This is a genomic window from uncultured Treponema sp., from assembly GCF_946187725.1.
Taxonomy (GTDB): Bacteria; Spirochaetota; Spirochaetia; order Treponematales; family Treponemataceae; genus Treponema_D.
Genome location: NZ_CAMHSK010000002.1, coordinates 115344 through 223351, shown reverse-complemented (window position 1 = coordinate 223351; position 108008 = coordinate 115344). Strand labels below are relative to the sequence as shown.

Genomic DNA, 108008 nt, shown 5'->3' with positions numbered 1-108008 from the left:
TCCTTGATTGTCATTAGCGATTCTTTCAATGTCATTTTTCACCACCAGAAAGAATCCTAATGTTTTTTGAAGTTTTTAAATACCATACATTTTAAAAGTCTTTAAAATGCGTTTGCCCTGGGCGGGAACGCCCTGCCTGTTTTCTATTTTTTTGAAATCCGCTATAATTTCAGGCATGGAAACAAAAAATTCTCCTCACGGAACAATCACTGATAACAATCACGCGGCTCTCTGGCACGGTCGTTTTGCAGAGGGACCTGATGCTGCCGCTGTCGAATTTGAGACTTCTATTCATGTTGATGAGCGCATGGCTTTGGACGACATTGCAGGTTCAAAGGCTCATGCCGCAATGCTTGCAAAACAGGGAATTATTTCAGCCGAGGAGAACAAGGCGATTCAGGACGGCCTTTCTTCTATAGAAAAGGATTTGCAATCTGGCGCGCTTTCAATCGATTATTCTGCCGAAGACATTCATTCTTTTGTCGAGGCCACTTTGACTGACCGAATCGGCGACCCTGGCCGCAAACTTCACACTGGCCGAAGCCGCAATGACCAGATTGCTTTGGACGAAAGGCTTTATTTGCGTCGCGTAATTCCTGACTTGCAGAAAGCAATCGTTTCTCTCGTTAAAACTCTTACGAATATCGCAGAAAATCATAAATCTTCGCTTTTGACAGGCTACACTCACATGCAGCATGCTCAGCCTGGCTCTCTTGCACAGCATTTGTGCGCATGGGCTTTTATGCTTATGCGTGATGTTGAGCGTCTTTCGGATTCCTTGAAGCGTGTTTCACTTTCTCCTTTGGGAAGCGGTGCTCTCATGGGTAGCACTTTGCCTCTTGACCGTGAATTTGTCGCCAAGGAACTTGGATTTGAGGGCGCAACATACAATTCTCTGGACTCAGTTTCTGACCGTGATTACTGCATTGAATTCACTTCGGATTTTGCAATTTTGCAGCAGCATTTGAGCCGCATGTGTGAAGAAGTTGTTTTGTGGTCTACGACTGAGTTCGGCTTTATCAATCTGAGCGAAAAATGGTCTACCGGCTCTTCTATCATGCCACAGAAAAAGAATCCTGATTTTGCTGAGCTTATCCGTGGTCGTACCGGTAAGGTTTACGGTGATTTAATCAATCTTCTTGTAATGATGAAGGGACTGCCGCTTGCTTACGACCGTGACATGCAGGAAGACAAGGCCCCGCTTTTTGAGGCTCTGGACTGTGTTCAAGGGAATGTAATCGTTTTTGAGGCGATGATTGCAAGTGCTGAGTGGAATCTGCCAAAAATGGAAGAAAGCTGCTTCGGTGGATTTGCGAATGCTACTGATGTGGCTGATTACCTGGTTCGAAAGGGCATGCCGTTCCGTGTCGCTCATGGCGTTTCTGCAAAATGCGTTCGTCTTGCAATTGATTCAGGGCTTTCTGCAATCGAAGATTTGAAGCTCGAAGACATGAAAAAGATTTCTGATTTAATCGAAGAAGATATTTTTGACTGCATCACGCCAAAAGCCTGCATGGAAGGCCGAAAGACAATCGGCGGACCAGGAGCAATCGACAAGCAGATTGAAATTTTGCGATCGATGTGTGATAAGTTTTAAATTTCTCACAGAGGGCACAGAGGAGAAGGCATGTTTTTTGGTTCGCAGGAAAATCCTGAATTGCTGAAAATGGCAGAAATTCTTGCTGAACGAACTGATTCTGACTTGAGTACGGTTCAGCGGAATGTAGAAGAAATTGCAAGAACAATCTCTAAAAACAATAATATTGATTTTGATGAGGCTAAAATTTCTGTCTACAGAAAGCTGATTGATGAGCTTAAAGAAGATTTTAAGAACTCCTGATTATGTACAAAAAACTCGATTTATGGTAATGTGTTTCTATCTATAAAATCGAGGTTTATCTATGAAAATTACAAAACTTCTAATGGGAGCAATGGCTGCGCTCATGGTCGCAGGATTTGCTTCATGCTCAAAGGCTGACAATGAATTTGTTCTTGGCCTTGACGATTCTTTCCCTCCAATGGGATTCCGTGACGATGCAAACGAAATCGTAGGCTATGACATCGACCTTGCAAAAGAAGTCGCAAGCCGTCTCGGCCTCAAATTCCGTGCACAGCCAATCTCTTGGTCTGCAAAAGAGCAGGAACTTAACACTGGCAAAATCGACTGTATCTGGAACGGTCTTTCAATCACTCCAGAACGTCTTGAAGCACTTGCTTTCACAAAGCCGTACTTGAATAATGCACAGGTTGTAATCGTTCGTGCAGACAGCGGAATCAACACTCTCGCTGATCTTAATGGAAAAATCCTTGGCGTTCAGGCTGGAAGTTCTGCTGCTGATGCAATTGATGAAAAGCCTGATTTCAAAGCAAGCCTCAAATCAATCGTTGACTTTAATGACAACATTATGGCTTTGAATGATTTGGAAATCGGCGGTCTTGACGGTGTTGCAATGGACAGTGTTGTTGCTGAGTACAGCCTCAAAGTTACTGGAAAGCCGTTCGTAATCCTTTCTGACACCCTTTCTCCTGAGCAGTACGGAATTGCTTTCAAAAAAGACAATACCGAATTGCGTGATAAAGTCCAGAAAACACTTGAAGAAATGGCAGCTGACGGAACAGTAGCAAAAATCAGCGAAAAATGGTTCGGTTCTGACATTTCAATCATCGGAAAATAAGATTTGACGCGGATAAACACAGATGAACGCGGATGTTTTATTTATCTGCGTCTATCTGCGTGCATCAGCGTCTAAAATAATTACTTTTATGGCAAAAATTATTCTCCCGATGTTGAACGCATCGGTGGTTTCTATTGAAGTTTTTTTTCTTACGCTCATTTTTTCGGTACCATTGGGATTTCCTTTAGCTGCAGGAAGAATGTCGCATTTTAAGCCTCTTTCATATCTTGTAAATGCTTTTCTGCTTGTAATCCGTGGTACTCCTCTTATTTTACAGTTGATAGCTGTTTATTTTTTTCCGGCATATCTTTTTAAGTTTTCTTATGACCGCTTTGTGGCCGCAATTGTCGCTCTTTCTGTTAACTATGCCTGTTATTTTGCGGAAATTTACCGTGGCGGCATTCAGTCGATTCCGAAAGGTCAGTATGAGGCGGCAAAAGTTCTAGGTTATACAAAAATGCAGACATTTTTCCGCATCGTTCTTCCGCAGGTGATTAAGCGAATTGTTCCTGCAATGGGAAACGAGGTAATCACGCTTGTAAAGGATACGGCTCTTGTTTCTGTTTTGGGAATTGCAGAACTTTTCCGCACGGCGCAGACGACTTCAAGCCGTCTTTTTTCAACTACGCCGATTCTTATCGCGGGTGTATTCTACTTTATCATGAACTGGGCGGTTTCTTCGGGCTTCATTGTTATTGAAAAGAAACTGGATTATTATAAATAGTAGGAAGTGGCACTGCTAAACTAGAGGAAAAAGTTATGGCAATCATCAGCGTAAAAAATATCAAAAAATCATTCTCAGACAATGTTCAGGTTTTAAAAGATATTTCCTTTGATGTGGAACAGGGCGAGATTTTGGGAATCATCGGCCCCAGCGGAAGCGGCAAATCCACCATGCTCCGCTGTATTGCTCAGCTTGAAAGCATTGATGACGGCTCTATTTATATTTGTGGAAATCCGCTTGTCGAGAATGGAAAATATGCCTCAAAAGAGGAATTGCGAAAAATCGGCCTCAACCTGGGCTTTGTTTTCCAGAATTTCAATCTTTTTCCTCACATGAGCGTCCTGCAGAACATCATCGACGCTCAGATTCATGTTTTGAAGACTCCAAAGGCAGAGGCAATTAAAGTTGCCCGGAAGTTGCTCGCCGATGTAGGCCTCTCCGATAAAGAAAATGCTTATCCGTGCGAGCTTTCGGGCGGTCAGCAGCAGCGTGTCTCAATCGCACGGAGCCTTGCCTTAAAGCCGAAAGTTCTTTTGTTCGATGAGCCGACAAGCGCGCTTGACCCGGAGCTTACCGGCGAAATCCTTTCTGTAATCAAGCGGCTTGCTGACGAAAAAATGACGATGATTGTCGTCACTCACGAAATGGCCTTTGCCCGCGACATCTCCAACAAAATAATCTTCATGGCAGACGGCGTAATCGTAGAGCAGGGCGAGCCCAAATCCCTTATCACAACCCCTCAAACAGACAGACTAAAAGACTTCCTCAAACGATTTAATCAATAATACTTAACTTTAAATTTCAACTGCCGATATTCATAGTATGAATACTTTTACACGGTCAGTTGATTTATTATCTCGTGCTATGGATGTGAATAGCCTTCGCTATCAGGTTTCGGCAAACAATATTGCTAATTCTGAGGTTCCGAATTACAAGCGTCAGACTGTAAGCTTTGAGTCTGAGCTTAAGAGGGCTTTTGATTCAGAAAAAGACAGTGAGCACAGATTTCAGCTCACTCGAACTGATGAAAAGCACATTCAGCTTGATGAGCCTTATGACTGGCGTTCGGTTGAACCTCGTCGTGTAACTGATTGGGCAAGTACGGCAAATGCCAACGGCAACAATGTTGACCCTGAATACGAAGCCATGAACATCATGAAGATTCAGCTCAACTACCGATTGCTCGCACAGCTTGAGAATTTTGAATTTAGCCAGGTAAAAACGGCAATGAAACGATAAAAAAGTTAGCAGTGAGCACTTAAAAAAAAACTGCTACCTGCTACTTGCTAACTTAAAAAAGCGGAGGTTTTTTAATATGGGAATGTTTACTTCTATTAATATAGCTGCTACTGGAATGAGCGTTGAGCGACTCAGAACTGATGTGATTTCAAACAATATCGCCAATGCGACAACGACTCGCACTCCTGAGGGCGGCGCTTTTAAAAAATCTTCTGTCGTTATCGAGCCGGTTGCTTCAAATCATCCGACATGGAGAAGTCCTTTTGTTTCGGCTGATCAGGACAATGGACCTGGAAAAGGCGTTCGTGTTCGTGAAATCGTAAAAAGCACTGAGCAGGGAAGACTTGTTTATGATCCGAGTCATCCGGATGCAATTCAGTCTGGCCCGAATAAAGGCTATGTTGAGTATCCGAATGTAAACATCGTAAACGAAATGGTTGATTTAATTTCTGCAAGCCGTGCTTACGAAGCAAACTCAACTGTTGTTCAGGGGGCAAAAGATATGTTCTCTAGCGCTCTTGAGATTGGACGAGGCTAATGGGCGGCCTTTCGGCATGAGCCTTATGTCTTGTCATAATTGACTTTTTACTATAAAATTCTATACGGGTGGATATTTATGAATGTTACAATGTCAGGTATGTCACAGATTCAGATGACACGCACAAATCCGGCTCATGTCGGAACTGCAAAGCTCACCCCAATTGTTCCGGGGCAGGCAAATACCAGTCAAATTCAAAATGAAAAATCTTTCGGCTCTTTTGAGAGCTATCTTGTCAATGCTGTCTCTTCTATGAACAGTCAGCAGCTTGATGTAAATCGTGTACAGGAGCAGCTAATAACTGACCCTGATTCTGTCGATATTCATGATGTGACCACTGCAATGGCAAAGGCTCAGATGTCTTTGAGTCTTGCTCAGACTGTAATTGATCGTCTGGTTACTGGTTGGAACGAAATTTCTACTAACCGATAATCTTCTTTCCAAATTTAGGAAAGTGTGATATTATAATCTATTGTTGTTCGTTCACGGGAGGGGTAAATGAACGACTGGCTTAAAAATACGACTGCCAAGTTAAAAAGTTCCTGGGCTGCATGGAAGCCCATTCAAAAAGTAATTGCCGCGGGTATTGTAGTCGCGGTTGTTGTCGTTTTAGTACTTGTTTTTAAAGGCTCTTCAAAGCCTACTACTGTTGCGCTTTTTAATACGCCAATCACGGACCAGGCTGCCCGTGACGATATTGCGTATCGCCTTGACCAGGAAAACATCAAATACACAATCAACAACAATACTGGAATTATTTCGGTTGATGATGAGGCTACGGCTCGCCGTGCAAAGGCAATCCTCATTTCTGAAGACCTTGTTCCGACTCGTGTTGATGTTTTCAGTCAGATGCTTGATGTCACGAACTGGTCTACTACTGATTTCGAACGAGAAAAAAATGATTTGCGCCGTGTCACTAATCAGGTAAAACAGCATATTGAGTCGCTTGATGATGTTGCGAGTGCGGATGTCGTAATTACTCCGGGTCAGAATTCCCTCTTTTCTAACCAGAGTGTTCCTGCAACAGCTTCTGTTACTTTACGCTTTAGAAGCGGATCTGTAATGGAGCGTGACCGCAAAAAGATTCAGGGCATTCAACGACTCATTCTTCGTTCTGTCTCAGGCCTTACAGAAGAAAATATCGTAATTTTAAATACAGCTGGTGATATTCTCAATGATTTTGCAGGCATGGCTGAAAGTGACCGTGTTGATATCCTCAAAAAAGAGCAGGATTTCAGACTGAAACTTGAAGCTCAGTACAGTGCCCGCGTTCTCGCCGCATTGCGCAAAAATTTTACTGAAGACCGCGTTCGTGAAGTTCTCGTTTCAATCGACATGGATATGTCAAAGGTTACGAGTGATAAAACAGAATACACTCCAATCGTAAAAACTCCGGATAACCCGGACACCCCTTATTCTGAACTTGAAACAGTAGATTCTTTCACGATTTCAGAGCAGAATGTAACAAAAAAATGGACTGGAACTGGTTACAATCCTGAAGGACCTGCTGGGGTCGAAGGCCAGAATCCGCCGGTTTATTCAGATATGTCGAATGTAATCGGCGAGTCAACCGAAACTGGTGTTACAAGAAACAATGTCGTAAACAGTGAGCAGAAGCATATCGAAAAGAGTCCGACTATTGATCGAATTACGGCCTCTGCAAATATTGACGGTTATTGGGAAAAGGAACTCGACGGAAATAACAATCCTGTATTTGTTACCGAAAAGAATTTTGATACTCTCAAACAAAAATATGAAGAAAAGTATCCGGATGTAGAATCAAATGAAAATATCCGCTTCCGGCTTGGACATATCGTTCGTGTTTACAAACCTGTCAGCGATACAATCCGCGAACAGGCAGAAAATTTTGTAAAGAACGCAATTGGTTTTAACCGTTCAAGAGGCGATGCCGTAACAATTTCTTCATGGCCGATTCCGCGTGAAGACGACTGGAATTCGGAGGATGAGGCAATTATCCGCAAACAGCAGACAAGAAAGACGATTATGCTCGTTCTTATCGGCATTGTTATTATTCTCATTGCATTCATCATATTCAGAATGATTAGCCGTGAGCTTGAAAGACGGCGCCGTCTCCGTGAGGAAGAAATTCTTCGCCGTCAGCAGGCAGAACGCGAAAAGGCTCTCTGGGATGCAAAACAGGAAGGCATGGAAGTCACCATGTCTGTCGAAGAGCGAAAACGAGCCGAACTTCAGGAAAATGCAATTGCAATGGCAAAAGAGCATCCTGAGGATGTCGCAATGCTTATCAGAACTTGGATGATGGAGGAGTAGAAAATGTCTGACTCAAAAGCATCTGCTAAGCCTGGCAAAAAGGGCGGCGCAAAGGACTACAAAAATCTAACAGGTCGTCAAAAGGCGGCAATCTTCCTTGTTTCTCTCGGCTCAGATGTTTCTTCCGAAATCATGAAGCACTTGCGCGAAGATGAGGTTGAGACTCTCACCTTTGAAATTGCAAGACTTGAAACTGTCGATTCGGACTTCAAGGATCAGGTTCTTGAAGAATTCCAGGAGTTGATGAGCGCACAGAACTTCATCACAACTGGTGGTATTGACTATGCGCGCGAATTGCTCGAAAAATCTTTGGGCTCACAGAAAGCAATCGACATCATCAACCGTCTTACATCGAGCTTGCAGGTTCGTCCGTTTGATTTTATCCGTCGTACAGACCCGGCTCACTTGCTCAACTTTATTCAGCAGGAATATCCGCAGACAATCGCTTTGATTCTGGCTTATCTGGAACCAGGAAAGGCCGCAATCATCTTGCAGAATTTGCCTCCTGAAATCCAGCCTGAAGTATCAAAACGACTTGCAACAATGGACCGTACTTCACCAGATGTCTTGCGTGAGGTTGAACGAGTTCTTGAAAAGAAACTTTCTACATTGTCTAGTGAAGACTACACTGCTGCTGGTGGTGTTGAGTCTATCGTTGAAATCCTTAACCTTGTTGATCGTTCTTCTGAAAAGGCAATCATCGAATCTCTCGAAGAAGAAGATCCGGATTTGGCAGAGGAAATCAAAAAGCGAATGTTCGTCTTCGAAGATATCGTTATGCTCGACGACCGTGCTATTCAGAAGGTACTCCGCGAAGTCGATACTCAGGAACTTTCAAAGGCCCTCAAATCTGTGGATACCGAAGTTCAGGACAAGATTTTCCGAAATATGTCAAAACGAGCTGCTTCAATGCTCAAAGAAGACATGGAATTCATGGGACCTGTCCGCTTGAAGGATGTCGAAGAAGCGCAGCAGAAAATCGTTTCTACTATCCGTCGTCTCGAAGATGCGGGTGAAATCGTCATTGCTCGTAGCGGTGAGGACGAACTGGTCGTATAATTTAAAAGGGGCATATCATGGCAAGAAATTTATTTCAGCAGACATTATTTCAACCAGGACAGTTAAAGCCGAAAGAAGGCGAATTCAAACTTCAGCTTGTCCATGAATTTGCCAAGCCTGTCGAAGAAGTTGTCGAAGAAAAAGTTCCTGAATACACAGGTCCTACAGCCGATGATTTGAGGCGTGAAGCCGAAGCTTTTAAAGCTCAGTGGGAACAGGAAAAGCAGCAGATGTTTGAGGAAGCTCAGGCAAAGGCTGATGAAATCGTCAAAAAAGCGGAAGATGCCGCATTTGCTGAAGTCAAAAGACAGACGGACCAGGCTCAAATCGTAAAAAATGAAGCAGAACGCAGTGCTCAAGAAATAATCAAAAAGGCTCAGGATGAAGCTGCAAAAATTCTCGAAGATGCACGAACTGAGCAGGAAAATCTCAAAAAGAACGGATATGATGAGGGCTACACCAAAGGCCGTGAAGAAGGTTATTCCGAAGGGCAGGGAGAAGTTGAGCGTCTTGTAGAGCGAACTCACAAAATCCTTGAAGCCGTAATGGCCCGCCGTGAAGAGATTTTAAACGAGACAGAGCAGCAGATTGTTGAGCTTGTAATTCTTATGACGAGAAAAGTCGTAAAAATCATCTCCGAAAATCAAAAATCGGTTATCATGGCAAATGTTCTTCAGGCTTTGAAGAAAGTAAAGGCGCGTGGAAATGTCACTGTCCGTGTAAACATGGCCGATGTCAAACTTACGACCGAGCATATTCAGGACTTCATTAAGCAGATTGAAAATGTTCAGGGAATCACTGTTATCGAAGATTCTACTGTTGATAAGGGTGGATGTGTTGTAGAAACTGATTTTGGTGCAATCGATGCGAGAATCCAGAATCAGTTGAGCGAACTTGAAAGCGCAATCCTGGAAATCTCTCCGGTAAAAACAATCAGCAAAAACGAACCGAAGCCTGCTTCTGAAGGCTAAAGACGGTCCGTTGATGGGTGGGGGATTTAATGGAGTCTTTTTTTAATAAATATCTTAATACGGTAAAATCAACCGAAACTATTCTCTATACAGGACATGTAACTGCTGTTAAGGGGCTTGTTATCGAAAGTAACGGCCCTCGTTCTGTTATTGGCGAAGTCTGTACGATTAAAATTTCTGATACAAAATCTGTTCTTGCTGAAGTTTCGAGCTTTGAAGGAAATACGGTCAAACTCATGCCGTATGGTGACATCACTGGAATCGAAATCGGCACAGAAATCATTGCGAGCGGGCATGTTCTGCAGGTTCCTGTCGGAAAAGCTCTTCTTGGCCGCGTTATCGATGCAACTGGCACTCCGATTGACGGAAAAGGCCCTCTTGAAACGACTGAATTTTACCCGGTTCTCGCATCTCCTAGTGATCCGATGAAGCGTCTTCCGGTTGACAAGCGAATTGTAACTGGCGTTCGCTGCATAGATTCCCTTTTGACTTGCGGAAAAGGCCAGCGTCTCGGTATTTTTGCTGGTTCTGGTGTCGGAAAGTCAACTCTCCTTTCAATGATTGCCCGAAATACAAATGCTGACATCAATGTTATCGGTCTTATTGGTGAACGAAACCGTGAGGTAAATGACTTTATTGAGCGGGATTTGGGCGAAGAGGGAATGAAGCGTTCTGTAATCGTTGTTGCGACTAGTGACACTCCTTCAATCTGTCGTCTTAGGGCGGCATATGTCACCACCGCAATCGCTGAATATTTCCGTGATCAGGGCAAAGATGTCATGCTGATGATGGACAATATGACTCGATTTGCGCATGCTCAGCGAGAAATAGGTCTTTCAACAGGTGAGGCTCCTGCTCAGAGGGGATATCCGCCTAGCGTATTCGATTTGATTCCGAAACTGCTTGAACGCGCTGGTACCGGCGAAAAAGGCTCTATTACGGCATTTTACAATGTTCTCGTTGACGGCGATGATATGGATGAGCCAATCACTGATAAAGTGCGAGGAACCCTTGACGGTCATATTGTTTTGAGCCGTGACCTTGCAAATCAAAGGCATTATCCTGCCGTAGATGTCCTTAAATCTATCAGCCGTCTTTCACGCCGTGTTTCAGGAAAGCAAACCTTAAAAGCTGTCACAAAAATCAGCCGTCTCGTTGCAATTTACGAGGATAACCGGGACATGATTAGTGCGGGTGTCTATCAGAAAGGGGCAAATCCTGAAATTGACCTTTCAATTGATAAGCATCCTGCCATCGAAGAGTTTTTGTGTCAGGAAGAGGACGAGCGCTGCGACATTGAGGACACCTTGCAGCGTCTTTCTGAACTTGCCGAAATTGAGATTCCTGAAGAAGAATATGTCGAGCAGCCGGCATTGAACCGTAAGACGGTCGCGCAGCTTGTTCACGAACATAAAGAAGACAATGTTTCTGACGCAAACGCAAAGGCAAGCGGGGCATTCGAGACGAATTTGCCACAGCAAATAACGGCAATTTCTGATGTTGCTGAAAAAATATAACTTTTGAATTAGTCACTTGTCTTTTTGGGGAGCTTAATGAAACGCTTCAATTTTTCATTGCAGAAGGTTCTCGATTTCCGCGAGTTTGAAAAAAAACAGGCAGAAGCGGAACTTGGCAAGGCTGTTGCTGAAGAAGCGAAAATTCAAAATACTCTCGAAATGATTGCAAAGGTTCATGCAGATTCCGTAAAAACAGCTGATTCAACGAGTGATATTTCCGGTATGCTGGCACTGCAGAATTATTTCAAGCTTTTGGATAAACAGAAAGAAGATGCTCTCATGAGTCTTGCGCAGGCACAGGTTATAACTGAGGAAAAGCGTGAAATCATGCGTGAAAAAATGAAGAACTGCAAGGTCCTTGAAAATCTGCGTGACAAACGAATGGCCGCATGGAAAAAGGAAAATCTAAAAGAAGAAGAAAATACGATTGACGATATTGTGACATCAAAATACGGAGAATCAAAATGAAAGAACGCTCTGAACGCCTAAAAGCGATAAAAAGACTCATAAAGAACAACAGAATTGAAAGTCAGGATGAATTGCTCAAAGAACTTACAAAAGAAGGCTTCGATGTGACTCAGGCAACCCTTTCACGCGACCTCAAACTGCTTAAGGTGGGGAAGGTGAGTGACGGACACGCGGGCTATGTTTACACCCTTCAAAGTGACGAGGACAGAGGTGAGAGCGAACAGATTTTCGTGCAGGATTTTTTGCGCGGTTATGTCAGCATTGACTGGAATGCAACGACTGTCGTAATAAAGACTTTTGGCGGCCACGCTGATTCTGTTGCTAATGCTCTGGATTATATGAATCTTGATGAGATTTTAGGCACTGTCGCCGGTGACAGCTGTGTTTTTGCCGCTTTGAGGGCAGGTGTCACCGGGGAAGATTTTATGAAAATTCTGAAAAAGCATATCCCTGATTTGGAAGACGAGTAAGTTTCGCTGGGATTTTTCGTAAATTAGCTTCAATTTTTGCCCTCATAATTCTAGTTTTTACCTGAATTTCGTTCACTTTTATACGAATTTTGTGTTTTTCTCAAGAATTTGTTATATTTTATTTGACAAATTGAATTTTCACCCTCAAAATAAAATTTGAACATTTGATGTCTTGCACTTGAAAATCATTTGCGGACACAAAAAATCAAAAAAGGGGGAAAATATTTTGAAAAAATCACTTGTCTGTCTTACGCTTGGTGCTCTTGCCATGCTTGGAATGTCTTGTAACGAAAAAAAGCCTGTTGCAGAAAAATCTGAGGTTCAGAAGATTATTGAACAGGCCGAAACAATGAGCTTTGATGAACTTTGTAAAAAAGCAATCGAAGAATCAAAAAATGCAACAATCAAAGGTATCGGTAATTCGAGCCGTGGAAAGACTGCTGGTGCTGCATTCATTAAATACCTCAAATCTCTCGATGATTCTTATGCCGGAACAATCGAATGGTCTCAGCCTAAGAATAATTCAATTTTCACAACCCTTACTGTTGATTATAAATCAACAAATCCTGAATATTTCATGACATTGATTCAGGACGGAAATCAGATTCAGTCTAAGATGATGGACACCGGAATCCTTCGCACTTTCATCCCAAAAGAGTGGGCTGAAGCAAACAAGCTTACAAAGGCTTCTTACCCGGAACTTCTTTCTTTGCAGACTCTCAACAAAGTCTTCATGTTCAACAAAGTTGATGGTGCTGATTTTAAAAACTGCTGGGATTTCGTTGCAGAAGGAAAATCTGGCATGTACATGGATGTCAACTCAGAACTTGTAGGAAAGAACTTCCTTTACATGCTCGCATCTGACAAATATTCTACCTGGCTCAAAAACGCTTTTGATGCTCTCGATGCTGGCAAAAAAGCTTATTTCCAGCCGGTTATTGATGAATGTGCCACAATCGCTAAGAACTATGGCATTGAAGGCGCAAATGCAAAATACGGTCTCGCATGGACAAAACTTTGGGTTAAAAATTACAATGCTATGACTGATGACGGCCCAATCTGTAACGAGCTTGTTTCAAAATCTGCTGCCGGTGAATTTGCACTTATCGTTTATTCAAAACTTCGTTCTGTTGCAGAAACTAATGAATCATCTGTAAATAACATTGCTGTTGCCGCTTACAACGACGGCTATAAGGGTATCGGCGGTTACGGATACTGCCACTATCTTGAAGTTATGGATTCTTCTCCGTATCCATGGACTGCTTGTGCATTCATTTCATTCATGGTAACAAAACTTGACGGTTTTGCTGCTTGGGGTAAGGACATGGGTGGATATTCTGCTAACCCAACTCTTGCTGCTGAAAATGAAGCAAAATACCATCACAGCACGGCCGGTGGCACTGAATTTCCTGCAAAGAATGACCGTGGATTTGAATGGTGGTCAAGCGAGAATGGCGGTGCTTTGGTAATCGAAGATCCGAAATTCTGTTCTGAAGTTTCTCTTGAACTTGGTGATTGGATTGATTCAATTCGCGGCGGTCGCTAATAGCTGACTTTTTCAGGGCTGCCTCAATAGAAGAGCAGCCCTTTTTATTTCATTTTTTTATATCAAAATCAAAGGAAAACAGATGGCTCAAAATGTTGTTATGGCAAAGCCACTTCTGTCGCAGCAGAGAATGAATCAGATAAAAACCTTCTTCTCTAAGCCGCAGAATGTGATTTTGCTTTTGTTTGGTATTGTGCTTTCTATTTCAACCATAGCGCCAATTCTCTATCTTGCAAAAGATACAGTTGCCGTTCATGCGGGAACCATTGATGCTGTCCGCACTGGATTGAAAGAAGGTCAGTACACTTTTTATAACTGGGTAGATTTGTTTACTGGCAAACTCGCCCGAATCAATCTTTGGATTCCGCTTCTCAACACGGTGATTCTTGCAGTCCTTACCTGCTTTATCTCCATCGTTTACGGCGGAATTTTCGCGTACCTTGTTACACGCACGAATTTGAAATTCAAGCAGTATCTAAGCTCGATTTTCATTTTCCCTTACATCATGCCGCAGTGGACTCTTGCAATGGTGTGGCGAAACGCTTTCAACTCTAATGCTGTAACTCACGGGGCTGATGGTCTTTTGGCTTCACTTTTCAACATCCATATGCCGCTTTGGTGGTGTCAGGGATTGTTTCCGAGTGCGATTGTTCTTGGACTGCATTATGCTCCTTTTGCGTATATCTTGATTGGTGGAATTTTCCGCAACATGGACGCAAACCTTGAAGAAGCTGCTACCATTCTCGATACTCCGAAGTGGAAAAGCTTCCTTTGTATCACGCTTCCTCTTGTAAAACCAGCAATTCTTTCAACAATTCTGCTTGTTTTTGGAAGTGCAATGGGAAGTTATCCTGTTCCGCATTATCTGGGACTTACGACGCTTTCAACAAAGTATGTTGCTTTGAGTTCTGCTCGTGCGGGTGAGGCAAGTATTATCGCCGTAATCATGATGATTTTTGGTGTGGCAATCCTCATGCTCAATCAGTCAAGCACTTCAAGCCGCAAAAATTACACCACTGTTACTGGAAAGTCTGGTCAGATTTCAAAGGCAAATCTCGGTAAAGTCGGAAAGTATGCGGTCGCGGGCGTGTTCATTATCCTTACGCTTCTCACGAGCATTTATCCGATTATTTCATTCGGTGTAGAAACCTTCCTTCCGAATCCTGGCGACTACAGTTTCCTGAAGACCGGTGATTTTTCACATCTTACTACAAAATGGTGGACTACATCGGATACTCTGGGCGAATACGGACTTTTCGGTCAGCTTGGTATGCTTCACAATGCTCAGATTTGGAAGGCATTTGCCGGTCAGCTTTATGTTGCAGTGGTTTGTGCCCTTTGTGCCGGAACTATCGGAACTTTGGTCGGCTATGCAGTAAGCAAGCATCGAAGGAGCAAGGCTGCAGCTTATGTTAACTCTGTAGCTTTTCTGCCTTATCTCATGCCATCGCTCTCTGTCGGTGTTGCATTCCTTATTTTTGGAAAAACTTTGTCGATTGGCGGCACATTCCTGATTCTCATGCTTACGGGTACTGTAAAATACATCCCGTTTGCAAGCCGTGCTTCTCTCAATTCAATGCTTCAAATCTCAGGTGAAATTGAAGAAGCTGCAATCATTCAGGATATTCCTTGGGTAAAGCGAATGTTTGGAATCATCATCCCGATTCAGAAAAGTACGATTATTTCAAGTTTCCTCTTGCCGTTTATGACTTGTTTGAGGGAACTTACGCTTTTCATGCTCCTTTGCGACCAGTTTAAGATTATGACTACCGCAATGGACTATTTTGACGAGATGGGCTTGTACGCTTTCTCTAGCGGAATGAACTTAATTTTGATTGTCACTATCCTTATTTTTAACGCGATGATTAATAAACTCACCGGCGCAAGCATTGATAAGGGTGTAGGAGGAAAATAATGCCACAGATAAAACTTACTAATGTTACGAAACGCTGGGGAAAATTTTACGGCGTAGATAGATTAAATCTTTTGATTGATGACAATGCTTTTGTTACCCTTCTTGGTCCTTCTGGATGTGGAAAGACAACTACACTCCGAATGATAGCGGGCCTTGAAACTCCGTCTTCTGGAAGAATCGAAATAGGTGACAAGGTTGTTTATGACAGCGAGCTTGGAATCAATATTCCTGCAAATAAGCGAAAAGTCGGATTTCTTTTTCAGAATTATGCGTTGTGGCCGAACATGACGGTCTACAAAAACATTGCATTCGGTTTGGGAAATATTTGCGAGAAACTTCCTGTTTACAACTGGGAACTTAAAGTCTCTTCACGGATTTTTGAGATTCTTGCAAATTCTGCGAAGGTTGTTGCCGCTATCGATGAATGTAAGGATAAGAACGGTAAAATCGATGAAGAAAAGGCTTTGATGAAGTTAATCGATACCTTTGAGATTTCTATGTTCTCTGCAAAAAAGGTGATGGCATTTGGATTGCACAAGGCTTCGAATCATGAGTCAATTGCAAAAGAGGCCGCAAAAAAAATTAAGGCACGAGTTGATTCAATCGTTGAGAGCGAAAAGTCAAAAGGCATCACTTTTACTGATGAATGGCAACTTGTTCAGAACGGAAACCCTTTGGTGAAAGAGCGAAAACTTACGGATGAAGAAATTGATCTCGCCGTACGCAAAGTCTCACGGGTTGTCAAAATCGGAATGTTCATGGACAGATATCCTGCTGAACTTTCCGGCGGTCAGCAGCAGCGTGTTGCCATTGCCCGAACACTTGCACCGGAGCCAAGCGTTCTTTTTATGGACGAGCCTCTTTCAAATCTTGATGCAAAGCTTCGTCTTGAAATGCGTTACGAACTTCAGCGTCTTCACATTGAAACGGGAAGCACTTTCGTCTATGTCACCCACGACCAGATGGAAGCTATGACTCTTGCTACAAAAATCTGTCTGATTAACAATGGCGTTTTGCAGCAGTATGAGCCTCCGCTCACGGTCTACAACAGACCGAATAATCTTTTTGTCGCAGACTTTGTCGGCAATCCTTCAATCAACTTTATTAATGCAAAAGGTGAGCAGGATTCAAGCGGCAAATTGCAGTTGAAGGTTTTTGACGGCGAGGATATCACATTCACTCCTGATGGTGATTTTAATCTTGCACAATGGTACAAAAACCGCGATGACAGCTTAGAGCAGAAAAAAGAGGATGAGAAAAAACTTGCCCTTGAAAAAGGCTATGTCGAAAAAATGAACAAGGACGAGGTTTTTAAATATCCGATTGCGAAGGTTTCTGATGAGCAGGGCTTTGCCGAAAAGGAGGAATCTGCTCCTCAGAACGGTGATTTCGTGCTTGGCGTAAGACCTGAGTATTTGCAGATTACGAACAGCGGAATGTTTGATGCTGAGATTTGCGGTGCAATGCCAACAGGTCTTGAATCAACAGTAAAACTCAAAATCAAGGATTTCCTGCTTACGAGTGTTGTCTTTGGTGGTGTAACTTTCGAAATTGGCTCAACACATTCAGTCAACTTCACCGGAAGCAATATCCTGCTTTTTGACCGAAAGACCGGCCGCTGCATAACAAGCGGAACTTTGTCAAAATAAAAGGTTAAAAGCCGAATTTTGTAAAAAAAAGCATCCTTGTTTTTGATTCAAACTCAATTCAAGGATGCTTTTTTTATCTGTGATTGTAAAAACTAAATATTGAAAGTCAGCATATTGCCGTCTCGTTCTTTGCTTTTGTAGGTTCCAACATCACTTCGCTGATACATTGCTTCAAAAGTATCAAACTGCGAGATTGGGAAGAAAGTTGCGCCAACGCTTACAGTAATCTTTCGGTCTTTGAGTTCTGGAATTGCGATGGCTTCAACATAGTCAAAGAATCGTTTTAAGATTTTTAAGCCTGATTCTTCCCGTGTGACACCGTCTGCAAAAACTGCAAATTCATCTCCCCCAAGCCTGAAAACAATATCTGAATCACGGAAGCTTTTTTTGAGACAGTCAGCGATTGCGATGATTACCGCATCGCCGATTTGATGACCGTAATTGTCGTTGATTGATTTGAACTTATCTATATCAAGAAGACAGAACATTCCCTGCTTTCGTTTTGAAATTGCTTCCCGGATTTGCATTTCGCCACAGCCCCGGTTTTTTACACCAGTCATCATGTCGGTTTCGGAAAGTTTTCGCAATGCTTCCTGCTGCTTTTTATCCTCATCGATTGACTCAACCACAAGAAGGACTTGTTGCAAAACACCGTTTTCATCTCTTCCAAGCACGATATATCTGAGGCGAATCCATCGTTCCTTATCATCAATAAATTCAAAAGAGATTGAATTAGAACCGTTGAGGCGACTTTCAAGTGTTGAAAGTTCCATGAAATCCTTAACTAGCGGGGCGGCCCCTTCAATTGCCATTTTCTTTGCAAAATCAGGAATTCTCTTGCTGTAGTTAGTGAAATCACCGTCCAGAAGGCGATCAAAATCAGGATTGCTGCGGATACAGGTTATTGTGTCTGTCTTCAGGTTGATTTTGGTAGCCGTAACATAAATGTCTGCAACGGCTTTGATTTCACGGTTGAGCTGTTCTGTTTCAGCATATTTGTAGCTCATGTAAAGGAAGAATGCAAGAAAAACAAGAAGGATGAAAAAAAGGACAAATGCTGAAGAAATGTAAATCGTTCGGAGCGATGAATAAAGATCCCGTGTTCCAAGAACGAAAACCATCAGCCATTCAGAATTGATTGCCTCTACGAAAACTGTAAGATTCTTACCTTGAACCTTTTTTTCAATGTGCTCACTGACAGAAGCAGAAAACTCTTTTACAAGGAATTTTTCAAAGTCATTGCCGGTTTTGCCTAAATTTTTGCCGATGTACTGCGAATCCGAATGAGCAATTACGAAGCCCTTTCGATCCATTACGAAAGCATTTTTGAGTATCTGCTTTTTGGAATACTGCTTGTCCTCGACAGTTTTCTGAATGTTGTCAAGAAAAATATCCATGGAAACAACACTGTCAAGGTCATCAAGAAGCTGGCTGACTGAAAGCATGACGGTGTTTGTTCTGAGGTCAAGATAAGGCTTTACCAGGGCAGGTTTTCCGCCCATTTCAAAGGCATCGGTGTACCACGGTCTGATTTTTGGATTGTAACCTTCTGGAGGAGTCCATTCTGTTCCGTTTAATAAATCCCCTTGATAGTAGCAGTAGATTCCTGTTGAGTTTTCGCTGATTGTTGCCGCGTAAATTTCGGTCACATCTTTGATATAATCATGAACTTCTGTATGCGGAGTGTTTTTTTCAAGCATCTCATTGAGCGTTACTGCTGAAAATGAAATTGCGTCCACAGGCATTTTCATGTATTTGTTGATTTGATTTGCCGCCTGAACTGTTTCAATCTGCCATTGATTTATGATATTCCTTTTTGAGGCTTCATAAAGACGAAGAAATACGCTCAAGATAGCAAAAGTTGAGGTAAGCGTTATTATGCAGGTGATGAGTGAAAAACGGCTGTTAAAATGTAATTTGCCGATGCAGTATTTTTTCATTCTATTATAAGATTACCACCTTATTATTAATTTAACAAGAAAAATCCTTATAGACGCGCTATTCATACAATCCGTTCAACATTCTGTAAACCGCATTGATTCTCTCTTTGCCGTCTACAGAAAAATCTACATTCTCATCAACAAGAGTTTCCAGGCTCGAAAGACTCTCGTTGAGGGCAGTTGCAAATCCACGGCTCATCTTAAACCAGTAGGTTCCCCTTCCGTCCGTGAACAGGGCAACGAAGGCGTATTCTTTATTCTTTTTTGAAAGCGTGATTCTTAAGATTTTGCTGAGTTCACCCACAAGCCTGTCTGCCGCACCTTCCTCATGAATGTCAAAATTACGCTTTATGAGGGATTTTTCATCGATTGGATTGAGATTCAGCATTTTAACGACTTTGCAAACAAGTTCCAGTTTTTCACCCGTAAGCAGCGGGGTGGCATTTATGAGAACTTTAGAGCGGATTTGAGCGAAGATTGCCATCTTGTTTTCGTCATTCTCTTTTGCAAGCGCCGATTTGAACTTATTATATGGAAGAATAAGTAGCTTTTTACCTTTCTGCTTTTCGATTTCAAAAATTTCGCCACCGATATTGATTTCATTTTCGTTCTTTGCGGATTTTGCCTTTTTGCCACCAAAGTGACCATCATCACGGCCGAGCAATTTTCCTTTGACAGCTGCGAAAGTCGAGCCTTTGAATTCCAAGTTTCCTGTGAGACTTCGGCCCCTTTTACCACGGATTGCGGCAAGTTTCGCTTCCAAATCCGGTGAGATTTTTGAAAGAAGCGATTTCGTGAGAGGGGAGACGCTCATCGCGAATGTGCGGCTCGTGCGAACGATTTCTCCTGCCACGATAAAAAGCGGGTCAGTCCTGAACATTGAGGAACCCGGATGAATCGAAATGTGGTCTGCGGTAAGTGAACGGTAATTTTCGCGGCCTTCACGCACGCACACAAACTGAATCATGCCGCTTGCGATACAGCAAAGATAGTCGTCCATGCTTCCGCCGCTTCCGATAGGGATTCCGAGCTGCCCGATTTCTTCTTCAAGCTGCTGCTTGATGTTTGCGATTTCAGCCATAACGCGCTCATCGAGGTAATTGTTCTGGCAGAAACGCACGGAATTTTTCATTGACTGATATGTGCGGAAAAGCTTTACATAAGAGACAAAATCGCCCTGAATGTCACGGAAAGCGTGGTGAGCCTTGCGTGCATCACTTTCTTCACCAGGAGGAAGAATGAAAGGCGAGTGCGTGCTCATGAAAGCGGCCGCGATTACGGTCTCTTCAAGAACTTCAGGATAGCGCATGATGCTTTCGACAAGGATTCGGCTTACGCGCGGTTCCAGCGGGAATTCGACCATGAGCTTTCCGATTGAAGAAAGCGTATTGTCTTCATTCAAAGCACCCATCTGATTCAGTGTTGCAACGGCTCCACGAATGTCTTCTTTTTGAGGCGCAGAGATAAAGTCGAAGGTATCAAAATCCGTGATTCCAAGCTCGCTCATGCGGAGAACGACCTCACTCAAATCTGTGCGGTAAATTTCTTCGGTTGTGTATTCCGGTCGGGTGTCAAAATCCTTGCGGCTGTAAAGACGATAACAGGTGCCCGGCTGAGTTCTTCCTGCACGGCCCCGCCTCTGGTTTGAGCTTGCCTTTGAAACAGGCGTCTCGTTGAGGCTTGAAGTGAAAGTCTTCGGACTGTAAAAATTGAGCTTTGCCAAGCCAGAATCGATTACGGTCGTGATTCCGTTGATTGTGACGCTCGTTTCTGCAATGTTGGTCGAGAGAACAACCTTCTTTTTGCCGAATGGGGCAGAGTCAAAAACCCGCTCCTGTTCTTCTTTTGGAAGGCGACCGTAAAGCGGCACAATGTGGATTTTTGAATGGAAATCAGAGTATTGAAGGCGTTTTGCGCAGTCCTTGATGATTTTTTCGCCCGGCAAGAAAACAAGGATGTCACCATCTTCATGATTGTCGAGAACGCGGTCAATAGTCTTTTCGATTTTTGAGAGAAGGTATTCACAACCTGTTGCGGTTGCCGTGGTTGTGCTCTGACCTTTGAGCGGCGGATCATAAACCATCGTGACCGGGAATGTCTGAGTCTCAATCGTGACAATCGGACATCCGCCAAAATATTCAGAAAAAGCCTCTGCGTTCATGGTTGCACTTGAAACGATTACTTTAAAATCCGGGCGGGCAGCAAGAACCCGCTTTAAAAGGCCTAGGACGAAATCGATGTTAAGGCTTCGTTCGTGAGCCTCATCAACCATTATGACCGAATATTTTGTCATCCACGGGTCAAGCTTCATTTCCTGAAGGAGAATGCCGTCCGTCATGATTTTGATTTTAGTGCTCTGGTCAGTCTTATCCTCAAAACGCATTTTATAGCCGACAAGCCCCGGATAAGAAGTGTTGAGCTGCTTTGCAATGAATTCTGAAACACTGAGGGCAGCAATCCTTCGAGGCTGTGTAACGGCAATCACACCGTTTTCGCTATATCCCGCCTCATGTAAAATGACAGGAATCTGCGTGGTCTTTCCGCTTCCTGTAGGCGACTGAACGACAATGACCTGATTCTGCCGTAAACATTCGAGTATCTTTTCTTTCTGTTCGTAAACTGGTAATTTTTTGTAGTCAATAGACATAAGATGATTATAGAAGAAAAACGCCGGTGTTACAATCAAAAGGGGTGTGTCAAGTCGGGCGCACCCCGCCATGGTCGGTTCGGCTACGCTCACCAACCATGGCGGTCGGGCTATCCGCGAGCACTTTCGTTGTCGTGCTCGTTTCACTTCCGCTTCCGCTCCATTCCTACGCTCCCTTCGTTCGCTTCGGAACGCCTGACGGCGGTGCTACTATCCCTTGCGCAGGGGAAAATAGAAAACAATTTTAGATTTGAATTTTTAAAAATAGTGTTTGTTTTACTTATAAATGCAATCGACAATACTCATCTGTATTTCTACATAGTAGACCGAAATATGTATCAGATTTCATTGAAGGAAAATATTTTAAAGTCATTATTGCAGTTGCATGCATTGATAAATAACGTCCCAGATTGTAACCACTAAATGCGCCTATAAGTGAGCCTATAACAGTGCCTATAGTTGCTCCTACACCACTTCCTACGCCAGGACAAATTGCAGTCCCGATAGCGGCCCCTGTTAATGCTCCTAACTTAGCTCCTGCCCAACCACCAGCAAGACTACCTGCAATACCACCTAAAACACCAGCGGTTCTAATTAACAATGCTTGGGTATTTATACTTCCATTGTAATAAGTACTTGCAACATCATAAATGTCTTTTATATCAACTAAAACTTCAACACCTATCATAACAAATGGGAGCGTCCTCATTATTCCATAAAAAACTCTTATTGTTCTAGTTGGGATTTTCATTACCCCCAATTCCAATCGTGTTCTGATAGATCGAGTTGACTTTTCTGCCATTCGCTCAAAAGAATTTCTTTCAGCCAGGGCTATATTTGATGCTATATTCTTGTTATGCTCTATTTGTTTTATAAGTTTTCTGGCTTGTTTTTTAGAAACTTTTTGAGGACCTTCTGTCAATTCTTTGTATAAATTTTGATACAAATCTTTTTGGACTTTTTGTTTACCATGTGTCAATGTACTTTTTTTCGCCAATGAAATTTCATGTTCGCTTTTTAATGTAAAATCAACATCTGTTTTTTCTGCCAATTGTGAAGATTGTTTTAATTCAACAGGAATTGTTCTGTTTGAAATCACGAAATTCCCGCTCTGAATATTCCCCCTAATTAATGTTCTTTCAATGTTAGCTGTACCTTTTTCAATTGCTTGTTTTATATTTTTTAGTTCTATAATAGTAGATGATTCTTTCATTACATCAAGGTTTGCTATAGATCTCTCTATACGGTCTAAAATCCACTCTTGAGACATTTCTATCATGCCACTTGATTCTTTCAAGTTTGCTCGACCTGACTTTACTTCTAAAATTTTTACTTCATAATTGCCAAACTGATTTTTTCGTACAAAAAAGCCATCAATACCATTGTTGCCTCTGTATTTGAGATACGATGAATAATTACTATAACCATATAGTTTCTCTAATCTTAAATAATTTGAAACTATCGTGTTTTCAATTGCATTACCTTTTACTCTTGATGCATAATAGAGCCATTTTGATTTTCGTTGTTCAAAAAGCCTATGTCGTAAATTTTTTTGTGCATTTATAATATCTTCTGCAGATAATACATTAGCAGAAGCAATTGAGGTTAGCGAAGCTTTAATTTCAGGTTTTAAGAATCTTATATTTCTAATTGCTGGAGTTGGTGCAAATTGAACTTGTGAAAAACCAACATTCAAAAATTCTATGCTGAGTAAAATCAATAATAAAATCCTTTTAAAATGTATCATAAAGCCCCCATTTCTGCGTTGTTAATGCTTTATTTACAACCTTAAATTGGTCTTCTGTATCAAGAGCGGTATCACCTTCATTCGTTGACCAGATTGATGCGTAAATTTGATTGTACAAAGTATATACTGATGGATATAAATAAGAACTCTCAACCTTTTCAAGAGTAATCAATAAATCAACGCGTCCATCAATAATAGCCTTTCTCTTATCAGCAGATTTGTAGCCTTTGAAGGTTTCCTTGCTATTCAAACGATTGTTCTCGTAATTCGTTTTTTGCAGTAATGCAATAACTTGAGAGTTATATGTTTTTATTAATTTTTGTTCGTCAGTAACATTACTCTTTTCAAGGGACGCAATTTTGTTTTTTAACGAACTTGTTAATTCAACAAGCTGATTATTCAAATTTTTTATATCCAAGTATTTGAATAAAGTTAAATTGTATGAAATATAACTCATCTGTTCATTTACAGAAGAGGTCTTTATTTCATTTAGTTTGTTTTCGCCATTTGACATGCTTGTAACTTGATTTTTACAAGCATTTATACTTTCCAAAATGTCGGAATATAATTTCAATTCTTCTAATTCGATTGATTTACTCTTGTATTCGTCTGGATATATTGCTTGTATTGAAACAATTTCTTTTTGTAATTGATTATATATTGCGAGTGAAAAATTCCCTGCTAAAGTTTTCTTTTTCAAGTCGTCATACCTTAAGTCGAATCCCTTGGCAAACTGTCTGTTTTCGAATTCTGTATGCAATTGTTCCACTTCGTCAGCACATTTTGACAAAGTTTGAACTTGTGAAACCAAATCTTTCGTATCAATCTCTTTGGTATGAGCAATAATTGAAATCCTATTTGATAAACCATAAATTTCATTAAGCAGCAAATTAAAATCAACCTGATTAAATTTGGAAATATCTTGTTTTAAACTGTCAAAAGAGTTTTTTGTATTTATGCAAGTAGTCTTAAGTTCATAGAAAGTTTTCCACTCATACAAGATTAAATCATCTTCATCATGCAATCCTGGTTGTATTTTTTGTACCAAAGGAATTTTCCCTTGCAATGAGACATACAAATTTTCGTCATAAACATTTTTCTTTATTTTATCTACGAAATTTTTGTAATCCGCAGTATACTGTTCATAAAGTTCATTGTTAGTTGCATTTTCAAAAATTTGATTTAATTGCACCATAGAGTTTTCAAAAAAAGCGATATCATCATATAACATGCTGTCATTTAATTTTAACAACTGTTTGTCTATATCTGAGATTAAAGTCTGTACTTCAGATTTTTTATGAGCCTTTATTTCTGTTTGAGTTACAATTCGTTTCTTTAATTGCTCATTTACATCCTGCAAAGGCTTGTTCCTTAATTGGACTAATTCATCTCTAATTTGTTCAACTTCGTTTATTTTAGGGAAATCATTATAAGTATAAATAAGAGAATCAATTTCTTGAATTGTATAGTTAAGAGACACCTGATTTGTTGAATAACTAGATATTATAGCGCAAAAGTCTAATATAAGTTTTATTTCAAATAATTCATTTGATTGTTCTTCTTGAATCCAAGGAGCGGTTGATTTCAAATATGATGAATATAATTTATACGCTTCTTCATATTGGTCAACAGCTATTTTTAGACTTATAGTTGGCAATTTGTTAATAAGAGCTTGTAATTGAGCTTTTTTGTCTTCAGGTATAACGACAGGAATTTGTTCACCAATGACACGATAAAAAATGGATGTCTGATTCTTTATCTCATCAGAGAATGATGAAGACATCTTTTCTAGATTTTGATTGATAGTTTCAGTTTTTCGATAATTTGAAAATGAAAAACTGAATACTGATAAAATCAAAATAAATATAAAAACAAGCAATATTTTCTCAAAGTGTTCCATAATACAATCAACCTCTTATAATTCGTATTAAAACTATGCACCTCAAGTACATAGAAAATTGATAGAGTAAATCTATTTAATTTCTCTACTCAATTTCCTTTAAGAGTAATTATAACCCTCTTTTTATAGTAAATCAAATAATCTTTTTAGAAAATGAGTAATTCTGCTTAATTCCATTATTCACAATATTGAATGAAAATAAACTCATGGAAATAAAGGAAATCCAAACACGGTTGGGAGAAAACATAAAAACAATACGAAAATCACGACATCTGACGCAGGCTCAACTTTCTGAAATGGCTGAAGTCTCCGAAGATACTATAAAAAGTGTTGAACAGGGGCGTGTTTGGCCGGAAGAAAAAACTTTATCAAACATAACAAAAGCCCTTAACATAGATGTCTGCCATCTTTTTCTTCCTGTCGGCTCGTCATTCAACAAAAATTCCGATGAATCACGCAAAATCAAAGAAGCAATCGCAGAAAATGTCATTTCCTATGTCGAGTCAGTTCTGGATGATGTGATTAAAAAATGAAGTCTAATAGAATGATAAATTGGCCAAACCTCCTTTTTTCAACTTGACAAATATAGGTTTTATCCTATAGTTTAAATGTATGGAAACGAAGTTCACTGTAGAATTTTATCAGACAGAAAAAGGAGAGACTCCTTGTCTTGAGTTCCTTAATACGCTTGAAGTAAAGCTTCGGGCTAAGGCATTTCGTGACATGGCTCTTCTAGAAGAAATTGAGCGTGCAAAAAAGTATAGAAAAGATTATTTAGCAAGAAATCCGCAAAAGGAGGAAAGAAAATGACACTAAAAGAAGCATTAAACGAGCAGATGAAGGATGAATCTTTCAAGAAAGAATATGAGGCTCTTGCCCCAGACTATGAAATTATTTCCTCTTTGATCGATGCAAGAAAATCATGCAATATAACTCAGAAACAGCTTGCAGAAACTACAGGTATTGCGCAATCCGACATCAGTAAGATTGAAAATGGCTCAGGCAATCCTACAATAAAATTATTGAAAAGGATTGCGGATGGTTTAGGTATGAATTTAAGAATAGAATTTACACCTAAAACTTCATTGGCAATGGGGTAATCCTCTATTTCCCCTCCAGCACCTTCTCCATCAGCTTCTTTCTTTCCGTAAGATATTTTGCCCAGGTCACCAGCTCTGCACGGTCGAGGGTCGCGATAAAATCATCATCCAGCAGCTTGATTACGAACTGCCAGCCGGGGGTGATGTATGTCGTAATCAAATGCGGCTCGTAATCGCTTAGAATCACGCTTCCGTCACTCATTTTTCTTGCCTTCAGTTTGAGGAGAAGTCCTTCGCCAGTGTAATCTCTGGGAGTTTCGGGGGCGGTGAACTGCGGATTCGTTCTTTGTGCCGAAATCGTGTTTCCGTTCGCGTACATGATGAAGGCCTTGCGGTCTTTTTGATTCAGCGCTTCCGTGTAGTGAGTGGATGCCGCTGTTTCCTCGAAAATCTTTACGACATGAGGGTGATTTGCCCAGATTATGTCGGCCCTGCATTCTTCGATAAGTTTTCGGAAGAATTTTTTGTGGCTCTCGGTGACTTTGATTATGTATTCAGGTTCGTCCGTGTGAACCGAAAGCACGAAAAGGTCAGCTTTGGAAGCTTCCTGCAAGTTTTTTAATTCTTCTATTAATTGGTTGCGTTTTTTCTCTGTTGAAGGGTAGTAGTCGATGTAGGATGCATAATCGTTTCGGTTCAAAATCTCCGTGATTGCAACAAAAAGCACTTTAAAACCATTTTTTTCGATGATTTTGTAAGTGAGCGGGTCGCCTGATTTTTCTTTGAGACCGCAAGCCCAGATTCCTTTTCGCGAGTCGAAATATTTTTTTGTCTGCTTGATTCCGTCAAGGTACTGGTCATTCGTGTGATTGTTCGTGAGCGAGAACACATTGAATCCCGCTTTGATTGCCGCCTCCACATATTCTGAGTGCATGTTGAACTGTGGGTAAGTGCTCCATGGAAGAGAATCTGCAACAGGAGCCTCAACATTCGCAAATGAAAGGTCCGCCGAAGAAACAAGCGGCGTGATGTCGCGCCAGATTCGGTCAAAGTCAGTGAATGTATAATTCGGCTTGTGAGCCATGATATCGCCCGCAAAGACCAGAGAAAGCTCTGCTTCAGGAACGGCGTTTTTGTGAGAGCCTTTTGCTGCAGAGAGGTCTTTTGTTGTGCCGCAGGAAGAAAGAAGAGATAGAAAGAGAATCGTTGCGACAAAAAAACATGATTTGCAGGGGCTTTTAAATTCCATTAATCAATTATAAATCAAAAAGAACTGTCTATCAAATGTTTAATTTTTTATGCAATTTAATAATAGAATCTTTCCGTTTTCATCTTTCCGTTTTCCACTCTCATTTTCCATGCTATACTGTCCTTATGGCTAAATCAGTTTCGCAGAAGGATGACACACGGCAGTCGGGGAAGGAGCAGTTCAGGCTTTTTTTGCTGGATGCGCTTTTTCAGGAAGAGAAGTTTTACTCAAAGGAAGAAGTGTGCGACAGGCTTGAGGTTTCGGTGGCGACTTTGAACCGGGATATGGAAGAAGAAAATCCGTGGTATGATGAAGTATTTGTAGATAAGTCGGGTACTCTCACTAAAAGATACTCCCGCCGTATATACTGTTTCTCATCTTAAAGGGAGAACATCATGTCAAACAAAAGAGAATAATACGAAAAACGCTCAAGGCGGTTCATTTACGGGCTTAAGAAACTTACGGCGGGTGCTATAAAAGGCATGGGGGCGGAAGAATATTATTCATCCGCAAAATCTCTGAGAAAACTCTTCGATTCTTTTGCAATCATTGAGGAGTTTTATACTCCGCTGAAATGTTATTTGGAAACAAAAATTGCGCTCCAGAAATATGCCTTCTTCTTGGACAAAAATCTGCCTTATGCCAGAGATTTCAAAAATCTTCTGATTCATTTTTTTGTCGTAATTGAGGGCATTTATTTTTATGAGAATTACGGTTTCTTTTCTACGAGGATGAATCCGAAAGAAAATCCGGGACTTCCTGTAATTTGTCAGTGTGGTTGCCTTCCGTCCTGGCCACTTGAACCTATGGTGGATTCCTTCGGGCATGTGATTTACAAAAGGGTAATCCGTTTTTACAATAAGGATAGAATCCGCCCGCTCTGCATGACGATAAGCAAAAATCCTGAGATTCTTGAAGGTCGGGAAAAGTGCAGGCTGACAGACGAGCAGATTGAAGGGCTGAAAGCCTTTGTCCGCAAAAATCGTGACCTTATCAGACGACATTATAGAGAGAAACTTGACAGCATTGATTTCATTAGGGCTGTACAGAAACGGAGTTCGAAGAATAATTGAGGCGAACCATGCGTTTGATTTGAATGATGAGAATATCTCAAAACTATTTGCGATAAGCGATCTTCTTCACGGAAAAATGCTTGAGCTGATTGAAAAAATGCGTGCGACGGAAAAGAAGAGGAGAAGTGAGCCTGATTATTTCATCGTTGGAAAATTGTATTGCATTCTCCCGCTTCCCGAAGACGAAGATTTTTCGTGTGACATTCTGAGTTTTCCGTGCAGCAAAGACCACCCTTTTTATTCGGAAGAGAATCTTTATTTCGAAATTAGAATTGACTTGTAGGAAAATAGAAAAGACACCCTCGGCTGAGGCACGGAGCTGAACAACATGGGGCGGGAGAAATTGCTGCTGTGAAAGGAAGATAATAGAAAAAATCGAGGAATTTGGTATAGTATAAAGGGAGGAAAATCATGGAGCTTACAAACGAACAGATTATCGGACTATTTCCTTCAAAAGCAGTCCGTGAATATCTTACAAAAATCAACTGGCAGTTCTGTGAACGCGATCGGCAAATAATCTACCGCTATCTTTCATTGAAAGAAGAACCATCGTACAAAAATGATTATGTCACGATTCCTTTTCCGTTCAGAAGCGGCGACCTTGTTTATGAAATTGGAAACGAAAAACATATTTGCGTTTTCTGTAGCTGCAAGGATGATGAGGATTTTTTTGAAATTGATAAACGAACAAAGGATTTTTCGGACTGGATAGATGCCGGAAGCACAAGAGTTGAATTTTTGGAAAGCGACGGCAAGTTTAGCCACCAGCATCCCTGTGCATACAATCTTGAATTTGCTCAGTTGCCAGATGATTCCGATAAAGAAACCCAAACGATAAAGGACAATCCGTACAAACATGCGCTCCAAATTGCTTCTGAGTTAATCCGCGGAACAAATAGTTCGATAGAGTGTTTGCAGATGTATTGCGAGGCGTATGCGGGAAAAATTTAACACCCTCGCATTAAATGATATAGTCCTCGGATATTATTTTCCTATCAATCCAATCCCTCCGGATTTCTGGCATTGGTGGAAATAATATAAAAACTCCCTTGGAAAAGTGTACAATATTCTTGAAAACTCGCTGGAAAAAGTGTACTCTTTTTACAGAAACTCACTTGGAAAAGTGTATCTGATTCACTAAAACTCGGTCGAAAAAGTGTATGCCATCGTTCTATGGGGGATTTTTATGTACAAGAGAAAAATTGTCAGCGAATTTGAAGCATGGAAAAATTCCAGCGGAAAGAAAAAGGCACTTGTTGTAAAAGGGCTTCGGCAGATTGGCAAGACTTACAGCGTGCGAGAATTTGCCAAAGAGAACTATGAAAATGTTGTCTATGTGAACTTTAAAGAAAATGAAGGCGCAAAGAAAATCTTTGATTCTGACTTGAATGTAGACAGAATCATAGTCGATTTATCCGCAGTTCTTCCCGGCTCTCATTTTGTACCGAACAAAACTGTCATAATTTTTGATGAAGTTCAGGAATGTGCGAATGCTCGCTCAAGCATCAAGCCTTTTTGTGAGGACGGTCGGTTTGATGTGATTGCTACAGGCTCTCTTCTGGGCATAAAAGGCTACAACAAGAAAAAAAGCAAGGGCGTTCCCACTGGTTTTGAGCGTATTGTGTATATGAAGCCGATGGATTTTGAGGAATTCTTGTGGGCAAAGGGAATCAGTGAAGAAGTGATTGCGTATCTTCGGGAATGCTTTGAGAAAAAAATCCCTGTGAGTGAGGCGACCCATAAAGCGATGCTCCGTTATTTCAAGGAATATATCTGTGTGGGCGGACTTCCGTATATTGTTGACCGTTTTATTTCCACGAATGATATGAATGTTGTCTGGCAGGAACAGCATGATATTCTTGAAGAATACAAAGATGATTTCGGAAAGCATCTTGATGAAAACGAGGAGGAAGAAGTTGACCTTTCTCTGCTCGGCAGGATAAACCGTGTCTTTGATTCAATTCCAGCCCAGCTTGCGAAAGAGAACAAAAAATTCGTATTCTCTGCGCTAGAAAAGAAAGGCCGTGCCGAAAAATATCTTCCTGCAATCCAGTGGCTTTGTGATTTCGGTGTAATCAATCTCTGCCACAACCTCAGTGCCATTTCTGACCCGCTTGAAGGAAATAAGATAGACAATGTGTTCAAGATTTATATGCAGGATTCAGGTCTTTTTGTTTCTATGCTTGACCGTGACAGTGCAGCAAAAATACTTTCCGGTGACTTGGGATTCTACAAGGGCGCGATTTTTGAGAACATCATAGCCGACTGTTTTTCAAAGCAAGACCGAAAACTGTATTATTTCCACAAGGACACAGGACTTGAAATTGATTTCGTCTCAAAAGTTCAGGGGAAGATTTCGCTGATTGAAGTAAAAGCAACGACTGGAAACACGAAATCCGCAAACACCGTGCTGAAAAATCCGCAGTACGAAGTAAATCTTTGCTATAAACTCTCTGAAAACAATGTCGGCATCGCAGAAAACAGAATAACAATTCCGTACTACATGGCAATGTTTTTGTAACAAAATTATTCGTAAATCTCACTAAATGATACACCCCCGTGCCATAATCAAATCATACCAAAGCAAGGGGGCAGATTATGGTGAAATTTGACGAGCGAAACGGAAGGCCGTGATAAAATCGAGCAGAAACTTTCTGAACTCGGAAATCACACCAAGCTGAACCTTGAATTCCATAATGCATTCCTGAGTTTTGAGGATACCCTTCTTTTTGATGATCGTAGCGTACAGAAAATCCTGCGTGAAGTTCATCAGGAAGATATGGCAATCGCACTCAAAATCGCCAGCGATGAGCTGAAAGAAAAAATCTTCAGCGCGCTCGAAGAAGATTTGGATGATTTCGTTTTTCGTTTTGACAAGCGTGACACTTATTTAGCCCTCGATTTTCTTCGTGCGGTCGTTGATGGAGATTACGATGAACAGTACGCGTACATGAAGCATCTTGTGGCAAGCTCAGGCGGAAGCAAGGTGACGAAACTTTGTCACGAGATTCTTGCTGTTGGCTGTTCCTGCATTGTCGAATACGTTAACAGTACACAGCTTGTATTTTTCCTTTCGGCACCTGAGACGAGAAATCGATGCCATGGAAGGCCTTTCTGAAAAAAGACGAGAAGCCGCACAAGAAGCCATTCTTCGCGCCGTAAAACGATTAAAAGATGCCGGGGAGATTTGAAAAAATCAGAATCAATGTTTTTCAGTTTTCAGAAAATTTCCACAACTCTATCAAATCGCTCCTTCAGTTTCATCAAGATGAAATCTCAAAAAATCGTGAAATTTCGGCTTAAAATCCTGCAAATTCGGGATAAAATCGCTTTCTTGAAACAAATGGTACTGCCATAATTTACCTTCCTTTTTTTGTAGTTTTTTATAAGCGCTTATGACTTAATGATAACAAAAAAAAAGAAGCGTAAAATCTAGTAGTTTAGTTAGGCAATTATGCCTTCTGCATCAAGCATTCCCAGCACACCCCCTCCCCATTCCTCACATCCCGTGTGAGCACCGCCCCCACGACATCCTCCAGATACCGCGGATGTATGCCCACTGAAAGCACTTTTTCTGTACGGAGAACACCAATATCTTCTATATTAATGCGCTCTCCGGCTTTCATCGTGCGCATAAAATGCAGGCTTCGGTTTGTCCTGCCGTAATTTGCTTCTTCGGCTGGGGCTAGTTTTTTGATTCCGCTGCCTAAAATTTTCTGGACCCGCTCGCCGTATTCTTCGGTAAGCTGATTCAAAATGTAAGGCTTTGCATTCTCGCCGTACTGACGGAATGCTGCCTCGCACTGGTGGACGCAATGGCTCATTAGGGCAAATTGCTCGCCTGTTAGGGCTACCGGGTCGTCAAGGCCGTCTGTTTCTTTTGAGAGGGTGATGTGCTTTTCAATCATTGTTCCGCCGACTGCTGCCGCAATTGAAGGAACAAGAACCGGGTCAAGCGAGTGGTCGCTTACACCGCACGGAACTCCGAAAATCGCCGCAAGGTTTGGAATCAGGTTTAAGTTGTATTCTTCTTCCGGGGCAGGGTAGCTTGTGATGCAGTGAAGCAGGGTGATATTCTCCCGCCCAAGAATCGAAAGAGCTTCTTCAATGTCTGAAAGCTTTGAGACTCCCGATGAAAGGATTACGGGGATGTCGTGTGTTTTTCGGTACTCGGCAAGTTTTTTCAGCAAAGGAATGTGATTCAGCTCTGGAGAGGCAATCTTTATCGCATCCGGCTTGATTGCAAGCAGTTCTTCCAGAGAGCGAAGCCCGAACGGTGAGCAGGTGAATTTCGCGCCTTTTTCGTGAGTGTAGCGCAAACATTCCTCAAAAAAGCTTGGCTCGACTTCAAGTTCCTTGAATCTTTCATAAAGCGGGATTTTTCCTGTGGGAAGATTTACGAAGCCTGTCTCTGGATGAAGGATTTCATCTGCATAAACCCACTGAAATTTTACATAATCGGCGCCGCTTTCGATTGCGCAATCAATCAGTTTTTTTGCCTTTTCCAAATCACCGCCATGCGATGTTCCTATTTCCGCTATGATTTTCATGACTTCTCCATGTGCTGAAATAGATTAACACAGATTTCACGGATTATAAAGTGCAGAAATCAGTCTGAATTCAGCGAAAAAATTTTTTTAAAAATCCCTTGTTATCGGCACTTTTTCGGTTGACTTTAGGGTTTTTGACGGATAAAATGGTATTCAAGTGGGAAATTGTGGGGTAAAGTGGTAAATAGTGGTATGGAGCTGTTAACTGGTGAGTACCGCAACACGCTGGATGAAAAGGGCAGAATCCTTTTTCCGACACGGTTGCGAAACGAATTGTTTGCTGATTCAGACAAGTGCGTTCTCATCGTTACACAGGCTTTCGACCACTGTTTATGGCTTTATACTCTCGATGAATGGAAAAACATTTCGTCAAAGATTATGGAGACAGCCTCTCCTTTCAATCAAAAAGACCGCATTGTTCTCCGTCACTTTATAGCTCCTGCTCAGGAAGTAGAGCTTGATAAGTCCGGACGCCTTTCTATCCCGCAGAGCTTACGCGAGTACGCTCATCTTTCTAAGGATTGTGTAATCCTCGGAATCAACAAATACATGGAGCTTTGGGACTCACAGGCCTATAGCGATTACCTCGGAGCAAACGCAGATTCACTTGAGGAAGCAGCTGAGGCTTTGAGCAGCATAAGTTTCTAATAAAAATAAGACGCGGATTTTCGCGGATAAACGCTGATTTGATTTCATAATCTGCGCGCATCTGTGTTCATCAGCGTCAAAAAAAATAAAAAAAACGGGATACAAAAAGGTGGAAATCGTTCATACTCCGGTTTTGCTTGAAGAGTGCTTGTCTTATCTTAGCCCTGTCGCAGAACCTTTTGAAAAAAATGCTTTTATGATTGACTCAACTCTCGGTGAAGGCGGCCATTCAAACGCATTTTTGTCTAAATTTCCATCCCTTCATATTCTTGGTCTTGACCGCGATAAAACGATTCAGGCGCGTGCTCGTGAACGACTTTCTGTTTATGGCGACCGCATGGATTTTTACAACGGATGGTTCAATGATTTTTACGCAAACTATCCGGCAGATAAAGAAAGGCCGAATCTTATCCTTTTTGATCTTGGAATCAGTGTTTATCACTATGAAAAGAGCGGCCGTGGATTTTCTTTTCGTTATGATGAGCCTCTTGATATGAGGTTGAATTTTGAGGAAGGAGAGAGTGCCGCTGATATCGTAAATACCTGGCGGGAAGAAGAGCTTGCCAACATGATTTACCTTTACAGTGATGAAAAGATGAGCCGCCGTATTGCCCGCGCAATTGTTGAGGCTCGAAATGGCGGTAAAATCGAATCGTCAAGGCAGCTTGCGGACATTATTTTTAATGCTGTTCCGTCAAATTATAAGCACGGGAACATTCATCCTGCGACCAGAACTTTTCAGGCTTTGCGTATTGCAGTGAATTCTGAATTGAGACGGCTCCCAGAGGCTTTGCATGATGCGTTTAATGTTCTTGCTGTCGGTGGAAAAATGGGGGTCATAACCTTCCATTCTCTGGAAGACCGTATCGTGAAGAATTATTTCCGAAATCTTGGAAAACAGTGCGTGTGTCCGCCTGAGCAGGCTAAATGTACTTGCGGCGGAACGCCTTGTGCTGAAATTTTGACAAGGAAGCCTGTTGAACCAAGCGGAGAAGAGGTGAAGTCAAATTCACCGAGTCGTAGTGCAAAACTCCGTGTCGTGCGAAAACTGCATGATGCAACGGAACGACATCGCCTTTTGGTAGAAGAGTCGGCGATGTAAAGCATACGCATGATGGAGGAGATTTTATTATGAAAATAAAACATGAAACAAAACTGAGGTTCGTGGCATATTCATCGGTTGTTTTGATTCCGCTTTTGCTTGCTTTTGATGCTTTTCAGGCTCACCGATATGCCAGACTGAAAAACGAACTTGCGAAGCTTGAGGCAAAGCAGGTCGAAGTAGTTGAACAGAACCGAAAGTTGATTTCTGATATAAGCCTTTTGTCCAGTTCCGACCGCATCGAAAAAATCGCTGAAGAGGAACTTGGCATGCACAAGGCGAAAAGCGAGGATATAGTCCGAGTTGAAATTAAATAAAAGGAAAGAAAAATGACAGACGCAAAAAGTGTCGAAAATATAGAAAGTCTCTTGAAATTGTCAGAAACTCTTGAAGCGGTGGGAGGAGTTCTTTTGAACGGGGATTTCCCTTCTGAGAACTTTTGCTTCACGAGCGTGCAAACTGACAGCCGGTTGGTCGTGGAAAAATCTCTCTTTGTTCCCCTTATCGGTGAAAATCAGGATGGGCATCTCTATGTTCCACAGGCACTTGAAAAAGGCGCGTCTGCCGTTTTTGTTTCCAAAAAAACTTCAAAAAATCTCCTTGAAGACCTGAAGAAACAGGCCGAAAATAACAAAAATGTAGCCTTTATTCTGGTGGAGAATACGATGCGTGCCTTGCAGAAGGCAGCTGAATGTTATGTGCGCAAGTTTCCCCGTCTGATTCGCTGTGCTGTGACTGGATCAAGCGGCAAAACCACGACGAAGGAAATTGCCTCATCTATTCTTCGCCAGAAATTTTCTGTGATTGCTACAAAAGGCAACTTCAATTCTGAAACCGGCCTTCCTCTTTCTGTCTTCAATATCCGTTCTGAGCATGAGCTTGGGCTTTTTGAAATGGGAATGAACCGCGTGAATGAAATCGGCGAGATTGCGGAAGTTTTCAAGCCGAATTACGCGATTATCACTAATATCGGAACTGCTCACATTGGAATCCTTGGAAGCAGGCAGAACATCGCAAACGAAAAGAAAAAAATCTTTAATTATATAGACTCATTTGGCTCAGCATTCATTCCTAAGACAGATGATTTTGCTTCTTTCCTTGAAAAAGGCGTAAAGGGCAAGGTTGTCAAATACGGAATCGATTGTGATGAGAGCGTAAAACTTGTTGTCGATGAAGGACTTGCGGGAACTGTCTTCTCTGTTGACGGTCTTCTTATGAGACTTTCTCTTCCTGGTAAATATAATTTTTTGAACGCGTTGGGAGCCATCGCACTTGCAAAAGAACTCGGCTGTACGGCTGAACAGATTAAGGCCGGAATTGAAAGCTTGAAGCCTCTCGGTGGCCGTTCTACAATCAGAAAGGGCAGATTCACTGTTCTTGAAGACTGCTACAATGCAAATCCTGACTCAATGGAAAAGGCACTTGATTTGTGCGCTGACACTAAAATCGAGGGCAAAAAAATCTATGTTCTCGGCGATATGCTGGAACTCGGTGAAAAATCAGAAGAAGAACATTCAAGAATCGGTGAAAAGGCAGTTTTTGCTGATGCGGATATGATTATTTTCTTCGGATTTGAGATGAATTCTGCGTTTGAAAGTGCGATTAAAATCGCTGAGAAAAAATCATCTCTGGTTGACGAAAAGATTTCCTCGGTACGGATTCTTTACATCGGAAATAAAGATGAGGCGGCAATTTCTGACACCGCCAGAGAAATTTTGGACTTCGCTGAAAACGGCGATCTTATTCTGCTGAAAGGTTCTCGCGGAATGGGGCTGGAGCGAATTCTTCCTTTGATTGGAATGGATGGGAGCCTGTAGAAAGTGAATTTCAGCATCTTTGCCGACCGTCCGTTGGAACAGTACAAAAAGTGTGACATTTCATTGATTCTCATTTCCGTTTTGCTGTGGGGAATCGGCATGTTTACGCTTTATGTCTGCTCAGGAAATTACGGCTTCCGTGCTTTTAATGATTCACTTTATTTTGTAAAACGACAGCTCATCAGTTCTTGCCTTGGGTTCATGCTTTTTATTGTCTTTGCGACCTTCAACATGGACACAATCAAACGCTTTTTGCCTCTTCTCGTGGTGATTTCGCTTATTCTTTCAATAATGACTTTTATTCCTGGAATTGGAGTTGAGCGAAACGGAGCTAGAAGATGGATTCGTCTCGGCTTTACGACTTTCCAGCCTTCTGAAATGGTGAAATTCGTGATTGTCCTGTATCTTGCCAATTATTTTGAAAAACAGGCAAGAATCGTGGATTCCTTTGATAAAACTGTCTTCCCGGCTGTTCTTATCAGCTTTATTATGGTCGGCTCAATCGTCATGCAGTCAGATTTGTCAACTTCTGTCTTTGTGGCTGCCCTTGCCATCCTGCTATTCATCGTGTCTGGTTCAAAGATTTTCTGGCTTGTTCCTGTCATGTCGATTGTGATTCCTCTTTCGGCTCTTTTTGTGTTTTTGGAGCCGTATCGTCTTAACCGAATCATAGGCTTCCTTGATCAGGACAGCTATCTTCAGACTTTGAATTATCAGACTTATGCGGCCCGTAAGGCAATTTCTGCCGGCGGATTCTGGGGACAGGGCTTAGGCTCAAATCTTTCAAGAATCAATTCAATTCCTGAAATCCAGTCTGACTATATTTTTGCAGGCTGGGCTGAATCAATGGGCTATTTTGGAGTTCTTGTTTATTTTGCGCTCCTGGCTTTGTTCGCATGGCGAGGCTTGCATTGCGCTCTTACGGCAAAGTCTCGTTTTGCTTCGATTGCGGCTTTTGGCTTCATCGTATCGCTGGTTGCTCAGTCGGTTCTTAATGTTGCAGTTGTCGGCGGCGTTATTCCTACGACCGGAATTCCGCTTCCGTTTTTTTCTTCGGGTGGTTCTTCGATTTTATTCACTTTGGCGACCTGCGGGTTTCTGGTGAATGCTTCCCGTAATGAAATCGGGCCGAATGACGATATTGAAATGGAAGAGGTGATTTATGAGTGATTTTGTTATTCAGGGATTTGAGAATTTTGAAGTCCACGGAACCAGGAAAAGAAAGGTTGTCTCAGAATCAAAAATGAATGCCGTAAAAATCTTTGCGGCGATTTTTGGAATTCTTCTCATATGCGAACTCTGCGTTTATTTTTTCGTCGTTCCTTGCCTTGATAAAGTCGATATTACATGGAACGGTCTGTCTTCATATACAAAAGAAAGCATGACAAGCGTAATTGCTCCATGTGCGAACAAAAAGTTCATGAATTTCAGCTCATCTGAAGCAAAATCTCTTCTATTATCTGTGCCTGGCGTTGAGAGCGTTCAGATTTCAAAGCGCTTTCCGAACAAGGTTTACATCAATGTCACCGAGCGAAAGCCTGTCGCAATGACTTTCGTTTCAAGCAATGACCGCACCGTAAGCGTTGAAATCGACAGAAACGGTGTTCTTTTCAGCGGAACCGCAAATTCTTCAAAAATCGCTAATTCTGACACATCTCTTCCTTTAATTTCTGGAATTCCTGTCGAAAATATACCAGAGGGGATGAGAATTCCCCAAAAGTATCGTGCCCTGATGGAGCAGATTGATTCTATCCGTTCACTGTCGCAGAACTATTTTGCTGCGATTTCTGAAATTCATGTCATACCAAAAGAATATGGTAACTATGAGCTGGTACTTTATCCGATTCATTCAAGAACCAGAATTCTTACGGGCAGACAGTTGAAAGAAGAAGACTTGCAGTATATGATGGTCGCTCTCGATGTTGTGAATGCACTCGAACCGGATGTTGAGGAAATTGATCTTCGATACGGTTCTGTCACTTATAGGACAAAAGCAACTTCGCTTCATCAGGAAACAGGAGAATTCCGTGAGTAACATAGTTGTTGGCCTTGACATCGGAACCTGCTTTGTTCGTGCAGTTATTGGTGTCGTTAATGATGATAAAAGCGTCGAAATCGTTGATGTGGCAAAAAAGCCTTCTACAGGATGCCTGAGAAACGGTACAATCGTAAACATCGAGGCAACCAAGCAATGCATTCATGAAGTCATTGACGAAGTAGAGCAGAATACGGGGCTCGAAGTTCAGTCCTGCGTAACAGGAATCGGTGGCGTGCAGATTGAAAGCATTAACTCAAAGGGTGCTGTCGCAATTTCTTCTTATGGAAAGAGTGAGCGCGCGATTACCGAGGATGATGTTAAACGGGTAATCGATTGTGCTAATTCAATAAAAGTGCCGCTTGACCGAAAATTGCTTCATGTCATTCCTCAGCAGTATATTATCGACGGTACGGACGGTTTTAAAAATCCTGTTAACAATATTGCAATCCGTCTTGAAGCTGATGTGCATATCATCACGGCAAGCAGAACTGCTGTTCAGAACATTACGACTTGCGTAGAGCAGGCGAATTATCAGCTCGATGAAGTCATGCTCAAAACGCTTGCTTGTACCGAAGCCGTAATGATTGATGATGAAAAGAAACTTGGCTCAATCCTTATTGATATCGGTGGCGGCACTACAGATGTTGTCGTTGTTTTGAATGATGCGCCAATCTGTACTTGTTCGATTCCAATCGGCGGTAATCTCGTAACAAATGACATTGCAATCGTCAAGGGAATTCCGAACGCTACGGCAGAAAAAATCAAGGTTGAGAACGGATGCTGCTGGCCTCCTTTGGTAGAAAGCGAGAATGCAGAGGTTCTGATTCCTGGATTTGGAAGCCGCAATACAGAACTTACAACAAAAGTAGAATTATGCGAAATCATATATCCAAGAATGGAAGAAATCTTTACAATGGTAAGAGATGAAATCGCACGCAGACTTTCGGCAATGCAGCTTTCAGGAAGCATTATCCTGACAGGCGGTGGTGCCCAGATCAGCGGTGCGGTTGAAATGGCTCAGAGTGTTTTCGGAACATCTTCTGTGCGCCTCGGTTTCCCTCAGTCATTGGGTGGAATGGAAGAAAAATATCGTATGCCTGAATATGCGACTGCGGTCGGTCTTATTCTTGCTCACAAAGAGCACGCAAATCTTGAGAAAAAACACGGTAAAAAGCGTGAATCTTCTGAGCAAAAACGGCAGGGAGACAGTACATTCCAGAAGTTCTTGAAAAAGTTCTTCTAATAGAGGTGCCCGGGAATTTCTGATTTTCGGGTCATTTCAAAGACTGCCGGAATGAACGCGGCAATCTAACATAACATAAGTCAAATCAGTTGTAGGTGGGAGGACAACATGGGTTTTGAATATGAAGTAATTAAGGCGGCGGGATCGGATTCTCCGGTCATGAACACGGCAAGCCCGACAAAAATAAAGGTTGTCGGATGCGGCGGTTGTGGTGGAAATGCCGTCAATACGATGATTGAAAGTGGAGTCGGTGGCGTTGAATTTATCGCAATGAACACTGACTTGCAGGCTCTCAGTCAGAATAAAGCAGAGTATAAAATCCAGATTGGTCAGAAACTCGCTGGCGGTCTTGGTGCAGGCGGAAAGCCTGAGGTCGGCGAGGAATCAGCAAAAGAACAGCAGGAACAGATTAAGGAACTTCTCAAAGATTCTGACATGGTTTTTATTACTGCTGGCATGGGCGGTGGAACTGGAACAGGTTCGGCTCCTGTAGTTGCAAAAATTGCTCATGACCTTGGCGCACTCACTGTTGCTGTCGTAACAACTCCTTTCAAATTTGAAGGCAAGATACGAATGGCTCATGCTGAAGAGGGCGTTAAAAAGCTCCGTGCTGAAGTTGATTCACTTATTGCAATTCCAAACGAACTTATTCTAAAAGATGCCGAAAAACGCCTTTCTGTTGAAAACGCATTCATTATCATCAATGATATTTTGCGTCAGGGTGTTCAGGGTATTTCTGACATCATCACAAAGCCTGGTCTTGTAAACCGCGACTTCCGTGATGTTGAGTCTGTCATGAAGGATCAGGGAGACGCAATCCTTGGAATCGGTGTTGGTGAAGGTGACAACCGTGCAAGCGATGCTGCCCGCAACGCAATCAACAACCGTCTTCTCGTTGACACGAACATCGACGGTGCAAAAAATGTCCTCATCAACATCTGTGGAAATCACGATGTCGGAATCTCAGAATGTGACGAAATCGCATCAATCATCACAGAGCACGCAAATCCAGATGCCGTTGTTCTTTGGGGACAGGTTCTCGATGAAACAATGGATGACAAAATCAGCGTAACTGTAATTGCGACTGGCTTCAATAAGGACGATATTGCTGGAAAAAAGGTCGAAATTCAGAAGGTCGAGGCTCAGATTAACTCTGACACGATTTCTGCCGGCGAATTTGAAAAAATCGGCAAAAGAAGACCTGCTGTACAGACTGCTTCTTCTGAAGTAAAAAAGAATGATTTTATGACTGGAATCTTCGGAAATGACACGATTTACGAGGATGACAAGGCAAAAGCTCCTGCCGCTTCGGCTTCAGTGCGCCGCGAATCATTTATGCGCGATCCGCAGTCAGTTGAAATGCAGGAAGAGAAAAAAGACATCATTTCTGATTTTGCACGGGTTTCTCAGTCAAGACCGTTAAATTCTAGTGCTGCAGGCAATCCTCTTAATCCTCCGCTTGGTTTCTCAGGCGTGGGTGATATGGAACAGCCGGCTGTCTGGAGACGAAATCTCGAAGGTCTTTCAAGAACAATCAATTTGGGCAAAAAATAAAGCGGTGTGACGCATGACAATTGAGCTTCTGCTTTTGAGATTTCATAGCGATATGGTCTCTGTTGAGCGCCTGTCAGAAAATTCTGCTGCGACTTATGAAGAGTGCGCGAAGATTTTTCTGAACTGGCTTCAAGGCGAGCAGATTAAACTTGCGTCAGTAAATCCACAGGTTCTTCTATCCTATCTTATCTGGAGACGAACGGAACAGAAGTGTGATGAACTTACAATTGCGAAGGATATATCAGGTCTGCGCTCTCTTGGCTCTTATCTTGTCAGGCAGGGCTACTGGAAAGAAAATCACGCAATGCTGCTTGAAAGACCGAAAGCTTCCAGGGCTTTGCCGAAAGTGCTTTCTGTTGAGCAGGTTGACCGCCTTCTTGATTCTATTGATGTTTCCCAGCCGCTTGGGATTAGGGACCGTGCCCTTTATGAACTGATTTATTCATGCGGTCTTCGGATTACAGAAGCCGCTTCCCTTCAGGTTTCAAATTTGCATCTAAAAGAACGAATTCTGATTGTTCACGGAAAGGGTGACAAAGAAAGAATGGTTCCTTTTGGAGAAGCTGCAAAAGCGAGACTTGTTGAATATCTTAATGATGTAAGGCCGCTTCTTGTCGGCGAAAAAGTCGTTGGTGAAGTCTTTGTGAATTACAAGGGCGAACCGATGAGCCGTAAGGGTATCTGGAAGAATTTCAAGGCCCTTGAGGTAAAGGCTGGCCTTCATGCGAAAGTCCATACGCTCAGACATTCTTTTGCCACGCATCTTCTGGCCGGAGGAATGGATTTACGGAGTGTGCAGGAACTTCTCGGACATTCTGATTTGGCGACAACTACGATTTACACTCATGTTGACGACAGACAGCTTCGGGAAGGGCACAGGGAGTTTTTCCCAGGTCATCGCAGTTAAATAAAAGTCAGAGGATAAAAATGAAAAAAAAGTATAAAACATTCGCTGCCATTGCATTCACTATGTTCACGCTTTGTGGTTGTACAAAAACAAATAAAACAATCATCCGAATGCAAAAACTGGAAGAGGGAATTGAAAAATCCCCTACAACCGAAGCTGAATTAAAAGAAGCAATCGCAAAATATGAAAACCGAATTGCTGACATGCAGCTGGCTTCAAGTCAGGTTGGTGTCTGGTACAAAATGCTTGCCGTCCGTTATCTTGATTCCAAAATGTACGGTGAAGCCCTCAAGTATTTCCAGAAAGCAATTCAAATCTACCCTGAAAATCAAAATCTTTTCTATTATGTGGGCTTGTGTGCCGGTTACATGGCAAAAGCGAGCCTTGATTATGGGGCAACAGGTGTAAGCTCTACCACAGAAAAATACAATTACCTAAAGCTTGCTGAAAGTGCCTATCTTCGTGCGGTTGAAATTGAACCTAAGTATGGCCGTGCGTTGTACGGGCTTGGAATACTCTATATTTTCGAGCTTGGACAGAGTGAAAAGGCAATTCCGCACCTTGAAAAACTGCTTTCGTTCGACACGAGAAACTTTGACGCGATGTTCATTCTTGCCCGTGCTTATTACGAAAATGCAGAATTTGACAAGGCTGCAAGTCTTTACGACAAAATCGCTTCCCAGACGAAATCCGAGCAGAAAAAGCAGGAAGCTCTTTCAAATAAAAAAATTGTCCTTGACGCTTCATATTCAAAATAACTATTTTTATCCTATGATGTGTTTCTGCATCATAGGAGAGCTGATTGGATAAAAATCTTCTTGTCCGCCTGATTGTTGCGGATTCTTCTTTTCTTACTTTGCGTGAGAAACTTCTCTTCTTTAAATATCTTCTTGATTCTATAGATTCTTTTGAATCTGATTCCGAGTTTGTTGATTTTATAAATTCCCTCACTGTTGATTCAATTTCTTTTTGCGTGAAGCGGGTTTTTAAGCGTGTGAAATGGAACGGAACGGATGCACTCAAAAAGGTAACTGTCGCTGCAAGAATTCTGCATAATTTTGAAATTTCCTGGACCTGCTATGATTCCACTGATTTTCCGGCCATGCTTCGTCTCATTCCAGACCCGCCTTTCATGCTTTTTTATCGAGGAAATCTTGAGATTTTAAAGAGAAGATGTGTTTCCGTGGTCGGAACCCGCCGTGCTGCATTTTCTGCCCTTAAAGCCGCTTCTGATTTTTCGAAAAATGCCTGTGATGACGGACTTTGCGTTGTAAGCGGTCTTGCCTTTGGAATTGATGCCGCTTCTCATAAAGGGGCATTGCTTTCTTCAAATCCTGCGACTTGTGCTGTTTTACCAAGCGGAATCGACATGATTACGCCGCAGACACACACTCGTCTTGCAGTAAAAATCCTTGAGAGCGGGGGCCTGATTCTTTCTGAATATCTTCCGGGCACTCCTTCCGTTCAGTTCCGTTATGTTCAGCGAAACCGGATTGTCGCCGCCCTTTCTCCTGTGACTCTTGTTGTCCAGGCTCCTGCGGGGAGCGGTGCAATGATTACGGCTGATTTGGCATTGGGCTATAACCGCGAGGTTTTCTTTCACAGTGAATGCTTTTCAAGGTCAATTCCTGCAAAAGAAGGAAAAGCTGATTCTTCGTCACCCAAAAGTTTTGTAGAGGATGGCGCGAAGGTCATTTCAAATTACGAGGAATTTAAAAAGCTGATTTGAGAAAAGTCCGGATAAAACGGGAATTTTTGCTTTGTGGTCAACTTGTTTTTTACATCTAAAAATAAATTGAACCTATTGCAATAAATCAAACTTCATATTTATAATAGAAGAAATTTGTTAAAGTTCTGAAAGGATGTTTTGAATTATGGCTAAGGCTAATGAAAAGACTGTAAAAGCACCAAAAGAATCTACACTGGTTATCGTGGAGTCTCCTGCAAAGGCAACCACTATCGAAAAATATTTAGGACCAGGCTACACCGTAAAGGCTTCTATGGGGCATTTGATTGATCTTCCCAAGTCGCGCATGGCTGTCAACATCGAAAATGATTTCCAGCCCGAATATATCACGGTGCGGGGAAGGGCAAAGCTTTTAAAAGAACTTCAGAAAGACGCAAAAAAATCTGACCATGTGCTTCTCGCATCCGATAATGACCGCGAGGGAGAGGCAATCGCATGGCATTTGAATAATGCCTTAAAAGATAAAACAAATGCCGATATCAAACGAATCGTGTTTAACGAAATCACGCCTACGGCAATCAAAGAGGCTGTCAAAAATCCTGGCGAAATCGTTGAAAGCAAGGTAAATGCACAGAAAGCACGCCGTGTTCTTGACCGTCTTGTAGGCTACAATTTAAGCCCGCTTTTGTGGGAAAAGGTAAAGAACGGATTGAGTGCAGGCCGCGTTCAGTCTGTTGCGCTCCGTCTCATTTGTGAGCGTGAAAAAGAAGTCGAAGATTTCATCCCAGAAGAATACTGGACTTTGGAAGCTGATTTCCAGAAAGGCAAAACCAAATTCACGGCTCAGCTTGCAAAATACAAGGGCGAAAATCCTGAGTTAAAATCAGAAAAAGCCGTAAATGAAATTATCGAAGAAATTCAACATTCTGAATGCAAGGTTTCTGATGTAAAAGTAACCGAAAAAACTGTTCGTCCAAAGGCTCCGTTTACTACTTCAAAAATGCAGCAGGCAGCGGCTAACAGACTTGGATTCACTTCCCGCAAGACCATGCAGATTGCCCAGCAACTTTATGAAGGTATTCAGATGGGGCAGAACAGAATCGGTCTTATCACTTACATGCGAACCGACTCCGTGCGAATCTCTCAGACTGCCCTTGATGAAGTGCGTGAATGGATTGGCAAGGAATACCCGCAGAATTTGCCTGAAGAGCCGATTCATTATGCGGTCGGTAAAAGCGCACAGGACGCGCATGAATGTATTCGTCCGACTTACTCAAAATACACTCCTGACTATGTAAAAGATTATCTTTCACGCGATCAGCTCAGATTGTACACGATTATTTGGGAACGATTTGTTTCAAGCCAGATGTCGAACGCAAAGACGGCTACAACTTCCGTTGAAATCCTTGCAGGTGACGCACTTTTCCGCGTTTCTGCATCAAAACTGGTTGAAAAGGGCTTCTATTCTGTAATCAAGCTTCTTTCTGCAAAAGAAGAAGTTACTGGCAATCTTCCTTCTCTCAAAAAAGATGAGGTTTTGGAATCAGGCCACTCGTTCTATCCGGAGCAGCACTTTACTCAGGGACCAGCCCGCTATTCAGACGCTTCAATTGTCCGCACTCTTGAAGAAAAGGGAATCGGCCGTCCTTCAACATACGCGCCAATCATATCGGTTCTTCTCGACCGCTATTATGTAACGAGAAACAACAAGCAGCTCATGCCTACAATTTTAGGTAAGATGATTTGCAAAATCCTCGTTGAAGCATTCCCGGATGTAATTAACGAGCATTTTACCGCCGATGTCGAAAATACGCTCGACGGCGTTGAACAGGGAAATATCGTCTGGAACAACATGATTCGTGACTTCTACGGTCCGTTCAAAAAGCGCTGTGATGAAGTTGAAACATCAGTAGAAAGCATCAAGGGCTTCCTTGACGAGCCGACTGACAAAGTTTGCGAAAAATGCGGCAAACCGATGATGAAAAAGCTCGGTCGTTTTGGTTACTTCCTTGCTTGTTCAGGTTTCCCGGAGTGCCACAACACAAAGTCAATTCCGCTCGCAAAATGCCCGAAAGACGGCTGTGACGGTGAAATCGTTGCACGAAAGACAAAGGGCAGGGGCAAGGAATTCTACGGCTGTACAAACTACCCAAAGTGCGACTTCATTTCACACTTCAAGCCTCTCGAAAATCAGTATTGCCCAAAATGCGGTTGGTTCCTGGTCGAAAAATTCGACAAAAAGAACGGCACTTACAAATCATGCATCAACCCAGACTGCGACTATCTGCACACCGCAGACGAAGAGCCGCTTGAGATGCCGGTGGATATGGGAGAAGAGTAGCTAATTTCCTGCCGATAATAAAAACATGACTGTCTCAGACGCAATTGAGGAATATCTCTCGTACATTGAATCCGTGCGCACGCTTTCGGCAAATACAGTTACGGCGTGCAGGAGCGATTTGCTTCAGTTTAAGGAAATGAGTTTTATCGGGCCTGAAAAGGAAATGGCTGCGATTGAACTTGAGGACCTAAAACAGTGCGTGGGTGTTCTTTCCAAAAAAAAGCGTTCTGCTGCCTCAATCAATCGTTTTATTTCATCTGTGCGAAGTTTGTTCGGGTATTGCCGGAAATTTGGTCATCTTAATGTTAATGTCGCATTTGAGCTTAAAACTGTTAAAAATCCAAGAAAACTTCCCCGGTTTATGACTGGTGCTGAAATCGATAAACTTTGCCATGAGCCTGAAGTCAATGAGCTTTTGTGGGAAAAACGCGATAAGGCGATTTTTGAAATGCTTTACTCTTCGGGATGTCGTGCAAGTGAAATTGTGTCGCTTACTTTTGATGATTTTAGCGGTGATTATTCTTCGGCAATCGTGACTGGTAAGGGCAGTAAGGACAGGCGTGTTTATTTTGAGGAAGATGCTCAGAACGCTCTGAAGGCCTATCTTGAAGACCGAAAAAAACGCTTCGGGGAATCTGATAAGGAAAGGCATATTTTTGTGAATCAGAGGGGCGGCGCTCTTTCAACTGGCGGGCTTCGTCTGATTATCACACGCTATTCGGGAAGCGAAGGAACGAAGCGTCATGTTTCGCCGCACGCTTTCCGGCACACTTTCGCTACTGCAATGATTACAAACGGCGCGGATGTAAGGCTCGTTCAGGAATTGCTTGGTCACTCAAGTATTTCTACTACTCAGCGCTATACTCACATCAGTACCGAGAAAATGATTGAAATGTACAATAAGGCGCATCCGCACGGTGGAAAATCTTAAATCTTTTGTTTTTAGTTTTTGAAGAAATCGTGTTATAATTGATGCTAAGGAGGTTCCTGTGAAGAATCCGCGTAAAAGCCTTAGTTTCAAAATTATTCTTACCGTACTGATTGGTACTTGTCTTTCAAACTTCATCATCGGAATCATTGTCAGTCTCAATTCATCAAAATCACTTCAACAGATGATGTATGAAGATTTGCTGCATTCGGTCAATGCTGTTGCAAAGGAAATGCACCTCAATAATGAGCGTGAAATCCGTATGCTTCAGACGCTTGCTGTTGACTCCCGTATGACAGATCCGGATGTAAGTCTTTTGGAAAAAACTAAAATTGCCCGTGCCGTAACTTCTTCCGACAAAGATTACATTGATGTTTCTGTCCTCGATATCGACGGTCATGGGTATGACAAGTCTTCTGGGCTATTGTTTTCCGCTTCATCCGAAGAATATTTTACTGGTGCCAAAAAGGGCAGCCTTGTAATCACTGATCCGTCGGCCAACTCAAAGACTAATGCGGTCACGATGACCTATTCCTATCCTGTAAAAGATTCGGCAGGGCGGGTCATAAATGTACTGTATTGTGTAGTGGACGGCTTTAAGCTCAGCAATCTTTGTATGGATCACCCAATGTCAAAGAACCGAAAGCCCTATGTAATCAGTGCGGCTACAAAAATCACCCTTGCAAACGAAGACCACTGGAAGGTCGGTGTTGAAGATGTCGGTGCAATCGAAAAAAGCAGTCAGGGCACTTCTTTGGGCGACCATCTTACGCTCATGCTTTCCGGCAAGACTGGAAGCGATGTCTATGTTGACAACGGCAAGAAATGGATGTCGGTTTTTGAGCGAATTCCTGATACAAACTGGATTGCCGCCTGTTCAGTTCCGTTCTCTGATTTTCAGGAACGGCTCAACAGTCTTATGGGCTTGATTATTGTCTCATTTATCGTTTTGACTGTTCTTTCGCTTATTGTTGTTGGCATCGTAATCCGTCTTTCTATCAGGCCTCTTCGTCGTTTGAAGAGGGCAATTACGGAAATTTCAAGCGGAAATGCCGATTTAACACAGCGACTTGTCGTAAAATCGAAAGATGAGGTCGGGGATGTCGTTTCTGGCTTCAATGTATTCGTTGAAAAACTTCATTCAATAATCTCTCAGATAAAGAATTCTAAGGAAAACCTGCATTCTGCGGGCGGTCAGATGTCGGATGCAACTCAGGATACCGCTGCGTCAATCACAGAAATCCTTGCGAATATTGAGGGTGTCAACCGTCAGATTGTGAATCAGTCTGGAAGCGTGGATGAAACTGCGGGTGCAATTAATGAAATCGCCTCAAACATTGCTTCTCTTGAACGGATGATTGAAAATCAGGTTTCGCAGGTTTCACAGGCTTCAGCTGCCGTTGAAGAGATGATTGGAAACATTTCAAGCGTAAATCAGACTGTCGAAAAAATGGCCGGCTCATTCGAGCAGCTTGAAATGAATGCTCAGACGGGTTCAGCAAAACAGGCCGATGTAAACAATAAAATCGAGCAAATTAAGACTCAGAGCGAAATGCTTCAGGACGCAAACACTGTCATTTCGGCAATCGCTGAACAGACGAACCTTCTTGCAATGAATGCGGCAATTGAAGCGGCTCATGCGGGCGAGGCTGGCAAAGGTTTCTCGGTCGTCGCAGATGAAATCCGTAAGCTTTCAGAAAATTCCAGCGAGCAGTCAAAAACGATTGGTGTTCAGCTTGGAAAAATCCGCTCTTCAATTGCTGATGTTGTTTCGGCTTCCATTGATTCAAGTGCTGCTTTCCAGTCGGTTACTGACAAAATCAAAGATACCGACCAGCTGGTCCGTCAGATTCGTTCTGCAATGCAGGAACAGCAGGAAGGAAGTCAGCAGATTGGTGAAGCTCTCCATGCGATGAATGACAGCACTTCAGAAGTTCGAACAGCTTCCGCTGAAATGTCAGAGGGAAACAAGCAGATTCTTCATGAGGTGCAGAAACTCCAGAACGCAACGCTCAAGATTAAGGACAGCCTTGGCGAAATGGGCATCGGTGCACGGAAAATCCATGAGACAGGTGCTGCCTTGTCTGAAATTTCCGGCATAATGAACGATTCTATTTCAAAAATCGGTAACGAAATAGATTTGTTCCGTGTCTGAGAATTCTCTTGCCGACCTGCCGCTTTTTCTTTATCTTTATAGTATGGAAAAGGTTGAAATCAGAAGCACCACCGTTATTGCTGTCAAAAGAAACGGTAAGGTCGCTATGGCAGGTGACGGTCAGGTCACTCTTGGAAATACTGTCTGCAAGGGCAACGCACGCAAAGTCCGAAAAATCTACAACGGAAAGATTCTCACAGGCTTTGCTGGAAGCGTTGCCGATGCGTTCACTCTGCTTGATAAATTTGAAGAAAAGGTCAAGGAATTTAACGGTGATTTGACCAGAAGTGCCGTTGAACTTGCAAAAATGTGGCGTACTGAAAAAATGTACCAGAAGCTTGAGGCAATGCTGATTGTTGCCGATTCAAACAAGATTCTTTTGATTAGCGGCGACGGAAATGTAATCGAGCCGGAAAATGATGTGCTTGCAATCGGTTCGGGCGGAAACTACGCCTATTCAGCTGCACTCGCATATCTTGATTCAAGTGATTTGAGTGCCCGCGAAATCGCCGAGCGAAGCCTGAACATCGCCGGAAATATCTGTATTTACACAAATCACAATATAACAGTAGAAGAGATTTAAAACAGGGGAATTTATGTCTATTGAAGGGCTTACACCTAAGCAGATTGTAGAAAAACTTGATGCCTACATTATCGGGCAGGAAAAGGCAAAGAAGGCGGTGGCCGTTGCCTTGCGAAATCGAATCCGTCGTCTTCATCTTGCTGATGACATTCGTGATGAGGTTGCACCAAAAAACATCCTCATGATTGGACCTACCGGCGTTGGTAAGACAGAAATCGCACGCCGTCTTGCAAAACTCGTGAACGCACCTTTCATCAAGGTCGAGGCTACAAAGTACACTGAAGTCGGCTATGTTGGTCGTGATGTTGAGTCAATGGTTCGCGATTTGATGGCTGTCGGATTCAACAATGTCAAAAAGGAAGTTGAAGACTCAATGCGTGAAGCCTGTGCTCCAAAAGTCGAAGAAAAGCTTCTTGATTTGCTTTTGCCAGGAACTGAAAAAAAAGAATCTGATGCCGAAAATTCAGAAAATCCATCTGATACACCATTTTCTCCTGCTGTTCCCAAAATTGAGGACAACTCAACGCGCGAAAAATTCCGTGTAATGCTCCGTGAAGGCAAACTTGAAGACCGTGAAGTCGAGCTTACTGTAAAAAGGCAGAATCACATGCCGAGCATGGAAATAATTGCCGGCGGTTCAATGGATGATTTGCAGAGCGGAATGATGGAAATCCAGAATCTTTTGTCTGGCCGCAATCATAAAAAGAAGACCGTTTCAATCCGTGAGGCACGAAAAATCCTCACAGAAGAAGTTCTGGACTCTATGATTGATGCTGACAAGGTTGCAGATAAGGCAAAAGAGCGGGTCGAGCAGAGCGGAATCATCTTTATTGATGAAATCGATAAAATCGCCACAAAGAATGCAAATTCAAGCGGGCAGGTTAGCCGTGAGGGGGTTCAGCGGGACATTCTTCCGATTGTCGAAGGTTCTAAAGTCAATACAAAATTCGGAGTTGTAGACACTACACACATTCTCTTTATTGCAGCTGGTGCTTTTTCTCTTGCCGCTCCAAGTGATTTGATTCCTGAATTGCAGGGCCGTTTCCCGCTTCGTGTAGAACTTGAGTCACTTTCAAAAGAAGATTTCAAGCGAATCCTTACCGAGCCAAAAAATGCCCTTACAAAGCAGTATTCGGCACTTCTGTCAACCGAAGGCGTAAACATCGTCTTTACAGAAAATTCAATTGATCGAATGAGCGAACTTGCAGAAGAACTCAACAGCCGCAGTGAAAATATCGGTGCGCGTCGTCTGCATACAATCATGGAGAAAGTGCTTGAAGAAATCAGTTTCGATGCCGATGAGCACGCTGGCGAGACAATCAATGTAGATTCTACTTATGTTGATGAAAAACTTACCGGTGTTGTGAAAGATCAGGATTTGAGCAGATATATTCTATAGAAGAAATTGCTTAAGCCTTAATCTTGTAAAAATCCAGCGTGGAATCAATCCACTTCTTTGAAAGCTCTGGCAGCTCATCCTCAACAAAAAGGAAGAGTTCCAGGGCTTTTCTGTAATTTTTGCAATAATACTGCGACTGAGCAAGATAAAAAACAGCTCTCGTAGTTACAAAAGGCTCTCTTGTTATGGAGAGAAAATTGCGCAAATCTTTAACGGAGCCCTTGTAGTCTTTTTTGATGAAGTAGGTTTTGAGCGATTCAAAAAGAAAAAAATCATCTCCCTGTGGAGAAGCAATCATGTCTTCCTCAAAAATGTATGGGGAGAGAAGCTTGGGCTTTTTGACAGCGTATTTTCCGGCAAGTTTTTTGCCTTCATCTTTTGCCTTTTGACTGAGTTTTGCCGGCTGAATATCGAGGTCTGAAATCAAATCAAGATAGGGCAGCGGAAGCTCACGAAGGAAACCCGGAATGTACTGCGCTTCATTTTCTGGTTCGGTTTCGAGGTAGTCATCTGGCGGAATGAGTGAAACCGGTTTTACCGTAGCATTGACCGTCGGAAAAAGCATGTTGAAGAGATTGCCTTCCTTGTCGCGTGCGATAAGTGCGTAATAATAATCGCCGAAATGTTTGAGCGTGTCTGTGTAGCTGGTCGTGTGTGCCGGAACTTCTGCGATTGGCTTTTCTGCGGAAACTGTTGATTTTTGCTCAATCTGGCTTGTTGAACGGAAAATTGCGATGCTAGCGGCAGTGAAATTTTCAGGAATGTTCCATGTGAGCTGGATTTTGTTTATGCCGGTTTTTTGCGCGGTGATTGCTGTGCAGACTGGCCGTGATGTGACTTTTTGTGCATTTAAGAACAGTGCGTTACTCATAAAAAGAGCGAGAAAAAATGTTCTGTGGACAGTCTTTCGCAAAATGAACATATTCATATTTTGCAGCAAAAAAGTTGATTTGACAAGATAAATACTATATTATGCTATGGTTAGGAGCGAATAATGTTAGAAGAACTTAAAGAACCGATTTTAAGACTTGAAGAAGATATTAAAAATGTTTGGGGGCGTCTTTGACGCAGCTTCAATTGACAAAAAAATAAAAGAAACCGAAGCACTTACTTCATCTCCTGATTTTTGGAACGATGCCGAAAAGGCGCAGAAAGTCATGAACGATATCAAATTGCTCAAAGGCCGTGTAGAGCCGTGGCGTGAATTGATGCAGCAGATTGACGATATCAAGACCCTTTATGAGCTTGGAACTGACGGCGGTGATGATTCTATAGAAGAAGAAGTGCGCGCAGAACTTTCTGCCTGTGAGAAAAAGTTTGAGGAACAGAGCATTTTGAATCTTCTTTCTGGTGAAGTTGACAAGAACGGCTGCTTCCTTACGATTCATGCCGGTGCGGGCGGAACAGAAGCCTGCGATTGGGCTTATATGCTTTCGCGAATGTATATCCGTTGGGCAGAACGACACGGCTACAAACTTGAGACGGTCGATTTACAGGAAGACGAGGGCGGAATCAAATCAACCACCATTCAGATTACGGGCGATTATGTTTACGGTCATTTGAAGGGCGAGGCGGGTGTTCACCGTCTGGTTCGAATCAGTCCTTTTGATGCAAATGCGCGCCGCCATACATCATTCAGTTCTGTTTTCATTTTTCCGATTCTTGATGACACAATCAAAGTTGATATCCGTCCTGAAGATTTGCGAGTTGACACTTACCGCTCTGGTGGAAAGGGAGGTCAGCATGTAAACAAAACTGACTCCGCTGTTCGATTTACTCATATCCCAACAGGAATTGTCGTTCAGTGTGATAGCGAACGAAGTCAGATTATGAACCGTGCGACTTGTATGAATCTTTTGCGTGCAAAACTTTATGCTCATTATGAAGAAGAGCGTGCCAAAGAAACTGCGAAATTCGGTGCTGAAAAAAAAGATATTTCATGGGGAAATCAAATCCGAAGCTATGTCTTCCAGCCGTACACGATGGTCAAGGATCACCGCACAAAATTCTCAGTTGGCGACATTCAGGCTGTAATGGACGGTGACATCGATCAGTTCATCGATTCCTTCCTTCAGGCTCAGTGGAAGGGCCTGCCGGTTGGTGGCGATGACAGCGACGATGATGATTTGTAATGAAAAAAGTTCTTTTTGCTTTTATTTTGATTTTTCTCTCTTTGCCGGTGTTCTGTGACAACTGGACGCTCGGCGTGATGGAATTTTCTTTTAAACAGAAGCAAAAACGGGCAGAAAGCACTTCCAAGGCGGCTTCGGTTCTTCCTCAGCTGATAATCGAGCAGTTTTCTAACGAAAATATGCGCACTGTTCCCCAAAAAGAACAACTCGACCGTAAGTTAAAGGAACTTCAGACGGCACGCCTTTCTCTCTTTTTGCAGCTTTCCAAAGAATACAAGACTCGTGATTCACTTGTCCTTACGACTACAAATTCAAGAAAACTCAAAAAGCTGCTTGAAGATGAAATGGAGAAAATCCGTGATATCGAAGTCAAAATTGACGAGAACCTGGCGGAAGTGAAAAAAGCGGTCGATGAGGCGGCTCCAAAAATTGCCCGCGATGAAGAAATTGCTGAAGGAAAAAAACGGGATGAAGCCAAAAAAAACGCGGGAATGTTCCCTTTTCAGCTTCCATTTCCGTTCTTTCAGCGTGATGAAAAAGACCAGATTGTTTCAGAAAATGTAGTTCTTTACAAAGGCGATTCTACGGCACTTTTTAAGCCAGCCGAAAAATCTCTTGAAGCCGGATTCACTTCATGGGATTTTGAGCAGGAAGTCACTTCTGCGAAAATCAACGGTCTGATTACCGGTGAAATTACGACTTACGGTGATTACTGCTCGGTTACGACGAATCTCCGTATTTATCCGGGCGGCCAGATTTTGGGCACAGTTCGCGAAGTCGGGCTTTTAAGTGATTTGATGCCGCTTGCAACTTCAATTGCCCGTAATCTCGATTCAAAAATTGCGAATGCATTACCTGTAGTGCTTGAATTCGAAATCGAACCTAAAGAAATTGCCGCAAATGCGAAAATCATGATTGACGGCGTTGTTTTTTCACTTAAAAAGAGTGACGGCACTTTTGACAACAAAATCATAAAGGATGCGGGAATTCACAGAATTAATATTTCGGCTGACGGTTATGAAGAGCTTTCTTTTACCTATGCTTTTTCTGATGAACAGCGCTTTTTGATTCATGCAAATCTTGTTCCTGAAGTGCATGGACTGGCAAGAATCAGGCTCAAAAAATATCGTGACGGTGTTTTTCATACATACGGACTCTTGCAGTCACCTGTTACCAAAGAAGAACCATGGGCAAACCTTGAAGTGAACAGCAAATCTGTTTTGGGTGTGTTTACGGTTCCAAAAGAGAGTGAGGATGATTCTGATTCCAGCAATATCGCTTTTTTCAGAATTCCAGAAGTGTCTGCCTTTGACGGTGCGAGTCTTGTCGTAAATGCAAAAACCTTTGACCGTGAGGCAAACATCGACAAACGAAGACGCTGGATGTATACGGCTTATACGGCATTGATTTGTTCGCTTCCGCTTACTTTTTATACGATGGGCGAATTCACTTCGGAAAACACGGCATATTCTCAGGGCTATGGGGATTATGACCGTCTGCGTGACCTTCAGAATCAGTCGAATATCTGTGTTGGAATTTCTACAATTTTGGGAGCATGGACTGCGGTGGAGCTTGTGCGCTATTTGTGGGCGGCCGATCGTGTTCTTCCTGCTAAGGCAAAAATCGACAAAAAAGCGATGAAGGCAAATGCCAGCGTGAAGCTTCCGGCTCCTGAAATTGAAGTGAACGCTGAGTCTGAGACAGAAAGTGAAAAATCTGCTACAATAATAGAAAACAATGAGATAAATGTGAACTAGAAAAAAAGTGGGGAAATTATGGCAAAACTTTCATTTGCACAGAAGTTTAAAAATCTTTTCAGTTCCAGAAAGATTGATGAAGAATTTTTTGAAGATTTGATAGATGCGCTCGTTGAAGGTGATATGGGTGCAAAAATGGCTTATGAAATCAGCGAAGAACTTGAAAAAACTTGTCGTGCCAAAAAAATCACTGACGAAGCATTGATTAAGGCCGAACTTAAACAGATGCTTCTTCCATATATAAAAAAGTGCGAATTCGTTCCTGAAAAGGGCAAAGTCAACATCTATATGATGCTTGGCGTAAACGGCGTCGGAAAGACCACGACTGCTGCAAAAGTTTCAAAGCTCTATAAAGAAGCCGGTGAAAATGTAATTATGGCGGCGAGCGACACTTTCAGGGCGGCAGCGGAAGAACAGCTTGAAATGCACGGTGAGCGTCTTGGAATTCGTGTCATTGCTCATCAGCATGGAAGCGATCCAAGTTCTGTTGTTTTTGATGCGGCAGAGTCTTGCAGGGCAAACGGTGGCGGTGTGATTATTGCAGATACCGCTGGCCGTCTTCACAATAAAGAAAATCTTGTTCGCGAGCTTCAGAAAATTGACAGAATCGCAGCACAAAAGGCCGATGCCGGCTGTTTTAAGAAAATCCTCGTGATTGACGGTACGACAGGGCAAAATGCGCTTCGGCAGGCAGAGGTTTTCTCTGAGAGCGTTGGAGTGGATGCACTTGTAATCACAAAGTACGATTCAACTGCCCGCGGCGGCTGCCTTTTCTCAATCGGAAAGCAGCTTTCTATCCCGGTTCTGTTTGTTTGTACCGGCGAAAAATACGAAAACATAGAGCCTTTCAATCCTGAAAAATATGTCGATGAATTTCTCGGAAATTAGGGAAGTGCTGATTAAAAATTGTCATTGCGGTGCTTTTTGAAGGCAAGCAATTTTTTGGAAAGTGAGTTGAAGCCTGTTTTTCTTAGGACTTTTTTTGGAATTCTCTTTTTTGGGTGTGGGTTGCTCCCTGCTTTTTCACGGGAACTTTCTTTGAACGAGGAAAAGGCACTTTCTTATGTTCAGAACCTTGTCTTTGAAATCACCCGCTATAATGCCAAAAGCCTCACTTCTATGCCTGAGGCAATTCCCCTTGCGCAAATCTCAAAAACTGCCTCAAATATTCTGACTAAAAGAAAAATCGTTGATTCAGTGAGAAATCCTGTGTACCTCTGCGAATTCTATTTTCCAGAAAAAATCGGAATAATCGATGCGACTTTCTGCCCTGAAGATTTATATGTAACAAATGATTTTTTCGCAGGGATAGAAAATATTGAAGGTGGCGAAGAAGAGGAAGAATCTGACGGTGAAATTATCGAAGAATTCGACTGGATTGACCAGATTTTGCAGACTCTTAATTCTCAAGGGGTAAAAACCGAAAATCCTGATGCAATCGGAATCCTTGACGGCTCAAAAATCCTTGAAATGCTTGAAGACAATGACAGCCGTGGAATCGATTCGCAAGGTTCAGAAAAAACAGAGGATGAGGTTCCAGAAGAGCATTTCTATACAAAAAAAGACGGTGCTTTGAGGCGATTTTCGTATGACGGCGAGCAGTTTACTGTCTGGAAAGACGGTGAAAATACGGTTCTTGTTAATTTCTACGGCGAAAAACTCATTCGTAAACATTTTGATGTGCTTTATCGTCTTGTGAAAACCGAGCAATTCAAAACTGCTTCTGTTGCAAAAAACATAAAGCTCGAAACTGAAATGGATTATCAGTACGAAGGTGAATCAAATAAGCCTGTATCGCTGATTGAAGATAAGATTGCAGAAAAAAAGCGTGTTGAAAATCATTTTGATGAAAACGGGCGGATTGTTGAACTGCTTGAAAGTCATTATGAGGAGCGTGAAAAAAAATCCAAGAAAAAGAATAAGGATGCCGCTCCTGAAAAAGAAACTGTGCTCCTGAATGATAAAAAAACTTCCCTTACTTATGACGAGGAAGGACGAATTTCCGAAGAAAAAATCACGCGCTGGTCTTACAGGACAAATTCTTTCGGACGAAACCTCGTTGAAGAACATGAAACCAAAAATGTCTACGATTATTCCAGTGTGACTGAAAAAAACTCCCAGCCTGCAAATCTTTCTTTTTATGAGGATGGGGAACTTCATCTTGAGCGGAAATACAGTTCTGCCACCGATTATTCAGAAAAACTTTATTTTGAAGGCGGATTTTCTGTTGAGCTTTTGTATAAGGGCGGAGTGAAAACTTCTGAAATCATATATCTGGACGGTCAGGAGCAGAGGAGACGAGAATTTGAATACTAGGCTTTCGTTAAAAGATTTGTTTTCTTCTATTAAATCATCGCTTTCATGGATTTTTTTCGTGTCGAGGCGTTTTGCAAAGGTTGACAGAACTGGTTCTTCTGCACTTACGACGACTCTTGCTACTCTCGGAATCTGCTTTGGCGTCATGACTTTGATTACTGTAATCTGCGTGATGAACGGTTTTCAGCACAGCTTTATTGATGTCATAATGGAAATCAGTTCATATCATATTCGCGTAGAAAATTTTGAATCTGATGATGAGCTTGCCGGTGCGGATTTTTCAGAGCGAAGGGCTTCTTTTGAGTCATTCTGTCTTTCTGAATCTTCCGTACGGTCATTCACGCCGTTTTATGAGGCCCAGAGTCTTGTTCTCGGTTCTTATGGCAAGGAATCAGCTGCGATGATTAAGGCCGTTCCTGCTTCAATTTTTGAGAGTGATGCCGGATTTAAAAAACAGGTTCATATCATTTCCGGAAAATTTGACATTTCCGGGGAAAACAAAATCGTAATCGGCTCAGAACTTGCACGCAGAATCGGGGCAAGACTTGGCAGTGAAATCAATCTTTATGCGCTTTCCGGCGGCAGTGATGTTGAACTTTTTTCAGGCGACAGAATTTTCACTGTAACCGGAATTTTTCACACAGGATATGCGGACATCAATGCAGGTTTTGCTTTCATCAGCTTTGAAGATGGAAAAAAATATTTTGGTAACGGTGCAAAACTGATTTATGGTGTCAAATTGCTTGATGAAAATGCCGATGCAAGGGAAATCTCGCGAATTTCTTCTGAATTTCCGAATTTGAAGGCTGAGTCATGGAAGAACTACAATCGTTCTTTTTTTGGTGCATTGCAGGTCGAAAAGAATATGCTCATGGTTCTGGTTTTCCTGATTTTCGTGGTCGTTGCAATCAACATCTTTAACGGCATGAGGCGAATGGTTTACGAGCGTCGTGAAGAAATTTCTGTGCTCAGTGCTTTTGGCGGCAAAAAACGCTCGATTCAGTCGATTTTCGTTATGCAGGGATTTTTGACCGGTGTTTTCGGTTCGGTTCCGGGAACTGTTCTGGGGCTTTTCCTTTCAGTCAATATGGGCAGCGTATTCCTGCTTCTCTCTAAGCTTTCCTATTATGCGACCTTGATTGGCGTTATGATTTTGAATCCTGAAAACGGAGATTTTGTGCGGGAGAATCCCATGTTCATGCTTTATGCAAGCATTCCGCCCAAAATTTTTGTAAATGAAGTCGTGCTGATTTCCCTGTTTGGAATCTTTTCTTCTTTGCTGGCGAGTTTCATTGCGAGCAGAAATATCTTAAAACTGACTGTTGTTGAGGTGATGAGAGATGAGTGATATCGTTGTGAGCGTAAAAGCGCTTGAAAAAACATACAGAACTGAAGGTGAAACTTTAACCATTCTTAAAGATTTGAGCCTTGAAATCGAGAAGGGGCGAAAAATCACGATTGTTGGTGCCAGCGGAAGCGGAAAAAGCACTTTCCTCAATATAATTGGCGGATTAGACAGTGCAAGCGGTGGTGAAGTCCTGTGTGGCTCATATAATCTTTCACGGCTTGGTGAAAAAGAGCTTTCTGCATATAGAACTCATTTTCTCGGCCTCATTTTCCAGTTTCATTATCTTTTGAAAGATTTTACTGCCCTCGAAAATGTATTCCTGCCTTCCCTTATGGCCGGATGCTCAAAAAAAACTGCAATGGAAAAGGCACGGCAGCTTCTTTGTGATGTCGGACTTGAAAGCCGCCTTGACCATCTGCCGAGTCAGCTTTCCGGCGGTGAACGACAGAGGGTTGCTGTTGCCCGCTCGCTCATAAATGACCCGGAACTGATTCTTGCAGATGAACCGACAGGAAATCTTGATCCGCAGAATTCTAAAATGATTGGCGAACTGCTTTTTTCTATGGCGGACAAGTACCAGAAGACGCTCTTGCTCGTTACTCATGATATAAATCTTGCGAAGAAGGGCGACTTGTGCTATTCAATCAAAAATGGCCGTCTAGAGCCTTATGATTTGAACGGGAAGGTGAACTGATGACGCTTTCTTCTTCTATTTCTTTTGCATACCGACTGCTTTTTCCGAGGACAGGCAAAAAATCAAATGCGCGAAGAAGCCTTTTTGGTGCGCTTTTGTGCATCGGAATCAGTCTCGTTCCATTGATTATGGTGCTCACGGTTTCCAATGGAATGATTAAGGGCATCACTGAACGGATGATTGGTCTGTCTTCATCTCATCTTCAGCTTATCCTGTATCCGCATTCTGATTATTCAAAGAATGCCGAATCAATGAAGATTTTTGCTGATTCTATAAAGCTTTATGATTCTGGCGTAAAAAATGTTTATCCTGAGCTTCAGGGAATTGCGCTCGCTTCTTCTGTAAAAGGCCGTTTCGGCGCGCAAATTCGTGCAGTTGAAAGTGATATTTTTGAAAAAAATCCGTCTTTTGCATCACTTTTTGAGATTCTTGATGGAAAAATCGACTTAACTTCACGGAATTCCTGTGTTCTTGGAAAAAAACTTGCTGAAGATTTGGGCGTTAAGGCTGGTGGAACGATTCGCCTTATTACCACTAAAGAAAATGCTTCTGGAAAGACCATGCCTAAAATCACGCCGCTTAAAGTGAGCGGAATTGTTTCTTCTGGGTATCAGGAACTTGACGCTCTCTGGCTTTTTGTGTCGCTTGAGTCCGGATTTAACTTGATTTCGGCAAATTCATTTTCAGCGGTTTTTGGAATTGAAACCTACGATGCTTTTTCGCTCGACCTTCAGAAAACATACAATTCACTTGCTGCCTTTCTTTCTTCGGCCGGCCGTCTTTATCGTTGGAATGATTTGAACTCCTCTCAATACGAAAATTTTGCTTCCACTCAGATTATGCTTCTTTTTATTATGATGCTGATTGTGCTTGTCGCTTCCGTAAATATTTCAAGTGCGCTTATTATGCTCGTTATGGAACGAAAAAAGGAAATCGCAATCTTAAAAAGCCTGGGCGGAACTTCGGCCGGAATTTCCATTTCTTTCCTTGTTACAGGGCTTGTCACAGGATTTTTTGGAGTGCTTTTTGGTCTTCCGCTTGGCCTTTTCTGTTCAGTAAAATTCAACGCGATTATGGGTGGAATCGAAGCTGTCGTCAATGTTTTTGCAAGAATTTTCTATTTTATCAGCGATGGCAATCTTTCAAACTATGTGACGGTTCATCTTCTTGACGAGGCCTTTTATCTTCAAAATATTCCGCTTGTGATTCCTGCAGGTCAGATTTCGCTGATTGTGCTTGGAACACTGATTCTTTCTCTTCTGGTGAGCCTGTTCCCCGCCTTAAAAGCCGGCAAAGAAAAACCAATTGAAACTTTGCGAAAAATTTAATTTTTCTTTTAAGGCTTTTGTGATATAATCCACACCGTAATTAAAATGAAATCAAAAAAGGAGGATTTTCATTTATGAAAAAAAGATTCGTCTTTATGGCAGCGATTGCCGGCATTTTTGCAGCAATTGCCGTTTCTTGTGCGAGCACAAAGGCTGCTCCCACTCTTCCGGACAATGACATCGTAATTCTTTACACAAACGATGTTCACTGTGGACTTGACGATAATATCGGTTATGCAGGTCTTTCGCTCTACAAAAAGGAAATGAAGGAAGTAACTCCGTATGTTTCCCTTGTTGATGCAGGCGATGCAATTCAGGGCTCTCCAGTCGGAAGCATTTCTGAAGGCGGTTACATCATCGAAATCATGAATGCACTCGGCTATGAAGTTGCAGTTCCTGGAAACCATGAATATGACTATGGAATGAAGCGTTTCAATGAAATCGCAAAGGCACTTTCTTGCGGATACATTTCATGCAATGCACGCGACGAAAAAGGCAAGCTCATTTTCCCGGCATATAAGATTCTTTCTTACGGAAAAACAAAGGTTGCTTTCGTTGGTGTAAGCACTCCAGAGAATATCACAAAATCAACACCAGGAATTTTCAAAAATACAGACGGAAAATTCATTTACAGTTTCGGTGGCGAGAACAAAGGCGAGGCTATGTTTGCTGATGTTCAGAACGCAATCAATGAGGCACGCAAAAAGGGGGCTGACTATGTAATTCTTTTGGCTCACCTTGGTGAAAAAAATGTTACTCCTGAATGGAGTGCAGAGAGTGTTGTTGCAAACACAACTGGTGCAGATGTCCTCATTGACGGTCACTCTCATGAAATCACACCGGGACTTGTCGTAAACAACAAGGAAGGAAAACCTGTTACTATTACACAGACAGGCACAAAACTTAATAACATCGGTAAGCTCACAATTGCAAAAGACGGTGCTATAAGCGTCGAATTAATCAATTCTGTTCCTCAGAAAGATGGCGTTTCTGTTGATATGGAAATCAAAAACATGATTGATTCTATCAATGAAAAATTCGCAGCTTATCTTGGAAAGAAAGTCGGTGAGTCTGACTTCTCTCTTGTCGCTACAGACGAAAACGGAAAATGGCTTGTTCGTAACCGCGAGACAAACTTGAGCGATTTCGTTGCAGATGCTTTCCGCAGTGCTTACAAGACTGATATTTCTCTCGTAAACGGCGGTGGAATCCGAAAGACTGTTAAGGCAGGTGATATTACTTACGGTGATGTATTCTCTCTTCAGCCATTTGGAAACAGGCTTTGCGTATGTGAAATCAGCGGTCAGGCTTTGCTTGACGAACTTGAATTTGGAATTAGACTCTATCCTCAGATGTGCGGTGGTATGCTTCAGGTTTCAGGCGTTACTTACAAAGTAAACGCAAACATTCCTTCTTCAGTAAAAACTGACGAGAACAGCTTCTTCACAGGTGTTGTAGAAGGCGAATATCGTGTTCGAGATGTAATGGTTAACGGTGAGCCACTTGATTTGAACAAAACATACACTGTTGCCGGAACAGCTTATGTTCTTCGTGAAAATGGCGATGGTCATAAGTTTGAAGGTCTCAAAGCTCTTCCTCGCGATGAATATATGTATGACCGTGATGCTGTTGCAGCTTATTTTGAATCTTTCTCTGGTAAAATCCCTGAAAGCTATCGAAATGAAAACGGTCAGGGCCGAATTGTATTCGAACAGTAAACTGTTTAACTGCTGATTAGCATTTATTGAGGTTAATCAGCACAGCCAGATAAAATTAAGGGCGGAAAACACAGTTGATTATGACTGTGCTTTCCGCCAATTTTTTTTGAGTTAATTCTATTTTACTGTCCGGCAAAATCGGAATCCAAGGTAGTCGTAGCATTCGTTCGGGTCGTAGCTGTAGCGGTCTCCGGCGTAAATAAACGGCGTGTATTCTGACCAGCTTCCGCCACGGCTTACGCGTTCGCTTCCTGCTTCGATTCCTGTTGCGCGTTCACCTGCTTCTGATTCAAGGTATCGCCCGTTCCAATCCCATACAAATTCACATACATTTCCGCTCATGTCAAAAAGACCAGCTCCATTTGGATTTCCGCTTCCTGGAACTGGCGGTGCATCTTCTGAAAAAGGTGTGCCTGCTGTGCCAACAATATGCGTTCTGTAAGCATTTGATGCTGACCATGAAACTTCTTCTTCTGGAATCGAAAAATCTTCTTTTCCGTATTTATCTACCTGACCTGATGCTGAGCCGCCGCTCTGCATTCCTGAGATTGTTTTTCTGGCTGCATATTCCCATTCTGATTCAGTGGGAAGCCTATAACCTGAAGCATTGAAATCGCAGCTGCAAAGGTCGCAGGAAATGGTGTCGGTTGCATCTTTGAGGACTTTGCCGTTAAGGGTGTAACATGGAGTAAGACCGTGAATTTCTGAGAAAGCATTGCACCAGATAATCGCATCATACCAGCAAATCATTGTGACCGGTTGCTCTCTTTCTGAGGCAGGTTCTGCACCTCTTTTTCCTCTGGAGCCTTCCTGACCGGGATTTATGAACTTGTAGCCTAATTCTTCGGCGATTACGCGGGTTTCATACCAGAGTTCGTAAGTCGTTTCATAGCGGTTGATTTCAAAAGGAGTAATCCAACGGGTTGCAGTGTAAGACTGACTGCCGTCACCGATTACATAGACATCATAAATTGAAGGAGATTCCGGGCCGAGCCGGACTGGTGAAAGAGAATTGAATTCCTGAGAGAAAAGAATTTGCTTACTCAAAGAAAGCAAACTGACTGCAACAACTAAAATCTTTCGCATGGAAAAACTCCTTCGGGGCGTTGCGGGGTGTCCCCGCAGAGAGGGTAGCGTCGCGCGGTTCAGGCATAGCCTTCACCGAGACTCGCCTAGAAACTCACCTCGTGAGTTTCTTCGCCTTCGGCGACCGGCTCCCTAAGGGGGATCCTTCCCCCTACATTCCTCATTCCTAATTCTTCTTTCGTTTTTTTGTTTTTTTGGCTTTTTTGACAGGTTTGAGGTTCATGATTACATAGGCGACGCCTGCTGACAGAATACAAAGGCCGCTTATGCAGAAGAAACCCGTCCATGTGGTTGAGGTGCTCCATGGAAGACGGATGTTCATGCCCCAGAAACTTGTGATAAAGCTCATAATCATAAGAACAAGCGAAATTACGGTAAGTTTCTTCATTATGACATTCATGTTGTTGGAAATGACATTTGCGAACGCGTCCATGACGCCTGTGGTGATTGAGCTGTAGGTGTCGGCCATTTCCATAGCCTGCCGGTTATCGATTTCAACATCATCGAGCCATTCCTGATCGTCTGAGTCGAGCTTTAAGATTCGCGTACGGCGGATTTTTTCGAGAAGAAGCTGATTGGCCTTGAGCGATGTAGTGAAGTAGGTGAGGGACTTTTCAAGGTTCAAAAGCTGAATGAGTTCGGCATTTTCGATTTGCTCGTGCAGTTCGTTCTGAATTGAAGTGACGCGGCGGCTGATTTCTTTGAGGTATCGAAGGAACATGATGTCGCTTCGTGCAAGGATTCTGATTAAGAAGGCCGGAAAGTCGTTGAGTGAAAGGCCTTTGATGCGGTTGTTGCTCAAATCTTTGAGAACTTCACAGTCTGTCCAGCAGATTGTGATGATTTTGTCCGAGAAGATTACGGCGCCGACAGGTGCGGTTGAGTAAGCGACTTCGGAATTTGGCGTGAAAACCGGAAGACGCATGATTGAAAGCACATAATCATCCCACTGTTCGATTCGGGAAAGCTCGTCCTGATCCATGACATCCATTAAAAGTTCTGGGTCGAGACTGTATTCGTTCTGAAGAGACTCAAGTTCTGACTGAGAGACACGGCGTGCGTCAATCCACAGACGCTTTGATTCATGCAGAGAAATTTCGTCTTTTTCGATACGGACAAACTGATTGTCTTCCTGAATCCAGTAGTTAATCATTGCAGAGTATTATAGCACATTTCTTAACTTTTGTGATAGAATGTCGATAATAAAACAAAGTTCTTTTTAGGTGGGATTTTATGGCTCGTGGAAACGGTGGAATCGGAAAATCAATTTTTCTTCTTATTTTGATTATTATTCTTTCTTTGGGCGGCCTTTTGTGGTTCGATTATCTTGGCGTAATTCATGCAAAAAAGGTTTTCGCGCCGGTGTATAAACTTTTCGGTCTTGAGCCGCAGACTTCCGTAACAGCCACAACTACAAAGCCTTTTAGTGCAGATTTGGATGAAGACAGGCTTGCAAAACGAATCGAGGCCCTGGACATCCGCACTCAGGAACTTGATAAGCGTGAAAGCGACATTGCTAAAATCGAAGAACAGAATGAGGCAATCGCAAAGGAGCTTGAAGACCGCAAAAAGTCTCAGGATGAACGCGAAAAGACCTTTAACAATCAGGTCAAAAAGTATGACGACCGGGCCACTAATATAGAAACAATTGCTTCATATTTAAACAGTATGCCACCGAAGACCGCTGTTGAGGAACTTCTTTCTCACGATGATCAGGATATAATCGATATTCTTCGAAAGGCTGACGAAATGGCTGCTGCAAGCAAGACTGTTTCAATGTCATCTACCTGGCTCATGTATATGCCTGCCGAGCGTGCCGCTACAATTCAGCGAAAAATGGCAAACAAACCTGAAAGTCTGGACTAAGAGCAATCTGTTTTTTCATTTACAGTTTTTCTTTCTCATTTGTTTTCCGTGTCGTTTTTTTAGTGCGAAACTGAAATTATTGGTGTAGAATATACGATAGAAGAGAGATTCATAAAATCTGGAGACTGTCGTTTATGGAAAGCAAAAAGCGTAACCTTAAAATTTCTTTGCTGGGCGGAATTGCCGTCGTCATAATCCTTGTTGGCGGAACTTTTTTGACAGGGCGAAGTTCCAGTTCTGATACAGGACAAGCCGTTCGCACTGTCAGCCTGCTTTTTATGACCGAGCTTACCAGCCGCCGTGAACAGGTTGTCGCAAAAACGCTCTCAGACTACATCACTGACATGGACATTGCACTTGGTCTCATGGAAAAAGATGACATTTCAAGCGTAGAGAAATTGCAGGCTTATCAGGCGAGAATGAAACAGCTTTACGGACTTGAAAAATTCGCCTTTGTGGACACGCACGGTCTAATCTACACTTCAAGGGGCACAAGAACTGACATTGATTTGTATCAGTTTGACTACAACACGCTTGCTTCCCCGGAAATTTCCATCAAAAATCAGGACGGAGACCATAAAAAGGTGATTGTCGCGGTTCCTGTTGATAGAATCCCTTTCAACGGTCAGACTCTCGTAGTCTGCTTCATGGAAATCGACATGAACAAAATGCTTGAAGGCGTTTCTCTTCAGGCGGACAACAACAGCACCACATTCTGCAACATTTACACCAAAAACGGAATCGCACTCTCAGACATGGTTTTGGGCGGATTGGCGAGTGAGAACAATCTTTTGAAGGCTCTTGAAAACGCCAGCTTTGAGAAAGGCTATTCGCTCGAAAAAATGAAGGCCGACTTTTCTAATCGTGACGAGGGGGCGGCTTCGTTTACATACAACAATATCCGCGGGACAATGTACTATATCCCTGTTCACAACACCGACTGGATGATTACATATCTTATCCGCGAGAGCATAATTTCTGACCAAATCGGCTCGATTTCCGATGGAATCATATTGAAAAGCGTGCTTCTTTCTCTGATTATTGCGCTTGTTCTTGCGACACTTTTTGCCTATGTCGTAGTCCAGAACCGTAAAAACGCAAAACTCACGCTGGAACGGGAAGTTTCTGAGGCAGAAAACAGAATCAAGCAGGAAGAACTTGAGGAACAGCTTGCCTTGCAGCAGCAGATTACCCGTCAGGAGCGAAAACGAAGCGAGCAGGACAACATGATTACAGCCCTTGCCTCTGATTACAGGAGCGTTTATTACATCGACCTTGATTCTGACGACGGAATTTGTTACAGAAAGGGCAGTGCGGTTGTCGTTCCTTTCAAAGAAGGCGAGCATCTTTCATTCAGCAAGGTTTTCAGCGATTATGCCCTGAACTATGTTTCAGAAGAATATCGTGAGAAATTCCTTGCTTTCATCTCACCTGAAAATATCCGTGAGGCTCTGAATAAAAGCCCGCTGATTTCGTTCCGTTATCTTGTAAAAGTCAACGGAACAGAACGCTACGAGATGATGAAAATGGCCGGGGTCAGAAAGCAAGAAGAACGCGTTGACGGAAAAATTCACTTTATCGGCATGGGAATCAGCGACATCGATAGTGAAATGCGTGATTCGCTCGCAAAAAGTCAGGCACTTTCCGACGCACTCAAAGCCGCGGAAGAAGCGAGCAAGGCAAAGACTGTGTTCCTTTCAAACATGAGCCACGAAATCCGCACGCCGATGAACGCAATCATCGGTCTGGACAGCCTTGCACTGCACGACCCGGAAATTTCAGACAAGACGCGTGATTATCTTCAAAAAATCGGAAGCTCTGCGGAGCATCTTTTGAGCCTCATAAACGACATCCTTGACATGAGCCGAATTGAATCTGGCCGCATGGTCATAAAAAACGAGGAATTTGCCTTCTCAAAACTTCTCGCCCAGGTCAACACGATTTTCAGCGGTCAGTGCGAAGAAAAAGGACTCGAATACACCTGCCGCGTGAACGGAACTCTTTCCGATTACTATCTCGGCGACGACATGAAAATCCGTCAAATCTTAATCAATATTTTGGGAAATGCCGTAAAATTTACCCCGCAGGGTGGCTCGGTCAGCCTTGACATCGAAAAAACTGCCGAATTTGACAAAAAATCTACTATCCGCTTTAAGATTAGTGACACTGGAATCGGCATGAGCAAAGAATACCTGCCAAAGATTTTTGAAACATTCAGTCAGGAAAATTCAGGGGCTGCGAACAAATATGGAAGTTCTGGTCTTGGCCTTGCAATCACAAAAAGCATAGTCGAGATGATGAACGGAAACATCGTTGTCGAAAGCGAAAAGGGCAAAGGCTCAACTTTCACGGTGACAATCACATTGCAGAACAGCGAGCGAAAAACAGAAGAAAATGGTGAAGAAATCGAAATCAAGACCGAGGACATGAGCGTGCTTATCGTTGATGATGACAAAATTGCCGTGGAGCACGCAAAGCTCGTTCTCGAAAACGCCGGTTTTAAAGCCGACACCGCGCTTTCAGGTAAAGATGCTGTTGAAATGGTAAAACTTCGCCATGCCCGACGCGAGCCGTACAATCTTATTATCGTGGACTGGCAGATGCCTGAAATAGACGGAGTTGAGACCGCAAGGCTGATTCGCGAGGCAACTGGTGATGAGAGCGCAATCATAATCCTCACGGCATACAACTGGGACGACATATTTGAGGAAGCGTTGAAAGCGGGCGTTGACAGTTTTATCGCCAAGCCGATTTTTACGAGCAATCTGATTGAAGCGTTTAAAGAAGCACTCAAAAAGAAGCAAAAAGAGGCTTTGTCCGAAAAGAAAACGGCGGATTTAAAAGGAAAAAGAATCCTGCTTGCCGAGGACATGGAAGTGAATGCACAGATTATGATTGAAGTACTTTCTCTTAGGGAAATGCAGGCTGAGCACGCCGCGAACGGAAAAATCGCCGTGGAAATGTTCTCTTCGCATGAACCTGGCTACTATGACGCAATTTTGATGGACATGAGGATGCCGGAAATGGACGGTCTTGAAGCGACTGAGGCAATCCGGAAACTCGACCGCAGCGACTCAAAGACAATTCCAATCATCGCTCTGACGGCAAATGCCTTTGATGAGGATGTTCAGAGAAGCTTGCAGGCGGGATTGAACGCTCACCTCAGCAAACCGATTCAGCCGGATGTTCTTTTTGAGACTCTTGAAGGAATGTTGTGAGATTTTTGAGCCGCCTTTCTGATTTCTGCAAAAACTTGTAAATCATTCTCATTTGATTAAAAAGTGCAAGTTTTTGTATAATAGACCTCTAATGTTATGATTTGGGTGGTAAAAATGAAAAAGACAGCGTTTTTGGTTTTTGTGGCGGCATTTCTTTCTGTTATGGCTTGCAAAGAAAAGAAAATAGAAGAAACTTCTTCTCAACAGGAAAATGAGGAAGTCGTTGAGGATGGTGTTGAAGCCGAGGAAGGCGATTTTATTGAAAACAGCATCGGCGAAGAGCAGCAGGTTGCCTTCCTCTCGGTAAGTGCGTTTTACTTCCACGCGGTTGACATGAAATCGGGCGAGGGAAACACTCAGAAAGGCTCGGACTTCACCATGCACATTGAGGCTGACATCATTGCCCTTGAAAATGATTTAGGCTATATCGTTGATCAGTTCGTGCCATTTCTTACCATTGGCTATGAAATTCTTGAACAGTCGTCTGGTTCAGTGCTTTCAAAAGGAAGGCTTATGCCGATGAACGCTTCTGACGGACCGCATTACGGGGCGAACATAAATCTTTCTAAAGCCGGCACATACACTCTGCGTCTCATAATCCACAGCCCTGCAGAAAACAACTACTTCATCCATACGGACAAAGATACAATGCCAGGTGCCGTTTTGCAGAAATACTGGCCTGAAGACAAGCCGCTCAAAGTTGAATTCACAGACTGGGTATTCGACGGTAAAAAAGTTCAGTAAGCAATAAAAATCCGGATAAATCATTTAAATTTGCTTTTTTAGGTTTCTGTGTTAAAATTAAAAGGTAGAGTAAAAGATTTATACGGAGTGCGTATGAGTAATGAAAAAACCCGGTTCGCAAAGATTAGAAAACCGCTTGGTAAAAGCATTACTGTTGGCTGTGTAATTTTTATCTTATTCTTGTGCTTGTTTCTTGGTATTGCTACACATATCGCTTTCAAAAATTCACTATATCAGCGTTATCGTTCTTACATAACGGACATCCTTCACTATGTTGACAGGCATATCGATGATGAGGACCTCATCGAATGTATAAAAACCTGCAAGCGCAGTGAAAAGTTTGACGAACTTGAGCGTTTTATGGACGGCATCAAGGAAGATTTCGACATTCACTATCTTTATATATTAAAGCCTCTTGCAGTGCGTGAAACCCAGAATGTCATGAGCGTGCTTTCTGCTGAAAATTACTATGACCGCTATGTAGACACTGACGGAAACCTCTATTTGGGCTGGATTTCTGATGATGAATTCGATATCGAGACCGTAAAGTATTATTTCAAAATCATGGAGTCGTGGGAAATAACTTTCTTTGAAGAAAAGACCGAATGGGGTACCGATTACACTGGTGCGCTTACTCTCTTCGATTCTGGTAAAATGCCTTATGCGCTTCTGGCAGTTGATGTCGATGTTACCGACATTGCTAAAATCATCCGAACCCGTATGATTGAATTTTCTGTTTTGATTTTTCTGGTCGGTGCTTTTTTCACATTTGTATTCCTTTTCTGGGCACAAAAAAACATCACTGCTCCAATCCGTCTTCTTGAAAAAGCGGTTGTTGCCTTTGCCAGAACAAGTCACGGTCAGAGGAGCATTGATGCGCTCAAATTTTCTGCGCCAGACATAAAAACAGGCAATGAAGTTGAAAGTTTGGCTTCAGCAGTCACATTAATGACTGAAGATATGCGTGATTATGTCACCGGAATCATAAATGCAGAGCGAAAAGCTGATGAAATGCAGTTGCAGGCAAAACAGATGACGGAACTTGCCAACAAGGATGCGCTCACAGGAATCCGCAACAAAGCTGCCTACGACAAAGAAGTCAAAAAGATGGAATATAATTTGAGCATCGGTCGGCAAAATGCTTTCGGAATCGGCATGATTGACCTGAACTTCCTTAAAAAGATAAATGACACTTACGGTCACGAGCATGGCAATATGGCAATCAAAAAGCTGTGCTATATCGTATGTACGATTTTTGAACATTCTCCTGTATTCAGAATTGGTGGCGATGAATTTGTCATTATTCTTCGCGGGCATGATTATCTGCATTATGATGAGCTTCAGGGCGAATTCAACAAAAGGCTGAAGGAAATCTCCGATGATGAAAATCTTGAGCCTTGGGAAAAGGTTTCTGCTGCAATCGGTGCTGCTTTCTATGATAAGGAAATTGACGCGAATGTAGCGAATGTGTTCCGCCGTGCTGACCAGAAGATGTATGAATGTAAAAAGGCAATGAAGGCTATGCGCGAGGAATAGCGGTTAAATCGAATGCCTGGTTTTAATCTGTTTTTTTCTGCCATTTTAAGGCTTTTGCGGTAAAGTGGGCAAGTGTTGCAAACAGGACGATAATTGCCACATAATCAACAAAGAACAGAATCAGGCCTTTTTCAATGTTCATAAAGAAAAAATGCTGTTTTAAAATAAGATACTTCCAGATTCCTCTCGAAATAAAGGCATAAGTTCCATAAATACAGACGATGGCGAGTATGACTTTTGAAGGTGAAAACTTCTTTTGATTTTCGATACGCACATTTCGTTTTGAAAGGATTCGGTTTGCAATCAGGTTTATGTGCAGCCCAATATGAAGCGACATAAAAAGCAAATACCAGTGGGAACTCATAAGGTGAGAAAGTCGCGCAAATCCAATGCCGAAATTGATTCCAAGAAAGGCAAAAACATGGTGTGACAGCATGATGCCGCTTATCACAAGAAAAATTACGCAAATCAGGATGCCGCAGTTGATGATACTCTGCATGATTCGATAAGAATTGTATTTTCCTTTGAATAACGATGCATACCAGAGACGATTCAAAAAGATGTGGATTGCCCATATAGGAAAAAGAAGCGTGCCAAGGATTTCATGGACGGATGTCGCCTGGAATATGAAATTCCCGCCCATTAAAACTATTGAAAGAATTGTCATGCTGCAGTCCACGCTCATTCTGAAAACTTGCTGCCTTGTCATTACTTGCTCCTGACATTTCTATTATAGCATAGAAATGATTTTTTTTTGGAACTTTTTTTGAAATTTTTTACTTTTGAGAATGTGATGTTTTTGAAATAAAGTGAAAAATATTATAATAATTACAGAAATTAGCACTTGTTTTATCGAAATTTAGTGAATATAATCATATTATGATTGAGAAATACAAATTCGGGCAGCCAGTGATTCAGACTCACGCTGTCGTAAACGATGTGGCTTTGTGCCAGAATCCTATTGATTTCGGGTCGGTCAAAAGCGAATGGCCTTTTGTTTTGGAATACACCATGGATAAAAATGACATGGTTTTTGGTCTCGGCGAGAATGTCCGTGGAATCAATAAAAGAGGCTTCAAGTATGTAAGCTGGTGTTCTGACAAACCGTGCGGAAATGAATCTGATTCTTCTCTTTATGGCGCGCACAATTTCATCATCGTGTCAGGAAAAAAGACTGTCGGTTTGTATTTTGACACGCCTGCAAAAATCACTTTCGACATCGGCTGGACGGACTATGACACTCTTTCAGTTTCAAGTGATGTTGACGGGGTTTTCGTTTATGTAATCACTTCTAATGAATCAAGCAAAAAAAATGCTCTCAGGGACATTGTTCGCCAGTTCCGCTTTATGATTGGTCAGAGCTATATTCCGCCTTTGTGGGCGTTTGGATATCAGCAGAGCCGATGGGGGTACAGAACAGAAAGTGATGTCCGCGAAGTAGTTAAAAAGCACAAGGAACTTGGACTTCCTTTGGACAGTGTATGTCTTGATATTGACTATATGGAACAGTTCATGGACTTCACTGTTGATAAAGCAAAATTCTCTGATTTCGCAGCACTTAATAAAGAGCTTTTTGAGCAGGGAATTCACCTTGTTCCAATTATCGATGCCGGTGTTAAAGAAAAAGAAGGCTATTCAATCTATGAAGAGGGCGTAAGGGGCGGTCATTTCTGCAAAAAGGCCGATGGCTCTATCTTCAAGGCTGGTGTATGGCCTGGAAAGAGTGCCTTCACTGATTTCTTCAAAAAAGATTCCCGTGCATGGTTCGGAAGCAAATATAAGGCGCTTACGGACTGCGGAGTTGAAGGTTTCTGGAACGATATGAATGAGCCTGCTCTTTTTTATACAGATGAAGGCTTGCAGAAAGTTTTCGATAAATTTGAATCATTCAAAGGTAAAAATCTCGACATTGACACTTTCTTTGAATTCACGCCGATTTCAGGCTCTACAAACAATCAGATGGATGATTACAAGAGCTTCTATCATCAGGTAAAAAATCTCGATGGAAATGAAGTTTCTGTCAGTCATGACCGTCTGCATAACATGTATGGAGCGCTCATGACTCGTGCTGCCCGTGAAGGCCTTGATTCTCTCAAAAAGAACAAGCGCACGCTTTTGTATTCAAGGGCTTCCTGCATTGGCGCACACCGTGACGGCGGAATCTGGATGGGCGATAACTGCTCATGGTGGAATAACATTGAGCTAGAGCTCAGAATGCTTCCGTCTTTGAATATGTGCGGATTCTTGTATACAGGTGCTGATATTGGCGGTTTTGGTGATTCAAGTTCTCGTGACCTTGTTTTGCGCTGGCTTGCACTTGGTGCCTTTACTCCGCTCATGCGAAATCACTCTGCATGGAATACCCGAAATCAGGAGTGTTATGCGTTCGGCGAGTGTTCTGATTTTAAGAGCGTGCTTTCTTTGCGTTATGCTCTTCTTCCATATTTGTACAGTGAATTCGTAAAGGCAAGCGTTCTTAATGACATGATGTTCCGTCCGCTTTCATTTGATTATCCTGAAGATTCTGCGGCTTGTGATATTGAAGACGAACTCCTGCTTGGAAACGAAGTCTTGATTGCACCGGTTTATCGCCAGAATGCAAAGGGCCGTCTTGTTTATCTTCCTGAAGATATGACTCAGGTTACATGGAAAGACTGCAAGGCAGAGCAGAAACCTGTTTCAAAAGGAACTCATTATATCGATGTTCCTGAAGATACAGTCGTGTTCTTCATTAAAAAAGGCAAGTCAATTCCTTTCTGTTCAAAAATCGCCATGTCTTCAAGCGAGCTTGATTATGACAGCCTTGTAAAACTCGGTGATGATGTTCCGTATCTTCTTTACCGCGATGACGGATATACAACAGACATCGATTTAAAAAAGAATACGATCGAATTCTAAGAAAAACTGAATATTCATTCTGAATTTGGGGATGACCAATAAGTTCGTTGCATACGGTCATTGAGCCTGTCGAAATGACCATTTGCGCTATATGAGGTGGTTTCGACAAGCTCAACCACCGCTTTTCATACTTTTGGGGCATCCCAGTTTTATGCGTTCAGTAGTTTTTTAGCTCGATTTATGCTATAATGCTCCTTATTCGTAAGGAGTAATTTATGAAATTTTTAGTTCTATCCGACATTCACGGAGATTTGGATAATCTCGATAAACTTGATTCTTGTTTTAAAGAGGCTGATGCTGTTCTTTTCGGCGGTGATTTCGCAAAATTTGAGCATGAAGAAACAGGCAAGCCTGTACTTGAAAAACTTCTCAAAAAGCACGAGTCTATTTTTTCTGTAATCGGAAACTGCGATAATCCTGATTTCCTCTCTGAAATTGAAGATGCTGATGTTAGTGTCCAAGGCTCACTCGCTTTCTTTGACGGAATTGCAATCTGCGGCTCTGGTGGCGGCACAAAATTTACAGGAACAACTCCTTTTGAGCGTGATGAAGATGAAATCCTTTCTGATTACAATGTAGTCGAAAATTCAAGTGAAGAATGTGCTGATGAGAACGGAAAATGGTCAAATCTGATTTTGATTATGCATAATCCTCCAAAAGATACTGCTTGTGACGCTCTTCCGAACGGTATTCATGTCGGAAGTGAAAAACTTCGTTCTTATATCGAAAAACGCTCTCCATTCCTTGTTGTGACAGGTCATATTCACGAAAGTGCGGGCATTGAAAAAATCGGTGACTGCACGGCAATCAATCCTGGCTCTCTTGCAGAAGGCAAATATGGCTGGGTCGAAGCCGAAAAGGATTCTGACGGAAAATGGTCTGTCACAAAAGCTGAACTTAAACAGCTCTAAGCGTATTGCCGATGTCCGTAACGAATGATCAGCTTGTACGCCTGAGTACTCATATTTTTTACCTCAAAATGCCCACTAACACGGGGCTTATCACGATTCCTCAGCAAGACGGAAAATTTGACATCTATCTTGTAGATTCAGGCAATGATGAAACGAATGGTGCAAGGCTTCTTGATTTCATAAAGGAACGCTTTCCCGGCTCAAATCTCCGTGCGATTCTGAATACTCATTCGCACGCTGACCATTGCGGCGGAAATTCGTATCTTGTGCGTGAAACTGGCTGCGAGGTATGGACTTCAAAAGGTGAAGCGTATCTTATGGAATTTCCTGAGATTGAGACTCAGCTTGTTTGGGGCGGTACTCCGATTCATGATTTGCGCTCTAAATATCTGCTTGCACTTCCTTGTCGCGTTACCCGTGTTCTTGAAGGTGAGTGTGAAATTTTTGTTCCGTGTGCTGATTCAAGCGAAAATATCTCTATAAAAGTCATTTCGCTTCCGGGGCATTATGTTGATCAGGTCGGATTTTTGATAGGCGATACTGATGGAAAAAAAGTAATGTTTGCCGGTGATGTCCTTTCTGGGCGAAATTCAATCGGAAAACACTGGATTCAGTATCTTCTTGATGAGACAAAAACAAAGGAATCTCTGCGAAAAATTTCAACTTTTGATGCTGATTTTTTTATTCCCGGTCATGGAGACATTGTTACGGATGTCGAAGGAATTTCCGAGCTGAATATGCTTGCAATTCTTGAAACTGAAGACATGATTCTCGACGAACTGAAATCGCCAAAAACAATGGAAGAACTCTTGAAGGCGGTCGCGGACAGAAGCGGTATTACGCTTAAAACAAGTCAGTTCTGCCTTATCGGAAGCACGATTCGTTCATATCTTTCAGGGCTTTACGAAGAAGGAAAAATCAAATATTTCATTGAAAATAACCGCATGTTGTGGCAAAAACAGTAAAGGTAAGAATTTGACGCAATAATCTCTTAATCGTTCGAAAAAAATCAAAAAAAGTTTCAAAATTGTTTGCCTTTTTTTTGCGATTACTGTACAATTTCTGATAGTGGTACTATCAGAAATTGACCTGAAATTCTGGTAATCAGTTTAAAAAGAGGATTGATATGAAAAAGAAGTTTTTTTCCGTGTTGGCATTTTTGGCTTTTGCTTTGTTTCTTTTTTCTGCTTGTTCATCTGTCGGTTCTGAACGAATCAGGCTCGATACGGGATGGACTTATTCTTTGTATGATCCTGAATTCGATAACAGTGGTTTTAAAGAACTTGATGATGAAATGCTCAGCCAGCTTGAACGGCTCCTTCCTGAATCTCAGGGCTATATCTGGCTCAAAAAAACATTCGAGCTTCCGCAGTCTCTCAAAGGAAAACTTCTTGGCTGTTATCTCGGTCGAATTACGATTGCCGATGAAACTTTCTTGAACGGAACGATGATTGGTGGAGAAGGTCTCTTTCCTCCGCATGAATTCAGTGCATGGAACCGAAGTCGTCTTTATTCGATTCCTGAAAAACTTATTTCGGACGGAGAAAACACTCTTCTTGTAAAAATATGGGTGGACGGTGAAGGCTCAATCGTTTCAAATCCATTTATCGGTGAAATCAACGATGCGACTATGGCTTCAAAAAGGGTCGCTTTCTGGGCTAGCCGAATTCAGCTGGTATTCGCTTTCTTCATGCTGGGAATCGGTATCTATCATCTCATTCTCTACGCAAAATCAAGAACTGAAAAAGACAATTTCGCATTCGGTCTTATAAATGTGATTTCGTCAATTTATCTCTTTGTTTTCTATAATGTAGAGATTCCGAGCTTTACCGGTGAGAACATTTCCTTCCTGTGGTTCCAGAAGATTTTTTCAAGCGGACTGCCGTATCTTTTGCCTTTCCTCGTCACAATGTATATCAACAGCTTCCTGAAACGAAACGACAGAAAACCGATTTTCATTGCGCGCGTTGTTTTTGCAGTTGTGCCGGTCTTTATCGTTTTGTGCTGTCCTTCATATCGTGTTCTCAGGCAGATGCAGCCACTTTTGCAGGCGATGCTTATTCCGCCGATGCTCTACATAATCATAATTCTTGTTGGAAAAGTCGTTCAAAAACAGCGGGATTCGCTTACTCTTTTGATTGGATTTTCTCCGCTTGTTCTTGCTGTTGTGCTTGACTTTTTGATTCACTCTGTGCTAAATCTTTATGATTTTCCGTATATTTCTTCAATCGGATGGCAGCTTGTAATCCTGACCCTTTTGTTCATAATGGCGAACCGTTTTGCAAATTCAAAGCTTGAAGTCGAGTATCTTAATAAAAACCTCGAAAAAGAAGTCGCTGACCGTACAAAAGAACTTTCTGAATCGAACGAGCAGCTTTCGCTCACGAATGAAGAGCTCTTTACCGCAAAAAGACGAGCTGACCGTGACATGCAGCTTGCGGTTTATGTACAGCGAAGTTTTTATCAGAGTTCTCTTCCTGAATTTGAGGATTGGGATATTGCATGGCATTTTACACCGATGGCGGGGGTTTCCGGGGATTTGTACGATTTCTTTGTTCACAAGAATGTTTTGAACGGAGTCGGTTTGTTTGATGTTTCCGGTCATGGAATCGCATCTGGTCTTGTAACGATGCTTGCAAAAACCGTAATTGACCGCAAATTCCATGACGGCCTGAATGAACCTCTTGCAAATGTTATGAGTGAAATCAACAAGCAGATTGGTGAAGAGAAGGGCGATATCGAAAACTATCTGACAGGTGTTATGCTTCGCCTCAAAGGCAATAAAGTTGAATATTTGAGCGCTGGTCATCCAAAGGCATTCTTCCGTTCTGGAAGCAGCGGAAAAACCGTTCCAATCGAAGTTGATGGAAAGAGCGGAAGTGGCGGCCTGATTGGAATTCCTATGCTTGAGCCTGAATATTCGGCAATCGGCTTTTCTGTCAAAAGTGGAGACAGTATTTTGCTTTACACAGACTGCCTTTCTGAGTCAAGGAATAAGAACGGAGAAGAATACGGTTACGAGGGAATTACTAAAGCCTTCGCAAAAGCCGATGGAAACGCACATCAAAAACTTGATTCCTTGCTTGAAGACTTTAAGGCCTTTACGGATGGCGTTCCTGCAAACGACGACCTTACAGTCATCGTCCTGCAGAAAAAATAAAGTCAAAACTGCTTAAAGAACATGTTTCCTTAAAAAATCGCCGACACCGTCATGATTGTTGTCAAAATCAGTCACGAAATCGGCGATTTTTTTGATTTCATCAAGGCCGTTGCAGAGCGCGACTCCATAGCCCGCCATTCTGATAAGGCTTTCATCGTTCATGCTGTCACCAAAGCCCATGCACCGTTCTAGCCCAAAACCGAGCTGTTTTGAAAGCCATTCAACGGCTTCGCCTTTGCCGCAGTTTGGCGGAAGAATTTCGAGGAAGTACGGCTTACTTGTAAAGATTACAGCCCGTTCTCCGAATTCGGCTTTTAAGGCTTTCTGCAATTCCTGAAGTTCAGCCGGGTCGCCTGGGACGAGCATTTTTGTGAATCCCTGTTTCAGAAAATCTTCGTAATCGTTTACAACTTCGCCTTTTAATCCGCACATTTCGACATCAAGCCGTGTCCATTTTGTTTCTTCGCGATAATAGATTGTGTCTGGTGTGTAGACTTCGCTCCTGAGACCGCGTTCTTCAGCAATCTGGTTTGTTCTGAGCAGAATTTCGCTTTCAACTTTGCGGCAAAAAATCTGTTGCCGTTTATGCATGTCGAAAATTGAGCATCCGTTAATTGCAATTATGAATTTTCCGGCTTCCATGCCCGCAATTTCAAGTCGGCGAACAAAAGGAAGGATTGCATTTTCGGCACGGCCTGAGCAGAGGACGATGTAAATCCCTTTTTGTGCACATTCCCGAAGTGCGGCGACATTTCCGTCTGAAATCTGCCGCTCATCGTTTAAGAGGGTATCGTCCAAATCGAGTGCAATCAGCTTAACATCAAGTTTTTCTGAAGTCATGTGTGTCCTATTTTAGTATGAATTTCTGAATATATCCGACAGCCCAAATCACAATTACGATTAAAGGAAGGATCCATTTAACATACGGACGGAAGATTTTTGGGAATTTCAAGCCGCTTCCAGTGTCTGCTTCTTCGATGAAGTTTTTGAATCCCCAGCCGTAGCGTGAGGTACAGAAAACAAGGTAAACGAGTGAGCCAAGCGGAAGAAGATTGTTTGATACGAAGAAATCTTCGAGGTCCTGAATGTTTCCGATTCCAGGAATCTGAAAGCCGCTCCAGAGATTGAAGCCAAGTGCACATGGAATCGAAAGAATGAAAATCAGTATCATGTTGACGATGACAGACTTTTTGCGGCTCCATCCGAGCATGTCCATTGCAAATGCGATTATGTTTTCAAAGACGGCAATAACTGTTGAAAGTGCCGCAAATGACATGAATACGAAGAAAAGCGTGCCCCAAAGCCTTCCCCAGAACATTGAATTGAAAATGTTCGGAAGGGTAATGAAGATGAGGCCCGGTCCCTGCCCAGGATTTACGCCAAAAGCAAAACAAGCCGGAAAAATGATGAATCCTGCCATGAGGGCAACAAAAGTGTCCAGAGCGATTATGTTGATTGCTTCACCAGTGAGTGATTTTTCTTTTCCGATATAGCTTCCAAAAATTGCCAGTGCTCCGATTCCGAGTGACAGAGTGAAAAATGCCTGCCCCATGGCTGCAAAAATTACTTCGCCGAGACCGTTTTCCGTCATTTTTGAAAAATCTGGTTTAAGATAGAAAGCAAGGCCCTTTTCGGCACCGGGAAGTGTTAGCGAGCGGAACACAAGCACGAGCATGAGGACAAGAAGGCTTGTCATGATGATTGTTGAGGCTTTTTCTACGCCATTTTTTAGACCGCCAAGACAGATTAGAAAACCGATTATGACAGCCGCTGCCATCCATGCAAGCTGTTCCACCGGATTTGAAAGCATGTTCGTGAAGACTGTGCCGATTTCATCTGCGCTTAAAGCCGAAAATGTGCCTGACGCACTTTTGAAAATGTACGAGAACATCCAGCCTGCAACCGTGGTATAAAACATCATGAGGATGTAGTTGCCTGCAGCTGCAAAATAACCGAATATATGCCACTTGCTGCCTTGTGGTTCCAGTGCGTGAAACGAACGGACAGCGCTCTTACCGCTTGCCCGCCCAACGGCAAATTCCATGACCATGATTGGGGAACCCAGCAAAACAAGAAATATTAAGTAAAAGAGGACGAATGCTGCCCCGCCGTACTGACCTGTGATGAAAGGAAATCTCCAGACATTGCCGAGACCGATTGCACAACCGGCTGAAGTCATAATGAATCCTAAGCGTGATTTGAAATTTTCTCTGTTTTCCATGAGAAAAGATTATATCACAGAATCATTTTTTATTATACAGCGGGTGAAACTCATCTAATCGTTATTATAAGAAATAAGTCTTCATCTCGCCCTTGCCTTTGACTTCGACTTCAACGCCTTCACTGTAGGTGAATGTGTCTTTAGTCTGAGCATAGGTTGATTCGGTGACATGGATTTTCATCGGTTCGCCTGTGCTTTCCATTCGGCTTGCGACATTTACCGTGTCTCCCCAGATATCGTAGATGAACTTTGATTTTCCGATTACGCCGGCAACAAGATTTCCGCTGTTGATTCCGAGACGAATCTGGATTTTTACAGGGGATGATTCGTTGAAAGCCTTGACATCTTCAAGAAGGCCCCGTGCGTATTTTATCATTTTCTTTGCGCCGTCATTGTTTTTTTCTTCCGTAAGGCCTGTTGCTGCCATGTAAGCGTCACCGATGGTCTTGATTTTTTCGATTCCTTCACGCTTTGCCCGCTCATCGAATTTTGAAATCATCTTGTTGAGCATGGTGACTACTGCTTCTGCACTCATTCCATCGCTCATTTTTGTGAAGCCTACGATGTCCGTGAAAAGAACCGTGACATTCGGGAATTTTTTAGCGATTGTCTGATTCGGGTGCTCCGTAAGCTCTTTTGCAACTTCTGCCGGAAGAATGTTTAGAAGAAGGCTCTCTGATTTTTCTTTTTCGAGCTTGAGGTCATGAGTCCGCTCTTCAACTTTCTGTTCCAGTTCAATCTGATAACGGCGCATTTTTCGGATTTTATGACGGACGCTTAATCCGGCAACTCCGATTATGAAGAGTGCGATTAAAACCCAGAACCAGGTTAGCTGCCAGATGTAAGGTTTTTTGATGATTGTGATTGGCATGCTCGGTTCACTTGTGATATCATCGCTGTTCTGAGAAATTACTGTGAACTCGTAGGTTCCCGGACGAAGGTTTGTGTATGAGACCGTTCTGTTCTGAGACCATTCAGAGTATTCTTGTTCAAAGTCTGCGAGCCGGTAGCAGAAACGCATCTGATCAGAAGAAATGAAGCTTAGACCAGTGAATTTGATGCTGAGTCGTTTTGCTGACGGTTCAAGAACAATTGTTTCGCCGTGGTAGTCTTTTCGAACGCTGTCTATAGAATATTCCTGAATTTCGATTTGAGGTGCTTTCTGATTTTTGCCGGATTTTACCGGATTGTAGATTGCAAATCCGTCGATAAGAGTGAACCAAATTCGGCCGAGAGAATCTTTGGTTGATACTGAAGTTGATGTGACTCCGCCTGTTACAAGACCGTCCGAATTTCCGTAATATTTTGCGGTGACTTTGCTTTTTTTGCCGCTGATTACATCTTCAAAGTTTGAAAGGTTAGTTGAAAGGATACCCTTATTGCTTGTCATCCAGACTGTCTGCGTATAATCGCATAGCATCTGGAAAACGCCGTCCGTGCCTAGGCCGTTTGATGAGCTGAAATTGTAGAATGAATCATTTTCTTCTATAAATTTAGAAATTCCTGTTCCTGTTGTAATCCATATTCCGCTGTTTTCAATCTCTGAAATCTTGAAGATGATGTTGCCCGCAAGCCCTTGCTGTGAAGTGTAGTGCTTTGCAAGGCTCATGTCCTGAATGAGGTAGACACCGCCGCCGTCAGTTCCGACCCAGATTTGGCCTTTTTTGTCTTCAAAGAGGCACATGATGAATTCATTTTCAAGTCCGTTTTCACGCGTGATTGAGGTAAATGAAGTTCCGCCATTGCTGATTATGCTCAAGCCCTGTGTGGTTCCGATGTAATAGTCGCCTTTGCTTGATTTGATTGCGACCCTGGCCTTGCCGCCGACAAGCCCGTTTTCTGTAGTCCAGACATTGATTTCATTGTTTGGAAGAACTCTGATTTGAGTGAAGTTTGCGTATGCTGAGATTAAAAGCTCATTGTCGGCCGTCATTCCGACATGGCGGATTCGTGAACCCTTGCACAGTTCTGTGATTTCATTTTCTACGAAAGAATTGTCCTTGAAGCAGTAAAGGCCGTCATCTGCACCAAGCCAGGTCACTGACCGAATATTGTCCTCACAGATGGCGTTTACAGCAGTTGGCATTGTGATAGTCCGGAATTTTCCGTGGCTGAGCTTTTCGATTCCGCCTCGGTTGTATGCAATCCAGATGTTGCCTTCCCTGTCCTCAAAGATGCTGTTGATGTAATCGTCTGGGATGCCGTTCCTTTTGTCGTAGTAGGTGTAAAGTCCGTTGTGGATTACGGTAGCCCCTGAATCAGATGCGAACCAGTAATCACCTGCTGAATCCTGAAGAATTGAATTTACGACTGTTCCTTCAAGATGGTCATGCCCGATGTCAAAGACTGTTTCTTCTGTATCCTTGATTCTTACCGCGTAGTGAGGGGCAACTCCGAACCAAAACGCACCGCTTTTATCCTGACTGACTTCGTTTACGGAAGGATCTTTGATTTTTGTGATTCCTTTGAACTGTTCCAGCTTGCGGTTTGAATAGACGAAAAGTTCGTTCGGAATAGCCGTGGTAATCCAAATTCTTCCGGCGGTATCGCAGTACATTTTTGATACCTGAATTGTGTCCTGACCGAGTTCCTTTAAGCCGTTGGGGTAGAGAATTTCTCTTGTGGGTGTGAGATAGCAGAGCCCCGAAGCCGTACCGAGCCAGATATTGTGGTCGAAGTCTTCGCAGATTGCACGGATTGAATTGTGCGGCAATCCCTGGTGCGTGGTGTATTTGATGATTCGCCCGTCCGGCATGATGCACGAAACGCCTTCATCGTTGTGTCCGACCCAAAGATTGTCGTCCGAATCCTGAAAAATCGAGCGGACTGATGAAAAATCGTATTTCGGGTCAATTGTTCGGGTAAAATTTATGAATTCAACGCCATCGAAACGAACAAGACCGTCGTAGGTTCCGATGTAGATATAGCCTTTTTGATCCTGCATGATTGCCGTTATGGTCATGCCTGGAAGACCGTCCGCCGTAGTCCATTTTCTGTGAACAAAATCGTTAAGGAAGGTCTGATCAACATTTCCGTTAGCAGCTGACTGTGAAAATCCGTTTGTTAAAAACGCCGGCAAAATGAAAAGGGAAAGTAAAAACTTTTTTATATTCATAATACGATTTTAACTCTTAATTAATAAAACATCAACTTTTTAGCGCGCGGACATTCAAAAATATCAAATAAATACTGTTTTCTACTATTTTTAACAAAAAATTGTTAGGCTTTTCACTTTTTCTGCAAGTATAATTTCCACAAGATTAAAAAAGAGGGGTCTTTAAAAGACTTGCTGCAAAAGGGGTGAAATATGAAGTACGGTTTTTTTGATGATGAGAAAAGGGAGTATGTTATTACCCGGCCTGACACACCTGCTCCATGGGCAAATTATCTCGGCTCGCCTGAGTATGGTGCATTGATTTCAAATAATGCCGGCGGTTACAGTTTTGCAAAATCTGGTGCAAACGGCCGTCTTCTGCGATATGTGTTCAATAATTTTGACCAGCCTGGCCGCTATATCTATATCCGCGACAATGAATCAAAAGATTTTTGGTCTGCTTCATGGCAGCCTGTTGGCAAGGACTTGAACAGCTATAAGAGCGAGTGCCGTCACGGAACCGCATATACAAAAATGCTTGCTGATTATGCTGGAATTCATTCTGAGGCACTTTACTATGTTCCTCTCAATCAGTCTTATGAAGTATGGAATCTTAAACTTAAAAATACTTCTGACAAAGCGCGAAAACTGACCGTTACGGGCTATGCAGAATTCACTAACAACTCAAATTACGAGCAGGATCAGGTTAACCTTCAGTACTCGCTTTTTATCGGACGCACTTACTTTGATAAAAACCGCGTGATTCAGCAGGTTCACGGAAATCTTGCAGATGTCGAAAAATCTAAGCCAGTTGATAATAAAATCGTAACTGAAAGATTCTTTGCACTGGCCGGAAATCCTGTTGCTTCATACTGTGGTGACAAAGAAGAATTCCTTGGCCTTTATCACACTTACGCAAATCCAGCTGGAATTGAAAACGGTGATTTGGGAAACAAATTGTCTTATAACGAAAACTCATGCGGTGCAATTTCTTCTATTGTAGAGCTTGCTCCTGGTGAAGAAAAATCAATCGCTTTCATCGTCGGAATGAAATACACTGAAGAGGCAGAGAAAATCATCGCCGCTTATGCAGATGTTGAAAAAACTTGTGAAAAAGAACTCGCTGACCTCAAGAAGTGGTGGCACGGCAAATTTGAGAATTTCCAGGTCAACACACCGAGCAAAGAATTCAACACGATGATTAACACATGGAACGCTTACAACTGTTTCATGACCTTCATTTGGTCTCGCGCTGCCTCATTCATCTATTGTGGTCTCCGCAACGGCTACGGTTACCGCGACACAGTTCAGGACATTCAGGGCGTAATTCATCTTGCTCCTGAGATGGCCGTTGAAAAAATCCGATTCATGCTTTCTGCGCAGGTCGATAACGGTGGCGGTCTTCCACTCGTAAAATTCACTCACAACGCAGGCCATGAGGACACTCCGGATGATGCAAGCTATGTAAAAGAAACTGGTCATCCTGCTTACCGTGCAGATGATGCGCTCTGGCTCTTCCCGACTGTTTTCAAATACATCGCAGAGACTGGAAATCTTGCTTTCATCGATGAAGTTATTCCTTTTGCAAACAAGGATTCAGGCACGGTATACGAGCACTTGAAGCGGGCAATCAATTTCTCTATGGAACGACTTGGCCCACACGGTCTTCCTGCTGGTCTTTATGCTGACTGGAACGACTGTCTTCGCCTCGGCAAAAACGGTGAATCTTCATTCGTCGCATTCCAGTACTATTATGCGATGAGCGTAATCAAGCACTTTGCTGAATATAAAAAAGATACAGATTACATTGCCTTCATTGACAGAACTCAGGCCGCTTTTAAAAAGCTTTTGAATAAACTTTGCTGGAATGAAGACCGCTTTATCCGTGGATTTACGGAAGCCGGTGAGACAATCGGCAAGAAGGGCGATCCTGAAGCAAATATGTGGCTCAATCCTCAGAGCTGGTCTGTCATTTCTGGACTTGCATCTGAAGAACAGGCAGAAAAGGCTCTCGATTCAGTAAACAAACAGCTGAACACTGAATATGGTGCGGTTCTCATGGATCCGCCGTATCACGCACATGCTTTTGAAGGTGCACTTGCTGTAATTTACAATGCCGGTGTAAAAGAAAATTCCGGAATTTTCTCTCAGAGTCAGGGATGGATTATTCTTGCTGAAAGTTTGACTGGACACGGAAACCGTGCATTCCAGTACTTCATGGAAAATGCTCCTTCTGCACAGAATGAAAAGGCTGAAATCCGAAAACTTGAGCCATACTGCTACGGTCAGTTCACGGAAGGCAAATCAAGCCCTCACTTTGGCCGAAGTCATGTTCACTGGCTCACAGGAACTGCCTCAACTGTAATGGTCGGTTGTGTCGAAGGAATTTTGGGTATGCGCCCTGATTTCGGTGGATTAAGAATCGCTCCGTCTGTGCCTTCTGACTGGAAAGAATTCTCAATCGAAAAGACTTTCCGTGGTAAAAAACTCAAAATCAAGGTAGAAAATCCGAACGGAAAAGAAAGCGGATTCACCGAATTCTATGTTAACGGCGTGAAATTCTCCGACAACTATGTCCCAGAATCAAAACTCACCGCCACAACAGAAATCCGCATGGTAATGTAAGCAAACCTACAGCACTCTTTCGAGCACAGACTGGCGTAGTTCAAGCTGTACATCACAGATGATGTGCGGCTGAGCTATTTCCTCTTTTCTGATTGCTTTGAACAAAAGCTCCACTGCCTCGGCGGCCTTGTTTTTCAGGTCCTGCGAGACAGAGGTGAGTTTTGGGGTTACAATCTGCGAAACAGAAAGGTTATCAAAACCGACTACAGACAAATCCCGCGGAACAATGCACCCGTTCCTTCTTGCACCTTCCATGATTCCGATTGCAAGTAAATCTGCCGTGGCAAAAACTGCGGTAATATCGTACTCATGATTCGCAATCGCGCCGCCAAAATAAAGCCCTGCCTCATAAGTCGTAACCGTGTGCAAAATCACTGCATCTTTTTCATCAAGCCCGAATTCTTTGAGAGCCGCAATATATCCTTGATAGCGGGCCTGAACGATTGCGCTTTTCTTGTCATAATATCCTGCAATTCCGATTTTTCTGTGTCCGAGCGTGAGAAGATGCTTTGTGGCGATAAAACCGCCCTTAAACTCGTTGATTCCGACCGTAAGGGAAGTTTCTTCGGAATCACAGCTGTCTATGAAAACAATCGGACAGTCACATTCTTGTTTTAACTGATGGATTTTCTCTGGCGAAACCGGCGAAATGAAAACTGCACCGTCAGCCTTCCATTTTTTCATGAGAGTAGCGGCATTTTCAATCGCATCGATTGTTTGAATCAGGACATAATATCCGTTCTGGCGTATGAGATTTTCAATTTCTCCAAAGAATTCTGATAAGTACGGGTCTTTGAAAACATTTTCGTGCGATACAAATGTACTTACAAAAACAACGATTGTCTGAGAGTTATTTTTTACTAGTGAGCGGGCATTCAGATTCGGCACATAATTATACTCTTTGATGAGACTTTGAATGCGTTCGAGCGTTTCCTTTGAAACTTTTTCTGTTTTTCCATTTACCACATTTGAGACGGTCATCACGCTGACACCGGCTTTCTGCGCTATTTCCTTTAAGGTTGCCATAGGTTTATTAAACCATGATACCCGCAATATGTAAAGAGATTTTTAAGACTTTCTTCTGAAATTGTTGATTGTGTTGAAGGAAAGGTCGTTTTTTTGATCATAAAATAAAAAAAAAGCGTCAAATTTTATGAAATTTCGGGGAATTTAGCTAAAATTCGGGAATTTTCAAAACTTTTTGTTGACAAATAGAAGCAGCATACATATACTTTGTTTAGTTTAACGATAAACTAAAGGAGGAAATATGAAAAAGTTTATCACTGTTTTTTCGGCTCTTCTGGCTGCATCTTCTCTTGCTTTTGCGGATGTAAGTGCAAGAATGGCTGATGACGGACAGGTGGAACTAACTTTCTCTTACGCTGATTCTGCTGCGACTTCAGTGTATCTGGTTGGTGATTTTAACGGATGGAACATGGAGTCCGATCCTTGCGTAAAGGAAGACGACAAATGGACTTATGTTCTCAAAGTTCCTGCTGAATCATCTGTAACTTATAAATTTGTTGCTGACGGAAACTGGATTAGTGACAAAAATGCGCCTGACACAAGCGATGACGGCTTTGGTGGCTTGAACGGTGTTGTTTCTGTGACTGGTGATGGAAAAATCGGTAAGCCGCTCCCGAAGGTTAAGCCTCGCGTGCAGAATGTTGAATTCCATACCTGGACGAATATCGGTTTCCAGAATCAGTGGTCTACTGTTGAAAGTGACTCTGACGGATATAAAAATAAAGTAAGTGAAGAATCAGCTGGTCTTGGCTTCAAATCTTACTGGAAATTCTCTGGCAATGTTACTCCGAATGTTCCGATTTTCCTTGAACTTGCGACTGCTGAGAACGAGACTTTCACAAATCTTTATCAGAAGGATGTGCTTTCATGGCATGACGGATTCCGTGATTTGTGGCTCGGTTTCTTCGATCCGATTGCCTATGCAAATGATGCGACTTCTGCAGACCAGAGTGATGACAGCAAGGAGCTTTCTTATCTCGGTCATTTTAAATTCGGTTTTTCTTTCCCGTGGGTAAAATACACGATGGGCTGGAAATATGCTGGCTTGCCTGGTCACACGAATGTTAACTGGACTACAGTAGATCAGGAATGGGAAGCAGGGTATGAAGCTGCCGGCGGTTTTGCTCACCTCGAAACAGGAGACCGCGTTACTTCTTATATCAGTGATTTGACTGGCGGAAATGTAAGGCTTAATGCCGCACTCGCACCGAACAGAACTGCTGACCGAAAAGGCCACCGGTACGGCTTGTATTCATGGCTCAGTGCGACATTGTTCAACAATCATTACCTTGACTTCCAGTACAACGGTGCTTATGGAAATACAAATGAACGGGCTTTTGACGACATCGTTGAGACTGACTTGATTGCAGGCTATAAAGGCTCATTCGGACCTGTGACTTTGAAACTTAACGGACTTGCTAACTTCTATGGAAACAGTCGAAGCACTACTGACAGCAAAAGAGTTGTCCGCTATGACCCGGATTCACCTGATGTAGCTGGCGTTGATTGGGATCCTGAAAACAAGCTTGATAATCTTGCAGGAAATGCAAATCTTACCTTCGACTGGGCACCGTTCCATGTTGTTTTGGGAACAAGATTCCGTGGCTATCAGGCACACATGCTCTATGTAAAAGAAGGCTATCAGGAAGAAGAGCAGGAAAATCAGCTCAGCCGACAGCTTGGACCTGTAAATACTCACAGAATCTTCGCTGATATCGGATATTCGGTTACAAATGATTTTTCACTCGGTGTCGTGCCGTATGTTCAGAAAAATCTTACAAAGGATGAAGAACATTCTTTCTATAAGGATGTGGATAATATTGAGCTTGTCGTTCGTCCTCGTTTCTTCTATGACCTTTCAGGTGCTTTCGGCAGAAAGGCTTCAATCGACGGTTATATTGAAGGTTCTTACATGAGTGCAGATGCAGACAAGTATATCCGTGGTGACCAGACAAAAAATGCAATCCTTAGCGAGGCTGGCCTGCGCTTTGTTCCGCGAAATGATGTTTCTGTGATTTACGGCTTCAACGGAAATCCAAAACACGGCGTTTATTATGCGTCTGCTGTTCAGAATTATGCCCTTCATTCTCTTCTTGCTTCTTTTGATGTTCCGCAGGGTGTTACGCTTATGGCTGGTGCGGGAGTCCGACAGGCATACAGCGGTGTAAAAGATTTTGCTGACACGGGAATTTCACCATGGGGATTTGCGTTCGGCGCTAAAAAAGTGATTGACCGCACCTGGAATGTAACCTTGCATGGTGAATTCAGCTATAACTTTGATCCGTTTGCAGGATTCGGCTCAATGTCAGGAAAATTCTTCCTTCGTGATTATGTCCTTGACCGAAACAATGACTGGTCTGCAAATCTTGCAAAACTCAGAATCGGCGTGAACATCGATTTCTAGTCTTTCGGTTAAGGAAGTGCTGATTAACACTTGAAGAAACAAACACTTTGAATCAGGAGAAAACTAATGAAAATTTTAGGAAAAATGATACTTGGACTTTCCGCTCTGATGTTTGGAAGTTCTATTTTTGCGGCCTGTACGACACAGCACGATGGGGCAGTCGAGGGCGAATTTGAAAGTGACGGAACATCGACTGAAATTGCATTGGACAGTTCAGCGTCAAATTGTTCTGGCTGGGGTGAATTTTATGCGTATGTCTATGTAGACGGCGGTTCAGGCGAGCCTTTGGGCAGCTGGCCAGGAAAAGCAATGAATGCCGCCGGAGACGGAATTTACTCTTTGAGCATGGATGCTTTGGGAGAAGGGCTGACTTACAAACTTATTTACAACAACAACGCTGGCAGCCAGTTTGATGTCGGTTCATTTGTTAAGGGTGATTCGAAGATTTTCAACGCTTCGGGAGACTGGACTGAATGGCACTGGACAAATACACCGGATGAAAATCCTCAGACCGAGCCAGAAGGTGGCAATAAGACAGAGCCTGAAAATCCGCCTGCAGAGCCTGAGCCTTCGGAACAGAATATAGTTCTTCCGGGATATCTTCGTGGCGGTGACGGTATCGGCGGCGATTCAAAGCCATTGACTTTCACTGATATTGAAGACGGAAAAATCGCGGTTTACACATGGAAAGCGGCAGCAAGCGGCTGGGGGGAAGGAGACGGAAACATCGCATTCAAGATTACAGAATATGGTGACTGGAATCAGCATGAAGGAAGCACTGCATACGGTGGAGTTACTTGGTCAGGTTCTTTAAATAGAACTCAAATTGCTGTGGGTTCAGGCTTTGTTGAATTGAAAAAGTGCATGACAGATGAAGAGGCTGTTGCTTCAGATAATATCATCGGTACAGGCTTCACGGTCGGAAATAACTATACGATGACGATAAAAGTTTCGGCAAATGGAACTGTATATCTGAAAATTGCTGAAGCTGAATGATAGATGTTCGGGGAGCTTTTCCCCGAATCTCAATTGCACCTTGACAGGAGGTATTTATGAAAAAGACGAAAATTGCACTGACAATCCTTACTGCGGCTTTGCTTGCCGGATGCAGCACAACTTCTGAATCAGTCAGAAGTGCTAAATCAGAATCGGAATTATTTGAATTTTCCGGGAATCAAAGCTATGTCAGCGCTCATAACGCAAATCCGGCCGATGCGAAAAATCAGGCGGAAGGCTTAAAATCTGAGTGGTGGAAAGAATCTTCTTTCTATCATATCTGGGTAAAAAGCTTTTCTGATTCTGACGGCGACGGATGCGGTGACATCAACGGAATCACACAGAATCTTCCATATATACAGGAAACTCTTGGCTGTGACGGAATCTGGCTTTCACCGATTTTTGACTGCGCCGGTAAAGGAACTTCGGCCAGTACAAACATGCACGGATATGACACAGTTGATTATTACAGTTTGAACAAACTCTTTGGTTCAGAGGCCGATTTGGACAATCTGATTGCAGAATGTCACAAGCGCGGAATGCAGCTGATTTTCGACTTCGTACCGAATCACACTTCTTCTGAGCATCCATGGTTCAAAGATTCGCAGAAAGGCGGTCAGTACAGGGACTGGTACATGTGGAGCGCATCAAAGCTTTCATGGACTCCAATGGGAAATCCGAACACCTGGTTTGAAAACAAAGGCTCTTACTACTACGGTGCTTTTGGTGGCGGCATGCCTGACTTGAATTACCGCAATTATGAAGTTCGCGAAGAAATGAAGAATGTAGTCCGATACTGGCTCAACAGAGGATTTGACGGCCTAAGAATCGATGCCGCAATCTATCTCGTGGAAGAGCAGGGCAAATACGGAAATACAGCGGAAACTCACAAATGGTTCAAGGAACTCCGCGCTGAACTTGACAAATATGAAAGCCCGAAATTCATGATCAGCGAAACCTGGATTGTAAATGACCGTTCCTCTTTGGATGAATATCTTGGTAACGGAACTGAATTCCATGCCGTATTCGATTTTGATCAGGGCACTCCTGTAATTGACAGCATTTCGCGCTCAAAGGACAGCCTTGCTTCGTCAATCCGCGCAAATCCTGCTTCAAATCAGGGCTACGGAACTTTCCTCGGAAACCATGATGAATATGCAGGCCGATTTGCTACGACTTTCGGTTCAGACAGAAAGAAAATCAATCTTGCGACTGCACTTTCGCTTCTCAGACCGACAATTCCGTTCATCTACTATGGAAATGAAATTGGTCAGAAAGAATCAAGCATGGGCGGTGATTTGCGCCTTCGTGGACCTTTCCTCTGGGATATGGCCGAAGAAGAAAAATCTCAGTTCAATTCGACATTGAACCTCAACCACACGATTCTTTCACTCAGAAAAAAATATCCGTCGATTTTTACTGCCGGAAAAGTTAATAAGCTCGCATCTAAGCTGAACTCACTTGTTGCTTATGAGCTTTCTGGCAGCGACGGTTCAATTTTGTGTGTTTACAACCTTTCTGATTCTGCTGTTGCTTCTGCTTCTTTCACTGGGGTTGCACAAACTTCTTCCCTTTCACTTTTGATGGGTGACAGTGAAGCTCCTCTTCCGACTTTCTCTGGAAATTCGGTAACCGTTCAGAATCTTGCTCCGTACGCGTTCAGGGTGTATTTCCTTGGAAAATCGGGCTTGCAGAATCTGTATGATGATGAAGAGTTCGTAAGCAGTGAAAAATATGTTGCGGCAAACGACAAGAGTCCTGTCTACATTCCTGCTGAATCGATGTATCTTCGTGGAAGCATGAATGGCTGGGGTGGAACAAAAATGCGCCGCACTGTAGACAAAAAAACAGGCGATGTCATCTGGATGTGCAATTATACATTTGATGCCGCACAGAACATCGAATTTAAATTCTGCATTAACGACGGTCCGGTCTGGGGTGCAAACTGGGGAACTGCCACAGGTGCAAACCTTTCTTGTTCAGTTGACAAGGGAACTTATCTGTTCCAGTTCAATGAGACAAAACAGACTAATTCTGTTTCAAGACAGTAAAAACTGAAAATCCAGCGTGGAGAAAAACTATGGAATTGAAAACTGACAGCGTAAGAAAAAAGCGGCTTATGGCCCTTAAAAAAAGCATTCCGCTTTACATTCTTCTTGCACCGGCCGTAATCCTGCTCTTTTGCTTTGCATATTTGCCTTTGGGCGGACTTGTTATGGCCTTCAAAAATTACTCACCGGCTCTCGGCATTATAAAAAGTCCATGGGTAGGATTCAGGCATTTTGTGCAGTTCTTTCACTCGTACCAGTTTCTGGTCACGATTAAGAATACGCTCGGAATCAGCATTTACAGCATTCTTGTTGGATTCCCTCTGGCAATAATGCTTGCCCTTATGTGTAATCAGCTGCGTGAAGGTCTTTATAAAAGAACTTTCCAGGTGGTCACATATCTTCCTCATTTCATCTCCACGATGGTAATGTGCGGTATTATTTTGATTTTCCTTTCACCAAGCCATGGTCTTTTCGCCAATATCGCCAGGGCACTTGGGCTTGAATTTCCGAACCTGATGGCAAGTCCTGAAGGATTCAAGCACATCTATGTCTGGAGCGATATTTGGCAGCATCTTGGCTGGGACAGTATCATCTATCTTGCGGCACTCGCCGGAATTGATCCGACTTATTACGAGGCCGCAACGATTGACGGTGCATCTTCACTTCAGAAAATCATTCATATTGACATTCCATTGATTCTTCCTACTGCGATGATTCTTCTTATTATGCGTGCGGGAAGCATTCTTGGAGTAGGTTTTGAAAAAGTCTATCTTCTGCAGAATGTTCAGAACATCATGTCCAGTGAGATTATTTCGACCTATGTTTACAAACTCGGTCTTCAGAGCGCTCAGTACAGCCTTTCAACCGCAGTCGGACTTTTCAACACTGTCGTCAATGTAGTCGTGCTTCTGTTCGTCAACTTCCTTTCAAAGAAGACGACTCAGGCAAGTCTTTTCTAGTCATAAGGAGAATTGAAAATGGCAGTTTTTGTTAAGCGCTCTGTTTCTGATGCCAGATTAAATTTTATATTCAAGGGAATTTCCTTCCTTATGATTCTGGCTGTAATTTATCCGCTGTGGTTCGTAATCGTTGCTTCGTTCAGCAATCCTCAGGACATAGCGAATGGTGAGGTCTGGATTTTGCCTAAACACTGGGATTTGTCCGGTTACAGGGAACTGTTCAAGCAGAAGCAAATCTGGACCAGCTATTTGAACACAATCATTTATACGCTTGTCGGTACATTCATTGCCCTTGCGGTAAACATTCCGGCTGGATACGCAATGTCTCGTCGTGATTTAGTCGGCAGCAAGTGGATTAATGTGTTCTTTCTGATTCCGATGTTCGTAAGCGGTGGTCTTATTCCGACTTACTTTGTCGTCAAGGCATTCGGTCTTCTGGATTCGTTCTGGGTAATGGTGCTTCCATTCTCGGTTTCGACTTACAACATCATCGTTGCCCGTACTTTCTTCAAATCTTCTTTGCCGGAGACTTTGTGGGAGGCGGCTCAGATAGACGGTTGCGGAACTATACGATACTTCTTCCAGTTCGCGCTTCCGCTTTCAAAATCGGTTCTTGCCGTAATCGGACTTTGGACTGCTGTTGGTCTGTGGAATTCCTGGTTCAACGCACTCATCTATCTTGAGCGGGAATCTTTGCAGCCCCTTCAGCTTCTTTTGAGACGGATTCTTATCACAAATCAGTCTCTGCTTGGGGCAGCCACAGGAAGCATGGCACAGGAACTTCGCCGTCTTTCAGACATGATGAAGTATGCGGCGATTGTAATTTCCACGCTTCCAATCATGCTTCTGTATCCTTTCTTGCAGAAGTATTTCAATCAGGGCGTAATGCTCGGTTCAATCAAAGAGTAAGGTTAACACTTATCATGGAGGATTTTATGATGAAAATGAAGAAAAATATCACTGTTATCGCATCAATTATGGCTTTGGGCTTTTTGGCTCTTTCATGTAATGAAAAAACCGCAAAAGTCGAGCAAAATGAAAATGAATTTGAGGTCGCGACTGTTCGCTGGGCAGACTGGGGCGAGGCCTATCACACAGGATTCCCGGACAGTGCCGCAAAGGAAGCCGGGATCGATATTAAATGGAAGACAATCCTGAATTCTGACTGGGGTGACCGTCGTGCCGTCATGCTTGCAGGCGGAGATTTGCCTGACGCATTCATGGGGGCAATCTGTTTTTCTGAGTCGGATGTAATGACTAATGTCGGAACTTTTATTCCTCTTGAAGATTACATCGATGAATACATGCCGAATTTCAAGAAAATCATAAGCGAAGACCCGAAAATGCTTTCTCTTGCAACTTCATCTGACGGACACATTTACGGCCTTCCTTCTAAAAAACCGTGCCGCCCTGTTGTCGCAAATCAGCTTTTCATCAATAAGGTATGGCTCGCTCGTCTTGGTCTTGAAATGCCTCAGACTTACAAGGAATTTGAAGCAGTATTGAAGGCATTTAAAGAAAACGATGCAAATGGAAACGGAAAGACTGATGATGAAATTCCTTACGGAAGGGGATACACCGACCCGGTTATGTTCTTTACGCTTCCTTTTGGAACAACTGTCGGTTCTGACGGAACTTACCTTATGACTTTAAAAGACAATGTGCCTCAGTGGCTTCCTATTGATGAAGGATATAAAAAGGGCGTTCAGTGGATGCACACTTGCTTCCAGAACGGCTTGATTGACCCGGAACTTTTTACCCAGGATGAGTCAATGCGCGATGCAAAACTCATGGGCGCTACTCCTGTTGTCGGTGTTGCCGCAGGCTGGACAGCAGATGCAACTTTCGGGGCAAATGCATGGCAGTATGTTCCGCTTCCACCTCTTCAGGGACCGGACGGAAAAAGATACATTTCATCTGACCCGGAGCACTGGAATTACTCACGATATGAATTCGTTATCACATCTGCATGTAAGAATCCTGAAAAACTTCTTGCCTGGGTCGATAAATTTTACACAGATGACGCTTCAATTCAGAACTTTTACGGCTCATTCGGAATCGGCGTAGACAAAAACGAAGACGGAACATATTCTGTTCTCCCTCCGCAAAACGGTCAGTCAGCAGACACTTACGCCTGGGTAAATTCTCTTCGTGATTTTGGACCAAAATATGTTAAGGATGGATTCAATTCACGAGTCAGTTATCTTGCAGAAAACGGCGATGCGGCTAAACTTGCACTCGACGCTTCTTTCAGCTCGTACGCAACCCCGTCTTATCCGAATGTAAGCTACACTCCAGAGCAAATCAACTCTCTTGCCTTGCTTTACACTGATCTTTCAGCTTATGTTTCGACAAATCAGGCAACCTGGGTCACAAAGGGCGGAATTCTTGAACAGTGGGATTCTTATCTTTCAACACTCAAGGCAATGGGACTTGAAAAATTCCTGAAGATTGAAAACGACGCATTCAATACATACATGCAGAACGCCGCAAAGGCACAGAAAAACTGAGGTAAAAAATGAAGGAACTGTACCGAATCAAAGCGGCCTCTTCCCGCAAAGAAAATATCATCGTCCTCAATCAGTTCAGAATTACGCTTCTAACTCCGTCTCTTGTTCGTCTTGAGACGAGCGAAAAGGGCTGCTTTACTGACGAAGCAACTCAAAAAATCTGGAACCGTGATTTAGGTCCTGTTGATTTCAAAAAAACACTCTCTGAAAGTGAAATTCTTATTGAAACTTCAGAGCTTATTGTCCGCTGTAAGGATGTTTATTCTATGCCTTGCTCTCTTCGTGACAGCGTGGAAATTACACTCAAAAATCCAGCCTGTCGCACAACCTGGCATCATGGCGATAAAATCAAGACTCTGAAGGGAACTGCACGCACTTTGGACAATGCGAACGGTGCCATTCAACTTGAAGAGGGAATTATCTCCCGCTCTGGGCTTTCAGTGCTTGACGACAGCAAAAGTTATCTGATTAATGAAGACGAAACTTTGCGGGCCAGGGAAGACTTTGACGGTACGGACATTTATTTTTTCGGCTATGCTCATGATTATAAGCAGGCCCTCAAGGATTTTCTGATTTTGACTGGCAGACCGCCATTGCTTCCAAGATGGGCATTGGGTAACTGGTGGAGCCGCTATCATCGTTACACTCAAAAAGAATATCTTGATTTAATGAAGGAATTCGAAAAACAGGAAATTCCTTTGAGTGTCGCGATGATTGACATGGACTGGCATTTGACTCAGATTGACCGTGAAATCGGAAGCGGCTGGACCGGCTATTCATGGAACAATGAGCTGATTCCAAATCCAAAAGAATTCCTTGCAGAACTTCATAAACGCAACCTGAAGGTCTCTCTGAATGTTCATCCGGCTGAAGGTGTCGGCCGCCACGAAGAATACTATCACAAGATGAAAAAAGCCCTGAATCTTAAAGATGACGGTCAGAGCATTCCGTTTGATATTACGAATCCCAAATTCGTCGAAGCGTATTTTGAATGTCTGCATTATCCGCGCGAAGAAGAGGGCGTTGATTTCTGGTGGATTGACTGGCAGCAGGGCGAAACCACGAATCTTAAAAATCTGGATCCGCTGTGGCTTTTGAATCATTATCATTTTCTTGATAACGCAAAAGCTTCGGGTCGGCCTTTGATTCTTTCCCGATATTCAGGCGAAGGAAGTCATCGTTATCCGGTCGGTTTTTCGGGTGACACGGTTATTTCATGGGAATCCCTCGCTTTCCAGCCATATTTTACTGCTACGGCGAGCAATGTCGCTTACTGCTGGTGGAGTCATGACATTGGCGGTCACATGCTCGGCTCATACGACGAGGAACTTCAGGTTCGCTGGGTTCAGTACGGCGTATTTTCACCGATTATGCGCCTGCACAGCTCGGCAAGTGAATTCAACCACAAGGAACCGTGGAGATTCGGCGAAACAGAAGCTTCTATTATAAAGCGCTTTTTGTCACTCAGACACGCGTTGATTCCTTATCTTTACACGATGAATGTCCGTTTTTCTTGTGATTTTGAGCTTCCATTGAGACCGTTGTATCATGATTATCCGGATGAAGATGAGGCTTACTGCTTCCCGAATGAGTATTTCTTTGGCTCTCAGCTGATTTCCTGCCCGATAACAAGTCCTGTCAATAAGGATTTGCAGATGGCTTCGGTCAAAGTCTGGATTCCTGAAGGCTCTTACACGGATCTTTTCACGGGAATTACATATTCAGGCAAGAAAAAGCTGACCATGTACCGTTCACTCAAGGATTTCCCTCTTCTCTTAAAAGCCGGTGGAATTTTGCCTCTTGCCTCAAAAAATGAGATAAAGGATTCTGCAATTTCTCTTCCAAAAGAGCTTGAACTTTATGTTGCGCTTGGTGCAAAGGGCAGTTTTACTTTGATTGAAGATGATGGTGAATCTCAGAGTCTTTCTGAGGCAAATTCTGTTCAGACAAAGTTTGAAATTACTGAAGACGGCAAATTCTCTGTTTACAGCCCTGATGGAAACAAAAATCTTCTACCAAAAGACCGCAAATGCACAATTCACTTCCTCAACTGTGATGAAGTTCTTGAGGTGAATCTTGATGCTGGCAAAAAAATGGCCGCAAATGATTACAAATACGATTCTTTAAGGCGAGAGCTTACTTTGAGTATTTCTGTTCCCGAAAGCGGAATGGATTCGGTGAGCCTTTCTACAAGAAAAAATGCTGATGCCGACCGAAAAATGATTCTTTCACGCTGCTTTGATTTACTCGACAAGGCAAAAATCGACTTTTTACGCAAAGAGAAGATTTTCAGCATAATCGAAAAAAATGAAAATGCCGCCGAAATTTGCCAGAAACTTCTTTTTGAGCAGGAAAGTTCTGAATTTATCGAAGCAATCATGGAAAGAATCTGCAACATTTAAGCGAAACGCATCGTTCTTAGGGTGAACGGGCACATTAAAAAATTGAGGAAAAAAATGAAAGAATGGTTAAAAAGTGTTTATAGTGACACGAGCATAAATTTTGTGAGCAATCCGCTTCCAAAGAGGGGCGAGACAATTACTTTTTCAATAAGAATGTTGAAAAACAGCGAGATAAGGGATGTTTTCCTTCGCTCAAAGGAATTTGGCGTTGAAAGCGTGCATTTGATGAAAGAGCAGGAAAGTGAGGGTAGTCTTGCCTATTACAGAGTTTCCCTGCCGATTCGAGATAAAAAGCTCTGCTATCAGTTTTATCTTAGGACAGACGACCAGATTTTTTATTACACCCGATTCAGCCTTACAGATTATATCCCGGATGATTCAGCTGATTTCGTTCTGCTTGCTGATTATGACTATCCGCATTGGGTGAACGACACCGTATTTTATCAGATTTTTCCCGACCGGTTTTGCAACGGAGACAAAAGCCTTGATGTCAAAAAAGGCGAGTACTCTTATCAGGGATTTGAAGCGAGGCCTGCCTCAGAGTGGGGCGAAAAAGCTAAAAAATATGAAGAAGGGAGGAATCTCGACTTTCATAACGGGGATTTGTACGGAATCATCGAAAAACTTGATTACCTGCAGGAACTTGGAATCAACGGAATTTACCTTAACCCGATTTTTCTCTCTCCGTCAACACACAAATATGATGCCCTCGATTATTTCAAAATTGACCCGCATCTTGGTGGGGATGAGGCTCTTGCAAAACTCACGGAGCAAATGCACAAACGCGGAATGAGGCTTCTGCTCGATATTTCAATCAATCACACGAGCAGCAGCGCAAAGTGGTTTAACAAAGATTCTGATTTTTATCCTGCTGATTTTGGAGCATACAATAATCCTGAGAGTGCAGAGCGCAAATTTTATTTTTTTGACAAAGATAATCATTATGATACCTGGTTCGGCGTTCCGACTATGCCGCAGTTGAATTATTCATCAGATGAATTGCGGAAAATCATTTATCGTGATGAAAATTCCGTGCTTAAAAAGTGGCTCAAAAAGCCTTTTGACATTGATGGCTGGAGATTCGATGTTGCTGACTGTTTGGCCCGCAACGAAAAAGCGGATGTTCATGATGAAGTAATCCGTGAAATCCACACAGAACTTAAATCCGTTAAAAAGGACGCATATCTTGTCGCTGAAGAGTGGGGCGACTGCTCTTCTGACTTGCAGGGAGAAGCCTGGGATGCCACTATGAATTATTTTGGCTGTGCAAGAGTTCTCAGAGCCTTTGCCGGTGCAAAAGATTTGTTCCATGAGCGAAACGAGATTTTGGGCCTTCCTGTTAAAAAAATGACGGCACAGCAGTTGAAAGAAAGAATCTGCCAGTTTTATGCAAGGCTTCCCGGTCCGATGCAGTTCCTTCAGTTTAATCTTATCGACAGCCATGATGTAATTCGTCTTCACAATATTTCCTCTGTCAAGGAATCAGGCTTGAAAGCGGCCGTAACAATGCTTTTTACGCTGCCAGGTGCTCCAAGTGTCTATTATGGAGATGAAATCTTTCTTGACGGAAGCGAAGAGTCGATTGATGAATGTCGGTATCCTTTTGACTGGAATTGGGAAGAAAAGCAGAAATCAATCGAAGTCAGGAATTTTTATAAAAAACTGATTCAGCTTCGTCGAAATGAAGAGGCTTTGCGTTCAGGAAGTTTTGCCTTTGTAAGTTCAGAAGATTATGTCGCTGCCTTCGCTCGATTTACAAGAAAAGAAGTGATTTTTACAATCTGTTCCGCTGATTCAGAAAATAGAACGGTTGCATTGCCGCTTTCTTACTTTAATCTCAGGGCGCAAAAAATTAAAAAAGACTGTCTCGGAAAGCAGCTTGAAAGTCGAGTTGAAGGGGATTCTCTCATCGTGGAGATTCCGGCAAACGAAAGCTATGTAATCAAAATGCAGTGCGAGTAGTTTTTTAGTCTTGCTGTATAGGGATTTTAACTGTATAATTGATGTTACTATAAATAGAAATATTTTGGAGAAAATCAATGTCTGAAAAAATCCCTTACAAAATTTATCTTGCTGAAAACGAACTTCCAACATCATGGTATAATGTGCGTGCCGACATGAAGAACAAGCCGGCACCGCTTTTGAATCCCGGCACAGGAAAGCCTTGCACAGCCGAAGAACTTTCTCATGTCTTCTGTGACGAGCTTGTAAAACAGGAACTTGACGATACAACTGCAAATATTCCTATTCCGGCCGAAATCCGTGAGTTCTACAAAATGTACCGTCCTGCTCCTCTTGTGCGCGCTTACTGTCTCGAAAAGAAGCTTGGCACTCCTGCTAAAATCTACTATAAATTCGAAGGTAACAACACGAGCGGAAGTCACAAACTCAATTCCGCAATAGCACAGGCTTATTATGCTAAAAAACAGGGCTTAAAGGGCGTTACGACTGAAACTGGTGCTGGTCAGTGGGGAACGGCTCTTTCAATGGCATGCTCGTACTTTGATTTGGACTGTCAGGTTTACATGGTCAAAGTCTCTTATGAGCAAAAACCATTCCGTCGTGAAGTAATCCGCACTTACGGTGCCAAAATCACTCCTTCTCCAAGCGACACGACTGAAGTTGGCCGAAAGATTTTGGCTGAATTCCCTGGCACTGGCGGAAGTCTTGGTTGTGCCATTTCTGAGGCTGTCGAGGCTGCCACAAAGCAGGAAGGCTACCGCTATGTTCTCGGAAGCGTTTTGAATCAGGTTCTTCTTCATCAGACTGTAATCGGTCTTGAAACGATGACCGCAATGGATAAATACGGAATCAAACCTGATGTAATCATCGGCTGTGCTGGTGGCGGTTCAAACCTTGGCGGATTGATTTCTCCGTTCATGGGCCGAAAACTTCGTGGAGAAGCTGACTATCAGTTCATCGCTGTAGAGCCTGCAAGCTGTCCTTCACTCACTCGCGGAAAATATGTCTATGACTTCTGCGATACAGGCCATGTCTGTCCGCTTGCAAAAATGTACACTCTCGGAAGCGAATTCATGCCTTCACCAAACCATGCGGGAGGCTTGCGATATCACGGTATGAGCTCAATTCTCTCTCAGCTTTACGATGACGGTCTCATGGAAGCACGCTCTGTCGAACAGACAGCTGTTTTTGCGGCAGCACAGGAATTTGCCCGAGTAGAGGGAATCTTGCCTGCCCCTGAATCAAGCCATGCAATCCGCGTTGCAATCGATGAAGCATTGAAGTGCAAAGAAACAGGCGAAGAAAAGACAATTCTCTTCGGTCTCACTGGTACCGGCTACTTCGACATGTACGCTTACAAGGCATTCAACGACGGCACAATGAGCGATTATATTCCGACTGATGATGAAATTGCCGCAAGTCTTGCAAAAACTCCAAAAATCTAAGTCTTGCTAATTGAAATGCAAAAAGAACGGGCGGCATTCTTATGAGTGCCGTTCGCTTAATCTTGTCGTGCAGTTTTGCCGCTTCCCAAAAGAATCCCGATTGGCCGAAGGTAGGAGATGTTTTCGCAGAAAATTTTGATGATTACCATGAGCGGAACTGCGATAATTAAGCCCAAAAAACCCCAGAGCCATCCCCAGAGAGAAAGACTTACAAGAATCACAAAAGGAGAAATTCCAAGATTTTCGCCTTCGATTCTTGGCTCAACCACATTTCCCAAAAAGATATTCATTACTGCAAGAAAAATCGCAAGAAAAATAACAGGAAGGACAGAAGGATAGCACTGCATGAATGCAAAAACCACTGTGAGCCCTGTTGAGATAATTGAACCAAAAGTTGGCACAAAATTCAGCAGAAAAGCAATAAAGCCCCACACGAGCGGAAAGTCAATCCCTGCAACAAGACAGCTGAGAATCATGAGAATTCCAGTCGCAAGTGAAATTAAGAATTTGATTGAAACATAATGCGTTGTATCGATTGCTATTCTGCTCATTATGTCATGAATTTTGGTACTGTTTTCGCTTGAAAAAGCCGTTGAAATCTTGATTTTTATGAATTTCATTTCAAGAAGAAGAAAAATTGAAAAGAGAAGAACCAAAAAAGTACTTTTCATGAAAGAAACAAGCGAATTGGTGAAATTTACAGCAAAATTCTTTAGAAGTGAAAGGATATTAAGCTGATTGCTGATATTTTCGAGAAGAGTCTGATCCTGATTGAAATCGAAGAAAAAATTGAGCAGACTGGAATCTGAATTTGCAGCAAAACTTTCCTGCATTGTACGGTAAATTGTGCGGAATCTTTCTTCGTATTTTGGATAAGACTCCACGATTGACATAAGGCTTGAACTTAAGATGTTTACAAGACCTGAAAAGATGACTAGAAAAGTGGTGTAGACAATCAAAATTCCCAGAAACCAAGGAATTTTGAATTTTGTGTTCAGTTTTCGTATGAAAGGATAAAAAACACAGGCCAGCAGAACTGAGAGGACTACAGGCTTGAAAAAACTCTCCATGAGCTTGAGCAGGAAGCCTGCCAGAACAATGCTCATGAAGATGAGAAAGAAGAAAATGCCTCTCAAAAATCTGCTGTTTTCCATTTATTTTTTTGCCGGATGATAAATCGGATCCTTTTTCTGTGCTTTTGGAACGATTTTGTCGAATCCGCAGTAAGGAACAAGAACTTCAGGAATTGTAACAGAACCGTCTGCATTCTGATAGTTTTCGAGAATTGCAAGCATAGCTCGTCCAACGGCGATAGCAGTTCCGTTGAGCATGTGGACATACTTGTTTTTTCCGTCATCGTCATGATATTTAACATTCAGACGGCGAGCCTGATAATCGGTGCAGTTTGATGTAGATGTAACTTCGCCGTAATCACCTTCCGGATGCTCTTCTGTTGCACGGCCAGGCATCCATGCTTCCAAATCCCATTTTCTGTAAGCTGGTGCGCCCAAATCGCCTGTACAAGTGTCAACGACATGGAAAGGCAAGCCCAGTCCCTCGAAAATTTCTTCTTCAATCAAGCGGAGTTTTTCATGGATTTTGTCTGAATCTTCTGGAAGAGAGTAGACGAACATTTCAACCTTGTCGAACTGATGAACTCGGTACAAGCCTTTTGAGAACTGACCGGCTCCACCTGCCTCTCGGCGGAAACAGTGAGAAAGACCGCAGTAGAAAAGCGGAAGTGATGATTTGTCAAGAATTTCGCCTGCGTGGTAGCCACCCAAAGTGATTTCTGCTGTTGCAACAAGACATGTTCCTTCTTCTTCGATGCAGTATACATTAGATTCGTTTCCACGCGGATTGAAACCAATGCCCTGCAAGATTTCCTGCTTTGCAACATCTGGAGTAATAAAATGTGTGAATCCATGCTTGCGGAGAACACCCAATGCATACATGATAAGTGCCTGTTCAAGGAAAACTGCTTCGTTTTTAAGATAGTAGAATTTCGGACCGCTTACTTTAGTTCCCCGTTCAAAATCGATGATGTCAAGCTCTTCGCCCAAAGTAACATGATCTTTTGGCTGGAAATCAAATTTGCGAGGAGTGCCGACCTTTTTGACCTCAAGGTTCTCGGTATCGAGCTTTCCGATTGGAGTGTCAGGATGGTGCATGTTCGGAATTTGGCGACCTGCTTCATCAAGTTTTGCTTCGACTTCAGCAAGTTCTTTTTCTGCGGCAGTAACATCATCCTTAATCTTTTTGCCTTCTTCGATATATTTTGCACGAGTTTCGGCATCGAGTTTCTGCTTCATTGAAGCTGCATTTTCGTTTCTTTTCTGTTGCAATGCCTGCAGTTTTGTTGTGAGTGCTGTGCGTTCGTCAAACAGTTTTACGACAAGATCTGCATCTGCGACCATATTTCGGTCAGAGATGTTCTTTTTTACTTCATCAAGATGTTCTTTAATAAATCGATAATCAAGCATTTTATTTGTCCTTTTTTTGACGCGGATATAAGCAGATGAACTCAGTTGAAATTTTTGTAATTCAAGTGTATCGGCATTTATCCGTGTTTAATTTTCTCTTCTATTTTATTGATTTGATGAATTTACCGCAACAGGATAATAAGACATGTTTCTAACCCAGTTTTGTCAGAAATCGTCTGCATTATCGCTGTAGTTCTTGCTGCCATTAGATGCTTTTTTGATTAAAAATCGAGCTTTTCAAGAATCTGAGCAATTGCCCTGACAGCTTTTCCTCGGTGCGAGATTTTGTTTTTTTCATCTGCGGAAATTTCAGCAACCGTTTTATTATATTGAGGAAGGAAAACAATTGGATCGTAGCCGAATCCGCCTGTTCCTGCCTGTTTTTCGATTGAAGTAATCAACTCACCCTCAAAGGTTTCCTGTGCGACAAAAAATCTGTCTGGATTTAAAAGAAGGACCATTGCGCATGTGTAGTGACAGGAACGGTCAGAAGAGCCTGTTGCATTCAGTTGTTCAATCAGAAAGCGGTTCTGCTCTTCCTGAGAGATTTTGGTTCCGTCAGGCTTTCCGTGCATGAAGGACGGACCAGCATATCGTGAAGTGAAAATGCCTGGTTCGCCATTCAGCGCGTCAACACAAATTCCTGAATCGTCAGCAATAACTGGTTCATGAACAAGTTCCCAGAGGGCGCGTGCTTTTATCAGTGAGTTTTCATAGAAAGATTTGCCATCTTCAACCGGGTCAAAATTAATTCCATCGTCACTTGGGATTCTAATCTCAAAATCAGGGAGAATTTGCTGCATTTCTGCGCGTTTATGCTTATTGCCAGATGCAAGATAAAGTCGTTTTTTTGAGCTCATTTTTTTTACCTCAGCAAAATCATACTGAATACCATGAATCTTGTCTAGTAGTCTTGTGTATTCTCATTTTCTGGAACATCGTCGGTTCTTTCTTTATTGAAGAATTTTTGAATCCTCAGCCTGTTTGATTCATTTTTTGCGTGGTTAATATAGAAAGAAACAGTTCTTGGTTTTATTCCGATGATTCGTGCGATTTCTTCATTTGAGGGAGAATTTGAACGGATAGAAAGATTTTTGTTATGATTTTCCCATTTTTTCGTTTGATTTGCATATTTCTTTCTTAGTTCTACCAGTCTTTTTTCGTTCGCATTTGGTGCTCTCATCTCCTGCATGTATTTGCGGTGGAAAAAGAACGCATTGTTTCTTTTCTGTATCAAAACCTGGCTTCTTTCATCTTTTCTGGCCATCGATTCTTTCAGTTCTTCAATCGTTTTAAAAAGCACATTTTTCTGGATTCCGGTGAAGTCGCTTATTGATTTTAACATGTCATCGTCGATGTCCTTGCAGGCTTTCATCATAAGGACAAGGGCTGTCAGTTCGGCAATCCTCTTATTGCGTTTGTCCAGCTTACCTAGTTCCTGGTTTGTGATGTCCGAAAATGTCTTGTTTTTTGGGCAAGTTTCGATTTCATCATCCTCTGCGATTTTAATGAGGTATTTTTGGGAATCTTCTTCAAGTTTTGTTTCGAAATAAGCTATTAAGCTCCGTCTTTCTACCTCGTTCATCATCTGATTTTTCAAAAACTGCTTTTTATGATTTGTTATGCAGCCTATTATAAATGTCCTGAAAGTGATTGTTCCCGGTATGAACTTATCAAAGAGTTTTTCGAAGTGTTTTTGCATGAATATAAGCAGGTCGCTTTTCTGATCTTCCGAAAAGTACATAAGTCCGTACCTGTTCGGATTCATGTAAATTTCTTCCCAGATGATTTTTGTGGCTTCCTTTTTTGTAAGTTTGTGTTCCCGTACATATTCAGGTAAATCTTCAATGTCAATCTTTTTCATATTGCCTCCACTTTTATTAAAGCAATATGCGTGCCAAGTCTTAATTATTGAAAAAAAACAGGATTTCCAGCAAAATCCAACAAAAATCCAGCAAAATCCAACAAAAATCCAACAAAAATCCAACAAAAACCAACAAAAACCAACAAAAACCAACAAAAACCAACAAAATCCAACAAAATCCAACAAAATCCAACAAAAAAAGCTGCCCGATGAATGGACAGCTTTCTAATTATCTAGCGTTTAACCTATAGGACTTTCTTGAACTCAGCACAGATTTTTTCGAGGATATCAGGAAGTTTTCCGTCTATGCTTAAACCTGCCGCATTTTTATGGCCGCCACCGCCAAATTTTGCCGCGATCGCACTTACATCAACCTTGTCACGGGAACGGAATCCACATGTGCAGGTAAGTTCTGTATCCTGACGCACAAACAGCACAGCATCAATTCCGTCTACAGAAAGAAGCAGTGAGTATAGTGCATCTGAATCTCTTCCTTCCTGCCCCCATTGCTTTGTATCTTCCATTGTTTCGTATGTGACTGCAAGCCGGTTTCCATAGCGTCGTTCCGTTCTTTCGAGCATTAGTCCGAGAAGTTTTCGTGTAGAATAAGGTTTTCCGCCTGTTATTGCATCATATGTCTTTCGTGGATTTGCTCCTGATTCTACAAGACGAGCTGCCATTCTGAAGACTTCCGCTGAATCAGTGTTTAAGAAACGGAAATAACCTGTGTCCGTTGAAAGACCGAAAAACAAATTCTGAGCTGTTTTTTCAGGGATTTTACCAACAATTTTTTCGTAAAGCTGCTGAACGAGACATGCAGTGGCTGGGGATGTCGGATCGATTATACAGTTTCCTTTTACATCTGCCGTTTTGTGATGGTCGATTATGAATGTATCGAGATTTTTTAAATCGCCGTCTATTTCTCCAAGACGCAGCATTTCCGAACAGTCGAGAATTATAAGTGCAGCCTTTTTACGCTCCGGTTCTGAAAGAAAGGTCATCTGATTTGAGAAGAGCTTTGCGTGAGCGCGGATTTCCTGTCTCTTGAAAGGCCCTGCCGACAAAAGCTGATAGTTTAAGTTCTTTGCTTCGAGTAAATCTCTCATGGCTAGACAACTGTAAATTGCGTCTCCATCAGGGTCTTTGTGTCCGATTACATAAAAAAAATCATGTTTGTTGAGAAAATTGTTGAATTCTGTGATTTTTTCGTCAGAAATAATCTGCATAATAGTTTAATCCTTTGGCATAGAAAAAAATAAGGGCTGTATGAAGCAAGCTCCATTTTACAGCCCTTTTTTGACGGGAAAATGTGTTTTATTAGTAGACGATTTCGAGAGATTCTTTGTCCAAATCGTCAACTTTTACAGTAAGATCTGCAACGCCCCATACTGGAAGTGCTCTTGAAGTTGGGAGTGTGAGGAACACTCGTTCAAATGCACCAGCGCGCTTTACAACAGTCATGTATGGATTCATTCCGTTTGGCAATGCACGGAAGTGAAGTTTTGAGTCTGCTGTCATAGCAGATGAGTACCATTTTTTGGGAATGGTAACTGTACCGACTTCACGATGACCTTTTGCGTACATAACAATGTATGCGTCTTTGTGGTCAAGGACTTTGTAAACCTGTACATTGTGATAAGTGA

At 42.6% G+C, this 108008-nt stretch carries 89 protein-coding genes and 1 pseudogene (1 of these 90 only partly in view); 70 read left to right on the top strand and 20 right to left on the bottom strand.

What is annotated here, in order from left to right:
• The first annotated feature begins 175 nt into the window (after window positions 1–175).
• The 17 genes and pseudogenes from argH to Q0Q74_RS01865 all read left to right on the top strand — a co-directional run.
• Window positions 176–1597, top strand: a complete 1422-nt coding sequence (gene argH / locus Q0Q74_RS01945) for an argininosuccinate lyase (protein ID WP_294427974.1) — start codon at window positions 176–178, stop codon at window positions 1595–1597.
• Window positions 1598–1627: 30 nt separating this feature from the next.
• Window positions 1628–1840, top strand: a complete 213-nt coding sequence (locus Q0Q74_RS01940; protein WP_294427972.1) for a hypothetical protein — start codon at window positions 1628–1630, stop codon at window positions 1838–1840.
• A gap of 61 nt (window positions 1841–1901) precedes the next feature.
• Window positions 1902–2675: an amino acid ABC transporter substrate-binding protein gene (locus Q0Q74_RS01935; RefSeq protein WP_294427970.1), complete on the top strand. Its 774-nt coding sequence runs from the start codon at window positions 1902–1904 to the stop codon at window positions 2673–2675.
• Between the two features lie 88 nt (window positions 2676–2763).
• Window positions 2764–3399: an amino acid ABC transporter permease gene (locus tag Q0Q74_RS01930; RefSeq protein WP_294427969.1), complete on the top strand. Its 636-nt coding sequence runs from the start codon at window positions 2764–2766 to the stop codon at window positions 3397–3399.
• A 35-nt stretch (window positions 3400–3434) separates the two neighbouring features.
• On the top strand, window positions 3435–4184 hold the full coding sequence (locus Q0Q74_RS01925) for an amino acid ABC transporter ATP-binding protein (protein ID WP_294427967.1): 750 nt from the start codon (window positions 3435–3437) through the stop codon (window positions 4182–4184).
• A gap of 37 nt (window positions 4185–4221) precedes the next feature.
• Window positions 4222–4638: a flagellar basal body rod protein FlgB gene (gene flgB / locus Q0Q74_RS01920; RefSeq protein WP_294427965.1), complete on the top strand. Its 417-nt coding sequence runs from the start codon at window positions 4222–4224 to the stop codon at window positions 4636–4638.
• Window positions 4639–4714: 76 nt separating this feature from the next.
• Window positions 4715–5176, top strand: a complete 462-nt coding sequence (gene flgC, locus Q0Q74_RS01915; RefSeq protein ID WP_294427963.1) for a flagellar basal body rod protein FlgC — start codon at window positions 4715–4717, stop codon at window positions 5174–5176.
• A gap of 78 nt (window positions 5177–5254) precedes the next feature.
• The gene (gene fliE, locus Q0Q74_RS01910; protein WP_294427961.1) at window positions 5255–5608 is read left to right on the top strand and encodes a flagellar hook-basal body complex protein FliE; all 354 of its coding nucleotides are present in this window, start codon (window positions 5255–5257) and stop codon (window positions 5606–5608) included.
• 66 nt (window positions 5609–5674) lie between these two features.
• Window positions 5675–7468, top strand: coding sequence for a flagellar basal-body MS-ring/collar protein FliF (gene fliF, locus Q0Q74_RS01905; RefSeq protein ID WP_294427960.1), 1794 nt, complete (start codon window positions 5675–5677; stop codon window positions 7466–7468).
• Between the two features lie 3 nt (window positions 7469–7471).
• The gene (gene fliG, locus Q0Q74_RS01900; RefSeq protein WP_294427958.1) at window positions 7472–8527 is read left to right on the top strand and encodes a flagellar motor switch protein FliG; all 1056 of its coding nucleotides are present in this window, start codon (window positions 7472–7474) and stop codon (window positions 8525–8527) included.
• A gap of 17 nt (window positions 8528–8544) precedes the next feature.
• Window positions 8545–9498, top strand: coding sequence for a flagellar assembly protein FliH (gene fliH, locus Q0Q74_RS01895; protein WP_294427956.1), 954 nt, complete (start codon window positions 8545–8547; stop codon window positions 9496–9498).
• A gap of 29 nt (window positions 9499–9527) precedes the next feature.
• A complete protein-coding gene (locus Q0Q74_RS01890) occupies window positions 9528–11015 on the top strand; it encodes a FliI/YscN family ATPase (protein ID WP_294427954.1) in 1488 nt (495 codons plus the stop codon).
• 36 nt (window positions 11016–11051) lie between these two features.
• Window positions 11052–11483, top strand: a complete 432-nt coding sequence (gene fliJ / locus Q0Q74_RS01885) for a flagellar export protein FliJ (RefSeq protein WP_294427953.1) — start codon at window positions 11052–11054, stop codon at window positions 11481–11483.
• Window positions 11480–11953, top strand: coding sequence for an ArgR family transcriptional regulator (locus Q0Q74_RS01880; protein WP_294427951.1), 474 nt, complete (start codon window positions 11480–11482; stop codon window positions 11951–11953). Before fliJ ends, Q0Q74_RS01880 begins: the two co-directional genes overlap by 4 nt.
• A gap of 226 nt (window positions 11954–12179) precedes the next feature.
• Window positions 12180–13499 carry a hypothetical protein gene (locus Q0Q74_RS01875; protein WP_294427949.1) on the top strand — a complete coding sequence of 440 codons (1320 nt, stop codon included), beginning with the start codon at window positions 12180–12182 and terminating at the stop codon, window positions 13497–13499.
• An 82-nt stretch (window positions 13500–13581) separates the two neighbouring features.
• On the top strand, window positions 13582–15414 hold the full coding sequence (locus tag Q0Q74_RS01870; protein ID WP_294427948.1) for an iron ABC transporter permease: 1833 nt from the start codon (window positions 13582–13584) through the stop codon (window positions 15412–15414).
• Window positions 15414–16523: pseudogene (locus Q0Q74_RS01865) on the top strand (ABC transporter ATP-binding protein); the annotation flags it as partial. The gene Q0Q74_RS01870 and the pseudogene Q0Q74_RS01865, both read left to right, overlap by 1 nt.
• Before the next feature lie 632 nt (window positions 16524–17155).
• Here Q0Q74_RS01865 and Q0Q74_RS01860 read toward each other — a convergent pair.
• The 4 genes from Q0Q74_RS01860 to Q0Q74_RS01845 form a co-directional block, all read right to left on the bottom strand.
• Window positions 17156–19003, bottom strand: a complete 1848-nt coding sequence (locus Q0Q74_RS01860; RefSeq protein WP_294427944.1) for a sensor domain-containing diguanylate cyclase — start codon at window positions 19001–19003, stop codon at window positions 17156–17158.
• Window positions 19004–19061: 58 nt separating this feature from the next.
• A complete protein-coding gene (locus tag Q0Q74_RS01855; RefSeq protein WP_294427943.1) occupies window positions 19062–21650 on the bottom strand; it encodes an ATP-dependent RNA helicase in 2589 nt (862 codons plus the stop codon).
• 280 nt (window positions 21651–21930) lie between these two features.
• On the bottom strand, window positions 21931–23397 hold the full coding sequence (locus Q0Q74_RS01850) for a hypothetical protein (protein WP_294427939.1): 1467 nt from the start codon (window positions 23395–23397) through the stop codon (window positions 21931–21933).
• Window positions 23384–25297 (bottom strand): hypothetical protein, encoded by a 1914-nt coding sequence (locus Q0Q74_RS01845; protein ID WP_294427938.1) that lies wholly within the window; start codon window positions 25295–25297, stop codon window positions 23384–23386. The genes Q0Q74_RS01850 and Q0Q74_RS01845 overlap by 14 nt, the downstream gene beginning before the upstream one ends.
• A 206-nt stretch (window positions 25298–25503) precedes the next feature.
• Between Q0Q74_RS01845 and Q0Q74_RS01840 the strand changes: the two genes are divergently transcribed.
• The 3 genes from Q0Q74_RS01840 (at window position 25504) to Q0Q74_RS01830 (ending at window position 26397) form a co-directional block, all read left to right on the top strand.
• Window positions 25504–25830, top strand: a complete 327-nt coding sequence (locus Q0Q74_RS01840; protein WP_294427936.1) for a helix-turn-helix transcriptional regulator — start codon at window positions 25504–25506, stop codon at window positions 25828–25830.
• 79 nt (window positions 25831–25909) lie between these two features.
• The gene (locus Q0Q74_RS01835; RefSeq protein ID WP_294427935.1) at window positions 25910–26107 is read left to right on the top strand and encodes a hypothetical protein; all 198 of its coding nucleotides are present in this window, start codon (window positions 25910–25912) and stop codon (window positions 26105–26107) included.
• Window positions 26104–26397, top strand: a complete 294-nt coding sequence (locus tag Q0Q74_RS01830) for a helix-turn-helix transcriptional regulator (RefSeq protein ID WP_294427933.1) — start codon at window positions 26104–26106, stop codon at window positions 26395–26397. The genes Q0Q74_RS01835 and Q0Q74_RS01830 overlap by 4 nt, the downstream gene beginning before the upstream one ends.
• Before the next feature lie 4 nt (window positions 26398–26401).
• Here Q0Q74_RS01830 and Q0Q74_RS01825 read toward each other — a convergent pair whose 3' ends face one another.
• Window positions 26402–27586: a CapA family protein gene (locus Q0Q74_RS01825; protein WP_294427931.1), complete on the bottom strand. Its 1185-nt coding sequence runs from the start codon at window positions 27584–27586 to the stop codon at window positions 26402–26404.
• A gap of 125 nt (window positions 27587–27711) precedes the next feature.
• On the opposite strand from Q0Q74_RS01825, the gene Q0Q74_RS01820 reads away from it, so the two are divergent.
• The 7 genes from Q0Q74_RS01820 to Q0Q74_RS14180 all read left to right on the top strand — a co-directional run bounded on the left by Q0Q74_RS01820 (window position 27712) and on the right by Q0Q74_RS14180 (window position 31850).
• A complete protein-coding gene (locus Q0Q74_RS01820; protein ID WP_294427928.1) occupies window positions 27712–27969 on the top strand; it encodes a hypothetical protein in 258 nt (85 codons plus the stop codon).
• Window positions 27970–28068: 99 nt separating this feature from the next.
• On the top strand, window positions 28069–28659 hold the full coding sequence (locus Q0Q74_RS01815; protein WP_294427926.1) for a hypothetical protein: 591 nt from the start codon (window positions 28069–28071) through the stop codon (window positions 28657–28659).
• Between the two features lie 19 nt (window positions 28660–28678).
• The gene (locus Q0Q74_RS01810) at window positions 28679–28942 is read left to right on the top strand and encodes a hypothetical protein (protein WP_294427924.1); all 264 of its coding nucleotides are present in this window, start codon (window positions 28679–28681) and stop codon (window positions 28940–28942) included.
• Window positions 28943–29070: 128 nt separating this feature from the next.
• Window positions 29071–29610 (top strand): hypothetical protein, encoded by a 540-nt coding sequence (locus Q0Q74_RS01805; protein ID WP_294427923.1) that lies wholly within the window; start codon window positions 29071–29073, stop codon window positions 29608–29610.
• Window positions 29611–29845: 235 nt separating this feature from the next.
• Window positions 29846–31180, top strand: coding sequence for an ATP-binding protein (locus Q0Q74_RS01800; RefSeq protein WP_294427921.1), 1335 nt, complete (start codon window positions 29846–29848; stop codon window positions 31178–31180).
• A gap of 87 nt (window positions 31181–31267) precedes the next feature.
• Window positions 31268–31777: a FliG C-terminal domain-containing protein gene (locus tag Q0Q74_RS01795; protein ID WP_294427920.1), complete on the top strand. Its 510-nt coding sequence runs from the start codon at window positions 31268–31270 to the stop codon at window positions 31775–31777.
• Entirely contained in the window at window positions 31761–31850 is a 90-nt protein-coding gene (locus tag Q0Q74_RS14180; RefSeq protein ID WP_367268322.1) for a hypothetical protein, read from the top strand. The genes Q0Q74_RS01795 and Q0Q74_RS14180 overlap by 17 nt, the downstream gene beginning before the upstream one ends.
• 261 nt (window positions 31851–32111) lie before the next feature.
• On the opposite strand, the gene Q0Q74_RS01790 is transcribed toward Q0Q74_RS14180, so the two are convergent.
• Window positions 32112–33209, bottom strand: coding sequence for an N-acetylneuraminate synthase family protein (locus tag Q0Q74_RS01790; protein WP_294427919.1), 1098 nt, complete (start codon window positions 33207–33209; stop codon window positions 32112–32114).
• A 192-nt stretch (window positions 33210–33401) separates the two neighbouring features.
• On the opposite strand from Q0Q74_RS01790, the gene mraZ reads away from it, so the two are divergent.
• The 16 genes from mraZ (at window position 33402) to hslU (ending at window position 51611) form a co-directional block, all read left to right on the top strand.
• Complete coding sequence (gene mraZ, locus Q0Q74_RS01785; protein WP_294427917.1) at window positions 33402–33857, top strand: division/cell wall cluster transcriptional repressor MraZ; 456 nt, start codon at window positions 33402–33404, stop codon at window positions 33855–33857.
• Between the two features lie 109 nt (window positions 33858–33966).
• Window positions 33967–34959 (top strand): 16S rRNA (cytosine(1402)-N(4))-methyltransferase RsmH, encoded by a 993-nt coding sequence (gene rsmH / locus Q0Q74_RS01780; RefSeq protein ID WP_294427916.1) that lies wholly within the window; start codon window positions 33967–33969, stop codon window positions 34957–34959.
• Between the two features lie 29 nt (window positions 34960–34988).
• On the top strand, window positions 34989–35276 hold the full coding sequence (locus Q0Q74_RS01775; protein ID WP_294427914.1) for a cell division protein FtsL: 288 nt from the start codon (window positions 34989–34991) through the stop codon (window positions 35274–35276).
• Window positions 35277–35288: 12 nt separating this feature from the next.
• Window positions 35289–36776 carry a UDP-N-acetylmuramoyl-tripeptide--D-alanyl-D-alanine ligase gene (gene murF, locus Q0Q74_RS01770; RefSeq protein ID WP_294427912.1) on the top strand — a complete coding sequence of 496 codons (1488 nt, stop codon included), beginning with the start codon at window positions 35289–35291 and terminating at the stop codon, window positions 36774–36776.
• Window positions 36777–36779: 3 nt separating this feature from the next.
• Window positions 36780–37946 carry an FtsW/RodA/SpoVE family cell cycle protein gene (locus Q0Q74_RS01765; RefSeq protein WP_294427911.1) on the top strand — a complete coding sequence of 389 codons (1167 nt, stop codon included), beginning with the start codon at window positions 36780–36782 and terminating at the stop codon, window positions 37944–37946.
• On the top strand, window positions 37939–38811 hold the full coding sequence (locus Q0Q74_RS01760; RefSeq protein ID WP_294427909.1) for an FtsQ-type POTRA domain-containing protein: 873 nt from the start codon (window positions 37939–37941) through the stop codon (window positions 38809–38811). The genes Q0Q74_RS01765 and Q0Q74_RS01760 overlap by 8 nt, the downstream gene beginning before the upstream one ends.
• Window positions 38804–40057, top strand: a complete 1254-nt coding sequence (gene ftsA / locus Q0Q74_RS01755) for a cell division protein FtsA (RefSeq protein ID WP_294427907.1) — start codon at window positions 38804–38806, stop codon at window positions 40055–40057. The genes Q0Q74_RS01760 and ftsA overlap by 8 nt, the downstream gene beginning before the upstream one ends.
• Before the next feature lie 108 nt (window positions 40058–40165).
• A complete protein-coding gene (gene ftsZ, locus Q0Q74_RS01750) occupies window positions 40166–41611 on the top strand; it encodes a cell division protein FtsZ (protein ID WP_294427905.1) in 1446 nt (481 codons plus the stop codon).
• 13 nt (window positions 41612–41624) lie between these two features.
• Window positions 41625–42518, top strand: coding sequence for a tyrosine-type recombinase/integrase (locus tag Q0Q74_RS01745; RefSeq protein WP_294427904.1), 894 nt, complete (start codon window positions 41625–41627; stop codon window positions 42516–42518).
• A 20-nt stretch (window positions 42519–42538) separates the two neighbouring features.
• The gene (locus Q0Q74_RS01740; protein ID WP_294427903.1) at window positions 42539–43276 is read left to right on the top strand and encodes a tetratricopeptide repeat protein; all 738 of its coding nucleotides are present in this window, start codon (window positions 42539–42541) and stop codon (window positions 43274–43276) included.
• A 44-nt stretch (window positions 43277–43320) separates the two neighbouring features.
• Window positions 43321–44247: a DNA-processing protein DprA gene (locus tag Q0Q74_RS01735; protein WP_294427902.1), complete on the top strand. Its 927-nt coding sequence runs from the start codon at window positions 43321–43323 to the stop codon at window positions 44245–44247.
• 145 nt (window positions 44248–44392) lie between these two features.
• Window positions 44393–46546, top strand: a complete 2154-nt coding sequence (gene topA / locus Q0Q74_RS01730; RefSeq protein ID WP_294427900.1) for a type I DNA topoisomerase — start codon at window positions 44393–44395, stop codon at window positions 46544–46546.
• Window positions 46547–46571: 25 nt separating this feature from the next.
• On the top strand, window positions 46572–47477 hold the full coding sequence (locus Q0Q74_RS01725) for a tyrosine-type recombinase/integrase (protein WP_294427899.1): 906 nt from the start codon (window positions 46572–46574) through the stop codon (window positions 47475–47477).
• A 58-nt stretch (window positions 47478–47535) separates the two neighbouring features.
• Window positions 47536–49629 (top strand): methyl-accepting chemotaxis protein, encoded by a 2094-nt coding sequence (locus tag Q0Q74_RS01720; RefSeq protein WP_294427897.1) that lies wholly within the window; start codon window positions 47536–47538, stop codon window positions 49627–49629.
• 43 nt (window positions 49630–49672) lie between these two features.
• The gene (gene hslV / locus Q0Q74_RS01715; RefSeq protein WP_294427894.1) at window positions 49673–50212 is read left to right on the top strand and encodes an ATP-dependent protease subunit HslV; all 540 of its coding nucleotides are present in this window, start codon (window positions 49673–49675) and stop codon (window positions 50210–50212) included.
• Between the two features lie 13 nt (window positions 50213–50225).
• Window positions 50226–51611, top strand: coding sequence for an ATP-dependent protease ATPase subunit HslU (gene hslU / locus Q0Q74_RS01710; RefSeq protein ID WP_294427893.1), 1386 nt, complete (start codon window positions 50226–50228; stop codon window positions 51609–51611).
• 10 nt (window positions 51612–51621) lie between these two features.
• On the opposite strand, the gene Q0Q74_RS01705 is transcribed toward hslU, so the two are convergent.
• Complete coding sequence (locus tag Q0Q74_RS01705; protein WP_294427892.1) at window positions 51622–52533, bottom strand: hypothetical protein; 912 nt, start codon at window positions 52531–52533, stop codon at window positions 51622–51624.
• A gap of 72 nt (window positions 52534–52605) precedes the next feature.
• Here Q0Q74_RS01705 and prfB point away from each other — a divergent pair.
• From prfB to Q0Q74_RS01665, 8 genes are all read left to right on the top strand, one after another.
• A protein-coding gene (gene prfB / locus Q0Q74_RS01700; RefSeq protein ID WP_294427890.1) for a peptide chain release factor 2 occupies window positions 52606–53743 on the top strand; the annotation gives its coding sequence in 2 pieces (ribosomal slippage) (window positions 52606–52674 and window positions 52676–53743; 1137 coding nt in all).
• Window positions 53743–55500 carry a hypothetical protein gene (locus tag Q0Q74_RS01695; RefSeq protein ID WP_294427888.1) on the top strand — a complete coding sequence of 586 codons (1758 nt, stop codon included), beginning with the start codon at window positions 53743–53745 and terminating at the stop codon, window positions 55498–55500. Before prfB ends, Q0Q74_RS01695 begins: the two co-directional genes overlap by 1 nt.
• Window positions 55501–55518: 18 nt before the next feature.
• On the top strand, window positions 55519–56388 hold the full coding sequence (gene ftsY, locus Q0Q74_RS01690; protein WP_294427886.1) for a signal recognition particle-docking protein FtsY: 870 nt from the start codon (window positions 55519–55521) through the stop codon (window positions 56386–56388).
• A gap of 150 nt (window positions 56389–56538) precedes the next feature.
• On the top strand, window positions 56539–57816 hold the full coding sequence (locus Q0Q74_RS01685) for a hypothetical protein (RefSeq protein WP_294427884.1): 1278 nt from the start codon (window positions 56539–56541) through the stop codon (window positions 57814–57816).
• Window positions 57806–59164 carry an ABC transporter permease gene (locus tag Q0Q74_RS01680; RefSeq protein WP_294427883.1) on the top strand — a complete coding sequence of 453 codons (1359 nt, stop codon included), beginning with the start codon at window positions 57806–57808 and terminating at the stop codon, window positions 59162–59164. The genes Q0Q74_RS01685 and Q0Q74_RS01680 overlap by 11 nt, the downstream gene beginning before the upstream one ends.
• Window positions 59157–59858, top strand: coding sequence for an ABC transporter ATP-binding protein (locus tag Q0Q74_RS01675; protein ID WP_294427880.1), 702 nt, complete (start codon window positions 59157–59159; stop codon window positions 59856–59858). Before Q0Q74_RS01680 ends, Q0Q74_RS01675 begins: the two co-directional genes overlap by 8 nt.
• A complete protein-coding gene (locus tag Q0Q74_RS01670) occupies window positions 59858–61186 on the top strand; it encodes an FtsX-like permease family protein (protein WP_294427878.1) in 1329 nt (442 codons plus the stop codon). Before Q0Q74_RS01675 ends, Q0Q74_RS01670 begins: the two co-directional genes overlap by 1 nt.
• Window positions 61187–61260: 74 nt before the next feature.
• Window positions 61261–62904: a bifunctional UDP-sugar hydrolase/5'-nucleotidase gene (locus Q0Q74_RS01665; protein ID WP_294427877.1), complete on the top strand. Its 1644-nt coding sequence runs from the start codon at window positions 61261–61263 to the stop codon at window positions 62902–62904.
• 117 nt (window positions 62905–63021) lie between these two features.
• Here Q0Q74_RS01665 and Q0Q74_RS01660 read toward each other — a convergent pair whose 3' ends face one another.
• Both Q0Q74_RS01660 and Q0Q74_RS01655 read right to left on the bottom strand, forming a co-directional pair.
• A complete protein-coding gene (locus Q0Q74_RS01660; protein WP_294427876.1) occupies window positions 63022–63990 on the bottom strand; it encodes a formylglycine-generating enzyme family protein in 969 nt (322 codons plus the stop codon).
• A gap of 166 nt (window positions 63991–64156) precedes the next feature.
• Window positions 64157–65143 carry a magnesium transporter CorA family protein gene (locus tag Q0Q74_RS01655; RefSeq protein ID WP_294427874.1) on the bottom strand — a complete coding sequence of 329 codons (987 nt, stop codon included), beginning with the start codon at window positions 65141–65143 and terminating at the stop codon, window positions 64157–64159.
• An 80-nt stretch (window positions 65144–65223) separates the two neighbouring features.
• Between Q0Q74_RS01655 and Q0Q74_RS01650 the strand changes: the two genes are divergently transcribed.
• The 4 genes from Q0Q74_RS01650 to Q0Q74_RS01635 all read left to right on the top strand — a co-directional run bounded on the left by Q0Q74_RS01650 (window position 65224) and on the right by Q0Q74_RS01635 (window position 71354).
• On the top strand, window positions 65224–65856 hold the full coding sequence (locus Q0Q74_RS01650) for a flagellar protein FlbB (protein ID WP_294427872.1): 633 nt from the start codon (window positions 65224–65226) through the stop codon (window positions 65854–65856).
• Window positions 65857–65990: 134 nt separating this feature from the next.
• Window positions 65991–69074 carry a response regulator gene (locus Q0Q74_RS01645; protein WP_294427870.1) on the top strand — a complete coding sequence of 1028 codons (3084 nt, stop codon included), beginning with the start codon at window positions 65991–65993 and terminating at the stop codon, window positions 69072–69074.
• A 114-nt stretch (window positions 69075–69188) separates the two neighbouring features.
• The gene (locus Q0Q74_RS01640) at window positions 69189–69818 is read left to right on the top strand and encodes an iron transporter (RefSeq protein ID WP_294427869.1); all 630 of its coding nucleotides are present in this window, start codon (window positions 69189–69191) and stop codon (window positions 69816–69818) included.
• A gap of 93 nt (window positions 69819–69911) precedes the next feature.
• Window positions 69912–71354, top strand: coding sequence for a GGDEF domain-containing protein (locus Q0Q74_RS01635; protein WP_294427867.1), 1443 nt, complete (start codon window positions 69912–69914; stop codon window positions 71352–71354).
• Between the two features lie 22 nt (window positions 71355–71376).
• On the opposite strand, the gene Q0Q74_RS01630 is transcribed toward Q0Q74_RS01635, so the two are convergent.
• Window positions 71377–72063, bottom strand: coding sequence for a DUF4405 domain-containing protein (locus Q0Q74_RS01630; protein WP_294427865.1), 687 nt, complete (start codon window positions 72061–72063; stop codon window positions 71377–71379).
• Between the two features lie 170 nt (window positions 72064–72233).
• On the opposite strand from Q0Q74_RS01630, the gene Q0Q74_RS01625 reads away from it, so the two are divergent.
• From Q0Q74_RS01625 to Q0Q74_RS01610, 4 genes are all read left to right on the top strand, one after another.
• Window positions 72234–74252 (top strand): TIM-barrel domain-containing protein, encoded by a 2019-nt coding sequence (locus Q0Q74_RS01625; protein ID WP_294427863.1) that lies wholly within the window; start codon window positions 72234–72236, stop codon window positions 74250–74252.
• 215 nt (window positions 74253–74467) lie between these two features.
• Window positions 74468–75163 (top strand): metallophosphoesterase family protein, encoded by a 696-nt coding sequence (locus Q0Q74_RS01620; protein ID WP_294427861.1) that lies wholly within the window; start codon window positions 74468–74470, stop codon window positions 75161–75163.
• 11 nt (window positions 75164–75174) lie between these two features.
• Complete coding sequence (locus Q0Q74_RS01615) at window positions 75175–76128, top strand: MBL fold metallo-hydrolase (protein WP_294427859.1); 954 nt, start codon at window positions 75175–75177, stop codon at window positions 76126–76128.
• 161 nt (window positions 76129–76289) lie between these two features.
• On the top strand, window positions 76290–78323 hold the full coding sequence (locus Q0Q74_RS01610) for a SpoIIE family protein phosphatase (RefSeq protein ID WP_294427857.1): 2034 nt from the start codon (window positions 76290–76292) through the stop codon (window positions 78321–78323).
• Window positions 78324–78335: 12 nt separating this feature from the next.
• Here Q0Q74_RS01610 and Q0Q74_RS01605 read toward each other — a convergent pair whose 3' ends face one another.
• The 3 genes from Q0Q74_RS01605 to Q0Q74_RS01595 form a co-directional block, all read right to left on the bottom strand.
• Window positions 78336–79163 (bottom strand): Cof-type HAD-IIB family hydrolase, encoded by an 828-nt coding sequence (locus Q0Q74_RS01605; RefSeq protein ID WP_294427855.1) that lies wholly within the window; start codon window positions 79161–79163, stop codon window positions 78336–78338.
• A gap of 7 nt (window positions 79164–79170) precedes the next feature.
• Window positions 79171–80544, bottom strand: coding sequence for a sodium-dependent transporter (locus Q0Q74_RS01600; RefSeq protein WP_294427853.1), 1374 nt, complete (start codon window positions 80542–80544; stop codon window positions 79171–79173).
• A gap of 64 nt (window positions 80545–80608) precedes the next feature.
• Window positions 80609–83659, bottom strand: coding sequence for an adenylate/guanylate cyclase domain-containing protein (locus Q0Q74_RS01595; protein WP_294427851.1), 3051 nt, complete (start codon window positions 83657–83659; stop codon window positions 80609–80611).
• Window positions 83660–83851: 192 nt separating this feature from the next.
• Between Q0Q74_RS01595 and Q0Q74_RS01590 the strand changes: the two genes are divergently transcribed.
• Window positions 83852–86263 carry a N,N'-diacetylchitobiose phosphorylase gene (locus Q0Q74_RS01590; RefSeq protein ID WP_294427849.1) on the top strand — a complete coding sequence of 804 codons (2412 nt, stop codon included), beginning with the start codon at window positions 83852–83854 and terminating at the stop codon, window positions 86261–86263.
• Window positions 86264–86269: 6 nt separating this feature from the next.
• Here Q0Q74_RS01590 and Q0Q74_RS01585 read toward each other — a convergent pair whose 3' ends face one another.
• Window positions 86270–87289 carry a LacI family DNA-binding transcriptional regulator gene (locus tag Q0Q74_RS01585; protein WP_294427848.1) on the bottom strand — a complete coding sequence of 340 codons (1020 nt, stop codon included), beginning with the start codon at window positions 87287–87289 and terminating at the stop codon, window positions 86270–86272.
• 241 nt (window positions 87290–87530) lie between these two features.
• Here Q0Q74_RS01585 and Q0Q74_RS01580 point away from each other — a divergent pair, with 241 nt between their 5' ends.
• The 9 genes from Q0Q74_RS01580 to Q0Q74_RS01540 all read left to right on the top strand — a co-directional run bounded on the left by Q0Q74_RS01580 (window position 87531) and on the right by Q0Q74_RS01540 (window position 102018).
• A complete protein-coding gene (locus Q0Q74_RS01580; RefSeq protein ID WP_294427846.1) occupies window positions 87531–89693 on the top strand; it encodes a hypothetical protein in 2163 nt (720 codons plus the stop codon).
• A 66-nt stretch (window positions 89694–89759) separates the two neighbouring features.
• Complete coding sequence (locus tag Q0Q74_RS01575) at window positions 89760–90689, top strand: starch-binding protein (RefSeq protein ID WP_294427843.1); 930 nt, start codon at window positions 89760–89762, stop codon at window positions 90687–90689.
• A 56-nt stretch (window positions 90690–90745) separates the two neighbouring features.
• Window positions 90746–92740: an alpha-amylase family glycosyl hydrolase gene (locus Q0Q74_RS01570; protein WP_294427841.1), complete on the top strand. Its 1995-nt coding sequence runs from the start codon at window positions 90746–90748 to the stop codon at window positions 92738–92740.
• 29 nt (window positions 92741–92769) lie between these two features.
• Window positions 92770–93699 carry a sugar ABC transporter permease gene (locus tag Q0Q74_RS01565; RefSeq protein WP_294427839.1) on the top strand — a complete coding sequence of 310 codons (930 nt, stop codon included), beginning with the start codon at window positions 92770–92772 and terminating at the stop codon, window positions 93697–93699.
• An 18-nt stretch (window positions 93700–93717) separates the two neighbouring features.
• Window positions 93718–94608: a carbohydrate ABC transporter permease gene (locus Q0Q74_RS01560; RefSeq protein ID WP_294427837.1), complete on the top strand. Its 891-nt coding sequence runs from the start codon at window positions 93718–93720 to the stop codon at window positions 94606–94608.
• A gap of 26 nt (window positions 94609–94634) precedes the next feature.
• Window positions 94635–96209 carry an extracellular solute-binding protein gene (locus Q0Q74_RS01555; protein WP_294427836.1) on the top strand — a complete coding sequence of 525 codons (1575 nt, stop codon included), beginning with the start codon at window positions 94635–94637 and terminating at the stop codon, window positions 96207–96209.
• 8 nt (window positions 96210–96217) lie between these two features.
• On the top strand, window positions 96218–98611 hold the full coding sequence (locus Q0Q74_RS01550; protein ID WP_294427834.1) for a TIM-barrel domain-containing protein: 2394 nt from the start codon (window positions 96218–96220) through the stop codon (window positions 98609–98611).
• A 54-nt stretch (window positions 98612–98665) separates the two neighbouring features.
• Entirely contained in the window at window positions 98666–100573 is a 1908-nt protein-coding gene (locus tag Q0Q74_RS01545; protein WP_294427833.1) for a glycoside hydrolase family 13 protein, read from the top strand.
• Between the two features lie 77 nt (window positions 100574–100650).
• Complete coding sequence (locus tag Q0Q74_RS01540) at window positions 100651–102018, top strand: TrpB-like pyridoxal phosphate-dependent enzyme (RefSeq protein WP_294427832.1); 1368 nt, start codon at window positions 100651–100653, stop codon at window positions 102016–102018.
• A 56-nt stretch (window positions 102019–102074) separates the two neighbouring features.
• Here the strand turns inward: Q0Q74_RS01540 and Q0Q74_RS01535 are convergent, their stop codons facing one another.
• The 4 genes from Q0Q74_RS01535 to Q0Q74_RS01520 form a co-directional block, all read right to left on the bottom strand.
• Entirely contained in the window at window positions 102075–103172 is a 1098-nt protein-coding gene (locus Q0Q74_RS01535; protein ID WP_294427830.1) for an AI-2E family transporter, read from the bottom strand.
• Window positions 103173–104501: a serine--tRNA ligase gene (serS, locus tag Q0Q74_RS01530; RefSeq protein WP_294427828.1), complete on the bottom strand. Its 1329-nt coding sequence runs from the start codon at window positions 104499–104501 to the stop codon at window positions 103173–103175. It abuts the gene before it with no gap.
• 221 nt (window positions 104502–104722) lie between these two features.
• Window positions 104723–105361, bottom strand: coding sequence for a non-canonical purine NTP pyrophosphatase (locus Q0Q74_RS01525; RefSeq protein WP_294427827.1), 639 nt, complete (start codon window positions 105359–105361; stop codon window positions 104723–104725).
• Window positions 105362–105405: 44 nt separating this feature from the next.
• Window positions 105406–106365: a hypothetical protein gene (locus Q0Q74_RS01520; protein WP_294427826.1), complete on the bottom strand. Its 960-nt coding sequence runs from the start codon at window positions 106363–106365 to the stop codon at window positions 105406–105408.
• Between Q0Q74_RS01520 and Q0Q74_RS01515 the strand changes: the two genes are divergently transcribed.
• The gene (locus Q0Q74_RS01515; RefSeq protein ID WP_294427825.1) at window positions 106349–106594 is read left to right on the top strand and encodes a hypothetical protein; all 246 of its coding nucleotides are present in this window, start codon (window positions 106349–106351) and stop codon (window positions 106592–106594) included. The two genes, Q0Q74_RS01520 and Q0Q74_RS01515, sit on opposite strands and share 17 nt — an antisense overlap.
• A gap of 16 nt (window positions 106595–106610) precedes the next feature.
• Here Q0Q74_RS01515 and Q0Q74_RS01510 read toward each other — a convergent pair whose 3' ends face one another.
• Window positions 106611–107591 carry a bifunctional oligoribonuclease/PAP phosphatase NrnA gene (locus Q0Q74_RS01510; RefSeq protein ID WP_294427824.1) on the bottom strand — a complete coding sequence of 327 codons (981 nt, stop codon included), beginning with the start codon at window positions 107589–107591 and terminating at the stop codon, window positions 106611–106613.
• A gap of 91 nt (window positions 107592–107682) precedes the next feature.
• A protein-coding gene (locus Q0Q74_RS01505; RefSeq protein WP_294427823.1) for a hypothetical protein crosses the window boundary here: on the bottom strand, window positions 107683–108008 show its 3' portion. 106 nt of this gene lie beyond the right edge of the window; only the last 326 of its 432 coding nucleotides appear in the window; its start codon lies off the right edge, out of view — the gene reads right to left on this strand; it ends in the stop codon at window positions 107683–107685.

Coding starts and splice junctions, on each gene's coding strand:
- argH (WP_294427974.1), top strand. CDS start 176: ATGGAAACAAAAAATTCTCCTCACGGAACAATCACTGATAACAATCAC.
- Q0Q74_RS01940 (WP_294427972.1), top strand. CDS start 1,628: ATGTTTTTTGGTTCGCAGGAAAATCCTGAATTGCTGAAAATGGCAGAA.
- Q0Q74_RS01935 (WP_294427970.1), top strand. CDS start 1,902: ATGAAAATTACAAAACTTCTAATGGGAGCAATGGCTGCGCTCATGGTC.
- Q0Q74_RS01930 (WP_294427969.1), top strand. CDS start 2,764: ATGGCAAAAATTATTCTCCCGATGTTGAACGCATCGGTGGTTTCTATT.
- Q0Q74_RS01925 (WP_294427967.1), top strand. CDS start 3,435: ATGGCAATCATCAGCGTAAAAAATATCAAAAAATCATTCTCAGACAAT.
- flgB (WP_294427965.1), top strand. CDS start 4,222: ATGAATACTTTTACACGGTCAGTTGATTTATTATCTCGTGCTATGGAT.
- flgC (WP_294427963.1), top strand. CDS start 4,715: ATGGGAATGTTTACTTCTATTAATATAGCTGCTACTGGAATGAGCGTT.
- fliE (WP_294427961.1), top strand. CDS start 5,255: ATGAATGTTACAATGTCAGGTATGTCACAGATTCAGATGACACGCACA.
- fliF (WP_294427960.1), top strand. CDS start 5,675: ATGAACGACTGGCTTAAAAATACGACTGCCAAGTTAAAAAGTTCCTGG.
- fliG (WP_294427958.1), top strand. CDS start 7,472: ATGTCTGACTCAAAAGCATCTGCTAAGCCTGGCAAAAAGGGCGGCGCA.
- fliH (WP_294427956.1), top strand. CDS start 8,545: ATGGCAAGAAATTTATTTCAGCAGACATTATTTCAACCAGGACAGTTA.
- Q0Q74_RS01890 (WP_294427954.1), top strand. CDS start 9,528: ATGGAGTCTTTTTTTAATAAATATCTTAATACGGTAAAATCAACCGAA.
- fliJ (WP_294427953.1), top strand. CDS start 11,052: ATGAAACGCTTCAATTTTTCATTGCAGAAGGTTCTCGATTTCCGCGAG.
- Q0Q74_RS01880 (WP_294427951.1), top strand. CDS start 11,480: ATGAAAGAACGCTCTGAACGCCTAAAAGCGATAAAAAGACTCATAAAG.
- Q0Q74_RS01870 (WP_294427948.1), top strand. CDS start 13,582: ATGGCTCAAAATGTTGTTATGGCAAAGCCACTTCTGTCGCAGCAGAGA.
- Q0Q74_RS01860 (WP_294427944.1), bottom strand. CDS start 19,003: ATGAAAAAATACTGCATCGGCAAATTACATTTTAACAGCCGTTTTTCA.
- Q0Q74_RS01855 (WP_294427943.1), bottom strand. CDS start 21,650: ATGTCTATTGACTACAAAAAATTACCAGTTTACGAACAGAAAGAAAAG.
- Q0Q74_RS01850 (WP_294427939.1), bottom strand. CDS start 23,397: ATGATACATTTTAAAAGGATTTTATTATTGATTTTACTCAGCATAGAA.
- Q0Q74_RS01845 (WP_294427938.1), bottom strand. CDS start 25,297: ATGGAACACTTTGAGAAAATATTGCTTGTTTTTATATTTATTTTGATT.
- Q0Q74_RS01840 (WP_294427936.1), top strand. CDS start 25,504: ATGGAAATAAAGGAAATCCAAACACGGTTGGGAGAAAACATAAAAACA.
- Q0Q74_RS01835 (WP_294427935.1), top strand. CDS start 25,910: ATGGAAACGAAGTTCACTGTAGAATTTTATCAGACAGAAAAAGGAGAG.
- Q0Q74_RS01830 (WP_294427933.1), top strand. CDS start 26,104: ATGACACTAAAAGAAGCATTAAACGAGCAGATGAAGGATGAATCTTTC.
- Q0Q74_RS01825 (WP_294427931.1), bottom strand. CDS start 27,586: ATGGAATTTAAAAGCCCCTGCAAATCATGTTTTTTTGTCGCAACGATT.
- Q0Q74_RS01820 (WP_294427928.1), top strand. CDS start 27,712: ATGGCTAAATCAGTTTCGCAGAAGGATGACACACGGCAGTCGGGGAAG.
- Q0Q74_RS01815 (WP_294427926.1), top strand. CDS start 28,069: ATGGGGGCGGAAGAATATTATTCATCCGCAAAATCTCTGAGAAAACTC.
- Q0Q74_RS01805 (WP_294427923.1), top strand. CDS start 29,071: ATGGAGCTTACAAACGAACAGATTATCGGACTATTTCCTTCAAAAGCA.
- Q0Q74_RS01800 (WP_294427921.1), top strand. CDS start 29,846: ATGTACAAGAGAAAAATTGTCAGCGAATTTGAAGCATGGAAAAATTCC.
- Q0Q74_RS14180 (WP_367268322.1), top strand. CDS start 31,761: ATGGAAGGCCTTTCTGAAAAAAGACGAGAAGCCGCACAAGAAGCCATT.
- Q0Q74_RS01790 (WP_294427919.1), bottom strand. CDS start 33,209: ATGAAAATCATAGCGGAAATAGGAACATCGCATGGCGGTGATTTGGAA.
- mraZ (WP_294427917.1), top strand. CDS start 33,402: ATGGAGCTGTTAACTGGTGAGTACCGCAACACGCTGGATGAAAAGGGC.
- Q0Q74_RS01775 (WP_294427914.1), top strand. CDS start 34,989: ATGAAAATAAAACATGAAACAAAACTGAGGTTCGTGGCATATTCATCG.
- murF (WP_294427912.1), top strand. CDS start 35,289: ATGACAGACGCAAAAAGTGTCGAAAATATAGAAAGTCTCTTGAAATTG.
- Q0Q74_RS01760 (WP_294427909.1), top strand. CDS start 37,939: ATGAGTGATTTTGTTATTCAGGGATTTGAGAATTTTGAAGTCCACGGA.
- ftsZ (WP_294427905.1), top strand. CDS start 40,166: ATGGGTTTTGAATATGAAGTAATTAAGGCGGCGGGATCGGATTCTCCG.
- Q0Q74_RS01745 (WP_294427904.1), top strand. CDS start 41,625: ATGACAATTGAGCTTCTGCTTTTGAGATTTCATAGCGATATGGTCTCT.
- Q0Q74_RS01740 (WP_294427903.1), top strand. CDS start 42,539: ATGAAAAAAAAGTATAAAACATTCGCTGCCATTGCATTCACTATGTTC.
- topA (WP_294427900.1), top strand. CDS start 44,393: ATGGCTAAGGCTAATGAAAAGACTGTAAAAGCACCAAAAGAATCTACA.
- Q0Q74_RS01725 (WP_294427899.1), top strand. CDS start 46,572: ATGACTGTCTCAGACGCAATTGAGGAATATCTCTCGTACATTGAATCC.
- hslV (WP_294427894.1), top strand. CDS start 49,673: ATGGAAAAGGTTGAAATCAGAAGCACCACCGTTATTGCTGTCAAAAGA.
- hslU (WP_294427893.1), top strand. CDS start 50,226: ATGTCTATTGAAGGGCTTACACCTAAGCAGATTGTAGAAAAACTTGAT.
- Q0Q74_RS01705 (WP_294427892.1), bottom strand. CDS start 52,533: ATGTTCATTTTGCGAAAGACTGTCCACAGAACATTTTTTCTCGCTCTT.
- Q0Q74_RS01695 (WP_294427888.1), top strand. CDS start 53,743: ATGAAAAAAGTTCTTTTTGCTTTTATTTTGATTTTTCTCTCTTTGCCG.
- ftsY (WP_294427886.1), top strand. CDS start 55,519: ATGGCAAAACTTTCATTTGCACAGAAGTTTAAAAATCTTTTCAGTTCC.
- Q0Q74_RS01675 (WP_294427880.1), top strand. CDS start 59,157: ATGAGTGATATCGTTGTGAGCGTAAAAGCGCTTGAAAAAACATACAGA.
- Q0Q74_RS01670 (WP_294427878.1), top strand. CDS start 59,858: ATGACGCTTTCTTCTTCTATTTCTTTTGCATACCGACTGCTTTTTCCG.
- Q0Q74_RS01665 (WP_294427877.1), top strand. CDS start 61,261: ATGAAAAAAAGATTCGTCTTTATGGCAGCGATTGCCGGCATTTTTGCA.
- Q0Q74_RS01660 (WP_294427876.1), bottom strand. CDS start 63,990: ATGCGAAAGATTTTAGTTGTTGCAGTCAGTTTGCTTTCTTTGAGTAAG.
- Q0Q74_RS01655 (WP_294427874.1), bottom strand. CDS start 65,143: ATGATTAACTACTGGATTCAGGAAGACAATCAGTTTGTCCGTATCGAA.
- Q0Q74_RS01650 (WP_294427872.1), top strand. CDS start 65,224: ATGGCTCGTGGAAACGGTGGAATCGGAAAATCAATTTTTCTTCTTATT.
- Q0Q74_RS01645 (WP_294427870.1), top strand. CDS start 65,991: ATGGAAAGCAAAAAGCGTAACCTTAAAATTTCTTTGCTGGGCGGAATT.
- Q0Q74_RS01640 (WP_294427869.1), top strand. CDS start 69,189: ATGAAAAAGACAGCGTTTTTGGTTTTTGTGGCGGCATTTCTTTCTGTT.
- Q0Q74_RS01635 (WP_294427867.1), top strand. CDS start 69,912: ATGAGTAATGAAAAAACCCGGTTCGCAAAGATTAGAAAACCGCTTGGT.
- Q0Q74_RS01630 (WP_294427865.1), bottom strand. CDS start 72,063: ATGACAAGGCAGCAAGTTTTCAGAATGAGCGTGGACTGCAGCATGACA.
- Q0Q74_RS01625 (WP_294427863.1), top strand. CDS start 72,234: ATGATTGAGAAATACAAATTCGGGCAGCCAGTGATTCAGACTCACGCT.
- Q0Q74_RS01620 (WP_294427861.1), top strand. CDS start 74,468: ATGAAATTTTTAGTTCTATCCGACATTCACGGAGATTTGGATAATCTC.
- Q0Q74_RS01615 (WP_294427859.1), top strand. CDS start 75,175: ATGTCCGTAACGAATGATCAGCTTGTACGCCTGAGTACTCATATTTTT.
- Q0Q74_RS01610 (WP_294427857.1), top strand. CDS start 76,290: ATGAAAAAGAAGTTTTTTTCCGTGTTGGCATTTTTGGCTTTTGCTTTG.
- Q0Q74_RS01605 (WP_294427855.1), bottom strand. CDS start 79,163: ATGACTTCAGAAAAACTTGATGTTAAGCTGATTGCACTCGATTTGGAC.
- Q0Q74_RS01600 (WP_294427853.1), bottom strand. CDS start 80,544: ATGGAAAACAGAGAAAATTTCAAATCACGCTTAGGATTCATTATGACT.
- Q0Q74_RS01595 (WP_294427851.1), bottom strand. CDS start 83,659: ATGAATATAAAAAAGTTTTTACTTTCCCTTTTCATTTTGCCGGCGTTT.
- Q0Q74_RS01590 (WP_294427849.1), top strand. CDS start 83,852: ATGAAGTACGGTTTTTTTGATGATGAGAAAAGGGAGTATGTTATTACC.
- Q0Q74_RS01585 (WP_294427848.1), bottom strand. CDS start 87,289: ATGGCAACCTTAAAGGAAATAGCGCAGAAAGCCGGTGTCAGCGTGATG.
- Q0Q74_RS01580 (WP_294427846.1), top strand. CDS start 87,531: ATGAAAAAGTTTATCACTGTTTTTTCGGCTCTTCTGGCTGCATCTTCT.
- Q0Q74_RS01575 (WP_294427843.1), top strand. CDS start 89,760: ATGAAAATTTTAGGAAAAATGATACTTGGACTTTCCGCTCTGATGTTT.
- Q0Q74_RS01570 (WP_294427841.1), top strand. CDS start 90,746: ATGAAAAAGACGAAAATTGCACTGACAATCCTTACTGCGGCTTTGCTT.
- Q0Q74_RS01565 (WP_294427839.1), top strand. CDS start 92,770: ATGGAATTGAAAACTGACAGCGTAAGAAAAAAGCGGCTTATGGCCCTT.
- Q0Q74_RS01560 (WP_294427837.1), top strand. CDS start 93,718: ATGGCAGTTTTTGTTAAGCGCTCTGTTTCTGATGCCAGATTAAATTTT.
- Q0Q74_RS01555 (WP_294427836.1), top strand. CDS start 94,635: ATGATGAAAATGAAGAAAAATATCACTGTTATCGCATCAATTATGGCT.
- Q0Q74_RS01550 (WP_294427834.1), top strand. CDS start 96,218: ATGAAGGAACTGTACCGAATCAAAGCGGCCTCTTCCCGCAAAGAAAAT.
- Q0Q74_RS01545 (WP_294427833.1), top strand. CDS start 98,666: ATGAAAGAATGGTTAAAAAGTGTTTATAGTGACACGAGCATAAATTTT.
- Q0Q74_RS01540 (WP_294427832.1), top strand. CDS start 100,651: ATGTCTGAAAAAATCCCTTACAAAATTTATCTTGCTGAAAACGAACTT.
- Q0Q74_RS01535 (WP_294427830.1), bottom strand. CDS start 103,172: ATGGAAAACAGCAGATTTTTGAGAGGCATTTTCTTCTTTCTCATCTTC.
- serS (WP_294427828.1), bottom strand. CDS start 104,501: ATGCTTGATTATCGATTTATTAAAGAACATCTTGATGAAGTAAAAAAG.
- Q0Q74_RS01525 (WP_294427827.1), bottom strand. CDS start 105,361: ATGAGCTCAAAAAAACGACTTTATCTTGCATCTGGCAATAAGCATAAA.
- Q0Q74_RS01515 (WP_294427825.1), top strand. CDS start 106,349: ATGTCAATCTTTTTCATATTGCCTCCACTTTTATTAAAGCAATATGCG.
- Q0Q74_RS01520 (WP_294427826.1), bottom strand. CDS start 106,365: ATGAAAAAGATTGACATTGAAGATTTACCTGAATATGTACGGGAACAC.
- Q0Q74_RS01510 (WP_294427824.1), bottom strand. CDS start 107,591: ATGCAGATTATTTCTGACGAAAAAATCACAGAATTCAACAATTTTCTC.